The sequence below is a fragment of the Phenylobacterium sp. genome, assembly GCF_036677185.1.
Lineage (GTDB): Bacteria > Pseudomonadota > Alphaproteobacteria > Caulobacterales > Caulobacteraceae > Phenylobacterium.
Genome location: NZ_JAKFEN010000038.1, coordinates 1 through 109492 on the forward strand (window position 1 = coordinate 1; position 109492 = coordinate 109492).

112 protein-coding genes and 1 tRNA gene (1 of these 113 cut by a window edge) are annotated in these 109492 nt (G+C 69.6%); 42 read left to right on the forward strand and 71 right to left on the reverse strand.

Annotated features, from left to right (window positions below; translation table 11 throughout):
* Positions 1-149: 149 nt before the first annotated feature.
* From trmB to mutS, 21 genes are all read right to left on the reverse strand, one after another.
* A complete protein-coding gene (gene trmB / locus V6M51_RS19465) occupies positions 150-827 on the reverse strand; it encodes a tRNA (guanosine(46)-N7)-methyltransferase TrmB (RefSeq protein ID WP_332769847.1) in 678 nt (225 codons plus the stop codon).
* Positions 828-918: 91 nt separating this feature from the next.
* A complete protein-coding gene (gene metK, locus V6M51_RS19470) occupies positions 919-2139 on the reverse strand; it encodes a methionine adenosyltransferase (protein ID WP_332769849.1) in 1221 nt (406 codons plus the stop codon).
* Positions 2140-2378: 239 nt separating this feature from the next.
* A complete protein-coding gene (locus V6M51_RS19475; RefSeq protein ID WP_332769850.1) occupies positions 2379-2792 on the reverse strand; it encodes a helix-turn-helix domain-containing protein in 414 nt (137 codons plus the stop codon).
* A gap of 56 nt (positions 2793-2848) precedes the next feature.
* The gene (lnt, locus tag V6M51_RS19480) at positions 2849-4411 is read right to left on the reverse strand and encodes an apolipoprotein N-acyltransferase (protein WP_332770024.1); all 1563 of its coding nucleotides are present in this window, start codon (positions 4409-4411) and stop codon (positions 2849-2851) included.
* A 4-nt stretch (positions 4412-4415) separates the two neighbouring features.
* Positions 4416-5291 (reverse strand): hemolysin family protein, encoded by an 876-nt coding sequence (locus tag V6M51_RS19485; RefSeq protein ID WP_332769851.1) that lies wholly within the window; start codon positions 5289-5291, stop codon positions 4416-4418.
* Positions 5284-5748 (reverse strand): rRNA maturation RNase YbeY, encoded by a 465-nt coding sequence (gene ybeY, locus V6M51_RS19490; protein WP_332769853.1) that lies wholly within the window; start codon positions 5746-5748, stop codon positions 5284-5286. Before ybeY ends, V6M51_RS19485 begins: the two co-directional genes overlap by 8 nt.
* Positions 5745-6698, reverse strand: coding sequence for a PhoH family protein (locus V6M51_RS19495; RefSeq protein WP_332769855.1), 954 nt, complete (start codon positions 6696-6698; stop codon positions 5745-5747). Before V6M51_RS19495 ends, ybeY begins: the two co-directional genes overlap by 4 nt.
* Positions 6695-8029, reverse strand: coding sequence for a tRNA (N6-isopentenyl adenosine(37)-C2)-methylthiotransferase MiaB (miaB, locus tag V6M51_RS19500; RefSeq protein WP_332769857.1), 1335 nt, complete (start codon positions 8027-8029; stop codon positions 6695-6697). The genes V6M51_RS19495 and miaB overlap by 4 nt, the downstream gene beginning before the upstream one ends.
* Positions 8030-8078: 49 nt before the next feature.
* Positions 8079-8450, reverse strand: coding sequence for a VOC family protein (locus tag V6M51_RS19505; RefSeq protein ID WP_332769858.1), 372 nt, complete (start codon positions 8448-8450; stop codon positions 8079-8081).
* Between the two features lie 3 nt (positions 8451-8453).
* A complete protein-coding gene (locus V6M51_RS19510; RefSeq protein WP_332769859.1) occupies positions 8454-8861 on the reverse strand; it encodes a Fur family transcriptional regulator in 408 nt (135 codons plus the stop codon).
* Positions 8862-8901: 40 nt separating this feature from the next.
* Positions 8902-9357 (reverse strand): GNAT family N-acetyltransferase, encoded by a 456-nt coding sequence (locus V6M51_RS19515; protein ID WP_332769861.1) that lies wholly within the window; start codon positions 9355-9357, stop codon positions 8902-8904.
* Positions 9354-9989: a tRNA (adenosine(37)-N6)-threonylcarbamoyltransferase complex dimerization subunit type 1 TsaB gene (gene tsaB, locus V6M51_RS19520; RefSeq protein ID WP_332770025.1), complete on the reverse strand. Its 636-nt coding sequence runs from the start codon at positions 9987-9989 to the stop codon at positions 9354-9356. Before tsaB ends, V6M51_RS19515 begins: the two co-directional genes overlap by 4 nt.
* Entirely contained in the window at positions 9989-10447 is a 459-nt protein-coding gene (locus V6M51_RS19525; RefSeq protein ID WP_332769863.1) for a hypothetical protein, read from the reverse strand. The genes tsaB and V6M51_RS19525 overlap by 1 nt, the downstream gene beginning before the upstream one ends.
* Positions 10448-10753: 306 nt before the next feature.
* Entirely contained in the window at positions 10754-11329 is a 576-nt protein-coding gene (locus tag V6M51_RS19530; protein ID WP_332769864.1) for a NifU family protein, read from the reverse strand.
* A gap of 168 nt (positions 11330-11497) precedes the next feature.
* Positions 11498-11971 (reverse strand): universal stress protein, encoded by a 474-nt coding sequence (locus V6M51_RS19535; protein WP_332769865.1) that lies wholly within the window; start codon positions 11969-11971, stop codon positions 11498-11500.
* A gap of 177 nt (positions 11972-12148) precedes the next feature.
* Positions 12149-13186, reverse strand: coding sequence for a tryptophan--tRNA ligase (gene trpS / locus V6M51_RS19540; RefSeq protein ID WP_332769867.1), 1038 nt, complete (start codon positions 13184-13186; stop codon positions 12149-12151).
* A 142-nt stretch (positions 13187-13328) separates the two neighbouring features.
* Positions 13329-14954 carry a murein biosynthesis integral membrane protein MurJ gene (gene murJ, locus V6M51_RS19545; protein ID WP_332769869.1) on the reverse strand — a complete coding sequence of 542 codons (1626 nt, stop codon included), beginning with the start codon at positions 14952-14954 and terminating at the stop codon, positions 13329-13331.
* A gap of 235 nt (positions 14955-15189) precedes the next feature.
* Positions 15190-18015, reverse strand: coding sequence for a [protein-PII] uridylyltransferase (locus V6M51_RS19550; protein WP_332769871.1), 2826 nt, complete (start codon positions 18013-18015; stop codon positions 15190-15192).
* 99 nt (positions 18016-18114) lie between these two features.
* Positions 18115-18369 carry a hypothetical protein gene (locus V6M51_RS19555; protein WP_332769873.1) on the reverse strand — a complete coding sequence of 85 codons (255 nt, stop codon included), beginning with the start codon at positions 18367-18369 and terminating at the stop codon, positions 18115-18117.
* A 131-nt stretch (positions 18370-18500) separates the two neighbouring features.
* A complete protein-coding gene (locus V6M51_RS19560) occupies positions 18501-19106 on the reverse strand; it encodes an HAD family hydrolase (protein ID WP_332769875.1) in 606 nt (201 codons plus the stop codon).
* Positions 19106-21784, reverse strand: coding sequence for a DNA mismatch repair protein MutS (gene mutS, locus V6M51_RS19565; RefSeq protein ID WP_332769877.1), 2679 nt, complete (start codon positions 21782-21784; stop codon positions 19106-19108). Before mutS ends, V6M51_RS19560 begins: the two co-directional genes overlap by 1 nt.
* Positions 21785-21889: 105 nt before the next feature.
* On the opposite strand from mutS, the gene V6M51_RS19570 reads away from it, so the two are divergent.
* Positions 21890-22417, forward strand: coding sequence for a GNAT family N-acetyltransferase (locus tag V6M51_RS19570; RefSeq protein ID WP_332769879.1), 528 nt, complete (start codon positions 21890-21892; stop codon positions 22415-22417).
* Between the two features lie 62 nt (positions 22418-22479).
* Positions 22480-24045 (forward strand): flavin monoamine oxidase family protein, encoded by a 1566-nt coding sequence (locus V6M51_RS19575; RefSeq protein ID WP_332769881.1) that lies wholly within the window; start codon positions 22480-22482, stop codon positions 24043-24045.
* 48 nt (positions 24046-24093) lie between these two features.
* Here the strand turns inward: V6M51_RS19575 and dnaJ are convergent, their stop codons facing one another.
* The 3 genes from dnaJ to V6M51_RS19590 all read right to left on the reverse strand — a co-directional run bounded on the left by dnaJ (position 24094) and on the right by V6M51_RS19590 (position 27970).
* Positions 24094-25245, reverse strand: coding sequence for a molecular chaperone DnaJ (gene dnaJ, locus V6M51_RS19580; RefSeq protein WP_332769883.1), 1152 nt, complete (start codon positions 25243-25245; stop codon positions 24094-24096).
* Positions 25246-25401: 156 nt separating this feature from the next.
* A complete protein-coding gene (gene dnaK / locus V6M51_RS19585) occupies positions 25402-27336 on the reverse strand; it encodes a molecular chaperone DnaK (RefSeq protein WP_332770026.1) in 1935 nt (644 codons plus the stop codon).
* Between the two features lie 151 nt (positions 27337-27487).
* On the reverse strand, positions 27488-27970 hold the full coding sequence (locus tag V6M51_RS19590) for a hypothetical protein (protein WP_332769885.1): 483 nt from the start codon (positions 27968-27970) through the stop codon (positions 27488-27490).
* Here V6M51_RS19590 and V6M51_RS19595 point away from each other — a divergent pair.
* Together V6M51_RS19595 and V6M51_RS19600 are read left to right on the forward strand one after the other, a co-directional pair.
* Complete coding sequence (locus V6M51_RS19595) at positions 27969-28619, forward strand: alpha-ketoglutarate-dependent dioxygenase AlkB (RefSeq protein WP_442957868.1); 651 nt, start codon at positions 27969-27971, stop codon at positions 28617-28619. The two genes, V6M51_RS19590 and V6M51_RS19595, sit on opposite strands and share 2 nt — an antisense overlap.
* Before the next feature lie 93 nt (positions 28620-28712).
* Positions 28713-29618: a dienelactone hydrolase family protein gene (locus V6M51_RS19600; protein WP_332769888.1), complete on the forward strand. Its 906-nt coding sequence runs from the start codon at positions 28713-28715 to the stop codon at positions 29616-29618.
* Positions 29619-29771: 153 nt separating this feature from the next.
* On the opposite strand, the gene V6M51_RS19605 is transcribed toward V6M51_RS19600, so the two are convergent.
* Complete coding sequence (locus V6M51_RS19605; protein ID WP_332769889.1) at positions 29772-30170, reverse strand: hypothetical protein; 399 nt, start codon at positions 30168-30170, stop codon at positions 29772-29774.
* Positions 30171-30370: 200 nt separating this feature from the next.
* Here V6M51_RS19605 and V6M51_RS19610 point away from each other — a divergent pair, with 200 nt between their 5' ends.
* Positions 30371-32737, forward strand: coding sequence for a DNA translocase FtsK (locus tag V6M51_RS19610; RefSeq protein WP_332769890.1), 2367 nt, complete (start codon positions 30371-30373; stop codon positions 32735-32737).
* 94 nt (positions 32738-32831) lie between these two features.
* Here V6M51_RS19610 and V6M51_RS19615 read toward each other — a convergent pair whose 3' ends face one another.
* From V6M51_RS19615 to V6M51_RS19625, 3 genes are all read right to left on the reverse strand, one after another.
* Entirely contained in the window at positions 32832-33236 is a 405-nt protein-coding gene (locus V6M51_RS19615) for an endonuclease domain-containing protein (RefSeq protein WP_332769892.1), read from the reverse strand.
* A gap of 58 nt (positions 33237-33294) precedes the next feature.
* Complete coding sequence (locus tag V6M51_RS19620) at positions 33295-35124, reverse strand: phosphoenolpyruvate carboxykinase (GTP) (RefSeq protein ID WP_332769894.1); 1830 nt, start codon at positions 35122-35124, stop codon at positions 33295-33297.
* Between the two features lie 237 nt (positions 35125-35361).
* Positions 35362-36960, reverse strand: a complete 1599-nt coding sequence (locus tag V6M51_RS19625) for an HWE histidine kinase domain-containing protein (protein ID WP_332769896.1) — start codon at positions 36958-36960, stop codon at positions 35362-35364.
* A 108-nt stretch (positions 36961-37068) separates the two neighbouring features.
* Here V6M51_RS19625 and V6M51_RS19630 point away from each other — a divergent pair, with 108 nt between their 5' ends.
* The 3 genes from V6M51_RS19630 to xth all read left to right on the forward strand — a co-directional run bounded on the left by V6M51_RS19630 (position 37069) and on the right by xth (position 41026).
* Entirely contained in the window at positions 37069-39210 is a 2142-nt protein-coding gene (locus tag V6M51_RS19630) for a hybrid sensor histidine kinase/response regulator (protein ID WP_332769898.1), read from the forward strand.
* 89 nt (positions 39211-39299) lie between these two features.
* The gene (locus V6M51_RS19635) at positions 39300-39944 is read left to right on the forward strand and encodes a LolA family protein (RefSeq protein ID WP_332769899.1); all 645 of its coding nucleotides are present in this window, start codon (positions 39300-39302) and stop codon (positions 39942-39944) included.
* A gap of 275 nt (positions 39945-40219) precedes the next feature.
* The gene (gene xth, locus V6M51_RS19640) at positions 40220-41026 is read left to right on the forward strand and encodes an exodeoxyribonuclease III (protein ID WP_332769901.1); all 807 of its coding nucleotides are present in this window, start codon (positions 40220-40222) and stop codon (positions 41024-41026) included.
* Positions 41027-41102: 76 nt separating this feature from the next.
* On the opposite strand, the gene V6M51_RS19645 is transcribed toward xth, so the two are convergent.
* Both V6M51_RS19645 and V6M51_RS19650 read right to left on the reverse strand, forming a co-directional pair.
* Positions 41103-41534 (reverse strand): hypothetical protein, encoded by a 432-nt coding sequence (locus tag V6M51_RS19645; protein WP_332769903.1) that lies wholly within the window; start codon positions 41532-41534, stop codon positions 41103-41105.
* A gap of 23 nt (positions 41535-41557) precedes the next feature.
* Positions 41558-42244 carry a response regulator transcription factor gene (locus tag V6M51_RS19650; RefSeq protein WP_332770028.1) on the reverse strand — a complete coding sequence of 229 codons (687 nt, stop codon included), beginning with the start codon at positions 42242-42244 and terminating at the stop codon, positions 41558-41560.
* A gap of 10 nt (positions 42245-42254) precedes the next feature.
* Here V6M51_RS19650 and V6M51_RS19655 point away from each other — a divergent pair, with 10 nt between their 5' ends.
* The gene (locus tag V6M51_RS19655; protein ID WP_442957691.1) at positions 42255-42809 is read left to right on the forward strand and encodes a L,D-transpeptidase family protein; all 555 of its coding nucleotides are present in this window, start codon (positions 42255-42257) and stop codon (positions 42807-42809) included.
* A 146-nt stretch (positions 42810-42955) separates the two neighbouring features.
* On the opposite strand, the gene V6M51_RS19660 is transcribed toward V6M51_RS19655, so the two are convergent.
* Positions 42956-43615, reverse strand: coding sequence for a YggS family pyridoxal phosphate-dependent enzyme (locus tag V6M51_RS19660; protein ID WP_332769905.1), 660 nt, complete (start codon positions 43613-43615; stop codon positions 42956-42958).
* A gap of 19 nt (positions 43616-43634) precedes the next feature.
* Between V6M51_RS19660 and V6M51_RS19665 the strand changes: the two genes are divergently transcribed.
* On the forward strand, positions 43635-44216 hold the full coding sequence (locus tag V6M51_RS19665) for a thiamine phosphate synthase (RefSeq protein ID WP_332769906.1): 582 nt from the start codon (positions 43635-43637) through the stop codon (positions 44214-44216).
* On the opposite strand, the gene V6M51_RS19670 is transcribed toward V6M51_RS19665, so the two are convergent.
* Positions 44206-44583, reverse strand: coding sequence for an NtrZ family periplasmic regulatory protein (locus V6M51_RS19670; protein WP_332769908.1), 378 nt, complete (start codon positions 44581-44583; stop codon positions 44206-44208). The genes V6M51_RS19665 and V6M51_RS19670 overlap by 11 nt on opposite strands.
* A gap of 259 nt (positions 44584-44842) precedes the next feature.
* Between V6M51_RS19670 and V6M51_RS19675 the strand changes: the two genes are divergently transcribed.
* From V6M51_RS19675 to holA, 4 genes are all read left to right on the forward strand, one after another.
* Positions 44843-45355, forward strand: coding sequence for a DUF3576 domain-containing protein (locus V6M51_RS19675; protein ID WP_332769910.1), 513 nt, complete (start codon positions 44843-44845; stop codon positions 45353-45355).
* Between the two features lie 116 nt (positions 45356-45471).
* Entirely contained in the window at positions 45472-48054 is a 2583-nt protein-coding gene (gene leuS / locus V6M51_RS19680; RefSeq protein WP_332769912.1) for a leucine--tRNA ligase, read from the forward strand.
* A gap of 7 nt (positions 48055-48061) precedes the next feature.
* On the forward strand, positions 48062-48562 hold the full coding sequence (gene lptE / locus V6M51_RS19685; protein ID WP_332769914.1) for an LPS assembly lipoprotein LptE: 501 nt from the start codon (positions 48062-48064) through the stop codon (positions 48560-48562).
* A 12-nt stretch (positions 48563-48574) separates the two neighbouring features.
* Positions 48575-49627 (forward strand): DNA polymerase III subunit delta, encoded by a 1053-nt coding sequence (holA, locus tag V6M51_RS19690; RefSeq protein WP_332769917.1) that lies wholly within the window; start codon positions 48575-48577, stop codon positions 49625-49627.
* 315 nt (positions 49628-49942) lie between these two features.
* Here holA and V6M51_RS19695 read toward each other — a convergent pair whose 3' ends face one another.
* The 6 genes from V6M51_RS19695 to V6M51_RS19720 form a co-directional block, all read right to left on the reverse strand.
* Positions 49943-50812: a ParB/RepB/Spo0J family partition protein gene (locus V6M51_RS19695; RefSeq protein ID WP_332769919.1), complete on the reverse strand. Its 870-nt coding sequence runs from the start codon at positions 50810-50812 to the stop codon at positions 49943-49945.
* Positions 50813-50818: 6 nt separating this feature from the next.
* The gene (locus tag V6M51_RS19700; RefSeq protein WP_332769921.1) at positions 50819-51667 is read right to left on the reverse strand and encodes a ParA family protein; all 849 of its coding nucleotides are present in this window, start codon (positions 51665-51667) and stop codon (positions 50819-50821) included.
* Positions 51618-52235 carry a 16S rRNA (guanine(527)-N(7))-methyltransferase RsmG gene (rsmG, locus tag V6M51_RS19705; protein ID WP_332769923.1) on the reverse strand — a complete coding sequence of 206 codons (618 nt, stop codon included), beginning with the start codon at positions 52233-52235 and terminating at the stop codon, positions 51618-51620. The genes V6M51_RS19700 and rsmG overlap by 50 nt, the downstream gene beginning before the upstream one ends.
* Positions 52236-52257: 22 nt before the next feature.
* The gene (mnmG, locus tag V6M51_RS19710; RefSeq protein ID WP_442957869.1) at positions 52258-54117 is read right to left on the reverse strand and encodes a tRNA uridine-5-carboxymethylaminomethyl(34) synthesis enzyme MnmG; all 1860 of its coding nucleotides are present in this window, start codon (positions 54115-54117) and stop codon (positions 52258-52260) included.
* A gap of 235 nt (positions 54118-54352) precedes the next feature.
* Positions 54353-55687, reverse strand: a complete 1335-nt coding sequence (mnmE, locus tag V6M51_RS19715; protein ID WP_332769927.1) for a tRNA uridine-5-carboxymethylaminomethyl(34) synthesis GTPase MnmE — start codon at positions 55685-55687, stop codon at positions 54353-54355.
* Positions 55684-55935, reverse strand: a complete 252-nt coding sequence (locus tag V6M51_RS19720) for a DUF6489 family protein (protein ID WP_254835179.1) — start codon at positions 55933-55935, stop codon at positions 55684-55686. Before V6M51_RS19720 ends, mnmE begins: the two co-directional genes overlap by 4 nt.
* Positions 55936-56034: 99 nt before the next feature.
* Between V6M51_RS19720 and V6M51_RS19725 the strand changes: the two genes are divergently transcribed.
* Positions 56035-56739 (forward strand): dienelactone hydrolase family protein, encoded by a 705-nt coding sequence (locus V6M51_RS19725; protein WP_332769930.1) that lies wholly within the window; start codon positions 56035-56037, stop codon positions 56737-56739.
* Positions 56736-57707, forward strand: a complete 972-nt coding sequence (locus V6M51_RS19730) for a quinone oxidoreductase family protein (protein ID WP_332769932.1) — start codon at positions 56736-56738, stop codon at positions 57705-57707. The genes V6M51_RS19725 and V6M51_RS19730 overlap by 4 nt, the downstream gene beginning before the upstream one ends.
* A gap of 260 nt (positions 57708-57967) precedes the next feature.
* Here V6M51_RS19730 and rho read toward each other — a convergent pair whose 3' ends face one another.
* The 4 genes from rho to hemE form a co-directional block, all read right to left on the reverse strand.
* On the reverse strand, positions 57968-59389 hold the full coding sequence (rho, locus tag V6M51_RS19735; protein ID WP_332769934.1) for a transcription termination factor Rho: 1422 nt from the start codon (positions 59387-59389) through the stop codon (positions 57968-57970).
* Between the two features lie 242 nt (positions 59390-59631).
* Positions 59632-60093, reverse strand: a complete 462-nt coding sequence (locus V6M51_RS19740) for a CopD family protein (RefSeq protein ID WP_332769936.1) — start codon at positions 60091-60093, stop codon at positions 59632-59634.
* A gap of 116 nt (positions 60094-60209) precedes the next feature.
* Positions 60210-61241: a ferrochelatase gene (hemH, locus tag V6M51_RS19745; RefSeq protein WP_332769937.1), complete on the reverse strand. Its 1032-nt coding sequence runs from the start codon at positions 61239-61241 to the stop codon at positions 60210-60212.
* 103 nt (positions 61242-61344) lie between these two features.
* Entirely contained in the window at positions 61345-62376 is a 1032-nt protein-coding gene (gene hemE / locus V6M51_RS19750; protein WP_332769939.1) for a uroporphyrinogen decarboxylase, read from the reverse strand.
* A gap of 511 nt (positions 62377-62887) precedes the next feature.
* Between hemE and V6M51_RS19755 the strand changes: the two genes are divergently transcribed.
* From V6M51_RS19755 to dnaQ, 5 genes are read left to right on the forward strand one after another with little or no spacing between them, the layout of a single operon-like run.
* Positions 62888-63736 carry a pyruvate, water dikinase regulatory protein gene (locus V6M51_RS19755; RefSeq protein WP_332769941.1) on the forward strand — a complete coding sequence of 283 codons (849 nt, stop codon included), beginning with the start codon at positions 62888-62890 and terminating at the stop codon, positions 63734-63736.
* Positions 63733-64332: a Maf family protein gene (locus tag V6M51_RS19760; RefSeq protein WP_332769943.1), complete on the forward strand. Its 600-nt coding sequence runs from the start codon at positions 63733-63735 to the stop codon at positions 64330-64332. Before V6M51_RS19755 ends, V6M51_RS19760 begins: the two co-directional genes overlap by 4 nt.
* Entirely contained in the window at positions 64329-65171 is an 843-nt protein-coding gene (gene aroE / locus V6M51_RS19765) for a shikimate dehydrogenase (protein WP_332769945.1), read from the forward strand. Before V6M51_RS19760 ends, aroE begins: the two co-directional genes overlap by 4 nt.
* Positions 65171-65818, forward strand: a complete 648-nt coding sequence (gene coaE, locus V6M51_RS19770; protein ID WP_332769947.1) for a dephospho-CoA kinase — start codon at positions 65171-65173, stop codon at positions 65816-65818. Before aroE ends, coaE begins: the two co-directional genes overlap by 1 nt.
* Positions 65819-65824: 6 nt before the next feature.
* Positions 65825-66532 (forward strand): DNA polymerase III subunit epsilon, encoded by a 708-nt coding sequence (dnaQ, locus tag V6M51_RS19775; protein ID WP_305673731.1) that lies wholly within the window; start codon positions 65825-65827, stop codon positions 66530-66532.
* Positions 66533-66679: 147 nt separating this feature from the next.
* Here the strand turns inward: dnaQ and secB are convergent, their stop codons facing one another.
* Positions 66680-67177, reverse strand: coding sequence for a protein-export chaperone SecB (secB, locus tag V6M51_RS19780; protein WP_332769951.1), 498 nt, complete (start codon positions 67175-67177; stop codon positions 66680-66682).
* 151 nt (positions 67178-67328) lie between these two features.
* On the opposite strand from secB, the gene timA reads away from it, so the two are divergent.
* From timA to V6M51_RS19800, 4 genes are read left to right on the forward strand one after another with little or no spacing between them, the layout of a single operon-like run.
* Positions 67329-67943, forward strand: coding sequence for a TIM44-related membrane protein TimA (gene timA / locus V6M51_RS19785; protein WP_332769953.1), 615 nt, complete (start codon positions 67329-67331; stop codon positions 67941-67943).
* Between the two features lie 31 nt (positions 67944-67974).
* Complete coding sequence (locus V6M51_RS19790; protein ID WP_332769955.1) at positions 67975-69135, forward strand: MltA domain-containing protein; 1161 nt, start codon at positions 67975-67977, stop codon at positions 69133-69135.
* Positions 69132-69698, forward strand: coding sequence for a Smr/MutS family protein (locus tag V6M51_RS19795; RefSeq protein ID WP_332769957.1), 567 nt, complete (start codon positions 69132-69134; stop codon positions 69696-69698). Before V6M51_RS19790 ends, V6M51_RS19795 begins: the two co-directional genes overlap by 4 nt.
* 57 nt (positions 69699-69755) lie before the next feature.
* Positions 69756-70064, forward strand: coding sequence for a polyhydroxyalkanoic acid system family protein (locus V6M51_RS19800; protein WP_332769959.1), 309 nt, complete (start codon positions 69756-69758; stop codon positions 70062-70064).
* Here V6M51_RS19800 and V6M51_RS19805 read toward each other — a convergent pair.
* On the reverse strand, positions 70045-70908 hold the full coding sequence (locus V6M51_RS19805) for a CPBP family intramembrane glutamic endopeptidase (protein WP_332769961.1): 864 nt from the start codon (positions 70906-70908) through the stop codon (positions 70045-70047). The genes V6M51_RS19800 and V6M51_RS19805 overlap by 20 nt on opposite strands.
* 172 nt (positions 70909-71080) lie before the next feature.
* Between V6M51_RS19805 and V6M51_RS19810 the strand changes: the two genes are divergently transcribed.
* The 3 genes from V6M51_RS19810 to V6M51_RS19820 are packed head-to-tail and all read left to right on the forward strand — an operon-like array spanning position 71081 to position 73979.
* Positions 71081-72082, forward strand: a complete 1002-nt coding sequence (locus V6M51_RS19810) for a sensor histidine kinase (protein ID WP_332769963.1) — start codon at positions 71081-71083, stop codon at positions 72080-72082.
* Positions 72083-72132: 50 nt separating this feature from the next.
* Positions 72133-72816, forward strand: coding sequence for a helix-turn-helix domain-containing protein (locus V6M51_RS19815; RefSeq protein WP_332769965.1), 684 nt, complete (start codon positions 72133-72135; stop codon positions 72814-72816).
* A gap of 20 nt (positions 72817-72836) precedes the next feature.
* On the forward strand, positions 72837-73979 hold the full coding sequence (locus tag V6M51_RS19820) for a hypothetical protein (RefSeq protein ID WP_332769966.1): 1143 nt from the start codon (positions 72837-72839) through the stop codon (positions 73977-73979).
* Positions 73980-74069: 90 nt separating this feature from the next.
* Here V6M51_RS19820 and V6M51_RS19825 read toward each other — a convergent pair whose 3' ends face one another.
* From V6M51_RS19825 to V6M51_RS19850, 6 genes are read right to left on the reverse strand one after another with little or no spacing between them, the layout of a single operon-like run.
* Positions 74070-74402, reverse strand: coding sequence for a phosphoribosyl-ATP diphosphatase (locus V6M51_RS19825; RefSeq protein WP_332769967.1), 333 nt, complete (start codon positions 74400-74402; stop codon positions 74070-74072).
* The gene (gene hisF, locus V6M51_RS19830) at positions 74399-75190 is read right to left on the reverse strand and encodes an imidazole glycerol phosphate synthase subunit HisF (RefSeq protein WP_332769968.1); all 792 of its coding nucleotides are present in this window, start codon (positions 75188-75190) and stop codon (positions 74399-74401) included. The genes V6M51_RS19825 and hisF overlap by 4 nt, the downstream gene beginning before the upstream one ends.
* On the reverse strand, positions 75190-75912 hold the full coding sequence (gene hisA / locus V6M51_RS19835; RefSeq protein WP_332769969.1) for a 1-(5-phosphoribosyl)-5-[(5-phosphoribosylamino)methylideneamino]imidazole-4-carboxamide isomerase: 723 nt from the start codon (positions 75910-75912) through the stop codon (positions 75190-75192). The genes hisF and hisA overlap by 1 nt, the downstream gene beginning before the upstream one ends.
* Positions 75909-76541, reverse strand: coding sequence for an imidazole glycerol phosphate synthase subunit HisH (gene hisH, locus V6M51_RS19840; protein WP_332769970.1), 633 nt, complete (start codon positions 76539-76541; stop codon positions 75909-75911). Before hisH ends, hisA begins: the two co-directional genes overlap by 4 nt.
* A 10-nt stretch (positions 76542-76551) precedes the next feature.
* Positions 76552-77142 (reverse strand): imidazoleglycerol-phosphate dehydratase HisB, encoded by a 591-nt coding sequence (gene hisB, locus V6M51_RS19845; RefSeq protein WP_332769971.1) that lies wholly within the window; start codon positions 77140-77142, stop codon positions 76552-76554.
* Positions 77143-78132: an adenosine kinase gene (locus V6M51_RS19850; protein WP_332769972.1), complete on the reverse strand. Its 990-nt coding sequence runs from the start codon at positions 78130-78132 to the stop codon at positions 77143-77145.
* A 129-nt stretch (positions 78133-78261) separates the two neighbouring features.
* On the opposite strand from V6M51_RS19850, the gene V6M51_RS19855 reads away from it, so the two are divergent.
* Positions 78262-78549 carry a hypothetical protein gene (locus V6M51_RS19855; protein WP_332769973.1) on the forward strand — a complete coding sequence of 96 codons (288 nt, stop codon included), beginning with the start codon at positions 78262-78264 and terminating at the stop codon, positions 78547-78549.
* 100 nt (positions 78550-78649) lie between these two features.
* Here V6M51_RS19855 and V6M51_RS19860 read toward each other — a convergent pair whose 3' ends face one another.
* From V6M51_RS19860 to nth, 4 genes are all read right to left on the reverse strand, one after another.
* Entirely contained in the window at positions 78650-78817 is a 168-nt protein-coding gene (locus V6M51_RS19860; RefSeq protein WP_332769974.1) for a hypothetical protein, read from the reverse strand.
* 451 nt (positions 78818-79268) lie between these two features.
* Entirely contained in the window at positions 79269-81278 is a 2010-nt protein-coding gene (locus tag V6M51_RS19865) for a transglycosylase domain-containing protein (protein ID WP_332769975.1), read from the reverse strand.
* 260 nt (positions 81279-81538) lie between these two features.
* Positions 81539-82450: a transcriptional regulator GcvA gene (gene gcvA, locus V6M51_RS19870; RefSeq protein WP_332769976.1), complete on the reverse strand. Its 912-nt coding sequence runs from the start codon at positions 82448-82450 to the stop codon at positions 81539-81541.
* The gene (gene nth, locus V6M51_RS19875) at positions 82447-83124 is read right to left on the reverse strand and encodes an endonuclease III (RefSeq protein ID WP_332769977.1); all 678 of its coding nucleotides are present in this window, start codon (positions 83122-83124) and stop codon (positions 82447-82449) included. The genes gcvA and nth overlap by 4 nt, the downstream gene beginning before the upstream one ends.
* 77 nt (positions 83125-83201) lie before the next feature.
* Here nth and V6M51_RS19880 point away from each other — a divergent pair, with 77 nt between their 5' ends.
* Positions 83202-83672, forward strand: coding sequence for a DUF2244 domain-containing protein (locus V6M51_RS19880; protein WP_332769978.1), 471 nt, complete (start codon positions 83202-83204; stop codon positions 83670-83672).
* Here the strand turns inward: V6M51_RS19880 and V6M51_RS19885 are convergent.
* The 4 genes from V6M51_RS19885 to hslV form a co-directional block, all read right to left on the reverse strand.
* The gene (locus V6M51_RS19885; protein ID WP_332769979.1) at positions 83669-84511 is read right to left on the reverse strand and encodes a hypothetical protein; all 843 of its coding nucleotides are present in this window, start codon (positions 84509-84511) and stop codon (positions 83669-83671) included. The genes V6M51_RS19880 and V6M51_RS19885 overlap by 4 nt on opposite strands.
* A 209-nt stretch (positions 84512-84720) precedes the next feature.
* Positions 84721-86028 carry an ATP-dependent protease ATPase subunit HslU gene (hslU, locus tag V6M51_RS19890; RefSeq protein WP_332769980.1) on the reverse strand — a complete coding sequence of 436 codons (1308 nt, stop codon included), beginning with the start codon at positions 86026-86028 and terminating at the stop codon, positions 84721-84723.
* A 43-nt stretch (positions 86029-86071) separates the two neighbouring features.
* The gene (locus V6M51_RS19895; protein ID WP_332769981.1) at positions 86072-86911 is read right to left on the reverse strand and encodes a DUF4440 domain-containing protein; all 840 of its coding nucleotides are present in this window, start codon (positions 86909-86911) and stop codon (positions 86072-86074) included.
* An 84-nt stretch (positions 86912-86995) separates the two neighbouring features.
* Entirely contained in the window at positions 86996-87541 is a 546-nt protein-coding gene (gene hslV / locus V6M51_RS19900) for an ATP-dependent protease subunit HslV (RefSeq protein ID WP_332770030.1), read from the reverse strand.
* 41 nt (positions 87542-87582) lie between these two features.
* Here hslV and V6M51_RS19905 point away from each other — a divergent pair, with 41 nt between their 5' ends.
* Positions 87583-88320, forward strand: coding sequence for a HesA/MoeB/ThiF family protein (locus V6M51_RS19905; protein ID WP_332769982.1), 738 nt, complete (start codon positions 87583-87585; stop codon positions 88318-88320).
* Here V6M51_RS19905 and V6M51_RS19910 read toward each other — a convergent pair.
* Both V6M51_RS19910 and V6M51_RS19915 read right to left on the reverse strand, forming a co-directional pair.
* Positions 88317-90305 (reverse strand): alpha/beta hydrolase family protein, encoded by a 1989-nt coding sequence (locus V6M51_RS19910; RefSeq protein WP_332769983.1) that lies wholly within the window; start codon positions 90303-90305, stop codon positions 88317-88319. The genes V6M51_RS19905 and V6M51_RS19910 overlap by 4 nt on opposite strands.
* Positions 90306-90380: 75 nt before the next feature.
* A complete protein-coding gene (locus V6M51_RS19915) occupies positions 90381-91367 on the reverse strand; it encodes a 2-hydroxyacid dehydrogenase (RefSeq protein WP_332769984.1) in 987 nt (328 codons plus the stop codon).
* Between the two features lie 74 nt (positions 91368-91441).
* On the opposite strand from V6M51_RS19915, the gene V6M51_RS19920 reads away from it, so the two are divergent.
* The 4 genes from V6M51_RS19920 (at position 91442) to V6M51_RS19935 (ending at position 94719) form a co-directional block, all read left to right on the forward strand.
* On the forward strand, positions 91442-91996 hold the full coding sequence (locus V6M51_RS19920; RefSeq protein WP_332769985.1) for an SH3 domain-containing protein: 555 nt from the start codon (positions 91442-91444) through the stop codon (positions 91994-91996).
* A gap of 90 nt (positions 91997-92086) precedes the next feature.
* Positions 92087-92602, forward strand: a complete 516-nt coding sequence (fabA, locus tag V6M51_RS19925; RefSeq protein WP_254835216.1) for a 3-hydroxyacyl-[acyl-carrier-protein] dehydratase FabA — start codon at positions 92087-92089, stop codon at positions 92600-92602.
* Between the two features lie 10 nt (positions 92603-92612).
* The gene (gene fabB / locus V6M51_RS19930; protein WP_332769986.1) at positions 92613-93824 is read left to right on the forward strand and encodes a beta-ketoacyl-ACP synthase I; all 1212 of its coding nucleotides are present in this window, start codon (positions 92613-92615) and stop codon (positions 93822-93824) included.
* 79 nt (positions 93825-93903) lie between these two features.
* Positions 93904-94719 (forward strand): enoyl-ACP reductase FabI, encoded by an 816-nt coding sequence (locus V6M51_RS19935; RefSeq protein ID WP_332769987.1) that lies wholly within the window; start codon positions 93904-93906, stop codon positions 94717-94719.
* On the opposite strand, the gene V6M51_RS19940 is transcribed toward V6M51_RS19935, so the two are convergent.
* From V6M51_RS19940 to V6M51_RS19950, 3 genes are read right to left on the reverse strand one after another with little or no spacing between them, the layout of a single operon-like run.
* Complete coding sequence (locus tag V6M51_RS19940) at positions 94716-95324, reverse strand: TetR/AcrR family transcriptional regulator (protein ID WP_332769988.1); 609 nt, start codon at positions 95322-95324, stop codon at positions 94716-94718. The genes V6M51_RS19935 and V6M51_RS19940 overlap by 4 nt on opposite strands.
* The gene (locus V6M51_RS19945; protein ID WP_332769989.1) at positions 95324-96934 is read right to left on the reverse strand and encodes a DHA2 family efflux MFS transporter permease subunit; all 1611 of its coding nucleotides are present in this window, start codon (positions 96932-96934) and stop codon (positions 95324-95326) included. The genes V6M51_RS19940 and V6M51_RS19945 overlap by 1 nt, the downstream gene beginning before the upstream one ends.
* 8 nt (positions 96935-96942) lie before the next feature.
* On the reverse strand, positions 96943-98040 hold the full coding sequence (locus tag V6M51_RS19950) for an HlyD family secretion protein (protein WP_332769990.1): 1098 nt from the start codon (positions 98038-98040) through the stop codon (positions 96943-96945).
* A 153-nt stretch (positions 98041-98193) separates the two neighbouring features.
* On the opposite strand from V6M51_RS19950, the gene V6M51_RS19955 reads away from it, so the two are divergent.
* Positions 98194-99447: a UbiH/UbiF/VisC/COQ6 family ubiquinone biosynthesis hydroxylase gene (locus V6M51_RS19955; protein WP_332769991.1), complete on the forward strand. Its 1254-nt coding sequence runs from the start codon at positions 98194-98196 to the stop codon at positions 99445-99447.
* A 21-nt stretch (positions 99448-99468) separates the two neighbouring features.
* Here V6M51_RS19955 and V6M51_RS19960 read toward each other — a convergent pair whose 3' ends face one another.
* The 4 genes from V6M51_RS19960 to V6M51_RS19975 all read right to left on the reverse strand — a co-directional run bounded on the left by V6M51_RS19960 (position 99469) and on the right by V6M51_RS19975 (position 101869).
* Positions 99469-99669, reverse strand: coding sequence for a Trm112 family protein (locus V6M51_RS19960; protein ID WP_332769992.1), 201 nt, complete (start codon positions 99667-99669; stop codon positions 99469-99471).
* A gap of 9 nt (positions 99670-99678) precedes the next feature.
* Positions 99679-100344, reverse strand: coding sequence for an LON peptidase substrate-binding domain-containing protein (locus V6M51_RS19965; RefSeq protein ID WP_332769993.1), 666 nt, complete (start codon positions 100342-100344; stop codon positions 99679-99681).
* Positions 100345-100352: 8 nt separating this feature from the next.
* Positions 100353-101249, reverse strand: coding sequence for a co-chaperone YbbN (locus V6M51_RS19970; RefSeq protein WP_332769994.1), 897 nt, complete (start codon positions 101247-101249; stop codon positions 100353-100355).
* Between the two features lie 107 nt (positions 101250-101356).
* On the reverse strand, positions 101357-101869 hold the full coding sequence (locus V6M51_RS19975; protein ID WP_332769995.1) for a prolyl-tRNA synthetase associated domain-containing protein: 513 nt from the start codon (positions 101867-101869) through the stop codon (positions 101357-101359).
* A 75-nt stretch (positions 101870-101944) separates the two neighbouring features.
* Between V6M51_RS19975 and V6M51_RS19980 the strand changes: the two genes are divergently transcribed.
* Positions 101945-102685 (forward strand): DUF6065 family protein, encoded by a 741-nt coding sequence (locus tag V6M51_RS19980; RefSeq protein ID WP_305673905.1) that lies wholly within the window; start codon positions 101945-101947, stop codon positions 102683-102685.
* Between the two features lie 100 nt (positions 102686-102785).
* A tRNA-Gly gene (locus V6M51_RS19985) sits at positions 102786-102860 on the forward strand.
* Between the two features lie 62 nt (positions 102861-102922).
* Here the strand turns inward: V6M51_RS19985 and V6M51_RS19990 are convergent.
* On the reverse strand, positions 102923-103759 hold the full coding sequence (locus tag V6M51_RS19990; RefSeq protein ID WP_332769996.1) for an enoyl-CoA hydratase/isomerase family protein: 837 nt from the start codon (positions 103757-103759) through the stop codon (positions 102923-102925).
* A 365-nt stretch (positions 103760-104124) separates the two neighbouring features.
* On the opposite strand from V6M51_RS19990, the gene V6M51_RS19995 reads away from it, so the two are divergent.
* From V6M51_RS19995 to V6M51_RS20005, 3 genes are all read left to right on the forward strand, one after another.
* Complete coding sequence (locus tag V6M51_RS19995; protein WP_332769997.1) at positions 104125-104430, forward strand: hypothetical protein; 306 nt, start codon at positions 104125-104127, stop codon at positions 104428-104430.
* Positions 104423-104707 (forward strand): hypothetical protein, encoded by a 285-nt coding sequence (locus tag V6M51_RS20000; RefSeq protein WP_332769998.1) that lies wholly within the window; start codon positions 104423-104425, stop codon positions 104705-104707. The genes V6M51_RS19995 and V6M51_RS20000 overlap by 8 nt, the downstream gene beginning before the upstream one ends.
* An 88-nt stretch (positions 104708-104795) precedes the next feature.
* Positions 104796-107192, forward strand: coding sequence for a bifunctional diguanylate cyclase/phosphodiesterase (locus V6M51_RS20005; protein WP_332769999.1), 2397 nt, complete (start codon positions 104796-104798; stop codon positions 107190-107192).
* A gap of 8 nt (positions 107193-107200) precedes the next feature.
* Here the strand turns inward: V6M51_RS20005 and V6M51_RS20010 are convergent, their stop codons facing one another.
* Positions 107201-107788, reverse strand: a complete 588-nt coding sequence (locus tag V6M51_RS20010) for a CC0125/CC1285 family lipoprotein (protein ID WP_332770000.1) — start codon at positions 107786-107788, stop codon at positions 107201-107203.
* Between the two features lie 86 nt (positions 107789-107874).
* Entirely contained in the window at positions 107875-108507 is a 633-nt protein-coding gene (locus V6M51_RS20015; protein ID WP_332770001.1) for a LysE family translocator, read from the reverse strand.
* 130 nt (positions 108508-108637) lie between these two features.
* On the opposite strand from V6M51_RS20015, the gene V6M51_RS20020 reads away from it, so the two are divergent.
* Positions 108638-109390 (forward strand): sulfite exporter TauE/SafE family protein, encoded by a 753-nt coding sequence (locus V6M51_RS20020; RefSeq protein ID WP_332770002.1) that lies wholly within the window; start codon positions 108638-108640, stop codon positions 109388-109390.
* Here the strand turns inward: V6M51_RS20020 and V6M51_RS20025 are convergent.
* Positions 109387-109492 carry the end of an ATP-binding protein gene (locus V6M51_RS20025; protein WP_332770003.1) on the reverse strand. The gene runs 1661 nt beyond the window's last position, so only the last 106 of its 1767 coding nucleotides appear in the window; its start codon lies off the right edge, out of view; its stop codon occupies positions 109387-109389. The two genes, V6M51_RS20020 and V6M51_RS20025, sit on opposite strands and share 4 nt — an antisense overlap.

Genomic DNA, 109492 nt, shown 5'->3' on the forward strand with positions numbered 1-109492 from the left:
GCTCCCCTCCTGGGGGAGCTGTCAGCGAAGCTGACTGAGGGGGACTTTGACTCGCTCTTGTGCGCTTCAACCCCCTCCGTCTCGTCGCGAAGAGGCGACGATCCACCTCCCCCAAATCGCGCTGCGCGCTGGGGGAGGAACTGCAGGCCCTATTTCCGCACGAAGTCGAAGAACACCGGGGCGCAGTCGCCCAAGCGCTTTTCCTCATAGCGGGTGGTGATGTGGTCGGCGGGCGGCGTGCGCCAGTCGTCGGCCCGTTCCGCCGGCCATGCGAAGTGCGGCGAGGCCAGCACCCGCTCCAGCGCCCAGTCGGCATAGCCCGCCACGTCGGTGGCGAAGCGCAGGCGCCCGCCCGGCTTCAGCACCCGGGCCAGGTCTTCCAGAACCTCGGGCTGCAGGATGCGCCGCTTGTGGTGCCGCGCCTTGGGCCAGGGATCGGGGAACAGGACGAAGACCCGCTCGAGGCAGGCGTCCGGCAGGTGGCCGATCAGTTCGCGGGCGTCGCCGTCCTGGATGCGGACGTTCTTCAGCCCTTGTTCCGAGACGTGGCGCACGGCGCTGGCCACCCCGTTGAGGAACGGCTCGCAGCCGATGATCAGCACCTCGGGCGCGCGGCCGGCCTGGGCGGCCATGTGCTCGCCGCCGCCGAATCCGACCTCCAGCCAGACCTCTCGCGCCTCCGGCATCAGCTCGCGCGGATCGAAGGGCGCCTGCGGCGCGCGGATCTGCGGCAGCAGGGTCTCCACCAGGGCGGCCTGGCGCGGCTTGATCGGGCGCGACTTGATGCGCCCGTAGGAACGCATCAGCGGGTGGGCGGTCTCTTCCATGGGCGCCCTCTACCCCGCCGGGGCCGCAATGACAAAGGCCGCCGCGTTGTCCCGCGACGGCCCCTGCTCAAGACGATGCGCGCCTAATGGATCAGGCGAGACCCTTCAGCTGGTCGACCAGGTCGGTCTTTTCCCAGGAGAAGCCGCCCTCGTTGTCCGGCTGGCGGCCGAAGTGGCCATAGGCCGCGGTGCGGGCGTAGATCGGGCGGTTGAGACCCAGGTGTTCGCGGATGGCGCGCGGCGTGGCGCCGCCGATCATCTGCGGCAGGGCGAGCTCCAGCTTGGCCGGATCGACCTCGCCGGTGCCGTGCAGGTCCACATAGAAGCTGAGCGGGTTGGCGACGCCGATGGCGTAGCTGATCTGGATGGTGCACTTGCGCGCCAGGCCCGAGGCCACGACGTTCTTGGCCAGGTAGCGGCAGGCGTAGGCGGCCGAGCGGTCGACCTTGGTCGGGTCCTTGCCGGAGAAGGCGCCGCCGCCGTGCGGGGAGGCCCCGCCATAGGTGTCGACGATGATCTTGCGGCCGGTGATGCCGGCGTCGCCGTCCGGGCCGCCGATCAGGAAGCGGCCGGTCGGGTTGACGTGCCACTTGGTCTTCCTGGTCAGCAGGCCCGCGGGTAGGACGCTTTCCACATAGGGCTTGATCATCGCCTGGATGCGCTTCGAATTGGCGCCGAGGTCGCCGATCTTCTTCTTGTGCTGGGTGGAGACCACGATCTGCAGGATCTCGACCGGGCGGCCGTCCTCATAGAGCACGGTCACCTGGCTCTTGGCGTCGGGTTCCAGGGCCTCGCATTCGCCCGAGTGACGGACCTCGGCCAGGCGGCGCAGGATGTCGTGGGAGAACTGCAGCGTGGCCGGCATCAGCGCCGGGGTCTCGTCGCAGGCGTAGCCGAACATGATCCCCTGGTCGCCGGCGCCCTCTTCCTTCTTCTCGGTCGAGTCGACGCCCACGGCGATGTCGGCCGACTGAGCGTGCAGGTAGTTCTGGAACTTGGCCTTTTCCCAGTGGAAGCCCTTCTGGGCGTAGCCGATGTCCTTGACCGCCGCCCGGACCTTGGGCTCGAGGCTGGCCAGGATGTCCTTGGTGAGCTGCTTGCTCTCGGCCTTGGAGCTGCCCGGCTTGCCGGCGCGGACTTCCCCCGCCAGCACGATGCGGTTGGTGGTCACCAGGGTCTCGCAGGCCACCCGAGCTTCGGGCTCCGCGGCCAGGAAGGCGTCCACGACCGTATCGGAGATGCGGTCGGCCACCTTGTCCGGATGGCCTTCGGACACGCTTTCGCTGGTGAAGATGTAGGAGGAACGGCTCAAGACGATAGCTCCGGAAAATGGGCGCGGACCACCGCTTCCGGGCGATCCGACTGAACGTCGGCGCGAACCTATAAAGAAATCCTTATATCCCGCAAGCGCGAGCATGCCGCGCTTGGTTAAGGGTCCCTGGAGCGTGACCGCCTGAAGTGGATGCCGGTTCAGGCGGCTGTCACGCTCCAAACTTTGGAAGATAGACCCTTTTCATCCGGTCAGATGAAGCCACCTGACCCGGAAAGGGTCTAGGCCTCGTCCTCCTCCTCGACCATGGCGCGCACCAGGTCGAGGATGCGCCGACGCACGCGGGCGCGGCGGATCTTGGGGAAGGTGTCGGCCAGCTCCAGGCCCTCGGCGGTGAGCAGGAAGGCCTGGGCCCCGGGCCGGGCCTCAACGGATTCCAACCCCTCGGCGTCGCCCTCGGGCAGGCCTTCGTAGAAATAGGCGATGGAGGTCTTCAGCGCCCGGGCCATCTCATAGAGCTTGGAGGCCGAGACCCGGTTGGCGGCGCGCTCGTATTTCTGCACCTGCTGAAAGGTGAGCCCGATGGCTTCCGCCAGCTTTTCCTGGCTGACGCCCATCTCCTTGCGCCGCAGGCGGATGCGCAGACCCACGTGCAGGTCGACCGGATTGGGGGCAGGATTGGTTTCCTTGGCCATGCTTAACCCTAGACGAAGGGGAGCCTGACCGTCAAAAAATTGACGACCCTGTCAGTTCAAGGTCGCCGCCTGACCCGCCCCAGCGCAAGAATCGCCGCTGAAACGAGCAACATCGCGGCGAAGGCGGCGTCCCCGAAGCGGGAATACGGGGTCGGCGGCAGGGCCGCGGGCAGCACCGCGTCAATCACCCCTTCCGTACCCAGTCCAAGCCTCGCCTGGATGCGCCCGTGGGCGTCGATCATGGCCGAGACCCCGGTGGGGGTGGCCCGCACGATGGGCAAGCCCTCCTCGATGGCGCGGTAGCTGGCGATGTTCAGGTGCTGCAGCGGCCCGCTGGCCCCGCCGAACCAGGCGTCGTTGGAGACATTGAGCAGCCAGGCCGGCCGCAGCCCCGCCCTTTGCGCCGCCGCCCCGGAGAAGTGCGGGAACAGGGCCTCGTAGCAGATCAGCGGCTGGACGGCGGGCAGGCCGCGCGGCGTCAGGGGCCGGGGCTCGGGGCCGGCGGTGAAATCCTCGGGCATATGCACCAGGCTGCGGATCCCCAGCCGCGTCGCCAGGTCGCCGAAGGGCAGGAACTCGCCGAACGGCACCAGCCGGTGCTTGTCATAGACCCCGGTGACCGTGAACCCGCTCCCCTCGCGGCGCAGGGCGACCAGGCTGTTGAAATAGTCCACCCCGCCGGTCGGCGAGAGCCCGGCGCGGTTGGCGCCCATGAGCAGGGTCTGGCCCGGCGCCAGCGCACCGGCCAGGCGGTCCACATAGGGGCTTCCCGGCGCCAACAGGTCGTCGATCACCGCCGGCAGGGCTCCCTCCGGCCAGACCACGATCTGCGGCGTCGCCCCGCCCTGGCGGGTGAGCCGACCATAGGTGGCGACGATCGCCTCGAGGTTCTCGGGCTTCCACTTGTCCTTCTGGTCGATATTGGCCTGGACGATGCGCACCCGCGGCGCGTCGGCGGCCGGGGCGGGCGCGGCGGCCAGCCGCACGGCGCCGGCGGCGTGGACACCGGCCAGGGCCAGGACCGCGAGGCCCACCGCCACGGCGCGCGTCCGGCGCGGGGCGGCGTCCAGGATCAGGATCGGGGCCGCGGTGATCGCCAGGGTGATCCAGGTCAGGCCATAGGCGCCGACCACGGCCGCGGTCTGGGACATCATCCCGCCAGCCGGCCAGGTCTCGCCCGGCAGGTTCCAGGGAAAGCCCGTGAAGATGTGACCCCGTGTCCATTCCAGCCCGGCCAGGACGCCAGCGAACACCAGCACCCGCCACGGGCCCCTGGGCGCGGCCCAACGGTAGGCCAGGGCCGCCAGACCCCAGAACGCGGCCAGGCCGCCGGCCATGAAGGCCAGGGCGAAGGGCGCCATCCAGCCCTGGTTGGCGGCGTCCACCTGGAAGGGCTCGGTGATCCACCAGACCCCGACGGCGAAATAGCCGACCCCGGCCAGCCAGCCGCGGAAGAAGGCCGAGCGCTTCGGGCGCGCGCCCTCGGTTTCGATCAGCCCCAGCAGCAGGGCGTAGCCCAGCAGACCGGGCAGCAGGCCAAACGGGGGATGGGCGAACCCCGCCGCCAGGCCGGCGGCGAGCGCCAGCAGGCGCGCGGGCCAGGCGGACGGCGGCTTCAGGGTCTTAAGCCTCGACCATGGGTTCGGGCTTGGCGGCGGGCTTGAACCGCACGCGCTTCACCCGCCGGGGATCGGCGTCCAGCACCTGGATCTCGAAGCCGCCGGGATGGGCGATGACCTCGCCCCGCTGCGGCACGCGTCCGGCCAGGGCCGAGACCAGGCCGCCCACGGTGTCGATCTCCTCGTCCAGGTCGGGCGGGGCCAGGTCGGTGTCCAGCGCCGCCTCCAGCTTCTCCAGCGGCGCGCGGCCGTCCACCTCGAACACCCCGCCGGGGCGCGGGGTGACGCTGGCGACGGCGGCCTCGTCGTGCTCGTCGTCGATGTCGCCGACCACCGCCTCGACCAGGTCCTCCATGGTCACCAGGCCGTCGGTGCCGCCGAACTCGTCGATGACCAGGGCCATGTGGGTGCGTTCGGCCTGCATGCGCAGCAGCAGGTCGGCGCAGCGCATGGAGCCCGGCACATAGAGGATTTCGCGGCGCAGCTTCTGCAGGATCAGGTCGCTGGGACCCGGGCGCTTCCCGCGCCCGGCCAGCAGCTTGAAGATGTCCTTCACGTGGATCACGCCGATCGGATCATCGAGGGTGTCGCGATAGATCGGCATCCGGCTGTGCTCGGCCTCGGCGAACCGTTCCACCACCTCGGCGAAGGGGGTCGACAGCTCCACGGCCACGATGTCCACCCGAGGCGTCATCACGTCGTCCACGCGCATGGTCTGGAAGGCGGCGGCCTGCTCCACCAGGGCCCCGCCGGCGCCGTTGGCGGACGGGACGGCCAGGACCTCGCCGGCCTTGCCGCGCAGTCGGCGGAGGAAGGCCCGAACGCCCCGGCTCTGCCGGGCGGGTTCGGGCGGTCTGGAACCGTCGGAGGAGTTAGCCATGGTCTCCCTGTTCGGCGGCATAGGGATCAGGGATCCCCAGTCCCGCCAGGATGACGCGCTCAAGACCTTCCATCTGTTCGGCCTCGGCGTCGGTCTCGTGGTCGTATCCTACTAGATGCAGCACCCCGTGCGCCACCAGGTGCTGAAGGTGGTGTCCCAGGGGCTTGCCCTGTTCGGCGGCCTCGCGGGCGCAGACGCCATAGGCCAGGGCCACGTCGCCCAGGTGCCGCTCGGGGTTCTGCGGCGCCGGGAAGGACAGGACATTGGTGGCGCTGTCTTTCTGCCGGAATCGGAGGTTGAGCTCGCGCACCGACTGGTCGTCGGTCAGCAGCAGGGTGACCGAACCCTCGGTGAAGTCGATATAGGCGAGGGTCGCCTGGGTCACGGCCAGGGCCAGGGCCTCCGCGTCGGGTTCGGCGGCGAGCCAGGCCTGATCTTCGATCTCGAGGTCGATCACATCGCGCGCCCCCGCTTGGCGGCGTCAGCATCATAGGCCCGAACGATCCGCTCGACCATCGGGTGGCGGACCACGTCCTCCACCGTGAACCGGTTGACCCCGACCCCCTGGACACCCTCCAGCAGGCTGACCGCGTGAGCCAGGCCTGAGTCCGTCGGGTTGACCAGGTCAATCTGGGTGGGGTCGCCGGTCACCGCCATGCGCGCGCCTTCCCCCAGCCGGGTCAGCACCATCTTCATCTGCAGGCGCGAGGTGTTCTGCGCCTCGTCGACGATGACAAAGGCGTGGCTGAGGGTGCGACCGCGCATGAAGGCGATCGGCACCACCTCGATCTCACCCTTCTCGCGGCGGCGGCGGAACTGTTCGGCGCCCAGGATGTCGGTGAGCGCCTCCCAGACCGGGGCCATGTAGGGGTCGACCTTCTCCGACAGGTCGCCGGGCAGGAAGCCGAGCCGCTCGCCGGCCTCCACGGCCGGGCGCGAGACGATCAGCCGGTCGACCTCGCCGCGCAGCAGCAGGCCCGCTCCATGGGCGACCGCCAGGAAGGTCTTGCCGGTGCCGGCCGGGCCCAGACCGAAGACCAGCTCGCAATTGGCCAGGGCCTGGAGATAGCGCGCCTGGCCGGGAGTCTTGGGGACCACCTGGCCGCGCTTGCCGGTGGGCAGGCCGCCGGGCGCCTTGCCCGTGCCCGTGCGGGCCTGGCCGATGGCCACGCGCACATCGGCCTCGGCGACCTCGTGGCCGGCGTCGGCGCGCTCGGCCAGGGCGTTGATCACCTGCTTGGCGCTGGCCCGGGCCTTGGAGTCGCCGCTGAGCGCCACCCCGCCGCCGGGGGTCTCCACCAGCACGTCCAGGGCGTCCTCGATCAGGGCGGCGTGGCGGCTGGAGGTTCCGGCCACGGCGCGAACCGCGGCGTCGGAGAGGGGGATGAATTCCGGGGGCTTGCTCACGCGGGGACCTGTTCCAGGACGCCGGCCAGGCTCATCTTGGCGGCGGCTTCGATACGCACCGGAACGATCTTTCCGATCAGACGATCCGGACCGTCGCAGTGGACGGCCTGAAGATAGGGGCTGCGGCCGGAAAGCTGGCCCGGATGGCGGCCGTTCTTCTCGAACAGCACCGGCAGGACCTTGCCGACCTGGCTCAGGTTGAAGGCCTTCTGCTGTTCGTCCAGCAGGGCGTTGAGCCGGGCCAGGCGCTCGTCCTTGACCTCTTCGGCCACCTGGCCCGGCATGGCTGCGGCCGGGGTGCCGGGGCGGCGGGAATATTTGAAGCTGAAGGCCGTGGCGTAGCCGACCTCGCGGACCAGGTTCAGCGTCGCCTCGAAGTCGGAATCCCGCTCGCCGGGGAAGCCGACGATGAAGTCGCCGGACATGGCGATGTCGGGCCGCGCGGCGCGGATCTTCTCCACCAGCCGCAGATAGCTCTCGGCGGTATGGGCCCGGTTCATGGCCTTGAGGATCTTGTCCGAGCCCGACTGCACCGGCAGGTGCAGATAGGGCATCAGCTGCGGCAGCTCGGCATGGGCGTCGATCAGCGCCTGGTCCATGTCGGCCGGGTGGCTGGTGGTGTAGCGGATGCGGTCCAGGCCCTCGATCTTCGCCAGCCTCCGGGCCAGGCCGGCCAGGCCGCCCTCTCCGGCATAGGCGTTGACGTTCTGGCCCAGCAGGGTGACCTCGCGGACCCCTTGCTCGGCCAGGCTGCGGGCCTCGACCAGGATGGTCTCGACCGGCCGCGACCACTCCCCGCCCCGGGTATAGGGCACCACGCAGAAGGTGCAGAACTTGTCGCAGCCCTCCTGCACGGTCAGGAAGGCGGTGACCCCGGTGGGATGGCGCTCGACCGGCAGGGCGTCGAACTTCTCGTCGGCGGCGAAGTCGGCGGCCAGCCGCTCGCCGCGGGCCCGGTGGGTGCGGGCGATCAGCTCGGGAAGCTGGTGATAGGCCTGCGGCCCGACCACCAGGTCCACCGCCGGCTGGCGCAGCATGATCTGCTCGCCCTCGGCCTGGGCCACGCAGCCGGCCACCGCGATCACCATGTCACCGCCCGCCGCCCGGCGGGCCAGCTTCATGGCCTTGATGTAGCCGAGCTCGGAATAGACCTTCTCGGTGGCCTTTTCGCGGATGTGGCAGGTGTTGAGCACGACAAGGTCGGCGTCGTCGGGCTGCTGCGTCATGGCGTAGCCGAGCGGGGCGAGTACATCGGCCATGCGCTCGCTGTCATAGACGTTCATCTGACAGCCGTAGGTCTTGATGAAGAGGCGCTTGGTGGGCACGGACATGGCCGGGTTTATGGGGCTGTGGATAGTTGGGCGCAAGGCGATGGCCGGTTCAGGCTGGCCGGTAGTTCAGCTCGACCTGCACGCCGTTCGGGTCGCGGATGAACAGCTGGCGGATCGCGGTCCCCGGCACGTCGAGCGGCGCATAGGACACGCCGTGCTTGTCCAGCGTGGCGACCATGGCGTCGTAGTCGGAGATCTGGAACGCGAAGTGGTCCAGCGCCCCGCCCTTCGATGGCGTGGTGGATTCGGTGGTCCCCACCAGGTGCACGATGGCCCGGTCGCCGGCGTAGAGCCAGTGGCCCGGAACGCCGAAGTCGGGGCGGAAACCCTCGGTCAGTCCCAGCACGGACATGAAGAAGTCTCGGGTCTCGGCTAGCCGCGGGGTCGAGATATTGATGTGGTCGATGGCCCGCAGCTGCATGCCCTAGTCCTCGATCGGCACGCCGTAGAGTTCCAGGCGGTGGTCCACCAGCTTGTAGCCGAGCTTGTGGGCGATGGCCTCCTGCAGGGCCTCGATCTCCTCGTCGACGAACTCCACCACCTTCCCGGACTTCATGTCGATCAGGTGGTCGTGATGGATCTCGGTGGCCTCCTCGTAGCGCGAGCGGCCGTCGCGGAAGTCGTGGCGGGCGATGATCCCTGCCTCCTCGAACAGGCGCACGGTGCGATAGACCGTGGCGATCGAGATGTGTGGGTCCACGTCGTGGGCGCGGCGATAGAGCTCTTCCACGTCCGGGTGATCATGGGCTTCCGACAGCACGCGCGCGATCACGCGGCGCTGTTCGGTCATCCGCATGCCCTTTTCGACGCAGAGATTCTCGATCCGGTCCACGAACGGCTCCTGGCGACTTGGTGGGCGCAAGATAGAGCGCCTAGGCCGATGGGCCAAGGTCGAGACGCATCACTACGGCATCGGCCGGCGGTTTTGCCCCTCGGTCGTAGTATCCGCGCCGCAGCCCCACCTCGCCGAAACCGGCCTTGGCGTAAAGTCCGCGCGCCGCGGGATTGTCGTCGGCCACCTCCAGGAACAGCGACTCGGCCCCGGCCATCCGCGCCGCGCCCGTGGCGGCTTCGACCAGGGCCAGGGCCAGACCCCGGCGCCGCGCGGCGGGATCGACGGCCAGGGTGAGGATCTCGGCCTCGCCGGCCACGGCGCGGCACAGGATGAAGGCGAGCGGCCTGTCCTCATCCTCCACCAGCAGGGCGAAGCCGCCCGGCCCGTCCAGCAGGCCGGCGATCTCCTGGGGCGGCCAGCCGGCGGCGAAGGCCGCGGCGTGGACCCTGGCGAGCGCATCGGCCTCATGACTCCAGGCGCCGCGCAGCCTCACGGCGGCGGCAGCTTTCCACCCGGCAGCCGGGCGTCGGGCGCGCGCAGATAGAGCGGCCGGGGCGGGATCGGGGAACGGGCGGCGGCCAAGCGCGCCACCGCCGCCGGATCGGCCTGCTCGGCGGCGACCACGCGGGCCGAGGGGGTCATGTCGGCGAACAGGGCCGCGCCGGAGCCGATCAGCACGTCGGGCGCGAATTCCGCCACCCGCGCCGCGGCGGTCTCGAGGGGCAGGACGTCGGGGGCGCTGACCGGAACGCCGTCAGCGAAGGCCTGGAGATAGACCTGGCCGCGCTTCGCATCCAGCACCGCCAGGACCCGGCCCGGCGTTGCTTCCGCCAGGGCCTCCAGGGTGCCCACCGCCACCACCGGAATAGCCAGGGCCTGGCCGATCCCCTTGGCGAAGGCCAGTCCCACCCGCAGTCCGGTGAACGAGCCCGGCCCCACGGTGACGCCCACCCGGTCGAGTTGGTCGAATGAGGTCGCCGCCTCGGCCATCAGTTCGGCCACCAGGGGTGCGAGCCGTTCCTGATGCCCGCGCGCCATGGGCTCCACGCGCGACGCCAGCACCCGATCGCCGTCCAGCACGGCCGCCGAACAGGCGCCGAGGCAGGTGTCGAGGGCCAGGACGATCACGGCCGGGTCGGGCCCCAGCAGGGCTCCAGGCTCTTCAGGGTCTTCTCGGTCCAGGCGGCCACGGGCGAGTCGTCGACGGCGCGCAGCTCCATCCCGGCCGTGCTGTCACCGGCGGACCAGCGCGCGTCGGTGGCCCAGAGGAAATAGCTGCTGCCGTCCAGGGTGAGCTTCAAATCGTCGACCGGGCTGGTCCGGGGCGGCGCGATCACCGGCGTGGGCAGGCGCGCCAGCTCGGCCAGGGCCGGCTCGAGCTGCGGACAGGTCTCAGAACTCGCCCAGGAGATCTCGGCCTTGCCAGACTGCGCCTCGACCCGGCGCGCCAGCAGATAGGGCTTCAGCGCGTCGGGCCGCTGCATCCGGTAGACGCCGAAGCCGGTCGAGCGGTAGCTGAGCGAACGATAGACGGCGAAGGCCACGGCCGGCGGCCGGTTCTCGACCCGCGCGCCCTTCAGCACCGGCCAGTCGTCCTCGTCGGCCAGGCATGGCGCCGCCGCGGACGCGACCGCCAGCGACAGGAGAAGAATCCGCCCCGAAAGCGGCCAGCGCCGTCCTTCTCCCCTTGTGGGAGAAGGTGGCCCCGCGAGAGCGGGGTCGGATGAGGGGTCGATAGCCCTATCCGACGATCCTGCAGCCGCCGTCATGTGCCGCCCCGCCAACCGGAAAATTCTGAGAAACCCCTCATCCGACCTTGCTCCGCAAGGCCACCTTCTCCCGCAAGGGGAGAAGGACCAACCTTGCCGACAACCTACTTGAGTCGCGGTCTAGAGCGTCTGCTCGACCCGGGTCACTTCGGGCACATAGTGCTTGAGCATGTTCTCCACCCCGGCCTTGAGGGTCGCCGAGGAGGACGGGCAGCCCGAACAGGCGCCGCGCATGTGCAGCCAGACCACCCCGGTCTCGGGCTCGAAGCGGTTGAACAGGATGTCGCCGCCGTCCTGGGCCACGGCCGGGCGGATGCGGGTGTCCAGCAGGTCCTTGATCTCGGCCACCACCTGGGCGGTCTCGCCCTCATAGACCTGGTCGTCGTGGCCGCCGGCCTCGTCGCCCTGGCTGTCGGAGAACAGCGGCCTGCCCGAGGTGAAATGGTCCATGATCGCCGCCAGGATCGGGGCCTTCAGATGGGCCCAGTCCAGGTCCTCGCCCTTGCCGACCGTGACGAAGTCGGTCCCGAAGAACACCCGGGTGACGCCCTCGACAGCGAACAGGTCGGTGGCCAGAGGCGAAACTTCGGCTTCTTCGGCGCTGCGGAAGTCGCGCGATCCCTCGGCCATGATCTCACGGCCGGGCAGGAACTTCAGGACCTCGGGGTTCGGGGTGGCTTCGGTCTGGATGAACATGCAGGAGATGTGGCGCTTTGGAGCCGGAATCGCAAGCTTGGCCCTTTTCCCTCCCCTTATGGGGAGGGGCAGATCGCGAAGCGATCGGGGTGGGGAGGTCTGCCGAGGTCACCCCACCCGTCCGATGCTTCGCATCGTCCACCCTCCCCATAAAGGGGAGGGAAAAGCCTAGGCCAGGTCCGCGATCTCGTCGTCGGTGAGGTCGCCCGGCACCACGGTGACCGGGACCTTGCGGGTTCCCCACTTGACGCCTTCCTTGGCGATGGAGGCGACCAGGGGCCCCGGACCGCGCCCGCCCACCGCGGCGGCCAAGACCAGGATCTTGATGTCCGGGTCCTCGGAGATCACCTTGCGCAGAGCCGTCCGCGTGTTGTCGGCGTCCAGGATGATGAATTCCGGCGCCATGCCGGACTGCTCCACCACATATTCGGCCATCTTCTGCAGGACCTGCTCGGCCTCCTCGCGGGCCTGGCGCTCGATCTCCTCGCGCACCCCGCTCCAGTGCTCGAACACCGCCGGCTCGATGACCCGCAGCAGGGCCACGTGCCCGCCGGTGGAGCGGGCGCGGCGGCAGGCGAAGCGCAGGGCCGCCTGGAACTCCGGGCTGTCGTCGGCGATGACGAGGAACTTGCGCTGGCTCATGGGGCGACGGTGGCGCTAGGCGGCGGGGAAGGCAACAACCAACAAACGCGTCATCCTCCGGTCAGCCGAAGGCTGATCCGGGGGACCCAAGCCGAGCCAGCCACATCCGGAGAGTCAGCTTGGGTCCCCCGGATCTCGCTTCGCGAGCCCGGAGGATGACGAGCTTTGGGGAGCGGCTCAACTTCCCCAGTAGCCGACGATCTTCTTCACCTGCGCCAGGTTCGGGGCCGCGGCGGCCCGAGCGCGTTGCGCGCCGTCGGCCAGGACGCGGTCGATCTCGGCCGGATCGGCCATCAGCCGGCGCATCTCCGCGCCCACCGGGCCGAGCTTGGCCACCGCCAGGTCGGCGAGCTTCGGCTTGAACGACTGGCCGAAGCCCTGGCCGGTGAACTCGGTCAGCACCTCGGCCGGCGGACGGCCTTCCAGGGCGGCGTAGATGCCGATCAGGTTCAGCGCCTCGGGCCGGTCCTTCAGCTCGTCCAGGGTGGCGGGCAAGGGATCGGGATCGGTCCGCGCCTTGCGCACCTTCTGGGCGATGGTGTCGGCGTCATCCAGCAGGTTGAGCCGCGAATTGTCCGACGGGTCGGACTTGCTCATCTTCGCCGAGCCGTCGCGCAGGGACATGATCCGCGCCCCCGGACCCTCGGTCAGGGCTTCGGGCAGGGGGAAGAAGGCCGGAGCGTCGAAGTCGTGGTTGAACTTGGCGGCGATGTCGCGGGTCAGTTCCAGGTGCTGGCGCTGGTCCTCGCCCACTGGCACATGGGTGGCCTTGTAGACCAGGATGTCGGCGGCCTGGAGCACCGGATAGGTGTAGAGCCCGACGCTCTCGCGCTCCTTGTGCTTGCCGGCCTTGTCCTTGAACTGGGTCATGCGGTCCAGCCAGCCGAGCCGGGCCACGCAGTTGAACACCCAGGCCAGCTCGGCGTGTTCGGGCACCGCCGACTGCGGGAAGATGGTGGCCTTCTTGGGGTCCACGCCCGCCGCCAGATAGGCCGCGGCGATCTCGCGGACCTGGGAGGCCAGCAGCTTCGGGTCCTGCCACACGGTGATGGCGTGCATGTCGGCCACGAAGATGAAGGTGTCCATCTCGTGCTGCAGGCGGGTGAACTTCACCAGGGCGCCGAGATAGTTGCCGAGATGCAGGGCGCCGGACGGCTGGACGCCGGAGAGCACGCGCGAGGGGCCCGAATAGACGGGAGGAGCTTGGTCGGTCATGGGGTCAGGCTTCGAATGAGGGGACAGACAGGCGCGGCGTCGCGCGCCGTGAAGGCGGGGTCAGGCGCGGCGCCATCGCCGGGTGTTTCGTCCTTGAGCCATGGCCAGCGAATAAGGCTTCGCGCGGCGGCCCGCAAGTCCGTCAGAGGTCTGTGGGGATGGGCGGGTCCCCGGCCCGGCGGCGTAGGGCGGCGCGGATCTCGCTGGGCGTGATCCCTCGGAAGGCCAGCAACAGCAGGCCATAGACCCCGACGCCCACGGCGCTGACGCAGAGTACGGCGATCTCCTTGGGGCCCAGGCCCAGGACGCGGACGCCCTCCAGCGGCGCTTCCAGCCAGGCCCGTTCGTGCGAGGCGAAGGCCAGCAGGGCCCCGAAGGCCGCGCTGGCCACGGTGATCCGGACGATGCGGTTCCAGGCCTTGAGCGTCGGCGAATAGTCCCCCCGGCGAGCCAGCAGGACCGCCATCTGCAGCACATTGAGCCAGGCCGCCGCGCTGGTCGCCGCGGCGATGCCCTGCACCCCCACCAGCGGGAACAGCGACAGGCCCAGCACGATGTTCACCGCCACCGAGATCAGGCCGAACCGCATGGGCGCCTTGGTGTCGGCGCGGGCGAAGAAGGCCGGCTGCAGCACTCTGGCGAGAACGAAGGCCGGGACGCCCCAGCCGTACTGGAACAGGATCTGGCCGGTCTGGCGCGCGTCCTCCAGGGTGAACACACCGCGCGTGAACAGGCCGTCGATCAGGAAGATGGGCATGGCCACCAGGGCCGCGGCGGCTGGGGCGGTCAAGGCCAGGGCGAAGATCACCGCCTGGTCGGTGGCGCCCTGGGCGTCCTCGTGGTCCCCGGCGTGAATGGCGCTGGAGAGCCGGGGCAGCAGCGCCACCCCCACCGCGACCCCGATCAGGCCCAGGGGAAGCTGGTAGAGCCGGGCGGCGACCTCCATCCACGCGCGGCCCCCGGGCGCCTGGGAGGCCAGGATGCCGGAGATGAAGATGTTGATCTGCACCGCGCTGGCGGCGATGGCGCCGGGGATGGCCAGGGCGATCAGCGACTTGATCTCGGGCGTCAGCTTGGGCCGGCGCAGCGCGATCTTGGCGCCGGTCTTCTTGGCCCCCCACCACAGCAGCCCCGCCTGCAGGACGCCGGCGATGGGGATGCCGATGGAGGCGGCGTAGGCGGCGCGGATCGGATCGGTCTGCGGCCAGACGGCGATCAGCATCACCACGTTGAGGATGGTCGGGAAGATGCCGGTGACGATGAACCGCCGGTGCGCGTTCAACACCCCCGACAGCAGGGCCCCGATCGCCATGCAGGGCAGGTAGGGCATGCTGATCTGGGTCAGCACGATGGCCAGCTTGAACTTCTCCGGGTCCGAGGCATAGCCCGGATTGATGGCGTACATCAGCCAGGGCATGGCCAGCTGCGCCGCCAGCGTCAGCACAAGGGTCGCCGCCGCCAGGGTGGCCATGGCGTCCGAGGCGATGCGGTCGGCCTCCGCCTGGCCGTCCCCGCCCAGGGTCTTGGTGTAGGAGGGCACGAAAGCCGAGGTGAAGGCGCCCTCGGCGAAGATTCGCCGGAACAGGTTGGGGAAGGAGAGCGCCGTGTAATAGGCGTCGGCGGCGATGGTGGCGCTGGCCCCCAGCCGCGCCGTGAGCACGAGATCCCGCGCCAGCCCCATGAACCGGCTGACCAGGGTCAGGCCCGACAGCACCAGCGAGGAGCGGATCAGGCCGCTCTTGGGCGGAGGGGATGGCGGGACGGTCACGAGCGTTTGTGTGCGCTGACGCGCCTCCAGGGGTCAAGGGATGACCGGCGGCCCTGAGCGCTGGTGGTCGGATCGCCTCCTCTCCCCTTTCGAGGGGAGAGGGTAGGGTGAGGGGATGCGGCGCGAAGCGGCGCACTCCGGTCTCTCAACGAACTCAGTGCAGCGGCAAAGCCCCCCTCACCCTACCCTCTCCCCCCGAAAGACGGGTGGAGAGGAGGCGCTGTTCGACCGCGCCTCACCGCCCGACGCTGGCGCGGGCCTTCTGGATATTGGCGCGAGACTTGGGCGTGGCGGCGGCCTCCACCTCTTCGAGCGAGGCCATGAGCTGGGCTTTGAGCGCGATCATCTTCTTGCCGTCGGTCAGCTTCCGGCCGTCGGCCTCGACCACGTAGAAGGCGTCCACCGCCCGCTCGCCATAGCCGTCGATATGGGCCGAGAGGATCGAGAGCCCCGCTTCGGAGATGTTGCGCGCCAGGGCCACCAGCAGGCCCGGCCGGTCGCGGCCCGAGGCCTCAACCACGGTCGAGGCTTCCGAGGCCTCGTTGTCCAGCATCACCGTGGGCGTGATGGTGAAGGCCGCGGCCCGGCCGAAATCGGCCACTCGGCGCGGCTCGGCCTTGCTGACCTCGCCCCGGCCGGCGGCCTCCAGCGACTGGGCGAGCTTGGTCAGCACCCGGGGATTGTCGTCCCCATAGGGCTTGCCGGTGACATCCTGCACGAAGAACACGTCCAGGGCCTGACCCTGGCGGGAGGTGAAGACCCGTGCGCCCACCACATTGGCGCCGGCCCCGGTGATGGCGGCGGCCAGGTCGACGAACAGCCGCTGACGGTCGGTGGCGGCGACCACCACTTCGGAGGCGTTGAGCCCCGAGCGGATATGGCCCTCGGCGGCGGCCCCCCCGGCCTGCTCGGCGCGGCGGCCGAGCTCGGCGTGGGACAGGATCTCGGTGTCGGTGAAGGAGGTGAAATAGGCGTCCTCCATCGCCGTGGCCCAGGCTTCGGACGAGGGGTCGGCGGCGATCAGCCGGACGCGGGCGTCATAGGCGGCGTTCTCGTGATAGCGGCGGATGGCGGCGGCGGCGTCCGAGCCGCGCCCGCCGCGGAACACCGCTTCGGTGGCGCCATAGAGTTCGCGCATCAGCTGGCCCTTCCAGCCGTTCCAGACCCCCGGCCCCACCGCGCGGATGTCGGCCACGGTCAGGACCAGCAACAGGCGCAGGCGCTCCGGGGTCTCCACGATGCGGGCGAAGTCGGCCACGGTGCGCGGGTCGGAGACGTCGCGCTTCTGGGCGTAGTCGCTCATCACCAAGTGATGCTCAACCAGCCAGGCCACCATCTCGATGCGCTTGCGGTCCAGGCCCAGGCGCTCGCAGGCCTGGCGCGCGGCCCGCGCCCCGGCCTTCTCCTGGCCGCCCGCCCCACCCTTGCCGGTGTCGTGCAGCAGCATGGCCAGGAACAGGGCCTCGCGGTCGTCGATCAGCGGCATGATCGCCGTCGACAGCGGATGGTCCTCGGCGAACTGGCCGTTGGCTATGTCGGCGATCACCCCCACCGCCCGCAGGGTGTGCTCGTCCACCGTGTAGGAATGGTACATGTTGAACTGCATCTGGGCGACGATCCGGCCCCACTCCGGCACGAACCGCCCCAGGACGTCGGCCTCGTTCATCATCGACAGCGTGCGCTGCGGATTGCGGCCGTGGGCGAGGATGTCGAGGAACACCTTGGCCGCCTCGGGGTCGCGCCGCACCTTCGAGCCGATCATGGCCACGCCGCGGCTGGCGGCGGTGAAGGCGTCCGGGTGCAGGTCCAGGTCGCGGCGGTCGGCCAGGCGGAACAGCCGCAGCATGTTGATCGGATCGGCCTCGAAGACGTGCGGGCCGTCGATGTTGAGACGGCCGCCCTCCTCGTGGAAGCCGGGATCCAGCGGCTTCTTCTTCAGCCGCCCGCGCCCCGGGATCAGCCGCGAGAAGCCGCGCGGCTGCTGCTTGATCTGCTCGGCCTCCAGCTTGGCCGCGAAGACCCGGGTCAGCATGCCGACCTCCTTGGCGATCAGGAAGTAGCGGCGCATGAACCGCTCCACCGCCGGCGCGTCGCCGCGGTCGCCATAGCCCATCCGCCGGGCGATCTCCGGCTGCAGGTCGAAGGTCAGCCGCTCCTCGGGCCGGCCGGTGGCGAAGTGCAGGTGGCCGCGCACCGCCCACAGGAAGTCGAAGGCCCGGATGAAGGCGGCGACCTCTCGGCGCTCGAACATGTCGAGCTGGACGATGCCGTCCACCTGGGCGACCGGATGCAGGTACTGGGCGATCCAGAACAGGGTGTTGAGGTCGCGAAGCCCGCCCTTGCCCTCCTTGACGTTGGGCTCGACCAGGTAGCGGCTGGCGCCCGCCCGGTCCTGGCGCTCGTCGCGCTCCTTCAGCTTGGCGGCGACGAACTGGGCCGCCGTGCCCTTGACCACCTCGGCGCGGAACCGGCGAGTCAGCTCGTCGGCCAGCTTCTCGTCACCCGTCAGCCGCCGGGCCTCCAGGATCGAGGTGCGGATCGTGTAGTCCTCGCGGGAGAGCTTGATGCACTCCTCGACCGTCCGCGAGGCGTGGCCGACCTTGAAACCCAGGTCCCACAGGGCATACAGCATGTACTCGATCACGCTCTCGGCGTGGGCGGTCTGCTTGTAGGGGCGCAGGAACAAGAGATCGAGGTCGGAGAAGGGCGCCAGCGCGCCGCGGCCGTAGCCGCCCACCGCGATCAGGGCCAGGCGTTCGCCCTCGGTGGGGTTGCGGGCCCGGAATACGTGGACGGTGGTGAAGTCGTATAGGGCGGTGACCACCTCGTCGGTGACCCCCGACAGCAGCCGCGCGGTCTCGATACCGCCGGCGCCGTTCTCCAGCCGCTCCTTGGCGATCATCCGGCCGCGGAACAGGGCCTGTTTGAGGATCTCCAGCGCGCGGCGACGCTGCTCGGCCTCGTCGCCCGCCGCATCCAGGGCCGCCGCCGAGAGCTGGGCGCGCAGCCGCACGCCGTCGACGACATATTCCAGGCGGGTGGGGCGAAGGCGGGGGGGCATGTCACCGCATATAGGGCAAGCCGCGCGCCAGCGGCAGGGGATACGAAAAAGGGCCGGCGTTTCCGCCGGCCCTCGAACGCAACAAAAGGAAACTTGGGCTTAGTCGGCCGACTGGGCTTCGGCCAGCTTGGCCTGGGCGGTCTTCAGGGTCGCGCGGACGCAACGGCCGTAAGCGTTGGCGATCAGGCTCTCGCCGTAGGTTTCGCGCATGCAGACGGTGCGGGCGGCGCGGGTCAGGTCGGCGTCGATCTGGGCGGCGGACTTGCCCACCAGCGAAACGCGGACTTCGGCGGCCGAGGCGGGGGCGGCGAAGGCGATGGCGGCGGCTGCGGTCAGGACGGCAATGCGGATCATCTCAAATTCTCCTTTGGCGCGGCGGGAGGAATGTCCGCGCTGACGGGGGCCTTTTCGACGCTGGAGATTAATTTATGGTGCAGCGCGGTGGTTAACATTGTGCGACGCACAATAATCCGCGGCCGGAGGGTTCAGAGCCCCGCCTGGGCCAGGGCCTCGGCCAGCCGCAGCTCGCCGGTCCAGAGGATCGCGTTCCAGCCGCAGGCGCGGGCGGCCTCCACGTTTCGCACACTGTCATCGATCAGCAGCAGCTCGTGCGGCGCGAAGCCGGTGCGCTGCTCCACCAGATGGAAGAAGGCCGCGTCCGGCTTCTTGCAGCCGTAGTCGGCGGCGTAGTGCATGGCCTCGAACTGGGCGTTCAGCCCCAGGGACTGCCACAGGTGCCGGGCGCGATGATGCTCCTGCACCGTGGCCAGGTGCAGCTCCAGTCCGTCGGCGCGATAGGCGGCCAGGTCCTCCAGCAGCACGTGGTCCAGATGGCCGTCCTGCTCGAACCAATAGGCGGCGAGCCGGTCGCTGGTCAGGTGCGGGGCGATCTCGGCCAGGGCCGGGGCCAGGCGCTCGTGCAGGTCGGCGCGGCCCAGCACGATGTCCTCGAAATGGGGCGTGAAGAACGCCCGCTGCAGGTCGTCGGGGGAGAGGCCGAGGTCGGCCTCCATGTCGGCGTCCCAACGGCGGCCGTCGGGATGGCGGACGACCACTCCGTCGACATCCACCATCAGGGCCCGCACAGCCATTAGAGCAGGCCCTTCAGACGGTAGAGGGCGTCCATGGCTTCCCGGGGGCTCATGCTGTCGGGATCGAGGTCGCGCAGGGCGGTCTCCGCGGCGCTGGGGCCTCGGCGCTCGGGTTCGGGCGCGGTGGCGGCGAACAGCGGCAGGTCGTCCAGGTGGGCCGGCGCGCCCGCCTCCCGCTCCAGCCGGTCCAGAACCTCGCGGGCGCGGACCACCACAGCGGGCGGCACCCCGGCCAGCTTGGCCACCTGCACGCCGTAGGAGCGGTCGGCCGGGCCGGGACCGGCCTCGTGCAGGAAGATCAGCTCGCCGTTCCACTCCTTGGCCTTGAGCGACAAATTGGCCACGAAGGCCAGGCGGCCCTCCAGCACGGCCAGCTCGTGATAGTGGGTGGCGAACAGACCCCGGCAGCGGTTGGTCTCGTGCAGCGCCTCGGCGCAGGCCCAGGCGATGGCCAGGCCGTCATAGGTGGCGGTCCCGCGCCCGATCTCGTCCAGGATCACCAGCGAGCGCGGCGTGGCCTGGGTCAGGATGGCGGCGGTCTCCACCATCTCGGCCATGAAGGTCGAGCGGCCGCGCGCCAGGTCATCCCCCGCCCCCACCCGGCTGAACAGCCGGTCCACCACGCCCAGACGCAGCCGTTTGGCGGGCACGAAGCATCCGGCCTGGGCCAGCACCGCCAGCAGCGCGTTCTGGCGCAGGAAGGTCGACTTGCCGGCCATGTTGGGCCCGGTGACGATGGAGAGCCTGGCCCCCGCCACGCCGGCGCCGTCCAGGCGGCAGTCGTTGGGGGTGAACGGGTCGCCGGCCCGCTTGACCGCGGCCTCCACCACAGGATGGCGCGCCGCCTCGGCCTCGAACACGGTGGAGCGGTCGACGATGGGACGGCTGGCGCCCACATCGTCGGCCCATTCGGCGATCCCGGCGGCGACGTCGAGGGCCGCGGCCCCTTGCGCGGCGGCCTGGATGGCGGCGGCGACCGCGATGGCGCCCTCGCGCCAGGCCTCGAAGGTGGCGACTTCCATGGCCAGCGCCCGCTCGGCGGCCTGGGCGATGCGGGCGTCCAGCTCGGCCAGCTCCACGGTGGTGAAGCGCACCTGGTTGGCCAGGGTCTGGCGGTGGATGAAGGTGGCGTTCAGCGGCGGGGCCATCAGCGGCTCGGCCGCCTTGGCGGTGGTCTCGACGAAATAGCCCAGCACCGCGTTGTGGCGGACCTTCAGCGCCACGCCGCTCTCGGCCTGCAGGCGAGCCTCGAGCTGCAGGATCACCTTGCGGCTGTCGTCGCGCAGGGCGCGGGCCTGATCCAGCTCGGCGCGCACGCCTGCGGCCACGAAGCCGCCGTCGCGGGTCTGGGCCGGCAGGTCGGTCCCCAGGCCCTCGCCCAGCATCCGGCGGAACTCGGCGAGGTCGGCGTCGGCCAGGGGGTGGAGGGCGGCCAGCGCGCGGGCGATCTCGACCGGCGGCGGCGGATCGAGCGGCTCTGGGTGGGTGAACAGGTTGGCGATCACCTCGCCGCCGGCCAGGCCGTCGCGCAGGCAGCCCAGGTCGCGGGGACCGCCCCGGCCGAGCGCCAGGCGGGATAGGGCGCGGGCCATGTCGCCCATGCCGCGCAGGGTCTCGCGCAGCTTCTGGCGCAGGGGCCGGCGCTCGCAGAACCATTCCACCGCGTCCAGCCGCGCATCGATGGCGGCGGGGTCCAGCAGCGGGCGGGCCAGGCGCGCGGCCAGCATCCGGGCGCCCGGCGCGGTGATGGTGCGGTCGATGGCCCCCAGCAGCGAGCCGTCGCGGGCGCCTGACAGGCTCTTCTCGATCTCCAGGCTCGTGCGGGTGGCCGGGTCGATGGCCATGACGTCGGCCTCGCCCGCCCGCCGCGGGGCGGTGAGCGCCGGGAGACGGCCGGCCTGGGTGGTCTCCAGATGGGCGGCGATCAGGCCCAGCGCCGAGACCTCCGCGCCTGACAGCTCACCGAACCCGTCCAGGGTGTCGACCCCGTAGAGCCGCTTCAGCCGCGCCTCGGCGGCGGCGGGTTCGGCCAGGGCCGAGGCCATGGGCTGGATCAGCCCGCCGACGCTCTTGAAGGTCTCGCGCAGGGTTTCGTCAGCGAACAGCCGGTCGGGGACCAGGATCTCCGACGGTCCCAGCGAGGCCAGCGCCGAGGCCAGGCCGTCGCGGGAGAGGGTCATGCACTCCACCTCGCCGGTGGAAAGCTCGACACTGGCCACCGCCGCGGCGCCGGCCCGCACCGCCACGGCGGCCAGGCGGTTGGAACCTCGGGCGTCCAGCAGGCCATCCTCGGTGAGCGTGCCCGGCGTCACCACCCGGACCACGTCGCGCCGGACGATAGACTTGCCGCCGCGCTTCTTGGCCTCGGCGGGGTCCTCCATCTGCTCGCAGACGGCGACCTTGAAGCCCGAGCGGATCAGCTTGGCTAGATAGGCCTCGGCGGCATGGACCGGCACGCCGCACATCGGGATCGGCGCCCCGCCATGATTGCCCCGCGCGGTCAGGGTGATGCCCAGGGCCGCGGAGGCCCGTTCGGCGTCCTCGAAGAACAGCTCGTAGAAATCGCCCATGCGGAAAAAGACCAGGGCGTCGGGCTGGCGCGACTTGGCCTCGAAGAACTGGGCCATGACCGGCGTGGCGCCGGCGGCGTCGGGAAGGGCGGGGGTCTGGGCGTTCATGCGTCGCCGTGAGCCTAGCGGCGCCCGCCGCGCGCGTCAGCCCCCACAGACCCCTTGAACCTAGCCGCCGGACTCCCAAGCTGTGGTTTGAGTGAGGAGCTGCGCTTGACCCACGTCATCTTCCCCGCTGGACCCGACGACGCCGAGGACCTGGCCCGCATCCATGTGGCCTCCTGGCGCGAGACCTATCGCGGCCTGCTGCCCGACTCCTACCTGGCCCGGCTGTCGCCCGGCGTGCACACCCGGCGCTTCCGGATGAGCCTGCTGCGCCCCGGCGAACACGAGGCGACCCTGGCCGCCGCCGACCGCCAGGGCCTGGTGGGCTATGTGGCCGGCGGCCCCTCCCGCGCCCGGCGGCTTGGCGAGGCGGAGATCACCACCCTCTACCTCCTGAAGACCGCCCAGGGCCAGGGGACCGGCCGGCGGCTGGTCTCGTCCATCGCCCGCGTGTTCGCGGCCAATGGCGCCACCTCCCTGTTGATCTCGGTGCTGCGCGACAACATCCCGGCGCGAGGCTTCTACGAGCACCTCGGCGGCCAGGCCGAGGCCCCCCGCCGCGAGGCCGGCCCCGGGGGCGTGACCTATGAGGTCAGCTATCGCTGGCCTGAGATCGGGGCGCTGCTGGACGGCTGAGCCGGATTTCCGGATGATCGACGGCTGGCGCCTGACGCGCCATCCAAGGGCGGGGGCGTTTCATGGGTGTTTCGCGTCGGACTTTCCTCACCGCGCTCGGCCGCGCCGGCGGCTATGGCGCGGTTTTCACCGCCATGCAGGCGCTCGGGCTGCTGGCGGCCTCGCCGGCCTATGCGGGGCCGCCGGAGCTGCCGGCCGGCTCCGGGCGCGGCATCAAGGTGGCGGTGCTGGGCGGCGGGGTCGCGGGCCTGGTCTCGGCGCTCGAGTTGCGCAAGGCCGGCTACGAGGTCACCGTCCTGGAGGCCCTGGACCGCCCCGGTGGGCGCAGCTGGACCATCCGCGGCGGCGACACCGTGCGCCAGCTCGGCCGTCCGGACCAGGTGGTCGACTGGGCCCGCGAGCCCAACCACTATTTCAACGCCGGCCCCGGCCGCATCCCGCAATCGCATCACGCCGTGCTGGCCTATTGCCGCGACCTGGGCGTGCCGCTGGAGGTGATGGTCAACGCCAATCGCGCCGCCAAGCTCGACTTCAACGGCCAGGTGGTCACCAACGGCCAGGCGACCAACGACACGCGCGGCGCGTTTTCCGAACTCCTGGCCAAGGCCATCGACCGCCGGGCCCTGGACCGCGAACTGACCGGCGTCGATCGCGAACGGCTGATGGCCTATCTCTCGGCCTACGGGGCGCTCGACCGCAACAAGACCTATGCCGGCTCCGACCGCGCGCTGTTCTCCACCCATCCCGGCGCCTACCTGCAGGCGCCGGTGAACGCCCCGCCCCTGCGCCTCAGCGACATGGCCCAGGCGAGGTTCTGGGGGGTCAGCCTGCTGTTCGAGGAGTTCGCCGACATGCAGGCGACCATGCTGCAGCCGGTGGGCGGCATGGACCGGATCGCTTACGCCCTCTACGAGCGGGTGAAGCCCGCCGTGCGGCTGGGCTGCCGGATCCAGGCCATTCGCCGCGCGGGAGCCGGCGCGAGGATCACCTACACGGAGGGCGCCGCCGAGCGGGTCCTGGACGCCGACCACGTCATCTGCACCCTGCCCCTGCCGGTCCTGGCCAAGATCCCCTCGGACTTCTCGCCACCGGTCAAGGCCGCCGTCGCCGATGGGGCGCGGGGCTATTTCAGCGGGACCAAGGTCGCCTTCGAGACCCGCCGGTTCTGGGAGCAGGACGACTTCCAGTTCGGCGGCCTGGGCTGGACCGACGAGATCAACGAGACGGTCTGGTATCCCTCCGGCGGGCTCTCGGAGAAGACCGGCATCCTGGTGGGCGCCTATTCCATCGGCTTCTCGTCGCCCGTCGCGCCGGGGCGATTCGCCGCCCTGCCCTTCGAGGAGCGCTTCGAGATCTGCCGCCGGGTGATCGAGAAATTCCATCCCGGCCGCGGTCGCGAACTGGCCAGACCGGTCACGGTCTGCTGGGCCCAGACGGAATTCGCCGAGGCCGCGGCGGTCGGATGGCAGGAGTCCCAGCGAGCGCACGCCTACGCCCTGCTCTGCAAGCCGGACGGGCCGTTCCTCTTCGCCGGCGAGCACATGAGCTATCTCAACGCCTGGCAGGAGGGCGCCGTGCTCTCGGCCCACGAGGCCATCAAGCTGATCCGCGCCCGGGTCGCGGCCTGATCCAGAGGACGTAGGCGCCGCCGTCCAGGCGGCCACCTCAAGCTCGCCCTAGGCGCTGGTCACGTCTTCCCAGAAGCGCTTGGCCTTGCCGATGAAGTTGGCGGACTTGGGGTGCTGCTGCTCGCCGGAGAGCTCGGCCAGTTCGCGCATCAGCTCCTTCTGGCGGGCGCTGAGCTTGCTCGGGGTCTCGACGAACAGCTCCACCACCAGGTCGCCGCGTTCGCGCGAGCGGAGGGAGGGCATGCCCTTGCCCTTCAGGCGCACGGTGCGGCCGGTCTGGGAGCCCTCGGGCACCTTGACCTCGATGCGGCATTCGCCGTCGCAGTTCTCGCCGCCCATCAGGCAGGGGGCCTCGATGTCGCCGCCGAGCGCCGCCACGTACATCGGCACCGGCACCGTGCAGAGCAGGTCCAGGCCGTCGCGGTCGAACAGTTCGTGCGGCTTCACCGACAGGAAGATGTAAAGGTCGCCGCGCGATCCGCCGCGCGCGCCCGCATCGCCCTCGCCGGCCAGCCGGATCCGGGCGCCGTCGTCCACGCCGGCCGGGATGCGCACCTGCAGGACGCGTTCCTTCCGCACCTGGCCGTGGCCGTGGCAGTCCTCGCAGGGGTCCAGCACCAGGCGGCCGGAGCCGCCGCAGCGCGGGCAGGCCCGCTCGATGGAGAAGAAGCCCTGGCTGGCGCGCACGCGGCCCGCGCCGCCGCAGCTGCCGCAGACCGTCGGGCTGGAGCCGGGCTTGGCGCCCGACCCCTCGCAGGTCTCGCAGGTGATGGAGGCCGGGACGGTGATCTCGACCTCGGAGCCGGCATAGGCCTGCTCCAGCGTGATCTCCAGGTCGTAGCGCAGGTCCTGGCCCCGGGCCGGGCCGCCGCGCTGACGGCCGCGACCGCCGAACATGTCGCCGAAGACGTCGCCGAACACCTCGTTGAAGATGTCGTTCACGTCGTGGAACTGGCCGTTTCCGCCGCCGCCATTGGCGCCGTTGACCCCGGCGTGGCCGTAGCGATCGTAGGCCGCACGCTTCTGTGGATCGGAGAGGACGGAATAGGCCTCGTTGATTTCCTTGAATCGGCCCTCGGCCTCACCGCAGCCGCCATTGCGGTCAGGGTGATGTTCCATGGCCAGCTTGCGGAAGGAGGCCTTCAGGGCCGCGTCGTCCGCGCCTCGGGCTACGCCCAGGATGTCGTAATAATCCCGCATCTTATGTCAGGCGTTCAAATTGATCTGTGTGAATGAGGTGGGTGGGCGCGAGCATCGCTGCAAGGTCTGGTCCAACCGAGCTCTCCGCGCAAATGGACGGACGCCCCAAGGGCGCCTTCTCGCAAGGCCTGCGGAAAGCGCCCATGGGGCGAAACGTCACGCCGACTTCTTCTGGTCGTCGTCGTCGCCGACTTCCTCGAACTCGGCGTCGACCACGTCGTCGCCCGAGGCTTCCGGCTGATCCCCGGCCGCGCCGCCGCCCTGCTGGGCCGCGTACATGGCCTCACCCAGCTTCATCGAAGCCTGGATGAGGGTCTGGGTCTTGGCGGCGATCGCCTCGGCGTCGTCACCCTCGCGCGCCGACTTCAGGTCGGTGAGCGCCGTCTCGATAGCGTCCTTGTCCGGGCCGACGATCTTGTCGCCGTGCTCGGCCAGCGCCTTCTCGGTCGAGTGGATCACCGCCTCGGCCTGGTTCCTGGCTTCCACCAGGGCCTTGCGCTTCTCGTCCTCGGCCTTGTTGGACTCGGCTTCCTTGACCATCTTGTCGATGTCGGCGTCGGAGAGCCCGCCATTGGCCTGGATGCGGATCGACTGCTCCTTGGCCGTGGCCTTGTCGCGGGCCGAAACGTTCACGATGCCGTTGGCGTCGATGTCGAAGGTGACCTCGACCTGGGGCACGCCGCGCGGGGCCGGCGGGATGCCGACCAGGTCGAACTGACCCAGCATCTTGTTGTCGGCCGCCATGGGCCGCTCGCCCTGGAACACCCGGATCGTCACGGCCGACTGGTTGTCGTCGGCGGTGGAGAAGGTCTGGGAGCGCTTGGTCGGGATGGTGGTGTTGCGTTCGATCAGCGGGGTGAAGACGCCGCCCAGGGTCTCGATGCCCAGGGTCAGCGGGGTCACGTCCAGCAGCAGCACGTCCTTGACGTCGCCTTGCAGCACGCCGGCCTGGACCGCGGCGCCCAGCGCCACGACCTCGTCCGGGTTCACGCCGGTGTGCGGCTCACGGCCGAAGAACTCCTTCACCGTCTCCACGACCTTGGGCATGCGGGTCATGCCGCCGACCAGGATCACTTCGTCGATGTCGGACTTCTTCATGCCCGCATCCTTCAGCGCCTGCTCGCAAGGACCGACGGTCTTGGCGACCAGGTCCTCGACCAGGGCCTCCAGCTTGGAGCGCGACAGCTTGATGTTCAGGTGCAGCGGGCCCGAGGCGTTCATCGAGATGAAGGGCAGGTTCACCTCGTACTGGGCCGTGAAGGAGAGCTCCTTCTTGGCCTTTTCGCCTTCTTCCTTCAGGCGCTGCAGGGCCAGCTTGTCCTTGCGCAGGTCAACGCTGGTTTCCTTTTTGAACTCGTCGGCCAAGTAGTCGACGATCCGCAGGTCGAAGTCCTCGCCGCCCAGGAAGGTGTCGCCGTTGGTGGACTTCACCTCGAAGACGCCGTCGCCGATCTCCAGGATCGAGACGTCGAAGGTGCCGCCGCCCAGGTCGTAGACGACGATCTTCTTGCCTTCGTTCTTCTCCAGCCCGTAGGCGAGCGCCGCGGCGGTGGGTTCGTTGATGATGCGCAGGACCTCAAGCCCGGCGATCTTGCCCGCGTCCTTGGTGGCCTGGCGCTGGGCGTCGTTGAAATAGGCCGGGACCGTGATGACGGCCTTCTCGACCTTTTCGCCCAGGTGCTGCTCGGCCGCTTCCTTCATCTTCTGCAGGATGAAGGCGGAGACCTGCTGGGGCGAATAGTCCTTGCCCTGGGCCTTGACCCAGGCGTCGCCCGTGGGACCCTTGACGATCTCGTAGGGCACCATGTGCTTGTCTTTTTCGACCACCGGATCGTTGTAGTTGCGGCCGATCAGCCGCTTGATGGCGAAAAGGGTGTTGGACGGATTGGTCACGGCCTGGCGTTTGGCCGGTTGGCCGACGAGGCGTTCCCCGTCCTCCAAGAAGGCCACCACCGAAGGGGTGGTGCGTACGCCTTCGGCGTTCTCGATCACTTTGGGCGTTTTGCCGTCCATGATGGCCACGCACGAATTGGTCGTGCCCAGGTCGATGCCGATGATCTTGCTCATATCGAGTCTTGCTCGCTCCTGAATGGCGGACGCCGTCTGAAGGGCCTTCGGATGAAGCACCCCGTTTCTTCTCAACGTCCCCGGTTCGAATAAGGGCTCGGCCGGTTAACCCACGGGGAAACCGGCGTCGAGTCGCGATATGGGATCGCCCGCGCCCCCTACAAGGGTAATGACCCTAATCAATGCGGGGGCTTGATGGATCGATGTTCGGCCAAGCTTCTAGAATCCTTGCATAAGCTGGCGCGGAATGAGGCGCGGCCCCGCCCCGGCGCGCCAGGTAGGAATGCTGCACCACCATGGCTTGCTGCTCGATATTCAACGCGGAAAATTCCCGACCGTCGGTCGGATCATAGGCATAGGACGCCGGACCGTCCCCGCAGCGCAGTTTGGCCAGCGGCAGGTTGACCCCGGACTGGGCCTGCCAGACGTGGACCAGTTCGTGCACCAGCACCGAGCGGATCCACAGCGGCGCCTGAGAAAAGTCGGCATAGGCGCCCATGGCCGGCCACACCACCAGCCGCCCGTTGGGGACGAATGGCCGGTTCCAGATCGGGATGCTGAAGATGCGGATGCGGGCCAGGGCCAGGGCCGCGCCGAACACCTCGTCCGAAAGCCGCCGCTCGCCGTCGGTCAAAGCTCGCCATCGCAGCGGCTTCATGAGCGAAATACCGTCCATCGCCCCTATATGGACCCTGATGAGCCCTGCTTCGACCATCGGTTTGCGCCTGCTGCCCGGCGCCCTGGACCTACCCGCCCAGCAAGCCCTGCTGGACGAAGTCATGGCCCGGGTCCAGGCCGCCCCCTTCGTCCGTCAGGTGACCCCGGGCGGCAAGCCGATGAGCGTGGCCATGACCAGCTTCGGGGCGCTCGGCTGGACCACCGACGCCTCCGGCTACCGCTACGAGCCGCGCCATCCGACCACCGGCGCGCCCTGGCCCGACATCCCCCAGGCCCTGCTGGATCTCTGGGCCGAACTCGCCGATCCCAAGACCCCGCCCGACGCCTGCCTGGTCAATTTCTACGACGCGCAGGCGCGGATGAGCCTGCACCAGGACCGCGACGAGGCCGACTTTGGTTTCCCCGTGCTCTCGGTCTCGCTGGGCGACACGGCGGTGTTCCGGGTCGGGGGCCTGAAGCGCGGCGATCCCACGCGTTCCGTGCGGCTGGCCTCGGGCGACGTCTGCCTGCTGGCCGGGGAGGCGCGGCTGATCCATCACGGGGTGGATCGGATCCTGCCCGGGTCCTCGCGGCTGATTCCGGGGGGTGGGCGGATCAATCTGACCCTGCGGCGCGCGGCCCCCGCTTGAGCCGCCACCGGCCCAATGCGGCCCCAACGCGCCTTTGACTCCGCCGCCCCGCCGGACGCAAATGGAGGCGCTTACCGCAAGAGGTCACTGGTCATGGTCGTGCTCACCCCCACCCGGCCGGAAGGCGCCGAACCCGAGGATTTCCACCTTTCCCGCCGCGGGCTCGCTGCTGCCGTGCTGGCGAGCTACGCGCTCGCCGCCCGCTCCGCGCAGGCCGAACCCATCGTCACCGACGCCGCCGGCCTGGTCACCGAGATGGTGATGGTCGAGACCCCCGACCGCGCCATCCCCGCCTTCGTCGCCCGGCCGGACGCCAAGGGCCGCTTCCCCGTGGTGGTGGTGATCCCCGAGGTCTTCGGCCTGCACGAGTACGTCCGCGACGTCTGTCGCAGGCTTGCCAAGCTGGGCTATGTGGCGATCTCGCCGGACCTCTTCGTGCGCCAGGGCGACCCGTCCAAGGTCGCCAACTTCGCCGAGATCCGAAAGATCGTGGGCGACGCCTCCGAACCCCAGATCATGGGCGACGTCGCCGCGACGCTCACCTTCATCAAGGCCCAGAAATACGCCGACAAGGGCAAGATCGCCATGACCGGCTTCTGTTGGGGCGGAGCCATCGTCTGGCTGTCCTCGGCCCGGTTCAAGGATCTCAAGGCTGGCGCGGCCTGGTACGGCCGCCTGTCGGCCCCCAAGCCCGGCGAGTTCCTGGGCGAGCCCAACCGCACCTGGCCGCTGCAGGTGGTCGGCCAGCTGGGCGCCCCGGTGCTCGGCCTCTATGCCGGCAAGGACGGCGGCATCCCGGTCAGCGACGTCGAGGCCATGCGGGCGGCCCTGGTCGCGGCCAAGAAGGCCAGGTCCGACCTGGTGCTCTATCCGGACAGCCAGCACGGCTTCCACGCCGACTACCGCGCCAGCTACGACGCCACGGCCGCCGCAGACGCCTGGAACCGCATGCTGGCCCACTTCGCGGCCAACGGCGTCAAGCCGAAGAGCTATCGGTAAGACGAGCCGCATTCCCAACGCTCGTCATCCTCCGGTCGTCTGAAAGACGATCCGGGGGACGCTGGCGGCTGACTCTCAGGACTTGGCGGAATCGGCTTGGGTCTCCTGGATCTCGCTTCGCGAGCCCGGAGGATGACGATTGTTTTTGGACCGTCAGTAGGGCGGCTGTTCCGGCGGCGGCGGCAGCGCCTCGATCAGGTCGCCGACCTTGTCCTCCGGCGCCGGCGCCTTGGGCGCGGCGGCGGCCTTGGCGGCGGCGAGCGCCTTGGCCTCGGCCTCCAGCCTGGCCATCTCGGCGGCGCGGACTTCCTCGGTCTTCTCGGTGGTGTCCTCTTCGTCGGCCTTTTCCTCGGGCGGGGGAGGCGGCGGATCGGTGACCAGCAGCTCGCCCACCGGCTGGGCGTCGGTGGCTTCGAGGGCCGAGGCCGCTCCGCCCGCCGATTCGCCGGGCAGCCGCGGCTTGTCGGGCACGTTGCGAAGGCCCAGCGCGAAACCGCTGACGGCGCAGACGGCGATAATCACGGCCACGACCCGCAGGGCGCTTTGAGGCATGCTCCACATGGCCGCGAACCTAATCGGCTCTGGGCCCGGCCACAATCGGCGACAGCGCGATAGCCGAAAGTGGACGCCGGTTTCGGCGGCGATCGCGCGCAGGAAAGCTGCGAAAAGGCCGCACTCTCGTCACGGCAGAGTAAACGCCTCTTAACCCTCTAGGCCGCAGATATGGCGTTTCCAGAACGGGGAGCGGCGGCATGGCGCGGATGGCGCGGAAAACGGGTTTGGAGTTGGGGCTGCACATCGCGGGCCTCGCCTGGACCCATCCGACCACCGCGCGGCTCAGAGGCGGGCTGATCGCCGCCGCCGGCCTGGCCTTCGCCGTCGCCCTCGTCACCTACAACGCCGCCGATCCCAGCCTGAACGCCGCCTCGGCCGTCGCCCCGCTCAACGCCCTGGGCGGCCCCGGAGCCGCCGCCGCCGACGCGGGCATGCAGTCCCTAGGCCTGGCCGCCGGGGTCGCCGCTCTGCTGATGGTGCTGTTCGGCCTCTATCGCGCCGCCTCGCCCCAGCCCGACCAGACCCGCGGCCTGGTGCGGCTGCGCGCCTTCGTGGGCGCCCTGGGGGTCCTGGCGCTGGCCGGACTGCTCTCGGCCCCCGCCCCGCCGGCCGCCTGGCCGCTGGCCAAGGGCCTGGGCGGATTCTGGGGAGACGGCCTGCTGCGCGGCCTGGCCGGTGTCTTCGCCTACGCCCACGTGCCGCTCGGAACCGTGCTCTCGGCGGGCCTGCTGGCCGCCGCGGCCGCCACCGGCCTGGGCTACGCCATCGGCGTGCGCCGCGACGAGCTCGCCGCCGCCCTGCTCTGGATCCGCGAGGCCACCCAGAAGCGCCCGGCCCCGCCGCCGGCCAAGGCCGAGGCCCGCCCCTCGGTGGCCCGCCGCGCCCGCGCCGCCAAGGGTGAGGGGATTCCCGCCTCGTCCCTGGCCGATCCGCTTCCCCCGGCGCCGGCGCCCGCCGCTGAGCTGCTGACCGCGCCCGTCGCGATCAAGGCCCCCAAGGCCGGCCCCAAGGATTCCGGCCGCGAGCAGCGCGAGGCCCAGGGCGCCTTCGACTTCGTCAAGCCGGGCGGCTTCGCCCTGCCGGAGCTGGCCATGCTGGCCAAGCCCAAGCCCCGCGCCTCGGCCTTCGACGAGGGGGCCCTGCGCCAGAACGCCCAGCTGCTGGAAAGCGTGCTCGCCGAGTTCGGCGTGCGCGGCGCCATCGACCAGATCCGTCCCGGCCCGGTGGTCACCCTCTATGAGCTGGTCCCGGCCGCCGGGGTGAAGTCGGCTCGGGTGGTGGCGCTCAGCGACGACATCGCCCGCTCCATGTCCGTCGCCGCCTGCCGCGTCAGCGTGGTGCCCGGCCGCAACGCCATCGGCATCGAGCTGCCCAATGCGCGGCGCGAGACCGTCTATCTCCGCGACCTGCTGGCCAGCGCCGAATACGAGCGCTCGACCCAGGCCCTACCCATGGCGCTGGGCGAGAATATCGGCGGCGAGCCCTATATCGCCGACCTGTCGAAGATGCCCCACCTGCTGATCGCCGGCACCACCGGCTCCGGCAAGTCGGTGGGCGTCAACGCCATGATCCTGTCGATCCTCTACCGCCTGCCCCCCGAGCAGTGCCGGTTCATCATGATCGACCCGAAGATGCTGGAGCTCAGCGTCTATGACGGCATCCCGCACCTGCTGGCGCCCGTCGTCACCGACCCCAAGAAGGCCATCGTCGCGCTTAAGTGGACCGTGCGCGAGATGGAGGACCGCTACCGCCTGATGTCGAAGATCGGGGTGCGCAACGTCGCCTCCTATAACGAGCGCGCCAAGGAGGCCTCGGCCAAGGGCGAACACTTCGAACGCACCGTCCAGACCGGCTTCGACGACAACGGCCGGCCGATCTACGAGAGCGAGCGGATCGATCCCAAGCCCATGCCCTATCTGGTGGTGGTGATCGACGAGGTCGCCGACCTGATGATGGTGGCCGGCAAGGAGGTCGAAAGCGCCGTCCAGCGCCTGGCCCAGATGGCCCGGGCCGCCGGCATCCACCTGGTGATGGCGACGCAGCGCCCGTCGGTGGACGTGATCACCGGCACCATCAAGGCCAACTTCCCGACCCGGATCAGCTTCCAGGTCACCTCCAAGATCGACAGCCGCACCATCCTGGGCGAACAGGGCGGCGAGCAGCTGCTGGGCCAGGGCGACATGCTCTACATGGCCGGCGGCGGGCGCATCACCCGCCTGCACGGCCCCTTCGTCTCCGACGAGGAGGTGGAGTCGGTGGCCAAGTTCCTGCGCAGCCAGGGCGAGCCCCAGTACCTCGAGGACGTCACCGCCGGCGGCGATGAGGACGAGGACGGCGAAGGGGGCTTCGGCGACGAGGGTGGCGGCTCGGGCGACGATCTCTACGACCGCGCCGTCGCCGTGGTCACCCGCGACCGCAAGGCCTCCACCAGCTATGTCCAGCGCCGCCTGCAGGTGGGTTACAACCGCGCCGCCTCGCTCATCGAGCGCATGGAGCAGGAAGGCGTGGTCAGCCCCGCCAACCACGCCGGCAAGCGCGAAGTGCTGGTAGGCGCCGCGCCTTAGTCAGACGGCTTCGCCGTCCTCGCTCCGCTCGCCCTCACCGACCCTTCGGGCCACCTCTCCCGCAAGCGGGAGAGGGTAGAGAACAAGCCGCAGATCAAACCTCTTCCTCTCCCGCTTGCGGGAGAGGGCAGGGTGAGGGCGAGCGAAGCGAGGGCGCGTCAGCGCCACAAGCCGCGTAGATCGCGTCGCAAACATCCGACCGGCCTTCTAGCACGGAGCTGTTCCAGAAGCGGATCACGCGCAGCCCAAGCTTCGCGAGATACGCCGACCGCCGTGCGTCATATTCGATTGCCTCACCGTGTTGCCCGCCATCGAGCTCGACGACCAGACCCGCCTCAACGCACAGGAAGTCGGCGATGAACGAGCCGCAGGGAACCTGACGTCGCCACTTCCATCCACCGAGCCGGCGATCACGCAGCGCCTGCCACAGATAGGCCTCGGCCCGGGTCTGACCGCGACGAAGATTGCGCGCCCTCTTGGTCGCCAACAGACGCGTCATCCAGCCTCCTCCCACGAGAAAGCTAGCGGATGTTCTGCCTTTGTACCAGGACCTGCAGCTACTCCGCCGCCGCGCGCGCGCCCAGACGCTGGTTGAGCGCCTCGTACTGGGCCCAAAGTTCCTTGGGCAGGCGGTCGCCGAACTTGCGGTAGGCGTCCGGGATCAGGGAGGCCTCCTCGGCCCAGACCTCGGCGTCCACCGAGAGCAGGGTGGAGAGCGCCGCGTCGGCCAGGTTCAGCCCCGACAAGTCCAGGCTCTCCTTGGTCGGCAGGCGGCCGATGGGGGTGTCGACCGCCTCGGCCTCGCCCTCCAGCCGCTGGACGATCCATTTCAGCACCCGGCTGTTCTCGCCGTAGCCCGGCCACAGGAACTTGCCGTCGGCGCCCTTACGGAACCAGTTCACGAAATAGATGCGCGGCAGCTTGGCGGGGTCGGCGGCGGCGCCGACCTTCAGCCAGTGGCCGAAATAGTCGCCCATGTTGTAGCCGCAGAAGGGCAGCATGGCGAAGGGGTCGCGGCGCAGCTCGCCCACCTTGTTCTCCGCCGCCGCCGTGCCTTCCGAGGCGACATTGGAGGCCAGGAACACGCCGTGCGCCCAGTCGAAGGCCTCGGTCACCAGCGGCACGGCGCTGGCGCGGCGGCCGCCGAACAGGATGGCGGAGATCGGCACGCCGGCCGGATCGTCCCACTCGTCGGCGATCACCGGGCACTGGTCGGCCGGCACCGCGAAGCGGGCGTTGGGATGGGCCGCAGGCTCGCCGCCGGGGGTCCAGGCCTGGCCCTTCCAATCGGTCAGGCCCTCCGGCGCGGTGTCGGTCAGGCCTTCCCACCAGACGTCGCCGTCGGGGGTCAGGGCCACGTTGGTGAAGACGGTGTTGGCGTGCAGGGCCTCGACCGCGTTGTGGTTGGTGGCGTGCCCGGTGCCGGGAGCCACGCCGAAGAAGCCGGCCTCGGGATTGATGGCGTAGAGCCGGCCGTCGTCCCCGAACCGCATCCAGCAGATGTCGTCGCCGATCGTCTCGGCCTTCCAGCCGGGGATGGTGGGCTGCAGCATGGCCATGTTGGTCTTGCCGCAGGCGCTGGGGAAGGCGGCGGCCACGTAGCGAACCGCGCCGGTGGGCGAGGTCAGCTTCAGGATCAGCATGTGCTCGGCCAGCCAGCCCTCGTCGCGGGCCATCACCGAGGCGATGCGCAGGGCATAGCACTTCTTGCCCAGCAGGGCGTTGCCGCCATAGCCCGAGCCGTAGGACCAGATCTCGCGGGCCTCGGGGAAATGGACGATGTACTTGATATCGTTGCAGGGCCAGGCGACGTCGGCCTGGCCCGGCGCGAGCGGCGCGCCGACGGAGTGCAGGGCCGGGACGAAGAAGCCGTCCTCGCCCAGCTCGTCCAGCGCGCTCTGGCCCATCCGGGTCATCACCCGCATCGAGATGGCGACATAGGGCGAGTCGGTGATCTCGACGCCCAGGGCGGAGATCTTCGAGCCCAGCGGCCCCATGCAGAACGGCGCCACATACATGGTCCGGCCGCGCATGCAGCCTTCGAAGAGGTTTTCCAGATCGGCCCGCATCTCGTCGGGGTCGAGCCAATTGTTGGTCGGACCCGCGTCGGCGGGATCCTTGGAGCAGATAAAGGTGCGGCTCTCGACCCGGGCCACGTCCTTGGGGTCCGAAAGCGCCAGGAAGCTGTTGGGCCGCGTCTCGGGATTCAGCGGTTTAAGCGTGCCCGCCTTCACCATTTCGGCGGTCAGCGCCGCCCACTCGGCGTCCGAGCCGTCGCACCAGTGGACTCGGTCCGGCTGGGTCATCGCCGCGACTCTGTTTACCCAGGCCAACAGGCCCGCATGCTTGGTCGGAGCTTGGTCGAGCCCCGGAATGGCCTTGCCCATCTAGGCTTCGCCCCTCTTATTCCCACGCCATCACAAAGGCCCACGGCCCGCCGAAGGGGGGCGTCGCGGGCGGTGTCCGGCCGGTGATAAGTATGAATAATCGAGGGCACAAGCTTAACGCGGCAAGTTACCCCGCCGGCGCGAATTGATACCGGTGTCATCGAAATCACGCGCCGATTGACGCGTAGATTCACCAAGCTTCAGCCTGTCGAAATCAGACTTTTGGCATCCCGGCGACTAGCCCGCCTCGGGCTCGAGCACCGCCTCGACCGTGCAGATCACGCCCTCGGGCGGGAAGGCGACATGGGCCGAACCGTTCAGTTCGCGGGCCAGGCCACGCTCGATCAGCCGCGTCCCGAAGCCGCGCCGTGGCGGCGGCGTCACCGGCGGCCCGCCGGTCTCGGTCCAGGTCAGCCGTAGGCGGCGCGAGCGTGGGCCGCGCACCACGTCCCATTCTATGCTCACCCGGCCGTCGGCCGTGCTGAGCGCCCCATACTTGGCCGCGTTGGTGGCCAGTTCGTGTAGGGCCATGGAAATGGCGAGCGCCTCCCGCGGCGAGACCCCGACCTCGGGCCCCTGTCGCAGCACGCGCGCGTCGCCGCGTCCGGCGAAGGGCTCCAGGGTGGCCGCGGCGATCTCACCCAGGTCGGCGCCCGCCCAGGTGCGCCGGGTCAGGACGTCGTGGGCCCGCGACAGCGACAGGATCCGCGCCTCGAAGTCCACCCGCACGTCCTGCGGCGAAATTGCGCCGCGCAGGGTGTGGCTGGCGATCGACTGCACAGTGGCGAGCGTGTTCTTCACCCGGTGGTTCAGCTCGTTGATCAGCAGCCGCAGCCGGGCCTCGCCTCGCCGTCGCTCCAGAGCCTGCCAGCCCTGGTCGACCACCGCGGCGACCAGGGCCTCGTCATCGTCCGTCCAGCGGCGCGGTCGCGCCATATGGGCCGACACCGCGGCCACGATGCGCCCATCGCGCATCAGCGGGACCATCAGCACCGCGCGGACCTTCAGGGGGGCGAAGGCCGCGACGGCGTCGCGGGTCAGGCGATCGGCCGCCACGTCGGCCACCCGCAGGGTCCGCCCGGCCCGAACGGCCTCGGCGGCCTCGGCCCCGAAGTCGCTGAGCGCGTGGCGCCCGGAGATCGGCGGCAGGCCGTCGTGGCGCCAGCCGTCGTCGATCTCGAAATGCTCGCCGTCGGGATCGAACTCCTTGTAGCCGGCCCGGTCGGCGCCAAGCCGGTCGCTCAGTAGGGCCGAGGCGACGCGCCGGATCTCGCCGTCGCTCGCCGCCGCCCGCAGGCGTTCGGCCAGCTCGACCTGGAAGCTCAACCGCCGCTCCGCCCGCACCTTGGCCGTGGTCTCGGTGCAGGCGCAGAACAGGCCGCCCACCCCGCCGCTCTCGTCGCGGATGGGACTGTAGGAGAAGGTGTACCAGGTGTCCTCGGGATAGCCGTTGCGCAGCATCACCAGGTGCAGGTCCTCCGACCATGTGGCCCGGCCGGAGAGCGCCTCGCCGATCAGCGGGGCGAGGTCGCCCCAGATCTCGCTCCAGATCGCCTCGAAGGGGTGGCCCAGCGCGTCCGGGTGCCTGATCCCCAGGAACGGGGCGTAGGCGTCGTTGTAGATGAAGACCAGCGACGGCCCCCAGGCCAGGAACATCGGGTGGGCGGAGTTCAACATGATGCTGGCGGCGGTGCGCAGGCTCTGCGGCCAGCCGCTCAAGGGGCCCAACGGCGAGCGGGACCAGTCGTGGCTGCGCACGTGGCCGCCCATTTCCCCGCCACCGGTCAGGAAATCATCGGCCCGCGCCACCGGCGCCTGTGTCCCCGAAGCGTCCATGCGGAGTCAACGCGTGAATCCCCAATGGGTTGATGAGCGCCGGTAACTCCGTCTCAAGACGGCATGGTCCATGATCCGGACCAATGACGAGCGGGGGGAACCGCAAGCGTGACCAGTCTGCTGGACGACGGGCTCGACGGGCTTGCGGCCGCCGTCCACCGGGGCGTCGCGCTGCGAATGGTCATCGCCGTCGCGGTGGGCGCGGTGGGCGCCATGAGCCTGCCGATCTGGTTCTGCTCTCTGTGGGGCGCGGGGATCATCGCCGGCGAGACCTGGTGCTATTTCGTCACCCGGCGGCAGTTCGCGGGCGAAGCGGCCGGAACGGGGCTGCGCCTCAACTACGTCGCCTGCCTGCTGATCGTGACCTGCTGGTGGATCGTGTTCGGCGCCGCCCTGTGGTCCTCAGGTCGCCCTGAGAACGCCGCGGCCGCCGTCGCCGTCTGGCTGGCGGTGATCTACCACGCCCAGACCCACGCCTTTCAGTCGCGCATGGGGCTGGTGGCCGGCGGGATGGCGCCCGGCGCCCTGATGCTGGCGATTCTCGCTTTCGCCCCCAATCCCCTGAATCTGGACCTCGCCCTCATCGTCCCCTTCCTGGTCCTTGGCCTGCTGTTCTCCGGCGACGGCGCCATGCAGATGCTGAAGGCGCGCAGCAACTTCAACGAGGCCCAGCGCAAGCTCGCCGAGAGCGACGGCCAGTACCGGATGTTGGCCGACAACCTCACCGACGTGATCGCCCTCTCGGGCCTGGACGGGCGGCGAATCTATCTGTCGCCCAGCATCGAGGCGGCCACCGGCTACACGGCCCAGGAGCTATTCGAAACCCCCACCTACACCTACCTGCACCCAGACGACGCCATCTGGCTGCCCAAGGCCATCGCCGACATGGCCGCCGGGCCGGGCAAGGTCACCCTGGAATACCGGATCGTCCGCAAGGACGGCGCGGTCATGTGGGTGGAGACCACCTTCTGCCTGGTGGCCACCGACGACCCCACCGCTCCGCCGCAGGTGGTTTCGGTCTCGCGCAACATCGACACCCGCAAGCAGATGGAGACCGAGCTCAAGGAGGCCCGCCGCCGCGCCGAGGAGGCCGCCGCGGCCAAGTCCGACTTCCTGGCCAACATGACCCACGAGTTGCGCACCCCGCTCAACGCCATCATCGGCTTCTCGGGCGTCCTGCGCGCCTCGCCGCGCCTGGCCGGTGACGATGTGCGCCACGTGAGCCTGATCCACGAGGCCAGCGGTTCGCTGCTGGAGCTGGTCAACAGTGTGCTCGACTTCTCCAAGCTGGAGGCGGGCGCCGTCGAGGTGGAGGCCCGGCCCTTCGATCCGGCCGCCCCGGCCCGCGCCATGGCCGCCCTGATGAGCGAGCAGGCCCAGGCCAAGGGCCTGACCCTCACCGTCAACACCGAGGGCCAGCTTCTGCCCCTGCTGGGCGACGCCGGCCGCATCCGCCAGGTGCTGCTGAACTTCGTTTCCAACGCCATCAAGTTCACCGCCCAGGGCGGCGTCGCCGTCACCGTGCGCCAGACCGCCGCGCCGGGCGATTGCGCCCGCCTGCGCATCGAGGTCGCCGACACCGGCATCGGCCTGCGCGACGACCAGATCGAGCACCTGTTCGAACGCTTCACCCAGGCCGACGCCTCGGTCTCGCGCCAGTACGGCGGCACGGGCCTGGGCCTGGCCATCTGCAAGCGCACCGTCGAGCTGATGGGCGGCGCGATCGGCGCCACCTCCACCCCGGGCGCGGGGTCGACCTTCTGGTTCGAGCTGGTCCTGCCGCGCACCGACGAGCCGGTGGCCGGAGAACCCCAGATCCAGGCCGCCGAGACTCTGGAGCGCCCGCTGCGCCTGCTGCTGGTGGAGGACGTGGCGGTGAACCGCGAACTGATTCAGGCCCTGCTGGGCCCGTTCGGCCTGGAGATCGAGACCGCCGAGAACGGACAGGAAGCCGTGGAGGCCATGCAAGGCCGCGCCTTCGACATCGTGCTGATGGATGTGCAGATGCCGGTGATGGACGGGCTGACCGCCACCCGGGCGATCCGCGCCCTGCCCCTCGAGCGCGCCCGCTCGATCCCGATCATCGCCATGACGGCCAATGTCCTGCCCGAGCAGATCGACCGCTGCCACGAGGCCGGCATGGACGACCATCTGGGCAAGCCCATCGAACCGGCCAAGCTGCTGGAGGCCCTCGCCATCTGGTCCTCGCCTCGCGAGGACGCCGATCCGGCGGCCGAGCGGGCGGGCTGACGGAACGCCGCCCTCGTCTCCGCCGTTGTTGCGCCCTATTGAGGCCCGCAGCGCCCTGTAGGCCTGCGAGCCGCGAACCTGGAGCGACCATGACCCAACTCTCCCGCCGCGCCCTGGCGATCGGCCTGGCGGCCCTGCCGCTGCCGGCCCTGGCCCAGCGGCCCGCCGCCACCCCACTGTCGGCCGCCGACAAGGCCCTGGTCGACCGCGCCACCGCCTATCTGCAAGGCCTGACCGAGGCCAAGGGCCGGTTCGTCCAGACCGATCCCCGCGGCTTGACCACCCGCGGCGCGCTCTATCTGAAGCGCCCAGGCAAGGCGCGGTTCGACTACGAGCCGCCCTCGGGCCTGCTGGTGGTGTCGGACGGGGGCAAGGTCTCCATCCACGACGCGCGCCTGAAGACCTTCGAGTCCTATCCGCTGATGGCCACGCCGCTGTCGCTGTTCCTCGCCCGCCAGGTCCGCCTGGACCAGGGGGTGGTGATCAGCCGGGTGGCCCGCTTCGCCGACGGCTTCTCCATCACCGCCCGCGACGGCAAGAAGCAGGCGGAGGGCCAGATCACGCTGACCTTCACCGACAAGCCCCTGCGGCTCGCCGGCTGGACGGTGACCGACGCCCAGGGCGCCTCAACCCGTATCCAGCTCGTGGACCTCGCGCCGGCCTCGGGCCTGGCCCCGTCGCTCTTCGTGCTCAACGATCCGCGGCCGAAGAACGTCGGCCGTGCCAAAATGTGACACAATCACAACAGGCAATATCTTACGTGTTTGGTCTTGATTTTTCCCAGACCAAGTGTCATTAATACAACTATGAGGTTCGCGCGATCGCGGACCTGATCCGTGCCGGAACCTATCCCCTCCCGGCGGCGGCATGAGAGACAACTAACGCCCGGGCTTCTCCAGTGCCCGGGCGTTTCTTTTGCGCCCGGCTCCCACTAGAGCGTGATAGCCGAAAGTGGACTCCGGTTTTCGGCGCCCATCACGCGACCAATCAAAAGATATTAGATCCATCCATGCGCCTCCGACTCTGCACCTGGAACGTCAACTCCGTCCGCCTGCGCGCCGAACAGGTCGCCCGCTTCGTCGATGAGCAGGCGCCCGATGTCCTCTGCCTGCAGGAGATCAAGTGCCAGGAGGCCGAGTTCCCCCGGGCCGTCTTCGAGGAAATGGGCCTGCCGCACATCAAGATCGCCGGCCAGAAGGGCTGGCACGGCGTGGCCATCGCCTCGCGCTTGCCCATCGAGGACGTGGCGCCGCTCGACGTCTGCCGCGAGGGCCACGCCCGCTGCGTCTCGGGCCGGGTGGCCGGCGTCGAGGTGCAGAACTTCTACATCCCGGCCGGCGGCGACATCCCCGACCGCGAGATCAACGCCAAGTTCGACCACAAGCTGGACTTCTATGAGAAGCTCAGCGCCGAGATGGCCCGCCGCGATCCCAAGGACCCCCTGGCCGTGGTCGGCGACCTGAACGTCGCCCCCGGCGAGTTCGACGTCTGGAGCCACAAGCAGATGTCGAAGATCGTCAGCCACACCCCCATCGAGCTGGAGGCCTTCGCCGTGCTCATGGCCAGCCTGGGCTTCACCGACCTGGTGCGCGAGGCGGTGCCCGACCCGCAGAAGCTGTTCTCCTGGTGGAGCTACCGCGCGGCCGACTTCCGCGCCTCCAACCGCGGCCTGCGGCTGGACCACATCCTGATCTCGCCCGGCCTGCGCGAGGCCGCCTTCCGCCTCGGCGCGGCGGCGGCCCGGGTCCACGACGACGTCCGCGAGTGGGAACGCCCAAGCGACCACGCCCCGGTCAGCGCCGACTTCGGGCTCTAGGGGCCCCGCACCCAACCTTCGTCATCCTCCGGTCGTCTGAAAGACGATCCGGAGGATGACGAGTCTTGGGGTCAGCCTACGATTTGCCCGCCACCACGCACTTCGGGATCCCGCCGGGCGTGCTCACCGTCACCGGCTTGCCGACCCCGGTCTTGAAATAGAACTCGCCCCGCTTGGTGGTCACCTTGAGTACGGCCGGAGAGGTGAACTGGCAGAGCGGCGCGAAGCCGGTTCCGCCACCGTCGCTGACGACATTGCACTCCACGTGGCCGAACCGGCGATCGAAGGTCACCTCGTTGAAGATGAAGGTCTTCTTGGGCTTCACCTCCAGGGCGTCGAACTCCGCCTTGGTCAGCACCGGGCATGGCGGCCCCACTGTGGCCGAAGGCGTGGTCGCCGCCTCGGACTCGGCGATCTTCTGGACCCGATTCTGGTAGGAGGTCACGGCCACCACCGTCATCCCGATCACCAGGGCCCCGAGCATCATCATGGGAAAGGTCTTGGCCAATCCCCACTTCGCCGCCGCCACGGCTAGGGCGCCAGCCGGTAGCCACCCGCCTCGGTCAGCAGCAGCCGCGCATTGCCCGGATCGGGCTCGATCTTCTGGCGCAGGCGATAGACGTGGGTTTCCAGGGTGTGGGTGGTGACCCCGGCGTTATAGCCCCAGACCTCTGCCAGCAGCTCCTCGCGGCTCACCGGCTTCTCGCCGGCCCGGTAGAGGTACTTCAGGATGTTGGTCTCTTTTTCCGTCAGCCGGATCTTCTTCTGGTTGGCGTCGACCAGCATCTTGGCCGAGGGCCGGAACTCGTAGGCCCCCAGGTGGAAGACCGCGCCTTCCGACTGTTCGTGGCTGCGCAGCTGGGCGCGGATGCGGGCCAACAGCACCTGGAACTTGAAGGGCTTGGTCACATAGTCGTTGGCGCCGGCCTCGAGCCCGGAAATCGTGTCGTCGTCCGTGTCGGCCGCCGTCAGCATGATGATCGGGGCGGTCACGCCCTGGGCGCGCATCTGCCGGCAGGCCTCGCGGCCGTTCATGTCCGGTAAGTCTACGTCCAGCAGGATGAGGTCGGGGCGATTCTCGACCGCCGACTTCACGCCGGCGCTGGCGGTGGCGGCCTCGATGGCCGAGAATTCCTCGGAAAGTTGAAGCTGCTCGGCGATCGCGCCGCGCAGGTCTTCGTTGTCGTCCACGACGAGTAAGGTCTTGCGTTGAGCCATGAGCCGGAACATGCACCGCATCGCCCCCGCGCGCCAACCTTTGGAAGCCCGGCAGACCATGATCTTCACGGCTATGTCAGACGGAACCTTCGATCTGGGCGGCCGGACAGCGCCCTGCGCGTTGGGTATGGGCGGGGTGATCGCGGCCAAGGACAAGCGTGAGGGCGACGGCGCCTCGCCGCTTGGAACCTGGGCCATCCGCCGCGTGCTCTATCGGCCCGACAAGGGCGACGCGCCGGAAACCGGCCTGCCGACCAAGGCCCTGGCCCGCGACGACGGCTGGTGCGACGCCCCGCTGGACCCGGCCTACAACCGCGCCGTCAAGCTGCCCCACCCGGCCAGCGCCGAGCAGATGTGGCGCGACGACGATATCTACGACCTTGTCTGCGTCCTGGCCCACAACGACGATCCGCCGGTCCCCATGCTGGGCTCGGCGATCTTCCTGCACCTGGCCAAGCCCGGCTATCCCCCCACCCAGGGCTGCGTCGCCCTGGCGCGGGAGGACCTGCTGGAACTGCTCGCCAAGGCCAAGCTAGGCGACGCCATCGCCATCGTGCGGGCCTAGCGCCCCCAAAGCTCGTCATCCTCCGGTCAGCGGAACGCTGATCCGGGGGACCCAAGCTGACTCTCAGAATTTAGCTGGCTCGGCTTGGGTCCCCCGGATCGCCCTTCGGACGACCGGAGGATGACAACGGTGAGGGTTGCGGCCCCCTACTTCGCCCGCGCCCCGAACAGGGCCGAGCCCACCCGCACGCTGGTGGCGCCGAAACGCACGGCGGTCTCGAAGTCGTCGCTCATGCCCATGGAGAGCTTGGCCAGGCCGTTGCGCGCGGCGATCCTGGCCAGCAGGGCGAAGTGCGGACCGGGCGGCTCGTCGGCGGGCGGGATGCACATCAGGCCTTCAACGCTCAGGCCATGGGTCTCGCGGACGGCGGCGATGAAGGCGTCGGCCTCGCCGGGGACCACGCCGGCCTTCTGCGGCTCCTCGCCGGTATTGACCTGGACATAGAACCGGGGCGAGCGCCCCTGCTTCTGGACCTCGGCGGCCAGGGCGGCGGCCAGTTTCTCCCGGTCCAGGCTCTCGATCACGTCGAAGAAGGCCACCGCCTCCTTGGCCTTGTTGCTCTGCAGGGGCCCGATCAGCCGCAGCTCGACCCCGTCGCGCCGCCCGCTCCAGCGCTCCATGGCCTCCTGCACGCGGTTCTCGCCGAACACGGTCTGGCCGGCCGCCAGGATGGGCGCGACCTTCTCCCAGGGTTGCTGCTTGGAGACCGCGACCAGGGTGACATCGGACGGCTCGCGGCCCGACGCCTTCGCCGCGCGGGCGATCCGGTCTAGGACGTCGGTCAGGCTAGCGGGAGAGACGGTCATTTCGGGCGGCTTCTGGACAGTGGCGCGGACGGCGGCAGCCTTAGGCGCGCGCGGCGCGTCGCGGAAGCCCTCCCTGCTGTTCTTCACCGACCCGGAGCGGACGCCCGAGATCGAAGCCGCGATGGCCCGCCTGCCCCGGGGCGCGGCCGTGGTCTATCGCGCGTTCGGCGCGGCCGACGCCGAACCCCGCGCCAGGCGCCTGCTGGCCGCTGCGCGCGCACTGGGGCTCAAGCTGCTGATCGGCGCGGACGCCGCCCTGGCGTTGAGGATCGGGGCGGACGGCGTCCACCTGCCCCAGCGTCTTGCGGCGCAGGCGCGGGGCCTGCGGCATAGGGGCCTGCTGGTGACCGCCGCCGCGCACGACCTGCCCGCCGCGCGGAGGGCCCTGGCCTGGGGGGCCGACGCCGTGGTGGTCTCGGCGATCTTCCCATCGGCCAGCCCCTCGGCCGGACCGCCCATGGGGCCGGTTCGGCTGGCGGCCCTGGTCCGCGTCGTCGGTGGGCCGGTCTACGCCCTGGGCGGCGTCAATGACAAAACAGCCCGCAGGCTGCTGCCTACGGGCGTGGTCGGGATCGCGGCCGTGGAGGCCCTTAGAACTTGAAAGCGGTCTCGAGCCGGACCCGTGGCGCGGCGTCGACCGGCTGGGTCTTCTTGTATTCCGGGGTTTCCTGCTCGCCGAACGCCACCGCGCCGCCGACCCGAAGGCTCGGCGTCACGCGGAAATAGGCCCCCGCCTGGATATCGTTCAGCTGCATGTCGCGCTCGGCCCGTTGATTCAGGTTGAGCGTGACCCCCCAGCGCCCCTTGCGCGAATCCCACAGCGACTTGGTCCCTTGCGGGGTCGCGGTGGTCTCACTGCGCACGGTGAAATCGGCGGTCTTGCCCTTCGCCGCCTGGGCATGCGCCGTCGAGGCCCCGCTCGCGAGGAGCGCCGCACCGACCAACGAAATGACCAACCGCTTGGACATGACCACCTATATAGCCCCTAAGCCCCGGCCCCGCCATTACACAGCGGAACCGTTGGATCGATTAAAGTCGCGCTGGACGCCAGGTCAACAGAATGCGACCCCGGCGCCCGGTCTGTGGACAGATCGCCCGGCGCCTGTGGCGGCAGGGCAACGCGATTCCTGTTTGGCGGTTCCACGGGCGTTGTTATAGAGGCTCCTCCGGCTCGGGGGGCGGCGCCGCGGCGCTGATCCGACGCGGACTAACGACTGGGAGCACTATATGCCGTTTGTGCGCGGTGAGTTTATGCGTGGCGTGACGACCGGAGTGCTGTTGCTCAGCCTCGTGGGCCTGACGGCCTGCTCGAGTCTGGGCGGCGGCGGCTCGCGCACCTTCCAGTCCCAGGAAGAGGGCGGCTTCAGCCTTTTCGGCGGCGGCAGGAAGGCCAAGGCCCCCGCCGGCGGCGCCCCGACCATCGGCGTCAACGGCTATCTGTGGCGCGCCACCCTGGACACGCTGTCCTTCATGCCGCTGGCCTCGGCCGACCCGTACGGCGGCGTGGTCATCACCGACTGGTACGTCAATCCGGAAAAGCCGGACGAGCGCTTCAAGTGCACCGTCTACATCCTGGATGCGCGGCTGCGCGCCGACGGCCTGAACGTGGCGGTCTTCAAGCAGAACAAGGACGCGAGCGGCAATTGGGTCGATGCGGCCTCGGCCGGCCAGACCGAGACGGACCTGGAAAACGCCATCCTTACCAAGGCCCGGCAGCTTCGGCTGTCGAACATCGGCTAAGCAGCCGCTAGGCGCATTCAGCAAGGGTGGAAACCGGTCGGATGCGCTCTCCCACCTAGGGCCAGCGCGACGTCCGCCGCTGGCCGGTTCCCCACCGAAGTCTGAAAGCCGTCCACATGGCCCGCTACAATCCGAAAGAGACCGAGCCGAAGTGGCGTAAGGCCTGGGCCGACGCCGACGTCTTCCGCGCCGGCCCGCCCACGCCGGGCGTCCCCAAATACTACGCGCTCGAGATGTTCCCCTATCCGTCGGGGAGCCTGCACATGGGCCATGTGCGCAACTACACGCTGGGCGACGCCAACGCCCGCTACAAGCGCGCCCGCGGCTTCAACGTCCTGCACCCCATGGGCTGGGACGGATTCGGCCTGCCCGCCGAGAACGCGGCCATGGAGCGCGGCGTCGATCCCCGCGCCTGGACCTACGAGAACATCGCCAAGATGCGGACCGAGCTGCAGCAGCTCGGCCTGTCCATTGACTGGAGCCGCGAGTTCGCCACCTGCGATGCGGCCTATTACGGCCAGCAGCAGGCCTGGTTCCTGGACCTGATGGCGCGCGGCCTGGTCTATCGCCGCGAGGGCGTCGTCAACTGGGATCCCGTCGACCAGACCGTGCTGGCCAACGAACAGGTGGTCGACGGCCGCGGCTGGCGCTCCGGCGCGGTGGTCGAGAAGCGCAAGCTGAACCAATGGTTCCTGCGCATCACCGACTATGCCGACCAGCTGCTGGAAGGCCTGAAGAGCCTGGACCGCTGGCCCGAGAAGGTCCGCCTGATGCAGGAGAACTGGATCGGCCGCTCCCAGGGCGCCCGGTTCGCCTTCCAGTTCGCCGGCGATCCGCCGACTGGCTTCGAGGCCGGGCTGGAGGTCTACACCACCCGTCCCGACACGCTCTATGGCGCGAGCTTCGTGGGGATCGCCCCCGATCATCCGTTGGCGGAGCAATTGGCCGCCGACCCCAAGGTCGCGGCCTTCCTGGCCGAGTGCCGCAAGGGCGGCGCCTCCGAGGCGGAGATCGAGACCGCCGAGAAGATCGGCTTCGACACCGGCCTCACCGTCGCCCACCCCTTCGATCCCGACTGGAAGCTGCCGGTCTGGATCGCCAACTTCATCCTAATGGACTACGGCACGGGCGCGATCTTCGGCTGTCCGGCCCATGACCAGCGAGACCTTGATTTCGCCCGTAAATACAAACTGTTGGTCAAGCCGGTCGTACTGCCGCCGGGCGAGGATCCCGCCAGCTTCGACGTGGCCGACGAGGCCTATGTCGGCCCCGGAACCATCTTCAATTCGGACTTCCTGGACCGGCTGGAGATCGAGCCGGCCAAGGCCGCCGCCGTGGCCCGGCTGGAGGCCCAGGGCCAGGGCCAGGGCGCGACGGTCTACCGGCTGCGCGACTGGGGGGTGGCCCGCCAGCGCGGCTGGGGCTGCCCGGTGCCGGTGGTCCACTGCGACACGTGCGGGGTCCTCCCTGTACCGAAGGATCAGCTGCCGGTCGCCCTGCCCGAGGACCTGGATTTCTCCAAGCCCGGCAACGCGCTCACCCGCCACCCCACCTGGAAGCACACCGTCTGCCCCGGCTGCGGCGGGCCGGCGACGCGCGAGACCGACACCCTGGACACCTTCGTGGACTCGTCCTGGTACTTTGCGCGGTTCACCGATCCGACTGCGTCGGAGCCGATCGACAAGGCGGCGGCCAACTACTGGATGCCGGTCGACCAGTATGTGGGCGGCATCGAGCACGCCGTCCTGCACCTGCTCTATGCCCGCTTCGTCAACCGCGCCCTGTCGGACGCCGGCATGCTGGAAGCCAAGGAACCGTTCGCCGGCCTGTTCACCCAGGGCATGGTGACGCACGAGACCTACCGCCTGCAGAACGGCGACTGGGTCGAACCCAAGGAGCTGGAGATCGTCGTCGAGGGCCAGACCCGCCGCGCCCGGCGGACCCTGGACGGCCAGCCGGTGATCATCGGCGACATCGAGAAGATGTCGAAGTCCAAGCGCAACACCGTGGCCCCCGGCGATATCTTCGAGGTCTACGGCGTCGACGCCGCGCGACTGTTCGTGCTGTCGGACTCGCCGCCCGAGCGGGACTCCATCTGGTCGGCGTCGGGCGTCGAAGGCGCCTGGCGGTTCGTCAACCGGGTCTGGAACGAGTTCGACAGCCAGCCCGCGGGCCCGCCGCCCGCGGCCTCCCCCGACCTCAGGGCCGATGAGCTGCGCGCCTTCACCCATCGCACCGTCAAGGCTGTGACCGAGGCCGTCGAGGGCTTCCGGTTCAATTCCGGCATCGCGCGGATGTACGAGTTCCTCAACAAGATCAAGGAGTTCCCGGCCGAGGGCGCGACCGCCCCGGTGCTGGCGGCGCGCCATGAGGCCCTGTCGGCCTTCGCCCGGCTGATCTCGCCCTTCACCCCGCACCTGGCCGAGGAGGCCTGGGCGCGGATCGGCGGGACCGGCATGGTGGTCGCCGCCCCCTGGCCCGATTTCGACCCGGCCCTGACGCAGGACGCCGTCCGCATCCTGCCGGTCCAGGTGAACGGCAAGCGTCGCGGTGAGATTTCCGTGGCCGCGGGGGCCGAACCGGCCGATGTGGAGAAGATCGTGCTTGACGATCCGGAGATCGCGCGGCGCCTTGAGGGTCTCACGATCCGCAAGGTCATCGTGGTCAAGGATCGCATCGTCAACATCGTGGCCGGGTGAGCCAGACATGAACCGCGTCGTCTTCGCTGCCGCCCTCATGACCGCCGGCCTCGGCCTGGCCGGGTGCGGGTTCACGCCGCTCTACGGCGCGCCAGGGGTCACCGCCCAGCTCACCGCCATCCAGGTGACCACCCCGCCGGGCCGCACGGGCCAGCTGATCCGCGAGCACCTGGACGACGCGCTCGCCCGCGACAAGGGCGCCGCGCCCCGCTACCGCATGGACCTGCAGCTCTCCGAGACCCGCTATCCGCGCGGGGTCCGGGTCGACAACGTGGCCACCCGCTACGAATACGTGCTGACCGCGGCCTACACCCTCTCGGCCCTGCCCTCAGGCTCGCCCGTGAAGAACGGCGTGGCGCGGGTCGAGGTCACCTATGACAGCGCCGACCAGCCCTATGCCTCGGTCTCGGCCCAGCAGGACGCCCAGGACCGCGCCGCGGCCGAGGCCGCCCGCAAGATCGAGCTCGAACTCGCCGCCTGGCTGGCCACCCAGGCCGGCAAGTCCTAGGCGGCCCAGGCCGTGATCCTCGCCAAGCGGCCGGATATCGAACGCTTCCTGGCCAAGCCGGACCCGCAGATCCGCGCCGTTCTGATCTACGGCCGCGACATCGGGGTGGTCCGCGACCGGGCCAAGGAGCTGGCCGGCAAGGTGGCCGCCGATCCGGACGACCCCTTCAACGTCGCCCTGCTCACCGACGGCGATCTGGACGGCGACGGGGCGCGGCTGGAGAACGAGCTCGCCTCCCAGTCGTTGATGGGCGGCCGCCGCCTGGTGCGGCTGAAGTTCGCCACCGAGAAGGCCAGCCTCGACAAGCAGGTGGCCGAGGCGCTCACGGCCCACGCCGAGGGAAAGCTCAATCCGGACGCCTTCTTCCTGATCGAGGCCGGGGCGCTGGGCCGGGACTCGGCCCTGCGCAAGGCCGCCGAGAAGGCCCCCGGCGCCGCGGTCATCCCCTGCTACGAGGACGAGCCCGGCGACGTGGCCCGCCTGGTCCGCGAAACCCTCTCCAAGGACGGCGTCGGCCTCGACGCCCAGGCCCTGCAGCTGTTCGTCAGCCGCATGCCCAAGGAGCGCGGCGTCGCCCGCCAGGAGATCGAGCGCCTGGCCCTCTATCTCGAGCCCGGCAGCGGCCGCACCGCCTCGCCGAAAGACCTCGAGGACTTCCTGGGCGTCGAGCCGGAGGCCTCGCTATCCGACGCCGCCGCCGACGCCTTCGGGGGGCGCCTGGCCGAGGCTCAGGCCGGCCTGCGCCGCGCCGCCGCCGAGGGCGAGGCCGGTCCCGCCGCCGTCCGCGCCATCGGTATGTATCTCGGGCGCATGCGCCGCACCCTGACCCTGGCCAAGAACGGCGCCGGCCTGCAGGAGGCCGCCAAGGCCAGCGGCGTGTTCTGGAAGCAGGAGCGCGAGTTCCTCCGCCAGGCGCGGTCCTGGACCCTGGACGACCTCGACCGCCTGCAACCCGAGGTGCTCGCCGCCGACAAGGCCTGCAAGACCGCCGGCTCGCCTGACGGCCTCATCGCCGAACGCCTGGCCCTGACGGTGGCGGGCCGCGCGCGGCGGCTGGGACTGTAGCCCACACGCGCGCACAGCGGCTCTGCCGCCCTCGCTTCGCTCGCCCTCACCCTCTCCCGCAAGCGGGAGAGGAAGAACACCAAGCGCGGGAATCACCTCCCTCTCCCACCTGTGGGAGAGGTGGCCCGAAGGGTCGGTGAGGGCGAGCGCAGCGAGGACGGCGAAGCCGTTTCGTAGGCCCAAAAACCGCCCCCGCAAAACTGCCTCTCACGCGCACAGAAGACCGACCGTCCGTACTCGTACACGGCCCAATCGCCACAGCTCGAATTCCGAAAACGCAACCTTATAAATCAAGGACTTAGCGGAGGTCGAAAATCAGCCCCGCGTGGTCAGCCGGCGGCAGAGCTCGTCGAGCTGTTCCAGGGTCGCATACTTGATCCGCAGCTCGCCCACGCCGCCTCGATCGACCACCTCGACGTCGAGACCGAGCACGTCGGACAGGTCGCTCTCCAGGGCCAGGGTGTCAGTGTCCTTGGTCGGCTTCGACTTCGCCTTGCCGCCGGGCGCGGGCTTGCGGACCAGAGCCTCGGCGTCGCGCACGGACAGGCCGCGGGCGACGATCTCCTGGGCCAGCCGCGCCGGGTCGTCGGCGGAGAGGATGGCCCGGGCATGGCCGGCCGTCAGCTTGCCCTCCAGCACCAGCTCGCGCACCGAGGCCGGCAGGTTCATCAGCCGCAGGGTGTTGGCCACATGGCTGCGGCTCTTGCCGACGCTTTGGGCCACCTCGTCCTGGGTGTGGCCGAACCGGTCGACCAGCTGCTGGTAGGCCGCGGCCTCTTCCATGGGGTTGAGGTTGGCCCGCTGGACATTCTCGATGACCGCGATCTCGAGCACCTGCCGGTCGTCCAGTTCGCGGATCAGGGCCGGCATGACCCGCAGCCCGGCCTTCTGGCTGGCCCGCCAGCGCCGCTCGCCGGCGACGATCTGGAAGCCGCCGGCCGCGCCGGGATCGGGCCGCACCAGGATCGGCTGCAACACGCCCTTGCCACGGATGGACTCGGCCAGTTCGTCGATCTCGGCGGGCGCGAACTGGGTGCGCGGCTGGTCGGGATTGGCGTGGATCAGCTCGATCGGGATCTCGCGCACGCTGGCAGCCTCGCCGGTCCCCGTGGCGAGGTTGGTCTCCTCGACGTCGCCCAGCAGGGCCGATAGGCCCCGGCCCAGTCCGCGTTTCTCGGCCATCATCATTCCTTACGCGGCTTCCTTGGCGCGGCGGTCGCGCTCGCGCACCACCACCTCGCGGGCGAGTTTCAGATAGGCCTGCGAGCCTCGGCACTTCAGGTCATAGACCAGCACCGGCTTGCCGAAGGACGGCGCCTCGGAGACCCGCACGTTCCGCGGGATGACGGTCTGGTAGACGGTGTCGCCGAAATGGCCGCGCACGTCGCGCGCCACCTGTTCCGACAGGCTGTTGCGGCGATCGTACATGGTCAACACCACCCCCTGGATATCCAGGGCGGGGTTCAGGCTGCCCTTGACCAGCTCCACCGTGCGCATGAGCTGGGTCAGGCCTTCCAGGGCGAAGAACTCGCACTGCAGGGGCACCAGGACCGCATCGGCGGCGGCCATGGCGTTGACCGTCAGCAGGTTCAGCGACGGCGGGCAGTCGATCAGCACATAGGTGTAGGCCTTCGACGCCCGCACGGATTCCAGGGCGTCGCGCAGCTTGAACGAACGCCGCGGCATCTGGCCCAGCTCCAGCTCGACGCCAGAGAGGTCGGGGTCGGAGGGCGACAGGTCGAGGCCGGGGATGGCGGTCTTGACGACCGACTCCTCAAGGCTGTGTTCCCCCATCAGCACGTCATAGAGGGTGACCTTGCGCAGGGCCCGGCCGATGCCCAGCCCCGTGGAAGCGTTGCCCTGCGGGTCGGAGTCGATCAACAGCACCCGCTCGCCGACGGCGGCGAGCGCCGTGCCCAGGTTGATGGCCGTGGTGGTCTTGCCAACCCCGCCCTTCTGGTTGGCGATCACCAGCACGCGCAGTTTTCGTTCAGCGGCCACGGCCGAGCCTCCTGACGCGCACAATCCGGCCTCTGGCATCGCTTAAGCTGGGCAAAACGTCCGCCTCGAAATCCCAATATCTCGTAGCGTCTTCGAGTTCGGACGCAACATCTTGGCCTTTGAGGAACAGCGCCACGGCGCCGCGCTTCAGGTAAGGCTGGCCATACCCCAACAGCCGGTGCAAGGGCGCGCAAGCCCGAGCGGTGACGATATCCACAGTCAGGGACAAGTCCTCCGCACGAGAATTGTGAACGGTGGCCGGAAGCTTCAGCCCGTCGACCACCTCGGTCAGGAATCGACAGCGCTTGGCCAGGCTATCGACCAGATGGACGTGGAAGCCGGGGCGGTCTTTCTGCAGGATCGCCAGCACGATACCGGGCAATCCTGCGCCCGTGCCGAGGTCGGCCCAGGTCAGCGCCTCCGGCGCCAGGGGCAGGATCTGGGCGGAGTCCCAGGCGTGCCGCGACCAGAAAACGTCGAGGGTCGCAGGGCCCACCAGGTTCATCCGCTGGTTCCAGTCGACCAGGTATGACCGGTATTGCTCGAGATCGGCCAGGACCGCAGGGCCGGCGCCACTGGCGGCCGCGAAGTCGGCGGCGTCGGCCACCTCGATCACCCCTGGTGAGGCCTCAGGCCGCGTGGCGACGGACATGGGCCAGCAGGGCTGTAAGCGCGCCGGGGGTGACGCCTTCGATACGGGCCGCCTGGCCCAAGGTCAGGGGACGGACGGCGCCCAGCTTCTCGCGCACCTCATTGGAGAGGCCGCCGACCGCGGCGTAGTCCAGCTCGGCCGGCAGCCGCAGGTTCTCGTCGCGTCGGAACGCAGCGGCGTCGGCCGCCTGGCGGTCCAGATAGCCGGCATAGGCCGCGTCGATTTCCACCTGCTCGCGGATTTCCGGGGCCCAGGCGGCGATCTCCGGCCAGATGGCCGTGAGGTCCTCGAAGCCGATGGTCGGATAGGCCAGCAGCTGGGTCAGGTCGCGGACCACCCCGTCCGCCTTGACCGGCAGGCCGGCCTTGGCCGCCACATTGGGGGTCAGGGTCAGTTCGGCGGCGCGGGCGCGGGCCTGGGCCAGGGCGGCGGCCTTGGCCTTCCACGCTGTTTCACGTGAAACACCGACCACGCCCAGGGCCAGGCCGCGATCGGTCAGCCTCTGGTCGGCGTTGTCGGCCCGCAGGGACAGGCGGAACTCGGCCCGGCTGGTGAACATGCGGTAGGGCTCGGTGACCCCGCGGGTGACCAGGTCGTCGATCAGCACCCCGATATAGGCCTCGTCGCGGCCGAAGGCGGCGGCGTCCAGGCCCGAGGCGGCGCGGGCGGCGTTGAGGCCGGCGACAAGCCCCTGGGCGCCGGCCTCCTCATAGCCCGTGGTGCCGTTGATCTGGCCCGCCAGGTAAAGCCCCGGCAGGCGCTTGACCTCCAGGGTCGGGTAGAGCTCACGGGGGTCCACATAGTCGTATTCGATGGCGTAGCCGTAGCGGCGCACCTGGACCTTCTCGAGCCCCGGAATGGTGCGCAGGAACAGGTCCTGGGTCTCTTCCGAGACCGAGGTGGAGATGCCGTTCGGATAGACGGTGTCGTCGTCCAGGCCTTCCGGCTCCAGGAAGATCTGGTGGCTGTCCTTGTCGCCGAAGCGGACCACCTTGTCCTCGATCGACGGGCAATAGCGCGGCCCACGGCCATTGATCCGACCGCCATAGACCGCCGATTCCGTCAGCCGCTCGGCGATGATTTTGTGGGTTTCGGCGGTCGTATAGGTCACCCCGCACTCGATCTGCGGCGTGGTGATCTTGTCGGTCAGGAAGGAGAACGGGATCGGCTCGGCGTCGGCCGCCTGCATCTCCAGCCCGTCCCAGGCAATGGTCGAGCCGTCCAGCCGCGCCGGGGTGCCGGTTTTCAGCCGCCCCATGGAAAGGCCGCTGGCATAGAGCCGGTCCGACAGGCCGATGGCCGGGGCGTCCCCCACCCGGCCGGCGGGAATCCGCATCTCGCCGCGATGGATCAGGCCCTTGAGGAAGGTGCCGGTGGTCAGCACCACGCGGCCGGCCCGGTATTGGATCCCGGTGGCGCCCACGACGCCCAGGACCACCCCATCCACGACGATCAGGTCCTCCACGGCCTCGGCGAGGATGCTGAGGTTCGGGGTCTGGGCGAGCTCGGCCTGCATGGCCTGGCGATAGAGCTTGCGGTCGATCTGGCTGCGCGGCCCGCGCACCGCCGCCCCCTTGGAGCGGTTCAGCATGCGGAACTGGATGCCGGCCTGGTCGGCCAGCCGGCCCATCAGCCCGTCGAGAGCGTCGATCTCGCGCACCAGATGGCCCTTGCCCAGGCCACCGATGGCCGGGTTGCAGCTCATCTCGCCGATGGTTTCCAGCTTGTGGGTCAACAGCAGGGTGCGGGCGCCGAAGCGCGCGGCGGCCGCCGCGGCCTCACAGCCGGCGTGCCCTCCCCCGATGACGATGACATCCCAAGCGCTCAAGCTTCGCATCCCGAAGAAAGACGCCCCCGGCGGACCGGGGGCGAGCGAAGCCTATATAGCGAAGGGCGTGCGATGTTTCACGTGAAAGCTGATGAGACCTTTTCCCTCCCCCTTGTGGGGAGGGCAGATCGCGTAGCGATCGAGGGTGGGGTGCGCTCGCAGGTTTCCCCACCCGTCTGGCGCTTCGCGCCATCCACCCTCCCCATAAAGGGGAGGGAAAAGCCCGCGTTTCACGTGAAACAGTCTATTTTCCAATGCAGAAGCTGGAGAACACCCGGTCGAGGACGTCCTCCGGGTCGATCCGGCCGGTGATCCGGTCCAGGGCGCGGCCAGCGAGGCGCACATCCTCGGCCGCCAGTTCAAGCTCATCGTCATAGGCTTCGGCCCGCTGGAGGCGTTCCAGCGCCTCGCCCAGCAGTTCGCGATGCCGCAGGCGAGTGGCGGTGGGCGACTCGGCGCCGGCCAGGGCGGCGACAACCCGGCGCTCCAGGGCGGCCTCCAGGGCGGCGATATCGGCGGTTTCACGTGCGCTGAGCCGCAGGACGTCGATCCCCAGCGCCCTGGCTTCCACCAGGGCGTGGCCGGTCTCCGCCCCCGCGGGCAGGTCGGCCTTGTTGATCAGGCAGATATCGTGCGGGTGAAGGTCGCCCGGCGCGCTGGCCCTGGCGTCGCTAGCCCCGTCCACGACCCAGACCCGCAGGTCGGCCTCCTGGGCCCAGGCGCGGGCCCGGCGCACGCCCTCGGCCTCGATCTCGTCGTGGGTTTCGCGCAGACCCGCGGTGTCGGCCAGCAGGGCCTTGTAGCCCGCGAACCGCATGGGGACCTCGATGATGTCGCGCGTGGTCCCCGGCGTCGCGGTGACGATGGCGGCCTCCCGGCGCGCCAGGGCGTTCAGGAGCGTGCTCTTGCCGGCGTTGGGCGCCCCGATCAGGGCGATCTTGAACCCCTCGCGCACCCGCTCGCCCCGCCGCGCATCGGTGAGCGCGTGCTCCAGATCGGCGATCAGCCCGGCCAGGATCGGCTTGGCGCGAGCCGCCACGTCGGCGGGCACCTCCTCGTCCGGGAAGTCAACGGCCGCCTCGAACATCGCCAGGGCCTCGATCAGGGCCTCACGCCAGCGGGTCTGGGCCTGGCCGAGCGCCCCGCCCAGCTGGTCCAGCGCCTGGCGGCGCTGCGCCTCCGTCTCGGCCTCGATCAGGTCCGCCACGCCCTCGGCCTGGGCCAGGTCCAGCTTGCCGTGCTCGAAGGCGCGGCGGGTGAACTCCCCGGGTTCGGCCAGCCGTAGGCCCAGGCCGCTCAGGGCCTCCAGCAGGCCGGTCATCACCGCAGGGCCGCCGTGCACGTGGAACTCGGCGCAATCCTCGCCGGTGTAGCTATGGGGGCTCTCGAACCACAGGACCAGGGCCTGGTCGAGCACCGCGCCCTCATGCCTAAGGGTCCTCAGCGCCGCCAGGCGCGCGTGGGGCCGGCGCCCCGCCAGGGCGTCAACCACCCTGCCCGCCGCGGGGCCGGACAGCCGCACCACGCCCACCGCCGCGCGGCCCGGGGCGGTGGCGGCGGCGAATATCGTATCCGTCATTTCGGGCGAGTGTTCCCCATGCCCGCATCGACGGCGGCGGACATCAGCTTGCGGAACTGTTCCTGGGCGCCGACCCCGAAGGCGGTCCAGTTCTTCATCAGCTCATCGGGCGACAGCATGGCCATGTTGGAGGTCATGCGGCTCTGCATCTCCTCGACCAGCTTCTCGTTGAGGGCGGTGACGTCCGGCAGGCCCAAGAAGGCGCGGGCTTCCTGCGCAGAGCAGTCGACTTCGATCGTCATCTTCATCTCAATTCCTCCGGCGTCCTGACGACATTGTTATGGCCGGTGTCGGCGCCCGCGCGCTAGTAGCCCTCGCAAGGGCTTCACGTGCAACGGGAGACGCCGATGGGCGAGATGATTACGATCAAGGGTGAAGACGGCGACTTCGCCGCCTATCTGGCGCGGCCGGCCAAGACCAAGGCTCCGGCCGTCGTGGTGATCCAGGAGATCTTCGGCGTCAACGCCGTCATGCGCGATATCTGCGACGGCCTGGCGGCCGAGGGCTTCCTGGCGGTCTGCCCAGACCTGTTCTGGCGCATCGAGCCCGGCATCGACATCACCGACCAGTCCGAAGCCGAATGGAAGCGGGCCTTCGAACTGTTCAACGCCTTCGACGTCGAGGCCGGCGTGAAGGATATCGCCGCGACCATCGACCAAGTCCGGGCCATGGCCGAGGTCAACGGCAAGGTCGGCGCGGTGGGCTTCTGCCTGGGCGGGCTGCTGGCCTTCCTCACCGCCGCGCGCACCGACTCCGACGCCTCCGTCTCCTACTATGGCGTGGGGATCGAGGGCCGGCTGGCCGAGGCCGAGAAACTGGCCAATCCCCTGCTGATGCATATCGCCGAGGAGGATCAGTTCGTCCCCAAGGAAGCTCAGGCCCTGATCACAACCACCCTGAAGAACCACCCACAGATCCAGATCCACACCTATCCTGGCCGTGACCACGCCTTCGCCCGAGTGGGCGGCGAGCACTATGATCCGGCCGACGCCAAGCTGGCCGGAGGCCGCACCCTGACCTTCTTCCAACAGCACCTGGGAGACGGCCAATGAAGGCGATCCGCTTCGAGACTACCGGCGGCCCCGAGGTCTTGCAGGTCATCGACCTGCCCACCCCCGAACCCAGGCCGGGCGAGATCCTGGTCCGCCATCAGGCCGTGGGCGTCAACTTCATCGACACCTACCACCGCTCAGGCCTCTACCCGGCCAAGCTGCCCTCCGGCCTCGGCATGGAGGCGGCGGGCGTGGTCGAGGCGCTTGGCGAGGGCGTGACCCGATTCAAGGCCGGCGACCTGGTCGCCTATGCCGGCGGACCCATCGGCGCCTATTCACAGTTCCACGTGGTCAAGGCCGACCGGACGGTGAAGCTGCCGACGGGGGTCAGCGCCGAGACCGGGGCCGCGGCCCTGCTGAAAGGCATGACCGCGGAGTTCCTGCTGCGGCGGACCTATCCGGTGAAGGCCGGCGAAACCATCCTGATCCACGCCGCCGCAGGCGGGGTCGGCTCCATCGCCGTCCAGTGGGCCAAGCACCTGGGAGCCACGGTGATCGCCACCGCCGGCTCGGAGTCCAAGGCGCAACGCGTCCGTGACCTGGGGGCCGACCATGTGATCCTCTATCGCGACCAGGACGTGGCCGCCGAGGTCCGCCGGCTGACCGACGGCAAGGGCGTGCCGGTTGCCTATGACTCGGTGGGCGCGGCGACCTTCGAAGGGACGCTCGGCAGCCTGGCGCGACGGGGCCTGTTCGTCTCGTTCGGCAACGCCTCGGGCCCGGTCCCGCCCTTCCCGCCCGCGCGGCTGGCGGCGGCGGGCTCGCTGTTCTTCACCCGGCCGACCATGGGCGACTACCAGGCCACCACGCCGGAGCTGGACGCCAGCGCCCAGGCCCTGTTCGAGGTCATCGCCTCGGGCGCGGTCAAGATCGAGATCGGCCAGACCTTCCCGCTGGCCGAGGCGCGAGCCGCGCACGAGGCCCTGGAGGGCCGCGATACGGTCGGGGCGAGCCTGCTCATTCCGTAGGCTGATGTTTCACGTGGAATATGAGTTAGTTCAGTAGTTTAGGTTCCGACGGCTCTTTTCCTCCCCCGTTTGCGGGGGAGGGGGACCGCCGATAGGCGGTGGAGGGGGCGGCCTCGAGCTCGGCGCCCAGTCTCGCCCCCTCCACCACGCCTGCGGCGCGGTCCCCCTCCCCCGTTCGCTGCGCGATGTGGGAGGAAGAGAACGCAAAAAGGGCCCGCGTCGCCGCGGGCCCTTTCTTCGTCTCGGCCGGCCGGTGAACCCTAGGTGTTCATCGACTGGAAGAAGTCTTCGTTGTTTTTCGAGGTGCGCAGCTTGTCGAGCAGGAACTCGATGGCGTCCTGGGCGCCCATCGGGTTGAGGATGCGCCGCAGGATGTAGGTCTTCTGCAGGTGCTCCTTCGGCGTGATCAGCTCTTCCTTGCGGGTCCCGGACTTCAGCACGTCGATGGCCGGGAAGATGCGCTTGTCGGCGACCTTGCGGTCCAGGATCAGCTCGGAGTTGCCGGTGCCCTTGAACTCTTCGAAGATCACCTCATCCATCCGGCTGCCGGTATCGATCAGGGCGGTGGCGATGATGGTCAGCGAGCCCCCCTCCTCGATGTTCCGCGCCGCGCCGAAGAAGCGCTTGGGGCGCTGCAGGGCGTTGGCGTCGACACCGCCGGTCAGCACCTTGCCGGAGGACGGCACCACGGTGTTGTAGGCGCGGCCCAGGCGGGTGACCGAGTCGAGTAGGATGACCACGTCGCGCTTGTGCTCGACCAGCCGCTTGGCCTTCTCGATGACCATCTCGGCGACCTGGACGTGGCGGGTGGCCGGTTCGTCGAAGGTCGAGGAGATCACCTCGCCGCGCACGGTGCGCTGCATGTCGGTGACTTCTTCCGGCCGCTCGTCGATCAGCAGGACGATCAGGTAGCACTCGGGGTGATTGGCGGCGATCGACTTGGCGATGTTCTGCAGCATCACGGTCTTACCGACCCGGGGGGGCGCCACGATCAGGCAGCGTTGGCCCTTGCCCAGCGGGGCGACGATGTCGATCAGCCGGCCCGAGCGATCCTTCAGGGTCGGATCCTCGATCTCCATCTTCAGCCGCTGGTCGGGATAGAGCGGGGTCAGGTTGTCGAACAGAACCTTGTGGCGGACGTTCTCGGGGTTCTCGAAATTGGTCAGGTCGACCTTCACCAGGGCGAAGTAGCGCTCGCCCTCGCGCGGCGCGCGGATGGCGCCATCGACCGTGTCGCCGGTGCGCAGGCCGAACTTCCGGATCTGGGAGGGGCTGACATAGATGTCGTCGGGACCCGGCAGGTAGTTGGCTTCCGGCGAGCGCAGGAAGCCGAAGCCGTCCTGGACCACTTCCAGCGTGCCCGAGCCGGAGATTTCGATCCCCTCCTCCGCCAGGGTCTTGAGAATCGCGAACATCATGTCCTGCTTGCGCATGGAGTTGGCGTTCTCGATCTCCAGGGTCTCGGCGAAGGCCAGCAGGTCGGCGGGCGACTTGTCCTTCAACTCCTGCAGCGACATGCGGGTGAGGCCCATGGCGGCGATGGCCGCCGTGACCTCGGAATGGTCGTCGTCACCATCCTCTTCCGAAGCCGCCTCGGCGGCGACTTCAAGCTGGGCGTCCTCAATGGCGGACTCGGCTTCGACCTGGGTGTCGACGACGTCGGTGGGGGTGTCTTCAGTCATGGGATTACTCTGATAGGTCCCCGCCGGCCGAACGGTTTTCGGGCGCGGGGAGAATCGTCGGGGGCGTTAGGGGACGCCGATTTATGTTCGAGGGCCGGGCCGGTGCGGCTTTGACAAGCGCGCGGCGCACGGAGGTAGGGCGGGGCGTAGCTTCGGAAATCCGACGCCACGTGGGAGGAGCCGAACCACATACGGGGCGCGGGGTCAAGCGTGGGCGGTCACCGTCGACGACGCAGATAGGGTCAGCGCTGGCCGAATTGAAGGGTCACGGCGAGCACCGCGACGATCGCCGCCAGGAACGGCAGCTCGTTGGTGGCGCGCCAGAACTTCGCGGTCTTGGGACGCTCGCCGGCCACGAATTTCTTGTACGACCCGGCCAGAAAGCCATGCCAGCCGGAGATGAAGATCACCGCGGCCAGCTTCACGATCATCCAGGGCTGAGCCAAGAAGGACCAGCCCTCCTTGGCCGCATGGACGTGCCAGAAGATCAGGCTGACGCCCAGGATCCAAGTCAGGCTCATGGACGGATTGATGATGATCTTCAGGAGCTTGCGCTCCCAAACCAGGAAGTTCGCGTCGAACTCGCTGCCGGGAGGCGCGGTCTCGGTATGGTAGGCGTAGAGCCGCGGCAGGTACATCATCCCGGCCATCCAGGCGATGACCGCGATGATGTGCAGGCCCCGCAAGAAATCGAAGAGGTTCACGCCACAACTCCCCTGGACCCTTTCTGACAGATGGTTTCATCTGATCGGACGAAAAGGGTCCATCTTCTAAAGTTTAGAGCGTGACGGCCGCCTGAACCGACATCCACTTCAGGCTGTCACGCTCTGTCCGCCCGACAGGCGCATTTCGCATAGTCTTGCGGACAACGCCACGGGCCGTCAGGCCGCGCGCCTCCGGGCCGGGTCAGCGCATTGAGCGTCGCCGTGGTCAGGGCCGCGACGAAGCGCGGCGCGGTCCCCAGCGCTGGGGCGCGGAGATAGGGCGCGCAGCCGACGTCGCGCGCCAGGTCGCCATATTCGTGGTCCAGCTCCACCAGGGTCTCCACATGCTCGGAGACGAAGGCGATGGGGCAGACCAGCACCCCCAGGCCCTCGGCGCCCGCCCGGCGGATCTCCTCGTCCGTTGAGGGGCCGATCCATTTCAATGGCCCGACGCGGCTCTGGTAGCAGACCTTCCAGTCGGTGAGTTCGGGCAGGCGGAAGGCAACGGCCTGGGCGGTGGCGCGGACCTGGGCCTGGTAGGGGTCGCCGGCGGCGATGACCTTCTCCGGCAGGCCGTGGGCCGAGAACAGCAGGCGGATCTTGGTCGGGCTGCCCGCCGCCTCCCAGGTGGCCCGGATCGCCGCGGCGTGGGCGTCGGTGAGGCCAGGCGCCGTGGGGAAGCAGCAGACCGTCCGGCTGACGCCGGGACCGGCATAGGCGGCGTCCCAGTCCTTCAGGGACGAGGCCGTGGTGGTGGTGGAGAACTGCGGATAGAGCGGCAGCAGCACGATCTCATCGGGCGCGAAGGCCGCCACTTCCTTGGCCGTCTGGTCCGCGAACGGTTTCCAGTAGCGCATGGCGATGAACACCTTGGCCGTCAGGTCCGGCCGGGCCGCCGCCAGGCTGGCCTCAAGCGCCCTGGCCTGCTCGCGCGTCTCGGGCAGCAGAGGCGATCCGCCGCCCATCAGGGCATAGTTGGCCTGGGCCGCCTTTTCCCGCCGCTTGGCGATCCACCAGGCCAGCGGCCCGCGCGCGATGGCCGGCAGGTCGATGATCGCCGGGTCGCTGAACAGGTTCTGCAGGAAGGGGCGAACGGTGGTCTGGTCGTCCGGACCGCCGAGATTGAACAGGACGACGGCGAGCTTCATCCCCCTCTCCGCTGGCTTCCGGCAGACCTATTGCATCTGCGGTTATCGGTCCGCCTCCTCTCCACCCGTCTTCCGGGGGGAGAGGAAGATACGTCTTGCCGGCTCACCGCCCGGTCACCCGGCGGATGGTGCGCTCGATGTGTTCGATGGGAGTGTCGGGCAGGACCCCGTGGCCGAGATTGAAGATATAGGGCCCGCCGTTCCATTGGGCGATCAGGGCGTCGACCCGGGCGTCCAGGGCCGGACCGCCGGCCCGCAGCAGCAGGTTGTCCAGGGCCCCCTGGATGGTCTTGCCACCCGCCTGGATCCTGCGGCCCAGGGCCGCCGAGGCCTGGGTGTCCAGAGCCACGGCCTGGACCGGGACCTTCTCGGCATAGGTCTCGACAAGGGCGCCGGCCCCGCGTGGGAAGCCGATGAACGGGGTGTCGATCGCCGCGGCGCGAACCTTCTCGACGATGGCTGTGTGCGGCTTGATCACAATCCGCTCGAAGACATCCTCGGCCAGGCCTTCCGCCCAGCTCTCGAACAGCTTCAGCACCTGGGCGCCTGATCTGGCCTGCATGACCAGGTAGCGCGCGGTGGACTCCACGAGTATGTCCAGCAGTCGGTCCAGCTTTTCCGGGTGCTGGTAGGCGTAGGTCCGGGCCCCGGAACGGTCGGACCCCCTGCCCTCGATCATGTAGGTGGCCACGGTCCAGGGGCCCCCGGCGAAGCCGATCAGGGCGCGGTCGGGCTCCAACTCGGCGCGGACCCTGGCCAGGGTCTCGCCGATGGCGCCCAGGCGTTCCGTGGAGGCCTCAACCTGGTCCGCCAGGCTTTCCAGCGCCGGCAGTTCGCCCAGCCGCGGCCCCTCCCCGGCCTCGAACCAAACCTCCTGGCCGAGCGCCCGGGGGATCAGCAGGATGTCGGCGAAGACGATGGCCGCATCCAGCGGGAAGCGGCGCATGGGCTGCAGGGTCGCCTCGGCCGCCATCTCCGGGTTGTGGCAGAAGGCGATGAAGTCGGTCGCCCGGGTGCGCAGCTCCCGATACTCCGGTAGCGAACGTCCGGCCTGACGCATGAACCAGACCGGCGGCCGATCCAGGGTTTCGCCGGCGAGCGCCCGTAGGAGGCGCGGTTTTGAACCTTCTGACATGGGCGCCGTTAAACCGGCTTAGCGCCCCAGGCTCAAGGCCTGGGCTCCAACCCGCCTGCCTTCTTCCTAATTGGAATCTTGAATCTAAGCGGAAGGGGTAGAAGCAGGGCCGTGGATCAATGGGGACAAGTTGCGTCCCGCACGCCCCGCGAACCCTTTGCCCACAAGCCATGCGACGGTTTCGAGACGCCCACGGCCAAGCCTGTGAATTGCGGGGAGCGTCGTTAACCCCTCGTTAGGATTTACCTTTTGTTAACCCCTGCGCGGGCGCCGATCGGGGCCGAACACCGGTCGCCCGTTAATCCTTTGGTCATTCCTTGGTAAGACTTCATTAACCTCCCAGAGCGTGGATCGGTCGGACTCAAACCGGGCCAGTTCTCCCGTCCGTCCACCGGGGGCCGGGCGCGGGCGTGGCTATCCCCAATTCCGTTCGCCTTCGCTAAGAAGGTATCGACTCTTTGATCCCCAGATTTCGCCAAAGCCATATCGTCGCAGCCAGCCCTAGGATCCGATGACCCCGCCCTCGCGCATCGCCACCTATTTCCATGTGCACCTGGTGTCGGATTCCACCGGCGAGACTCTCAACGCCATGGCGCGCGCCGTCTGCGCCCGGTTCGAGAACGTCCTGCCCATCGAGCATATCTACGCCCTGGTCCGCTCACCCCGGCAGCTGGAGCGGGCGCTCACCGACATCGAAGAGGCGCCCGGCGTCGTGATTCACACGATCGTCGACGACCAGCTGCGCACGGCGCTGGAGGAAGGGGTGCGGCGCATGGACATGCCCTGCATCGCCGCCCTCGACCCGTTGGTCTCGTCCATACAGCGCTATCTGGGCGCCTCGATCAGCCGCCGGGTCGGTGTGCAGCACGCGCTGGACAACGATTATTTCAACCGCATGGACGCCCTGAACTACGCCATCGGCCACGACGACGGCCAGGGCGGCCAGGATCTGGAACAGGCCGACGTGGTGCTGGTGGGCGTCTCGCGGACGTCGAAGACCCCGACCTGCATCTATCTGGCCCACCGGGGCGTGCGGGCGGCCAACGTGCCGCTGGTGCCGACGCGGCCGCCGCCGGAAAAGCTGTTCGAGCTGAGAAGCACCCTGGTGGTGGGCCTGACCATCTCGCCGGACCGGCTGATCCAGATCCGCCGCAACCGATTGCTCAGCCTCAAGGAGGACCGGGAATCCTCCTATATCGACATCGAGGCGGTGCGTGAGGAGACGGTGAAGGCTCGCAGGCTCTATGAGCGCCAGGGCTGGCCGGTGATCGACGTCACCCGCCGCAGCGTCGAGGAGACGGCCGCCGCGGTGCTCAACCTGCTGCACGGCGGCCACGGCCAGGTGGAAGTGCTGGGATGAGCGCGGAGCCCATTATCCTGGCCTCCAAGAGCGCCGCGCGCCGCGCCGTGCTGACCGGGGCCGGGGTGCCGTTCGAGGTCGCCGTGGCCGGCGTCGACGAGGACGCCGTCAAGAACGCCATGCTGGCCGACGGTGCGAGCCCGCGCGACGTGGCCGATGCGCTGGCCGAATTGAAGGCGATCCGGGTGTCACGCTCAAAGCCCGGCTTCGTGATCGGTTCGGACCAGACCCTGGAGTTCGAGGGCCAGCTCTATGACAAGGTCGAGACCGTCGAGGCCGCCGCGGAACGGCTGAAGGCCATGCGGGGCAAGCCGCACAAGCTGCACTCCGCCGTGGTGGTCGCCAAGGACGGGGCGCCGATCTGGCGCGAGATCGTATCGGCCACGCTCACCATGCGAGACTTCTCCGACGATTTCATCACCGCCTACCTGGCCGCCGAGGGCGACCAGGCCCTGGGCTCGGTGGGCTGCTACCGGCTGGAAGGTCCCGGCGCCCAGCTGTTCTCCAAGATCGAGGGCGACTATTTCGCCATCCTCGGCCTGCCCCTGATGGGCCTGCTGGACCTGTTCCGCCGGCATGGAGCGCTCAAGGCATGATCAGCGGCGCGACCCTGCTGGCCGGAGTGGTGGGAAATCCCATCGCCCATTCCATGAGCCCGATCCTGCACAACGCCTGGCTGGCGGCGGCGGGGATCGACGGTGTCTATGCGCCCTTCCGCGTGACGGAAGAGCGGTTCGCCAGCTTCGTGGACGGCCTGCGCGGCGGCTCGGTCCGCGGCCTCAACGTCACGATCCCCTTCAAGGAACGGGCGCTCAGCCTCGCCGACCGGGCGGGCGATCGGGCGACCATGGCAGGCGCCGCCAATGTCCTGGTCTTCGAGGCGGACGGGACGATCGTCGCCGACAACACCGACGGCCTGGGTCTGCTGGCGGCCTTCGCCGAGCAGGCGCCGGGCTTCGACCCAAAGGCTGGGCCCGTGGCGATCCTGGGCGCCGGCGGCGGGGCCCGTGGCGCGGCGGCGGCCTTCACGGCGGCCGGCTGCCGCGAGGTACGCATCGTCAACCGAACCCAGGCCCGGGCCCAGGCGATCACCGATCTCCTGGGGGGCGAGGCCTTCGGCCTGCACCGGGCGGCGGCGGCCTTCGAGGACGCCATCGCGGTGGTCAACGCCACCTCGGCAGGGCTGGCCGGCGAGGGCCAGCTGGATGTCCCGCTGGAGGCGACCCCGGCGGCCTGCGTGGTGATGGACATGGTCTATAAGCCGCTGGTCACGCCGTTCCTGGCGCGCGCCCGGGCGCTCGAGCGCCGCACGGTCGACGGCCTGGCCATGCTGGTCGGCCAGGCGATCCCGTCCTTCGAGGCCTTCTATGGCCAGCCGCCGCCGGCCGATGTGGACGTCCGCGCCCTGGCGCTGAAGAGGCTGGAGGCGCGCTGATGCTGCTGCTCGGCCTCACCGGCTCCATCGGCATGGGCAAGTCGACCACGGCCGCCATGTTCCGCGAGGCCGGGATCCCGGTCTATGACGCCGACGCGGCGGTGGCCGATCTCTATGTCCTGGGCGGCGCGGCCGTGGAACCGCTCGAGGCGGCGTTTCCAGGCGTCACCAAGGACGGCGTGGTCGACCGCGAAGCCCTGCGCACCCGGGTGCTGGGCGATGACGCGGCCATGGCGAAGCTCAATTCCATCGTCCACCCGCTGGTGGGCGCCGACCGCGTGCACTTTTTCAAGGCGGCGGAGGCGGCGGGCGCCGACATGGTCGTGCTGGACATCCCCCTGCTCTACGAGACCGGCGGCCACGCCAATATGGACGCGGTGGTGGTGGTCTCGGCGCCCGCCGACCAGCAGCGCGAGCGGGTCCTGGCCCGGCCGGGCATGACGCCCGAGCGTCTCGACGCCATCCTCAGCCGCCAGATGGCCGACGCCGAGAAGCGCGCCCGGGCTCATTTCGTGGTCGATACAGGGCGTGGGCTGGAGCCGGCGCGGGCGCAGGTGGCCGAGATCATCGCCACGATGCGCGATCCACAGCGAAGGCCCGCGCGACAACAGGACCCGCTTGAAGCCTCGGCCAAACGGGGCGATTGATCGGCCATGGCGCGTGAGATTGTCCTCGACACCGAAACCACGGGTTTCGAGCCGCACCTGGGCCACCGGCTGGTGGAGTTGGCCTGCCTGGAGATCGAGGACTTCGTCCCGACCGGGCGGACCTTCCACGTCTATATCGATCCCGAACGCGACATGCCGCCCGAAGCCCAGCGGGTCCACGGGTTGTCGGCGGAGTTCCTGCGGGGCAAGCCGAAGTTCGCCGACCTGGAAATCCACCACGCCTTCCTGGAATTCGTCGGCGAGGCCCCGATCATCGCCCACAACGCCGGTTTCGACCGAGCGTTCGTGAACCACGAACTGACCGTGTGCGGCCGGGAGATCATCCCCGAACACCGCTGGGTCGACACCCTGGCCCTGGCGCGGACCCGATTTCCGGGGATGCACAACTCGCTGGACGCGCTCTGCAAGCGCTTCAAGATTTCCCTGGCCGACCGCGAGAAGCACGGCGCCTTGATCGACGCCCGCCTGCTGGCGGCGGTCTATCTGGAACTCAAGGGCGGCCGCGAGCGCCGGCTGGAGCTGACCACCAGCCAGGCCCTGGCCCAGGCGGTGTCCATCGCCGCCCAGGGCGCCTATGGCGCGCGGCCGAGGCCGCTGGCCTTCCGCTCGACCGACGCCGAGCGGGAGCTGCACGCGGTCTTCATCCGCGAGGCGGTGAAGAGCGAGACGCTCTGGAAAAAGCACGGGCTGTAAGACCCTTTTCCCTCCCTTCATGGGGAGGGACAGGCGGGGTAGCCGCCAGGGTGGGGAAGTCCGGCAATCTTCGGGAGAGCTTCGGAAAGCCCCACCCTCGACCGCTACGCGGTCTGCCCTCCCCAAAAGGGGAGGGAAAAGAAGGCCTTAGGCGTTGCCCATGGCTGGACCCTGGATCTCGCCGCCGGCCTTGCGCGCGGCGTAGACGCCGGCGAAGTCGATGGGGTCCAGCAGGAAGGGCGGATAGCCGCCGTCCGAGGTCACGTCGCCGATCACCCGGCGGGCGAAGGGGAACAGGAAGCGCGGGCATTCCACCAGCAGCACCGGCTCCAGATCAGCCGGGGCGACGCCGGTGATCTGGAAGACGCCGCCGTACAGCAGTTCCACATGGAAGACCGGGCCGTCCTCGCGGGTGGCGCGGGCCGAGAGCTTCAGGTCCACCTCGAACAGGCCGTCCTCGCGGCCCCGCGCGTTCATCTCGACGCCCATGTCGATCTGCGGCTGGCCGGCCGACTGGGTGCGCAGGGTCTCCGGCGCGCGGGGGTTCTCGAAGGACAGATCCCGGATGAATTGGGCCAGGATGCGGATGCCGGGCTCTTCGGTATCGGCGCCGTTGGACTCGGGGGCCACGTCGGTATCGGTCATGTTCTGGAAAATCCGGTTATCGGACGTCCATTCACGTCCTGTTTGTGGCGCGGGCTGCTATCATGTGGCCTAAGCCGATGCAACGTCGCCCCTGACGGGGGCGTTGCGCTGTCCTATATTGAGCCTTTCCCGTTTCTACGAGCCCTAACCGTTGTCCAACGTCCTCGAGCTGATCATCTTCGCCGGCCTGGCTGCTGTGGTGCTGTACCAGCTCTATTCGGTGCTGGGCCGCCGCGTGGGCCGCCAGCCCGAGGACGCCGCCGCCGACAAGGCTGCGGTTCCGGGCGCGCCCGTGACCCCCGTGCTCGACGCCCCGGACGACGGGGTCGGCCTCACCGGACTGCCGGCTGTGAAACATCGCGACCCTTCCTTCGACCTCTCTCGGTTCCTGGCCGGGGCGAAGGGCGCCTATGAGATGATCGTGCGCGCCTTCGCCGCGGGCGACCGCGAGACCCTGAAGAACCTGCTGGCGCCCAGCGTGATGTCCAGCTTCGAAGCTGGGATCGAGGCCCGCGAAGCCAGCGGCGCCACGGAAACCGTGGAATTCCTGCACGCTCCGCGGGCCGACATGGAGCGGGCCGAACTGGTGGGCGACGCCGCCCGCATCACCGTGCGCTTCCTGGCCGAGTTCCGCAGCCGCTCCAAGGGCCCCGAGGGCGAGGCCGTGGACGACAAGCGCACCGCCGAGCTCTGGACCTTCGAGCGCAATCTCAAGAGCCGCGATCCCAACTGGATGCTGGTTCACGTCGACGCCGCCGAGGCGTAGGACCGCCCGTTTCCCGACAGGAGGGGTGATCTTGGCCCGCAGACTCACGCCCCGCGCGCCATGGAGCGTCCTCGCCGCGGTCCTGCTGACGCTGGCCCTCGCCGCCTGCGCCACGTCCAAGCCCGGACCGACGCCCGGACCCCGACCGTCGCCGGTCAGGCCCCTGCCCCCGCCGGCGCCGACCCCGCCGCCCGAACGGCTGGAGCGCTTCGAGGATCTGCCCGGCTGGGCGAACGATGATCACGCCGCGGCCTTCGACGCCTTCCGCGCCACCTGCGGGGTGGCCCGCGATCCGGCCCTGGCGGAGATCTGCCGCCGCGCCCGCGGCCTGCCGCCGCTTAGCGGCCCGGCCGCCCGCGCCTTCTTCGAGGACAGCTTCCGGCCTGAGCTGATGGCTGGCGAGGGGGTCCTGACCGCCTATTTCTCGCCGGTCTACGAGGCTCGCGACCGGCCCGACGCGGAGTTTTCCGCCCCACTGCGCCCCAAGCCCGCCGACCTGGTGACCTCCGGTCCCGGCGCCAAGGACGCCCTGAAGCGTGGCCCCGACGGCAAGCTCGCCCCCTATCCCGACCGCGCGGCCATCGAGGCGCAAGGCGGCGGCCCGGCGCTCGCCTGGATGCGGCCGGAGGAGAAGTTCTTCCTGCAGATCCAAGGTTCGGGGGTGCTGACCTATCCCGACGGGCGGCGGTTGAAGGCGGTGTTCGCCGCCACCAACGGCCTGCCGTTCGCCGGCATCGCCAATCCCATGCGCGACAAGGGGATGCTGGCGGCCAACAACACCTCGGGCGAGGCGATCCGGGTCTGGCTGGCCAGCCATCGCGGTCCCGAAGCCCAGCAGGTCATGGCGCTCAATCCCCGCTATGTGTTCTTCACCCTGGCCCCGGACGACGGACGCCAGCCCGTGGGCGCGGCGGGGGTTCCGCTGCCGCCCGGCCGCGCCATCGCCGTCGATGTGAGCCGTAACACCCTGGGCCAGCCCTTCTTCCTCGATGGCCAGGCGCCCACCCTCAACGGCGCCTTCCCCAGCTATCGCCGCACGGTCATGGCGCTGGACGTGGGCGGGGCGATCAAGGGCCAGGTGCGCGCCGACCTCTATCTGGGCCAGGGCCCAGAGGCCGGGGTCGAGGCCGGGCGCGTGCGCCATACGCTTCGCATGCACCGGCTGGTCCCCAAGGTCGGCCCGGGACGGTGAAGCGGCCCGTCCGGCCCGACGAGCATAGGCTCTGGTCGATGGTGGCGGCCACGGTCCACCCCCTGCCCGGCCGCAAGCCCGCCCCGGCCCCGAAGGCGGCGACCGCGGCGATAGCTCCGCCCAGGGCCACGGCCGATCCGCTTCCGCCTCCACAGTGGGATGGCGCGGCCTTCACGGTCGGCGAACTCGCGGGGCGGCGGCTTCCGCCTCGCGCGACCAAGGCGGACGCCCAGGACAAGGGCATCGAGCCGCGCCGCAAGCATCGCATCGCCAAGGAACGCGACCCGATCGGCGGACGGATCGACCTGCATGGCATGACCCAGGAGCGCGCCCGGGCGGCGCTGGAGACCTTCCTGCGCCGCAGCCATGACGACGGGGCCCGCGCCGTGCTGGTGATCACCGGCAAGGGCGTGCAGGGCGATGGCGTCCTGCGCCGCCGTACGCCGGAATGGCTGGCCGATCCGGCCCTGCGCGACGTGGTGGCGGGGATTTCAGAGGCCCATCGCCGCCACGGCGGCGAAGGCGCGCTCTATGTGGCGCTCAAGCGCAAGGTGCGGGGCTAGCAGGCCCTGGCGCCAATCGGCCGATGAAGGCGTTATAGCTGGCTCAGGAGGACACCCATGGCCAAGCCGATCACCGTCAGCATTCCCCACGACCTCGGCAAGACGGAGGCCCGCAGGCGCGTCGAGGAGGGCATGGGGCGGATCCTCCAGCAGTTCGGCGAGGGCGTGAAGATGACCCATGCCTGGGAAGGCGATCGGCTGAGCTTCGCCGCCAAGGTGGTGGGTCAGGCCGTGGCCGGCCGCCTGGACGTGCTGGAAGACGCCGTGAAGATGGAGGTCGACCTGCCGCCCTTCTTCGCCATGATCGCCGACAAGGTGAAGGGCCGGCTGAAAAAGGAAGGCCAGCTCATGCTGGAGAAGAAATAGCCCCCGTCAGATTTGGTCTCCGGCGCACGAGTTCCACGATCCAGACGGTGTAGGCGGCCAGGGCCACCTCCCCCAGCACCTCGTCCAGCCCTCCGGCCGCCACCGGATCCTCGGGCAGCATGGGCGACTGGAACAGGGCCAGCATCAGGTTGGCCGCCAGATGCGCGCCAATGGCGAACTCCAGCCCGCCCAGCCGCAGAGCCGCCCAGGCGAAGGCCGCGCCGGCCAGCGCCCGCGCCGCCAGGGCCGAGGGGTCGAATTCCAGGTGGAACAAGGAGAACAGCACGCCGTTCAGGGCGACGATCACCCAGACATTGCGGGTGAAGGCGGCAGTCTGCTGCAGCACATAGCCGCGGAACACCACCTCCTCGGCCGCCGCGGCCACCAGCAGGCCCACCACCATGGCGCAGAGATAACCAAGCTTCAGATCGAGGCCGGCGGGCTCGAGGATCGGAAATTGCAGCTGGCCGCCGAACGCCAGGACGTCGATCGCCATGAGCAAGGCCACGGCCGGCAAGGTCGCCGCGGCGCCCAAGACCAGCAGCGACTTGCGGAACCGCGGCGTGGCCGTGACCCAGCTCGCCACCGGCCGGCCGAAGATCACCCGGGCGGCCAGCACCACGCCGGCCGCCAGCGAACCCAGCATGAGGGCGACTTGCAGGACATAGAGCGCCGAGCGCTGCAGCCGCGGCCCATCGGGCTCCGCCGCTCCGAGGGCGAACAGGGCGACCATGACCGGGAAGTTGATCAGCAGGCCCGCCACCGGCGCCGAGACCAGCATGATCGCCACCCGCGGCCAATCGCGGTCGTGCGGGGTCAGGGCCTTGAGGAACGGTGAGGTCACACCGGCGACTATGCGGCCGAGCCACGCCGCCGGTCGAGCCCGAAACCCTTTCACCGCAACAATTCCGCTGGGCCGTCCCACCAGGGTGCATCAGGGGTGTCGGACCAGATAGTTCGCCTGATAGGCGAATCCGGACTTGACCACGGACTGTCGCGCGCGGGACGCTTGGGCCATGCGAGGGCTGGGCGACCTGAACTTGCCGGACCGGCTGACCGGCGTCGCGCCTCGATGGGTGGTCGAGGCCGCCTGCGCTGGAATCTGCCTGGCCGGCGCGACCGTCCTGCGCCTGTTCGTCGAGCTGTTCACCTCCCAGATCGCACCCTTCGTCTTTGTCGGCCCGGCGGTGCTGGCCGCCACCCTACTGGCCGGATGGCGCTCGGGCCTGGGCGTCCTGGCCGTGGCCCTGGTCGGCGTCTGGTACCTGGTCCTGCCGCCGGAGCGGTTCGGCCCGCTGAGCGTCGACGACGGCGCGGCGCTGGTGCTGAATGCGTTCGCGGCCCTGCTGATGATCGGCCTGGCCCAGGTCTTCCGGCGGGCGGCCTCGGCGGCCGGCGACGAACGCACCACCAAGCTGGAGGTCCGCGACCTGCTGCTGCGCGAACTGAACCACCGGGTGAAGAACAATTTCCAGATGGTCGCCAGCCTGCTGGAGATGCAGCGTCGGCGCGCCGCCGATCCGGGCACCGAGACCGCGCTGGGCGACGCCCTGCGCCGGGTCCACGCCATGGGCCAGGCCCACGCCTATCTCTATTCGCCCAGCGACACGGTGGGCTCCATCGACCTGGCCGCCTATCTGCGCGAGCTGTGCACGAACCTGGCCGACAGCCTGCTGCTCACCGGGGCGGTGCGGCTGACCTGCGACCTGGAGCCGGGCGACCTGAGCCGCGACCGCACCGTGGCCCTGGGCCTGGTGGTCAACGAACTCGTGACCAACGCGGCCAAGTACGCCTTTCCCGACGACCGCGCGGGAGAGATCCTGGTGCGGCTGAAGCGGATCGAGGTCGGGCTGGAGCTGATCGTGGCCGACGACGGGGTGGGCATGCCCCCCGACAACAAGATCAAGAGTACGGGCCTGGGGCGGCGACTGGTGGAGAGCTTCGCTCGCCAGGGCGGCGCCATCCTGACCCGTGGCGAAGGGCCGGGAACCCGCTACGTCCTGGTGCTCCCCGACTGATTGCGGAGCCTTAACTTGGCCTGCGTCCGAGTCCGGGCGAAAACCGATCCATGGTCGCCGAACCCCCCGTCCGCCAGAACCTGGCCCCACACGAGCGGTTCGGCCGCCATCGCCACGAGCGGGCCTATGTCGCCCTGGTGCTGCGCGGCGGCTACGAAGAGGCGGGTGAGGCTGGGCGTCGGCGGCTGGCCGCCGGCGACGTGGCGATCCATGAGATGTTCGACGGCCATCTGAACGCCGTGGCTCCTAGCGGGGCGGTGGTGCTGAACCTCGAATTGGGCGGCCTGATCGGGGGTTTCGGCCGGATCGCCGACCCGGACGCCGTGGCGCGGCTGGCCGAACGCGACGCCTTCGCGGCCGGAACCCTGCTGCGGGCGAACCTGGTCCCGATGGCTGCCGAGGCGCTCGACTGGCCCGACCTGCTGGCCCGCGACCTGGCCGCCGATCCCGACCTGGCCCTGCGCGACTGGGCTCGTGACCGGGGCTTGGCGGCGGAAACGCTGTCGCGGGGCTTCGGCCGGGCCTTCGGGATCAGCCCTAAACGGTTCCGCTACGAGGGGCGGGCGCGGGCGGCCCTGCGCGGGGTGGTCGGCGGCGCCGCGCCGCTGGCCGACCTGGCCCTGGAAGCCGGTTTCGCCGATCAGGCCCATATGAGCCGGGCGGTGAGCGACCTGACCGGCCACGCTCCGGGCGCCTGGCGGCGCGGGTCAAGTGGATGCAAGACCGCCGCCTGAGTCAGCGCCAAGCTTGCGCCATGCTCAGACGAACCCTCCTGGCCACCGCCCTGGCCCTGCTCGCCGCGCCCGCCCTGGCGCAAACCTCGATCCGCACCCGCTGGGTGGTGAAGAGCTCCGAGGGGCTGGACGCCATCGCCATCCTGGGCCCGCTCTCGGGCAAACCCTTCTACGCCCGCTACTACGAGTCCGAGATGGCCGCCTTCAAGCCGAGGCTTTCGGCCCCGGTGGTCGAGGCCATCATGAGCCTGCACGCCGAGGCCGACGCGGCGGGCGGCCTGCTCTGGCCCGGCCTGACCCTGGTGTTCTCTGGCGGGCCGACGGCGACCCTCGGAGATCTGCTGGCGAGCCTCGACGCCGCCGAGACCGTGCTCAAGCCGCCCTTCCAGGCCAGCGTCTATTGGGACGAGGCCGACTGGGGCCGGTTCCTGGCCGGCCGCGACCGCCTGCGCCTGGTGCTGACCGGCCTGCGCGACGCGGGCTTTCCGGAGTTCCGCAGGGGCTTGGCCGATACGCCGGCCGCCAGGCGGATCGCCGAACTCAACCCGCTGCTGGCGCGGCTCGACATCATCGCCGAGCAGGAGCGGCTGCTGGGCCGCAGGCTCGACCCGCAGATCGAGATCGACCTGTCGTGGTTCTGTCGGCCGCATGGGGTCAAGGTGCAGGGCCAGAGGTTCATCGCCCATGTGGGCGCCAGCGACCAGGTCATGGTCCTGACCGCGGCCCACGAGATCCTGCATCCGCCCTTCGACATGGCCGGTCCGACCGCCAAGGCTTGCCTGGCGGTGCTGGAGAAGGACGCCCTCTTCGCCCGCATCCTGGCGGAGAAGGACAAGGGCACGGGCTACAACGAGCTGGACGGCATCCTCAACGAGGACACCTGCCAGGCGCTGGATCAGATCATCCAGGAGCGGCTGGGCTATGTGGTGCGGCCGGCGGCGGAGCGCTGGACCCGGAACGACCAGGGCATGCACATCCTGGCCGCGGGCCTCTACGGCCTGCTGAAAGCCGATGGCTACGACCGGAGAGGGGGCGATCTCGAGGCCTGGATGTCGGCGGCGGCAAGGGGCGGCAAGCTCGCCCCCGCCAGCCTGCACGCCGCGGCGGCCAGGGTGTTGGGCAAGCCCATGGATCAGTTGTGGGTGACGCCGGTCAAGGGGTGAAGCAAACCCATGGGGCTCTGCTGACCGCCGGATGGCCTCCTCTCCACCCGTCTTTCGGGGGGGAGAGGAGGTGACTGGACCTCGTCTCCCTCAGGTCGATTTCTTGCGCCAGGCCTTTTCCTCGAGGCCCGAGCGGCCTTCGCGGCTTTCCAGCCAGGCGGCGACCTCGTCCAGGCTGACGCCCGAGCGGGCCAGCAGGACCAGCCAGTGATAAATCAGGTCGGCGCTCTCGGCGGCCAGGCCGTCCTTGTCGCCCTGCATGGCGGCGATGACCGCCTCGAAAGCCTCCTCGCCGAACTTCTTGGCCGACCGATCCAGCCCCTCGGACAGCAGCTTGGCGGTGTAGGAACTGGCCGGATCGCCGCCGCGGCGGCTCTCTATGGTGGCCGCCAGGCGGTCCAGGGTCTCAGAGAAACGGCTCATGCGGGCTCCACCATGCGGACCGGGATGGCGGCGGCGGCCATCGCCTGTTTGACCTCGGAAACCGAGACCTCGCCGAAATGGAAGATGGAGGCGGCGAGCACCGCGTCGGCGCCGCCCAATGTGACGGCCTCGACCATGTGCTGCGCGTTCCCGGCCCCGCCCGAGGCGATGACCGGCACGTTGACCGCGTTCGTCACCGCTTTCAACAGGTCGAGGTCGTAGCCGATCTTGGCGCCGTCGCGGTCCATGGAGGTCAACAGGATCTCACCGGCCCCGCGCTTCACCACCTCGACCGCGTAGTCGACGACGTCGATGCCCGTGTCGTGGCGGCCGCCATAGGTGAACACCCGCCAGCCGTGATTGCGCCCGTGGCCGGACACGGCGGGACCGTGTTTGGCGTCGATGGCGACGACCACGGCCTGGCTGCCGAAGGCGTCGGCGCAGGCGCTGATCAGGTCGCGATTCTCCACCGCGGCGGTGTTGACGCTGATCTTGTCGGCCCCGGCCAGCAGCAGGCGCCGGGCGTCCTCGACCTGGCGTATGCCGCCGCCGACGCTGAGCGGCATGAAGCAGACATCGGCGGTGCGGGCGATGACGTCGAGGATGGCGCCGCGGCGTTCATGGCTGGCGGTGATGTCCAGGAACATCAGCTCGTCGGCCCCGGCCGCGTCATAGGCTCTTGCCTGCTCCACCGGATCGCCGGCGTCGCGCAGGGCCACGAAGTTCACGCCCTTCACCACGCGGCCGTCCTTGACGTCCAGGCAGGGGATGACGCGCACCTTCAACATCAGGCGGCGACCTTGAGGGCTTCCTCGGGCGAGATGGCGCCGTTGTAGAGCGCCCGGCCCAGGACCGCGCCGGCGATCGGCACGCCCTTGCGGGCCTTCAGCCGCACGATGTCCTCGACGCTGGCCAGGCCGCCCGCGGCGATGACGGGAATGGCCACCGCGTCGGCGATCGCCCCGAAGGCCTCGACATTGAAGCCCATGACCGTGCCGTCGCGGTCGATGTCGGTGATGATCAGGGCGCCGACCCCGGCGTCCTCGAAGCGGCGGGCCACCGTGACCGCGTCGAGGTCGGAGCTCTCGGTCCAGCCCTGGGTCGCCACCTTGCCGGCGCGCACGTCCACCGAGACGGCGATCTGCTCGGGCCAGAGCCGGGCGGCTTCCTTGACGATGTCCGGCTCGGTGACGGCGATGGTTCCGAGGATGACCCGGCTGACCCCGGCCTCGATCCAGCGTTCGATGTCCTTGAGGTTACGGATGCCGCCGCCCAGCTGGACGGGGATCGACACGGCCTCGAGGATCGCCTCGACGGCCTTCTCATTGATCGCCCGGCCCTGGACGGCGCCGTTCAGGTCGACCACGTGCACCCAATGGAACCCGCTCTCCACGAAGCTGGCCGCCTGGGCGGCCGGAGAGGTGTTGAACACGGTGGCGGTGTTGAGGTCGCCGTGCAGGACGCGCACGCATTGACCGTCTTTCAGGTCGATCGCGGGATAGAGGATCACGGTCGCCACTCCAGGAATCGCGCCAGGAGGGCAAGCCCGGCGCTCTGCGACTTTTCAGGGTGGAATTGTACGCCCGCCACATTGGCCTTGGCGACCGCGGCGGGGAACTTTCCCCCGTGGTCCACATAGGCCGCCACATCGGCGGGGTCGTCCGGATAGAAGGCGAACGAGTGGGTGAAGTACATGGGCGCCTCGCCGATCCCAGCGATCGGCGGCGGTCCACGCGGATCGATCAGCTCGTTCCAGCCCATGTGCGGGACCTTGGCGGCGGGATTGTCGGGCTCGATGCGGCGCACGTCGCCGGCGATCCAGCCCAGGCCCTTGGTCTCGCCGAACTCCAGGCCCCGGGTGGCGACCAGCTGCATGCCGACGCAGATGCCGAGGAAGGGCCGCCCCTTCTCCCGCACAGCTTCGTTCAGCGCCGCCTCCAAACCCGGCCGGGCCTGGAAGGCGCGCATGCAGGCGGCGAAGGCCCCGACGCCCGGCAGGACGATGCGGTCGGCGGCCAGGATCACGGCGGGGTCGCTGGTGACGCGGATCTCCGCCGACCCGTCCGCCGCGCGGACGAGGGCCTTTTCGGCCGAGCGGAGATTGCCCGACCCGTAGTCGATCAGGGCGACGCTCTGCATAGGTTTGATCCTAGAGCACGCCCTTGGTCGACGGCGCGTGACCATGGGTCTTGGGGTCGAGCTCGATGGCCGCGCGCAGGGCGAGGCCCAGGGCCTTGAAACCGCTTTCGGCGATGTGGTGGCTGTTGTCGCCGTAGAGGGTCTCGAGGTGCACGCAGGCGCCGGAGTTCATGGCGAACGCCTGATGGAACTCCTTGAACAGCTCGGTGTCGATCTCGCCGATCTTCGGGGTCTTGAAGGCGACCTTCCAGATCAGGTAGGGCCGGTTGCAGAGGTCGAGGGCGCAGCGGGTCAGGGTTTCGTCCATCGGGACATAGGCGTGGCCGAAGCGGCGGATGCCCTTGAAGCCGTCCAACGCCTGCTTGATCGCCTGGCCGATGACGATGCCGGTGTCTTCCACGGTGTGGTGGAAGTCGATGTGCAGGTCGCCCTTGGTGCGGACATGGAGGTCGATCCCGCTGAAACGCGTGAGACCGTCCAGCATGTGGTCGAAGAAGCCGATGCCGGTCTCGACATCGGACACGCCCGAGCCGTCCAGATCGACGCGGACCGTGATCTGGGTCTCTTTGGTGTTGCGGGCGACTTCCGCCGTGCGGGCCATCTAGAGTCCTTTCGACGCCGCCAGGTCCTTCAAGGACACCAGCGGACGCGGGCCGTAGTGCGAGATCACCTCGGCGGCCGCGAGCGAACCCAGCTGGCCGCAGACATTGAGCGGCCGGCCCGTCGCGAGGCCGAACATGAACCCGGCTGCGTATTGGTCGCCAGCGCCCGTCGTGTCCACGACTTTCTCCACCGGGAACACGTCGACGGTGAAGGTTTCGCCGCCGGCGGTGATCACCGAACCCTGGACGCCCCGCGTGACGGCGGCGATCTTCACCTTGCCGCGCAGCTGTTCGACCGCGGCGTCGAAGTCGTCGGTCTGGAAAAGGGCGGTGATTTCAGTGTCGTTGGCGAAGACCAGGTCGACCTGGGTCTCCAGGAAGCCCAGCAGCGCCTCGCGGTGGCGCTCCACCACGAAACCGTCGGAAAGGGTGATGGCGATCATCCGGCCCGAGGCGCGAGCGAGGCCGGCGGCCTTGGCGAAGGCGTGGCGCGCGGCCTCGGCGTCGAAAAGGTAGCCTTCGAGATAGACGATCTTGGCGCCCTCGATGACGGCGGGGTCGATGTCGTCCGTGGCGAACTCGGTGGAGGCGCCCAGGAAGGTGGACATGGTCCGCTCGCCGTCCGGGGTGACGTTGATCATCGAGACCGCGGTGGCCTTGCCGCCCACCAGGGGCGGGGTGTCGAAATGGGCGCCGATGGCGCGCATGTCGTGGGTGAAGACGCCGCCGAGCTGGTCGTCGGCGACCTTGCCCAGGAAGGCCGCGCGGCCGCCGAACGAGGCGATCCCGGCGATGGTGTTGCCCGCCGAGCCGCCCGAGGCCTCGAGGCCAGGCGCCATGGCCGAATAGAGGGCGGCGCTGCGGGCCTCGTCCACCAGCATCATGGCGCCCTTGTCCATGGCCTGCTCGCGGAGGAATTCGTCGGTCGCCGGGGCGATCACGTCGACGATGGCGTTGCCGATGGCGGCGACGTCGTAGAGCTCGGGCATGTGGGGAGGTCAGCTTTTGCGAAGGACGGTGGCGGGCTGACTACAGGCAAAAGGCCGCCGGGGCAACGCAAGGGCCCTGCAACTCCCGCCGCGCCGAGGAGTTCATATGGCTCAGTTGGGAGAATGATCATGCCCGCGTCCGACCGTGAGATCTCCAAGGCCAAGCCGCGCGATCCGATGACAGGCCAGGGCGGGGGAGCCGCCGACGCCGCCGTCGAGGGCAAGCCCCGGCTTGGCGACCACCGGAGCTTCGCGCCTCACGCCCGCAAGGTGAAACCCCTGGCCGAGGGCCAAAAATTCGATCAGCTCGCCGATAAGGAAGCCCTGGCCGAGGACCGCCAGGAAGCCCTTCTGGACGAGGCCCTGGAAGAAAGCTTCCCATCGAGCGACCCGGTGAGCGTCAAGCGGATCACCTAGGGTTTGGCTGCCCTACCAGATCGTCATCCCCGGCGTGTGTTGACCGGAACCGGCAATTCCTGGGCGGCGATCAGTTGAACCCACCACCCAAAGCCGTCATTCACGGGGTCTGCAGGCGTCTCACCGTCGCGTCAGCCGCAGCCAACGCCCCGATGGCGACGAGCCCTACCAATCCTCCCATCGCGATCAAGGTCGAGACTTCCAGCACTCCCGGCGCCAACTGCTTGGCGGTTGCGTCGAAAGGCAGCTTCCGAATTGTCTGGGCCATGTGGAAGCTATTCATGGCTCCGACTAGCAGCCCCAAGGCAGGCCCGGCAATGCGGAGATCGGAGAGCAGGCGACGCCAAGGGCCGGTGTTGGAGCGTGAAAGAAGGGCCAATAAGGGAGCTAAGAATATTGCAGCCGTCAGGATGGCTAGGACGATCCTTTGAGGCGTCGCCGCGTCGGTGAATACAGATCCGAGCGCCTGCCCAAACATCCTTGCGGCCTTTCCTTCACACCCAAAGATTACATATGTAATTCCACGAGTCAACTTCAGCGTGCCCGTTGTCGGCGCGGGCGGCGGATATTGTCGGCAGCGGCGTCTCCCCGTCATTTCAGGGCTCGTCGCGGGGACCCATACACACGAGCTGACCAGGCAATTTCCCCGAGCGCCGCGTGCATGGATGGCCGCCACAGAGGCCGGCCATGACGATCCTGGGGATTGGATGCGTCCGGCCTCAATACGGAATCTCAGACCATGCATCGGGCTCGCGGGCGGAGACGTCGGCGAGCTCGAGGCTGTCGGGGGAGACCGCCTGTTCGCGGCGCACCGGGATGACCCGCGGCTGCTCCGGTTCGTCGGCCGGGATTTCCGGCGGCAGTATGGCCGGGAACCAGTCGAAGTCGCGGACGGGCAGGCCGCGATGGGCCTCGACCATGAAGCGACGCCAGATGTCGGCGGGGATCTGGCCGCCAGTCACCCTGGCCATCGGCCGATTGTCGTCATTGCCGACCCAGACCGCGCAGAGCCAGTCCGGCGTGAAGCCGACGAACCAGGCGTCGCGGTGGTCCTGGCTGGTGCCGGTCTTGCCGGCGGCCGGACGGCCGAAGCCCGCGCCACGCGCCGTGCCTGAACGGATGACGCCTTCCATCATCCGCACCATCTGGGCGGCCTCGAACACCGGATAGACCGGGATCGGCTCGCTGGCGTTGCGGGCGTAGAGCAGGTGGCCGCGCGCGTCGCTGATGCTGGAGATCAGGTAGGGCCGGCTCTGTCCGCCGCCGGTCTGCAGCACCTGATATGCGCCGGCCAGCTGCAGCAGGCTGACCTCGTAGGCGCCGAGCGCCAGGGAGGGCAGGGGATGGGCCGGGGTCTCCACCAGGCCGAAGCGGCGGGCCAGGGCCCCCACCTCTTCGAAGCCGGTCTCCCGCGCCAGCCGCACCGAGACGGTGTTGATCGACTGGATGAGTGCGGCCTGGACCGTGACCTCGCCGCGATAGCCGCCGCCATAGTTCCGCGGCCGCCAGGCGCCCACGCGGATCGGAGCGTCGTCGCGCCGGTCCAGCGGCCTGACGCCGCGCTCCAGGGCGGCGGCCCAGACGATGGGCTTGATGGCCGAGCCGGGCTGGCGCCGGGCCTGGATCACCCGGTTGAAGCGGTCGGTGTCGCGGCTGACCCCGCCGATCATGGCGCGGATCGCGCCATCGGGGGCCATGGCCACCAGGGCGGCCTGGCGCGCGCCGCGCCGGCGTCCCTCCCCGGCCATGGCGCCGCGCACGATGGCCGCGGCCTTGGCCTGGGCGAGCGGGTCGACAGTCAGGCGGATGATCAGGTCCGGGGTCTGATCGCCCACCAGGGCCAGCGCCTGGGCCTGGGCGGCGTCGAGCGCCCAACCCATGTCGCCCTCGCGGCCCATGGCCTCCTGGACGATGGCCGGCGGCGGGCCGGCTGCGGCGGCGCGGGCGGTCTTGGGATCGATCCAGTCCATCTCCGCCAGCCGTTCCAGCACGATGCGGGCGCGGGCCCAGGCGGCGGTGGGATCGTTGCTGGGGGCGAGCTTGCTGGGCGCGCGGGGCAGGGCGGCCAGCAGCGCCGCCTCCGACAGGGTCAGGTCCGAGGCCGGCTTGCCGAAATAGGTCTGGGCCGCCGCCGAGATCCCATAGGCGCGGTCGCCGAAATAGATGCGGTTCAGATAGAGCTCCAGCACCTCGTCCTTGGTGAGCATCCGCTCCAGGCGGGCCGCCAATATGGTCTCCTGCACCTTGCGGCGCAGGGTCTTGTCCGGCGCGAGGAACAGGGTCCGGGCGAGCTGCTGGCTCAGGGTCGAGCCGCCTTCCACCGTGTGGCCGGCCTGCTGATTGGTCCAGGCGGCGCGAAGGATGGCGTGCAGATCGACCGGGCCATGCTGGTAGAACCGGCGGTCCTCTATGGCCAGGAAGGCCAGCGGCACATGGGCCGGCAACTCGGCCAGCTTCACCGCCTGGCCGTGGCGCGGACCCCGATAGGCCACAACCTGTCCGTCGGGTCCGAGGAAGGTGATCCCCGCCGGGCGGCCCATGGCCCACAGGGCTTCGCGCTTGGGCATGGGCGGCAGGTCGCGCAGGAAGGCGAGGTCGAAAGCCGCCCAGCCGCCCAGCAGCAGATTGATGATCAGCAGGGCGACCGCGCCGGCCAGCGGCCAGTTGACGGGTCGCCGCCTTGCCGCCGCCTGGCCTTCACCGGGTATGACTGGAGGGGCGTCGGCCATACCAACTCATGGCCGAGCCGGAAAAGGGGGGCAAGCCCCCGCGCGCGTTACGCGAGCGCCAGCAGGAACAGCGGGGCGGCGATGACGGCGATGGCGACGAAGAGGACGATGTCGTGCAGGACGCGGGGCGTCTTGGCGGGGGCGGGATCGGAGTATGTGCAGGACATGGGGAGGCTCCTGAGTTGAGGTTTACGCCCAGGATCAAACGCTTTCGGCCTCTGCGTGACAAACGACCAATAGGCCGTTCAGGTGATCTCAGATCAACTCCGGCGCGGCAAGCCGTCGGCGGCGGCCTGGTCGAGAAGCCAGGTCCGGAAGCGGCGGATGCTGGGTTGGTCGGCCTTTTCCGGCAGCGACAGGACCCAGTGGCTGAACGGGCTTTCCAGGGTGACGCCGAAGGGCTTGACCAGCCGGCCGGACGCCAGGTCGTCCAGGATCATGGCCTCCTGGGCGAGCGCCACCCCGCGGCCGCTGAGCGCCGCCTCGATGGCCAGATAGGAGTTGGAGAACTGCGGGCCGGTCCCGGTGTCCACCTCCGGCGCTCCGGCGGCGGCCAGCCATTCCGGCCAGGTGGGTTCGTTCTGCGCCATGCGGATGTCGTGGAGCAGCGGCGCCCGGGCCAGGTCATGGGGCGTGTCGAGCGGCCCGTAGCGCGCCAGCAGGTCGGGGCTGCAGACCGGGACCAGCATGGTCTCGATCAGGTGAGTCTCGTGCAGGCCGGGATAGGGGCCTTTGCCCAGCCGGATCGCCACGTCGACGCCGTCGCGGGCGAGGTCCGCCGGGGCGTCGGAGGCGTCGATCAGGATCTGGACGTCCGGGTGGCGCTGCTGGAAGTGCTGCAGCCGCGGCACCAGCCATTTGGCCGCCAGGGAATGGACCACGGAGACCACCAAGGGCGCGTCGCGACGGGACCGCACCGCGTCCACCGAGCTTTGCAGGGTGAGGAAGCCCTGCCGCACGCCGGTCGCCAGCTGGCGGCCCGACTCGGTCAGCCGCACCGCGCGGTTGAAGCGGTCGAACAGCCGGACCTCCAGCTCGGCCTCCAGCGTCTTGATCTGCCGCGAGACCGCGCCGGGAGTGATGTTGAGCTCCTCGGCCGCCTTCAGGAAGCTGCCGTGCCGCGCACAGGCGTCGAAGACGCGCAGGGGATTGAGCGGCAGGCGGGCGGTCACGGGGCGACGAACAGCAGCTTCGACGGGCAGAGGTCGGCCACCGGGCAATCCTCGCACTTGGGCCGCCGCGCCACGCAGGTGTAGCGGCCGTGCAGGATCAGCCAGTGGTGGGCCCGGGTCAGATAGGGCTCGGGGACCGCGGCCATCAGGTCGGCCTCGACCTGGTCCGGAGTCTTTCCCGTCGAGAGCTTCAGCCGGTGGGCCACACGGAAGACGTGGGTGTCGACGGCGATGGCCGGCTCGATGCGCAGCTCGTTCAGCACCACGCTGGCGGTCTTGCGGCCCACGCCGGGCAGGGCCTGCAGGGCCTCGCGGGTCAGGGGCACCTCGCCGTCGTGCTGCTCCATGATCATGCGGGCGGCGGCCAGGACGTTCCTGGCCTTGGTCCGGTAGAGGCCGATCGAGGCGATGTGGGGGATCAGTCCCTCCTCGCCGAGCGCCAGCATCTTCTCCGGCGTGTCGGCCACGGCGAACAGCTTGGCCGTGGCCTTGTTCACCGAGACGTCGGTGGCCTGGGCCGAGAGCGCCACCGCGGTGACCAGGGTGTAGGGGCTGTCGTAGTTGAGCTCGGTGCGCGGGTCGTCCGACAGCGCCAGGAAGCGGTGGAAGATCTCCTCGATCCGCGCCTTTTCGGCGGAGGGAAGCGGCTTGCGCTTGGCGGGGGGCTTGGCCATGGCGCCGACCATCGCTTGCGTCGGTCAGGGCGCCAAGAGCTTGGCGTCCGGGCAAACAGGTCTATGGTCTGCGGGCGATGGATGGCCTCGTCTATATGGACGCCGTGATCACCCCCAACCGCTCCTTGTCGCAGCGGGGGTTCATCGTGCTGATCTGTATCGTCACCTTTTTCAACTGCGCGGCCGCCGCGGTCTTCCTGGCCATGGGCGCGACCCTGGTGCCGTTCTTCCTGGGTCTGGACGTCCTGGCGGTGATCGCCGCCTTCCTGGCCAGCTATGCCGCGGCCCGCCGGGTCGAGCGCGTGCAGGTCACGTCCCGCGAGGTGCGAGTGGTGCGCGAGACGCCGAACAGCAGCGAGGTGGTCTGGGAAAGCCCGACCGCCTTCACCCGCGTCGCCCTCGAGCTCGACGAGGACGAGGTGGTCCAGGCCGTACGCCTGGCGGTCTCCGGCCGCCACGCCTCGGTGGCCATGGCGCTGAGCCCTCCCGAGCGCGCCGACTTCGCGCGTCATCTGGAATGGGCGATCTACGAGGCGCGGCGGGGTTAGCGTTTCTCGCGCAGGGCCATGCCCTTGACGATCATCATCTTGGCCAGATTGGCGCCGGGGATGACCATGTTCAGGGTCTCGGCGCCGACATCCAGCAGGAACTGGGTGTCCATCACCTTGCCCAGGTACTGCTCGAAGGTGACGCCGCCGGTGCGGACCTCGCCGGTCACCGCGTCGAACTCCACCACCGCCTCCTTGCCGGCCCGCCGATAGCGGAAGGCGTGGACGGGCCGGTAGTAGAGGTCCACCGCCTCCACCCGCACCAGCTCCTCCAGCACCCGGTCGGCGTCGATCTTGCCGATGGCCGCGGCGATGACGTCGCGCACCACCATGGAGGCCTTGGCCTCGGGCGGCACCACCACCAGGCCCTCGGCCGTGGCGGCGGCAAGCGCATCGGCGTCGATCTCGATGGCGTCGTGCTGCAGATAGGCTGAGAGGCCGGGCGCGACCTGCTTGGAGAGCCCGTCGATCAGGGTCTCGCGGCGGGTCTCCTCCTTGCAGCTCTCCAGGCCGCGGACCTTGAACTGGCCGGCGACCACCGGCAGCACCTGCTCGCCGATGGTCACCTGGCGGACCTCGGGCAGGACCTTCATCTCGTAGTCGCGGGCCCGCTCATAGGTCGTGGAGGTCGACACGGTCAGCCGCCAGAACGGCTGCAGGCGGCTCTCGCGATAGACGACCTCGAACTCGTCGTCCTTCGGCTGGGCGAACAGGCCGGTGACCCGCGCCATGGCCCCGAAGGCCTCGATCCGCTTGGACCAGGCCCGGCCCTCGGCGTGCTCAAGGGTGAACCGGTCGGTCATCCGGAACACCCGTTCCTCGGCGAGTTCGACCTGCATGCGCGAGTTCCCCTGCGGCGACAGGGAATTCAGCGCCGAATGCGGCGCGGAGGACAAGCGGCAATCCGCCGCCCAACCCAAATCGTCATCGCCGGGCCCTGTCCCGGCGACCCATGAACACGATTGTCCCAGGCATATCTCCGAGGTCGGCGTCTATGGGTGGCCGGCACGGAGGCCGGCCATGACGATCGGAGGAGTGTGTGGGGCTCCTACAGGATGAACCGGCTGAGATCGGTGTTCTTGGCCAGGTCGCCGACGCGGGCCTTCACATAGGCGGCGTCCACCGCCACCGTGTCGCCACCGCGGTCGGAGGCGGTGTAGCTGATCTCCTCCAGCACCTTCTCGATCACGGTCTGCAACCGGCGGGCGCCGATGTTCTCCACGGCGTTGTTCACGGTGACCGCGGCGTCGGCCATGGCGTCGATGGCGTCCTCGGTGAAGGTGAGCGTCACCCCCTCGGTGGCCAGCAGGGCCTGGTTCTGGCGGATCAGGTTGGCCTCGGGTTCGGTGAGGATGCGGCGGAAGTCGTCGCGGCTGAGCGCCTTCAGCTCCACCCGGATCGGCAGGCGGCCCTGCAGCTCGGGCAGCAGGTCCGAGGGCTTGGCCACGTGGAAGGCGCCCGAGGCGATGAACAGCACGTGGTCGGTCTTCACCGGCCCGTACTTGGTGGAGACGGTGGTGCCTTCGATGAGCGGCAACAGGTCGCGCTGGACGCCCTCGCGGGAGACGTCGGCCCCGCCGGAGCGCTCGCGGGAGGAGGCCACCTTGTCGATCTCGTCGAGGAAGACGATGCCCTCGTTCTCGGCCAGAGCCAGGGCCTCCTGGGTGAGGGCCTCCTGGTCGAGCAGCTTGTCGCTCTCCTCGGCGATCAACGGCGCCCAGGCGCCGGAGACCGTGGTCTTGTGGGTCTTGGTGCGCCCGCCGAAGGCCTTGCCCATCATCTCCGACAGGTTCAGCACCCCCATCGAAGCGCCGGGCTGGCCGGGAATCTCGAAGGTGGGCATGCCGCCGCCGGTGTCGGCCAGGGTCAGCTCGACCTCCTTGTCGTCCAACTCGCCCGCGCGGAGCTTCTTGCGGAAGCTGTCGCGGGCGGCGGTGGAGCCAGGGCCGGTGAGGGCGTCCAGCAGCCGCTCCTCCGCCGAGGCCTCGGCCCGGGCGCGGACGGCGGCGCGGCGCTTGTCGCGCACCATGGCCATGGCGCTCTCCACCAGGTCGCGGACGATCTGGTCGACGTCGCGGCCCACATAGCCGACCTCGGTGAACTTGGTGGCCTCGACCTTGAGGAACGGGGCGTGGGCCAGCTTGGCCAGCCGCCGGGCGATCTCGGTCTTGCCGACCCCGGTGGGGCCGATCAGCAGGATGTTCTTGGGCGTCACCTCGTCGCGTAGGTCTGCGGGGACCCGGCGGCGGCGCCAGCGGTTGCGCAGGGCCACGGCCACGGCCTTCTTGGCCTCGGCGTGGCCGACGATGAAGCGGTCGAGCTCGGAGACGATTTCGCGGGGAGAAAACTCGGTCATCCCCGCGATATAGGCGTCCGCGCGGTCATGTCACCTACCGTCGTCAGGCCGGGGGCTTGGGTGGACTGGGCAGGATGGCGTCATAGACCAGTTTCCAGCCGCCCCTGCGGTCCTGCCAGACCCGGATGTAGCGCCCTTCGCGGGGCTGGCCGTCACGGACCCAGGCGGCTTCGCCGTGGGTCCAGACCAGGTCTCCGGCCTTGGACGCCTCGGAGCCCACGGCGCGCAGGGCCATGGTCTTCGGCCGCGTCGCCAGTTCGCGGGCTTGGCCGGCGGGGCTGTTTTCCGGCGCGGCGCGCGAGCCGGCGATCCGCCCGTCCGCCGCCGTCACGGGCCTGAAGGCCCGGGCCAGGTCGATCGCCGCCGCGGCGTTGAGCTTGGCTTCCAGGGCCGCGACCTGCGCCTTGGCCTTCTCAGCCGAACCGGCCTTGGCGGTGGCCAAGGGCAGATAGGCCACCGGGCTTCCCGCCGGCGCCGCGCCGGCCGGATCGCTGCCCGGCCCGCCGTCATAGATCCATTTCCAGCCGCCGTCGGCCTGCTTGCGCCAGACGGTGAAGTAGTAGCCGCCGGGCTTGCCGCCCACGGTATAGGGCCCGCTGGTGAAGCCGAGATCGCCGGAGACGGCGATTCCCGCCCAGAGCGGCCACCAGGCCAGCGGCGATCCGCCCTTGTCGTCCGGCAGCTTGGGGAAGGTGTCGTGGACCTTGGCCAGGTCCGGCTGGAAGACGATGGCCTCGGGCGCCGAGTGCTTGAGGAACGAGTCGCGCACGCCCAGGGCCAGGCCGTCGGCGGCGAAGGCCCGCTCGGCGGCGACCACCGGAGCGGGATCGACCTGGGCCGCGGCCGGCGTGGCGAACAGGGCGAGGACGAGGATCAGGCGCACGCGGTCTCTCCGGAGAGGCTCAGGCGTGACCATGCGCCGTCGGCCGCGCGGCGAAAACGCGAAAACCGCCGATCCGACGCGGGCTCAGAGCGTTTCGACGGTCAGTTCGCCGTTGGTGTAGACGCAGATCTTGGCGGCGATCGCCATGGCCTTGCGGGCCACCTCCTCGGCTGACAACGCACTGTCAGAAAGCGCCAGGGCGGCGGCCAGGGCGTAGTTGCCGCCCGAGCCGATGGCGGCCATGCCGCTCTCCGGTTCCAACACGTCGCCGACCCCGGTGACGGTGAAGATGGCGTCCTTATCGGCCACCAGCAACATGGCCTCCAGCCGGCGGAGATAGCGGTCGGTGCGCCAGTCCTTGGCCAGGTCGACGCAGGCCCGGGCGAGCTGGTCGGGATACTGCTCCAGCTTGGCTTCCAGGCGCTCGATGAGGGTGAAGGCGTCGGCCGTGGCGCCGGCGAAACCCGCCAGCACCTTGCCGCCCGCCAGGGCGCGGACCTTTCGGGCGTTGCCCTTGACGATGGTTTGGCCCATCGAGACCTGGCCGTCGCCGGCGATCACGGTCTTGCCATCCTTGCGCACCGCCAGGATGGTCGTGCCGTGCCAGTCCGGAAAATTGCTGTTCGTCATGTCCTGCGATGTGGTCAGGGCCGCGTGTAAGGTCAAGCGCGATGAGTTTCACCGACGACGAAGTCGAACGCTACGCCCGCCATCTGGTGCTGCGCGAGGTGGGCGGTCCGGGCCAGCAGCGGCTGAAGGCCGCCAGTGTGCTGATCGTCGGCGCGGGGGGCCTGGGCGCGCCCGCGGCCCTCTACCTGGCCGCCGCCGGGGTAGGGCGCATCGTGCTGGCCGATCCCGACGTGGTGGACAGCTCCAACCTGCAGCGCCAGGTGATCTATGCCGACGCCGATGTGGGCCGGCTGAAGGTGGAGGCCGCCGCCGAACGCCTGCGGGGGCTCAATCCCCATGTCCATGTGGACTGCGCCCCGCTGCACCTGGAGCGCTGCAACGCCGGGCCGTTGGTGGAGGGCGTCGACCTGGTGCTGGACGGCACCGACGACTTCGCCACCCGCTTCGCGGTCAACGCCGCCTGTGTGGCCCATGAGCGGACCCTGGTCTCCGGGGCCATCGGCCGCTGGACCGGGCAGGTGGGGGTGTTCCGCGGCCGGCCCTGCTATCGTTGCCTGGTCCCGGAGATTCCGCCCGAGGCCGAGACCTGTTCGGCGGTGGGCGTGGTCGGCGCCCTGGCCGGGGTGGTCGGCTCGATGATGGCCCTGGAGGCGATCAAGCTGATCACCAGCGCCGGCGACCCCCTGGCTGGCCGCCTGCTGATCTACGACGCCCTGGCCGCCGAGACCCGGACGGTCAGGATCGGCGCGGATCCCGAGTGCGAGGTCTGCGGCGGCTAGGTGAAGCTCTTGGCGATGAAGGCGACGCACGCCTCCAGCACCTGCTTCTCCACCTTCGGCTCCCAGCCGTTGTGGCCGGTCTCCCGCAGGGTCATCAGCTCGACCCGCTTGCCCGCCGCCTTGAGCGCCGAGGCCATCATCCTCGACTGGTCCGGCGAGACCACGTAGTCATCCAGACCATGGATCAGCAGGACCGGGGCCTGGGCCTCCTTCGCCCGTCGGCGCGGCGATGCGGTCGCCAGGCGCTCGGCGTCCTTGGCCGGGTCGCCAATCCGCGCCACCCAGAGCTTGTAATAGGGCGAGTCCTCCCCGTCCCGGCGTCGGTCGGCGAGGAATTCCGGCAGGTCGCTCACCCCGGCGATGGACACCACGGAGCGGTAGAGTTCGGGTCGCCGGACCGCGCCCATCAAGGCCGCGTAGCCGCCATAGCTCGCCCCACAGATGGCCACGCGTTTCGGGTCCGCCCGGCCGCTGCCCAGGACCTGGGCCACGGCGTCCTCCACATCCTCCTGCATGCGGTCACCCCAGCGGCCGTCGCCGGCTTCGGCGAAGGCGCGGCCATAGCCGCCTGAGCCGCGGAAATTGGGCTGCAGCACAAGCCAGCCCTGGGCCGCGAAGGCTTGGGCGAAAAGGTCGAAGTCGTAGCTGTCACGCGCCACCGGCCCGCCGTGCGGCATCACCACCAGGGGCCGCGGCCCCGAAGCCAGAGGGACGGTCAGATAGGCCCGTATGGTCGCGTCGTCGCGAGTCCGCACGTCCAGGGTCTCGACCGGCGCCAGGCTCTCCTCCTTGAGCCAGGGCTTGGCGACGGCCACCGGCTCCAGGCGCCGCGCCGCGACGTCGTAGAAATAGTAGGCGCCCTGCACGCGCGGGCCGCTGACCCGGGCCATGAACCGCGTGCGGTCCTCGCTCAGCTCCGTGATCCGTACATTGCAGGTCTTCTGGAAGAAGGCCTCGACGCCCCGGACGTGGGCGCCCAGGGTCTTGTCGGCGAAATTGTAGACCACCCGGTCGTCGGTGGAGATCGCGGCGAGGTAGCGGCCCCGCTCGTCGGTCAGGGCGCCCTCGGTGTCGCGATCGGGACGCACGGCGACCGGCGCGCCGAACGCCATGCTGCGGATGTCGAAGGGCCGAAGACTGGCGGTGTTCTCGCCGTCGGCGCGGTGAACGGCCAGGAAGACGCCGGCCTGCTCGGTGTAGCCGACCACGTCGAAATCGGGCCGATTGAAGCCGTCATAGCGGGCGATGTTGCGGATCAGCTTCCATTCGGTCTCGCCGGGCGAGCGGCCATAGAGGGCGCCGGCCGTGCCGCGGCTATTGTAGTCCCAGCGCAGCAGGGGCTTGCCATCCTGGATCGACCAGTCGTCGGTGGCCGGCCCGCCGCGTTCCAGGAAGGTCGCCTCGCCGGTATAGACGTCGACGGAGTACAGGGCCCGGGTTTGGCCCTGCGGCTCCCAAGCCCGCATCAGGATGCGCCGGGGGTCGTCGGGCAGCATGTCCACGACGTAGCTCAGGTTGAAGTTGGTCTGCAGGAAGGACCGGTCGGCGCCGAACATGATGGCCGGCGGGCTCCCGTCGAGACCGACGCTCAAGGTCCGGCGGACGCTGGTGTTGAAGGTCGTGCCGAACCGCGTGCCGGTCGGCATGTAGTCCTCCTCGCGCTCCATGAGCACAGAGATCAGCAGGCGTTCGTCATTGGCCCAGACGACGTCCTCGACATCGTAGTTGCCGACAATGACCCGGACCGCGGGGGCGTCGAAATTGTCCGCCGAGATCAGGCTGACATAGGCCAGCCGCCGCCCGCCCTCGCGAAGCTCGTGCAGCAAGGCGATCCGCTTGCCGTCGCGCGACAGGGCCGCGCCGCGGTTCATGGCCGGACGGGTCAGTTCCTCGACGGTGGGCGGCCTGATCCCCTCCGCCGCGCGCGCCGAACCGGCCAGCGCCAGACCGGCGCCTGCGGCAAGCGCCGCGCGTCTCGTGAACATGAGTTATCCCCCAACAACTCCGAGTAGTATCCCGGAGCGTCGAGTCCATGGTCAAGCTTGTTCGGCGGCGCGCGCCTACAGCATCGAGACCAGCACCCGGTCGGGCGGCCGGTGGCCGTCCATCCAGGTCTTGAGGTTGATGATCACCTTCTCGCCCATGTCGGTGCGGGCCTCGACCGTGGCCGAGCCCAGATGGGGCAGCAGGACGGCGTTGGGCAGCTTGAGCAGCTTGGGATTGATCGCCGGTTCGAACTCGAACACGTCCAGGCCGGCGCCGCCGATCGCGCCGTGGGTCAGCAGGTCGGTCAGCGCGCCCTCGTCGATGATCTCGCCGCGGGCGGTGTTGACCACGATGGCGTGGGGCTGCAGCAGCTTCAGACGCCGCGCCGACAGCAGGTGGTAGGTGGCCGGGGTGTGTGGGCAGTTGACCGAGATGATGTCCATCCGGGCCAGCATCTGGTCGAGGCTCTCCCAGTAGGTGGCCTCCAGCTCCTCGGCGATCAGGTGACTGACCGGCTTGCGGTTATGGTAGTGGATCTGCATGCCGAAGGCCCGCGCCCGGCGGGCCACCGCCTGGCCGATCCGGCCCATGCCGATGATCCCCAGCCGCTTGCCGTTGACCCGGCGGCCCATCATCCAGGTGGGAGTCCAGCCGGTGAAATGGCCGGCCTGGACCACATTGGCCCCCTCCACGATCCGGCGCGAGACCGCCATGATCAGCGCCATGGTGAGGTCGGCGGTGTCTTCGGTCAGCACGCCCGGCGTATTGGTCACGGCGATGCCGCGGGCATTGGCGGCGGCCACGTCGATATGATCGACGCCCATGCCGAAATTGGCGATCAGCTTGAGCTTGTCGCCGGCCTCGGCGATCAGGTCGGCGTCGATCCTGTCGGTGATGGTGGGCACCAGGGCGTCGGCGCGCTTCACCGCGTCGACCAGGGCCGCGCGGCCCATGGGCGCGTCGTCGAGGTTGAGCTCGGTGTCGAACAACTCACGCATCCGGGTCTCCACCACATCGGGGAGTCGGCGGGTGACGATGACTTTCGGCTTGCGGGCGGCCATGGGCGTCTGAAAGGAATCTTTAACTGCGCGCGGCGCGCATTGAGTTGTTAGCAGGAACCTCTAGCAAAGCCCCCATGGACGGCCAAGGCGAGCCTCAACTGATCGAGCGTAACAATTGGGCGGCGCCTGTCCTGGCGGCGGCGCTGGTGCTGGTCCTTTCCGGCCTGCCGGCGCGGGCGGCCGAGCGGGCGACCCCGTCCGGCTATCCCGTGCCCCGCTATATCACCCTGAAGTTCGATCAGGTCTATGCCCGGGCGGGTCCCGGCGAGGATCATCGCCTGCTCTGGGTCTACCGGGTGAAGGGCCTGCCGGTGCAGGTGGTGGCGGAAAACAGCGAGTGGCGGCGGATCTGCGATCCTTCCGGCGGCATGGCCTGGGTGCACAAGCGCCTGACCGACGGGCGGCGCAATGTGCTGGTGGCGCAAGGGTCGCCGGTGGCGATCCGCAAGAAGCCCAAGGCCGAGGCCGAGATCGTCGCCTATCTGAACCCGAGATCGATGGCCGCGTTGAACCGGTGCGAAAAGGGCTGGTGCAAGGTCAAGCTGGACGGCGCGACGGGCTGGACGCCGGCGCGGGGTCTCTGGGGCGTCTCCGACGCCCTGCAATGCAAGGCGCCGGCGCGCCGATAGTCCCCTGGCGTTGAGCAACCGCGCCGGCTCTGCTAGGGCCTGACCGTCACATTTCACCGGCCCGTGAGGCCGCCGCCAAGAAAGCCGACCATGAGCCAGGGTGTGAAGGCCAAGGACCACTACAGTTTCGAGGAGCTGATGGCCTGCGCCCGCGGCGAGATGTTCGGCCCGGGCAACGCCCAGCTGCCGGCCCCGCCGATGCTGCTGTTCGACCGCATTATCGAGATCACCGACGAGGGCGGCGCCCACGGCAAGGGTCGGATCGAGGCGGAGTTCGACATCAATCCCGCCCTCTGGTTCTTCGACTGCCACTTCATCAACGACCCGGTCATGCCGGGCAGCCTGGGTCTCGACGCCCTGTGGCAGCTGGTCGGCTTCTACCTCGGCTGGATCGGCGGCAAGGGCCGCGGCCGGGCGCTGGGATGCGGCGAGGTGAAATTCGGCGGCGAGGTGACACCCTCGATCAAGAAGGTCACCTACAAGGTCGAGATGAAGCGGGTCATCAACCGCCGCCTGGTCATGGGGATCGGCGACGGGGTGTTGGAAGCCGACGGCGAGCCTATCTACTGGGCTCAGGATCTGCGCGTCGGCCTCTATCAGCGGTAAGGAACGTAGCATGCGCCGCGTCGTCGTCACCGGGATCGGGATCGTCTCGTCGATCGGAAATAACGCCAACGAGGTTCTGGCCTCGCTGCGCGAAGCCAAGTCGGGCGTGAGCGCCGCGCCGGAATATGCCGAGCTGGGCTTCCGCTCGCAGGTCCACGCCGCCCCCGCCATCGAGTGGGAGAGCATGGTCGACCGCCGCGCCGCCCGGTTCCTGGCCCAGGGCACGGCCTTCGGCCACATCGCCATGGAACAGGCCATCGCCGATTCCGGCCTGGAAGAGGCTCAGGTCTCCAACGAGCGCACCGGCCTGATCGTCGGCGCTGGCGGACCGTCCACCAGGGCGATCGTCGAGGCGGCCCACACCGCCAAGGAGCGCGGCCCCAAGCGGGTCGGCCCGTTCGCGGTGCCCAAGGCGATGTGCTCCGGCGCCTCGGCGACGCTCGCCACCTGGTTCAAGATTAAGGGCCTCAACTTCTCGATCTCCTCGGCCTGCGCCACCTCCACCCACTGCATCGGCACGGGCTACGAGCAGATCCTGATGGGCAAGCAGGACATCGTCTTCGCCGGCGGGACCGAGGAGCTGGACTGGACCCTGTCGGTGCTGTTCGACGCCATGGGCGCCATGAGTTCCAACTTCAACGACCGGCCCTCGACCGCCAGCCGCGCCTATGACGTGGCCCGCGACGGCTTCGTGATCGCCGGCGGGGCCGGGATCGTGGTGCTGGAAGAGTACGAGCACGCCAAGGCCCGCGGGGCCAAGATCTATGGCGAGATCGTCGGCTACGCCGCCAATTCCGATGGCTTCGATATGGTCGCCCCCTCCGGCGAGGGCGCGGTGCGCTGCATGCGCCTGGCCCTCGAAGGGGCCGGCAATCGGGCGGTCGACTATCTCAACCCGCACGGCACCTCGACGCCGGTGGGCGATTCAAAGGAGATGGGCGCGGTGCGCGAGGTGTTCGGCGCCAAGCCGCCGCTGATCTCCTCGACCAAGTCGCTGACCGGCCACAGTTTGGGGGCGGCCGGGGCGCAGGAGGCGATCTATTCGCTGCTGATGCTCAACAACGGCTTCGCGGCCAAGAGCGCCCACATCGAAAACCTCGATCCGGAGTTCGCCGACCTGCCCATCCTGCTGGAACGCAAGGACGTCGAGCTGCAGACGGTGATGTCCAACAGCTTCGGCTTCGGCGGCACCAATGGCTGCCTGGTGATGGCCCGGGCCTAGGGCCGCTCACGCGAACGCGGGTTGCGCAGCTTCGCCGCCCCGTCCACAAACCTGCACGAAAAACGCGAGGGAGACGCGCATGGCCAAGGATGGCTGGGACTTGCCCACGGGCGAGCTGATGAGGGGCAAGAAGGGCGTCGTGATCGGCGTGGCCAATCACGATTCCATCGCCTGGGGCATAGCCTCGCAGCTCGCCGCCCAGGGCGCCGAGATGGCCCTCTTCCACCTGCCGGGCATGGAGCGCCGGGTTCAGCCCCTGGCCGAGAGCATCGGGGTCAAGACCGTCGTGCCGGTGGACGTGACCCAGGACGACCAGATGGACGCGGCCTTCGCGGCCGTCGAAAAGGCCTTCGGGACCATCGACTTCTTCGTCCACGCCATCGCCTACGCCCCGCGCGACCAGATCAAGGGCAGCTTCGTGGATAACGCCAGCCGCGAGGGCTTCCTGCAGGCCATGGATATCTCGGCCTACAGCTTCGTCGACTGCGCCCGGCGCGCCGAGAAGCTGATGCCCAATGGCGGCTCGATCATCTGCCTGACCTATATGGGCTCGGAGCGGGCCATCCCGAACTACAACACCATGGGGGTGGCCAAGGCCGCCCTCGAGGCCGCCAGCCGCTATGTGGCCCGCGACCTCGGCCCCAAGGGCATTCGTGTCAACGCGTTGTCACCCGGCGCCATGCGCACCCTGTCCCTGGCCGGGATCTCCGGCGGCAAGGGCATGCTGTCCAAGGGCCGCGACCTCTCGGCCATGAAGCAGGACACCTCCATGGAGGGCGTCGCCGGGGCGGCCCTGTGGCTGCTCTCGGACCTCGGCCGGTCGACCACCGGCGAGCTGATCCATGTGGACGCCGGCTTCCACATGATGGGCTTCACCGAGGACGAAGAAGCCTAGCTCGCATAGGCCTTCATGAAGCGCCGCGCCGCCTCGCAGGCGATGCGGTCGATCTCGCCGGCCTCCAGGTCGCGGCCGACGCCCAGCAGGTGGGCGATCTGATGCACGCCGATGACCATGCCGGCGAAGAACTCGGCCGCCAGGCCCGGATCGTCCACCGCCATCCGGCCGGCGGCGGTCTCGAACTCCAGGAACCGGGCCAGGCGACGGCGGGAGGTGACGGGGCCTGCCTCATAGAAGGCCCGCGCCAGGTCGGGCAGGTCGATGGCGCTCTGCACCGTCATGCGCAGCATGGAAGTCCCGCGCGGTTTCATCACCGCCTCGATCATCACCCGGCCGAAGGCGGCCAACGCCTCCTCGGGATGTTCCTGGGCGCCGGGAACCAGCAGCGGGGCGGTGATCTCGGCCACGCGGCGGTCGACGATGGCGCGCATCAGCTCGGCCTTGGAGCCGTAGCGGTTATAGACGGTCTGCTTGGAGACCCCGGCCCGGCGGGCGACCAGGTCCATGGAGGCCGAGAGCCCGCGCTCGCCGAACACCATGGCGGCGGCGTCGAGGATGGCCTCGGTCTTGGCCGGGTCGATCTGTCCGGCGAGGCGGGGCATCAGTGGCCCCCGGCGCCGGCGGGGGCGGCCTTGGCGGGCTTGGCCAGGACGCCGAGTACGGCGGCGGCGGCGCAGGCCAGAGCCAGGAAGGCGAAACCGTCGGCGAAGCCCATGACGCTCGCCTCCCGCCGCAACATCATGCCCAGGGCCTTGTTCGCCGCGCCCTCGGGATCGGCCATGCCGCGCTCCCGCATCATGCCGGTCAGGCCCTCCACCATGCCCTGGGCGGCCGGGCTGGCGCTGGTCACGGCCGCCGAGAGGTCGCCCAGATGGACGGCGGTCTGGTGGCTGAGCACCGTGGTCAGCAGGGCCATGCCCACCGCCCCGCCGACATTGCGCAACAGGTTCACCAGGCCCGAGGCGTCCTTCATCATCGAGGGCGGCAGGGTGGAGACCGAGAGCTGGGAGGCCGCGATCATGGCGGTCATCACCCCCATGCCGCGGAACACCTGCAGCACCGCGAAGTCCCAGAACCCCCAGTCGGCGGTGACGTGCGAGCCCAACCCTATCCCGTAGGCCGTGACGCCGAAGCCCACCACCAGCGGAATGCGGGCGTCGAGCGCCCGGACCATGCGGCCGGCCACGGGCGCCATGGCGAACATGACCAGGCCGGAGACCAGCATGGTGGTCCCCACCTCGGCGGCGTTGTAGCGCAGCACCTGGCCCAGGAAGAGCGGCAGGATGAAGGTGCCGCCGAACAGTCCGGCCCCGGCCACGAAGTTCATGACCGCGCCCAGGGCGAAGTTGCGGTCCTGGAACGGCTTCAACGAAACGATGGGCTGGCGGTAGCTGAGCTGCCGCAGGATGAAGCTCACCCCGGTGACCGAGGCGAGGAGAGTCAGGCCCAGGATCAGCTCGTCGTCGAACCAGCCCTCGCTGGCGCCCTCCTCCAGCACGTACTGCATGGAGAGCAGGGCCACGGTCATCAGCACCAGCCCGAGCCAGTCGACGCCCTTGCCGAACCGGGGATCGCCCCGATCGAAGTCGGCGTAGCGCGAGACCAGGAACATCACCACCAGCCCGATGGGCGCGTTGATGAAGAACAGCCAGCGCCAGGACAGGGCGTCGGTCAGGTGGCCGCCGAGGGTGGGTCCGACCGTGGGGGCGAGCGTCACCACCAGGCCGAAGACCACGTTCGCGGTGACCCGGCGCTCCTGGGGAAATACCGTCATGGCCGTGGCGAAGGCCGCCGGGATCATCGCGCCCGCCGCCAGGCCCTGCAGCGTCCGCGTCAGGATCATCATCTCGATACTGGTCGAGAAGCCGGTGAGGATGGAGGTGACGATGAAGGCGCCGCAGGCCCAGACATAGACCGTCCGCGTGCTCCACATCTTCGAGAGGTAGGCGGTCAGCGGGATGATCACGACCTCGGCCAGCAGATAGCTGGTCTGCACCCAGCTGATCTCGTCGGCGGTGGCGCCGATCCCCGCCTGGATCTGCGACAGCGAGGCGGCGACGATCTGGATGTCCAGCACGGCCATGAACTGGCCCAGCACCATCCCGCCGAAGCCCAGGAAGACCGCGGTCCAGTTGACCTCGCCGGACGGCCTGCGGTGACGCACCAGCGGATCGGCGTCGTGGGCTCCGTGGGGCAGGGCTTCGGGGGGCATGGGGAGGGCTAGCGCGAGACGCCGTGGCGGGCGTATTGCGGCGCGGCGCTGGTCTCGGCGAAGCTGGGGCCGGTGTCGGCGGTGACGTCGACCTGGACCTGGACCGACAGGCCCGGCCGCAGGGCGCCGCCCAGGGGCGACTTGGGATCGACCACGATCTTCACCGGCAGGCGCTGGGCGATCTTGGTGAAGTTGCCGACGGCGTTCTCCACCGGGATCATGGCGAACTCCGAGCCCGTGGCCGGGGCGAAGCTGTCGATGCGACCGGTTATGGCCTGCTTGCCGAAGGCGTCGGCGCGGATGGTGACCGGCTGGCCGATGCGCAGGCGCGAGACCTGGGTCTCCTTGAAATTGGCCACCACATAGGCCTTGCCCAAAGGCACCACGCTCATCAGGGCCGAGCCCGGGCGCACATACTGGCCGGCGCGGACGGCGCGGGCGCCGATCACGCCCGCCACCGGCGCGCGGATCTCGGTGCGGTCGAGGTCGATGCGGGCCTGATCGACGGCGGCGTGCGCCGCCTGGGCCTGGGCCAGGGTCTGGGCGCGAGCCGAGCCCAGGGAGGCGGCGGAGCGGCGCTCGGCCTCCAGGGTGGCGCGGGCCTCGGCGACGCCGGCCGTGGCCTGGCTGGCGGCGGCGCGGGCGGACTGGGCGCGCTGGGGCGAGACCCAGCCCTGGTTGGCCAGCGTCCCGTAGCGGGCCAGTTCCGCCTGGGCCATCAGGGCCTGGGCGTCGGCGCTCTGCACGCCGGCGGCTTTCTGGGCGATCATGGCCTGTTCCAGTTGGGCCTTGTCGTCCACCCCGCGGACGGCGGCGTCCAGGGCCGCGGCGTTGGCCTCCGCCTGGGCCAGGCGCGCCTTCAGCGGCGCGGCGTCCAGCCGGACCAGGACCTGGCCCGCGGCGACCTGGGCGTTGTCGCCCACCAGCACCTCGGCGACATAGCCGTCGATCTGGGGCGCCACCGTGACCTTGTCGGCCTCGACGAAGGCGTTGTCGGTGTTCTCGTGCTTCTGCTTGTCGACCCACCACAGGCCGCCGCCGCCGATGATGACGACCGCCACCAGGGACGCCGCGGCGATGGGGACGAGGTTCTTCGGAAGGGCCATCGGGTGAGCTCAAAAAGGGGCAAACAGACGAAGGTCAAAAAAGGTCGCGGGCCTCAAGCCCGGGCGCGGTAATGCGCCACATTTAAAGTGGACGCATTGGTCCAAAAATCAACCCGCTTGGCGCCGGCCTCTGAACATCGGCATATCCGCCCCATGGCTGAGACGTACGACGCAGACGTGATTATCGCCGGCGCGGGCATGGCGGGGGCGACCCTGGCCCTGGCGCTGAAGAGCGGCGGCCTGACCCCGATCCTGATCGATCCCATCGTCTTCGACGCCCAGCTGGCGCCCACCTTCGATGGACGCGCCTCGGCCATCGCCTTCGCCGCCTTCCGCCAATGGCGGACGCTCGGCCTGGCCGCCGACATCGAACCCCACGCCCAGCGGATCGAGCAGATCCTTGTCACCGACGGGACCTCGCCGGGCGCCGCGGCCGGCGGGCCCAGCCCCTTCTACCTGCGCTTCGATTCCGGCGAGATCGCCGAGCGTTCCGAGGGCGAGCCCCTGGGCTACATGCTGGAGAACCGCCGCACCCGCGCCGCCCTGGCCGCCGCCGTCGGCAGGGCCGGGATCGAGGTCCTGGCCCCGGCCAAGGTCGCCTCCGTGGTTTTCGAACCGCGCGCCGCGCGGGTTACGCTCGATGACGGCCGGGCGCTGACCGCGCCGTTGGTGGTGGGCGCTGAAGGCCGCAGCTCGGTGGTGCGTCGCGCGGCCGGGATCGGCGTGGTCGGCTGGGACTATTCCCAGACCGGGGTGGTGGCCACGGTGCGCCTAGCCAGGCCGCACCAGGGCGTGGCCCACGAATATTTCCTGCCGGGCGGTCCCTTCGCCATCCTGCCGTTGACCGACGACCGGGCGAGCCTGGTCTGGACCGAGCCCACGGCCCGTGGGGCGGCGCTGAAAACCGCGCGCACCGAGGTGTTCCACGCCCACCTGCAGCGGCGGTTCGGCGACTATCTGGGCGAGGCGACCCTGGACGGGCCGGTGTTCAGCTATCCGCTGTCACTGCAGCTGGCCGAGCGTCTGACGGGCCCCAGGGCGGCCCTGCTGGGCGACGCGGCCCACGGGATCCACCCCATCGCCGGCCAGGGGCTGAACCTGGGCCTGAAAGGCGCTGCGGCCCTGGCGGAGGTGCTGGTGGAGGCCTCCCGCCTCGGCGAGGACCTCGGCTCGGAGCTGGTGCTGGAGCGCTACGCCCGCTGGCGAAGTTTCGACACCGTGATGCTGGCCGCCGCCACCGACGTCTTCACTCGGCTGTTCTCCAACGACCATCCGCTGCTGCGGCTGGCGCGTGGCGCGGGCATGGCGGCGGTCAACCGCATCGCCCCCGCCCGCCGGTTCTTCATGCACGACGCCGGCGGCGCGCTGGGGGATTTGCCGCGGCTGCTGCGCGGCGAGGCGCTGTAGGGCCCCAAGCTCGTCGCGGCCTCAGCCGATCTCGCGCGCCTCTTCCGGCAGCATGATCGGCACGCCGTCGCGGATCGGATAGGCGAGCTTGGCGCCCTTGGAGATCAGTTCGCCGGCCTTGCGATCATAGGTCAGCGGGCCGTGGGTCACCGGGCAGACCAGCACCTCCAGCAGGCGCGGGTCGACCTCGGCGGTCAGGGAGAGGGGCACGGAGGAGGTCATGGCCGACCTCTACTGCATCGAGTGCGGCTCGTCATCGTCGCCCTCCAGGGAATCGATCTCCAGCAGGGCCGTCAGCGCGTCGCAGCGCTCCAGCATGCCGGGCGCCTCCAGCAGGGCCTGCTTCTCGGCCGGCTCGAAGGGCAGGCCCATGGCCAGGCTGGTGACCAGGGCCTCCAGCGGCGCGGTCTCGGCGGTCTCCCAGTCGATGTCCAGCTCGCGGCGGTTCAGGTAGCGCTTCAGCGCCGCGGCGAACCGGCGGCGGTCGAAGGCCGGGATGTCGGCCTCCTCGTCCACCATGTCCTCGGCGAAGAGCTCGAAGGCGGCGCGGACCTGGCGATAGGGGGTGCGGACCGGCACCTCGGCGCCCACGGCGAAGCGGCAGACCCCGGTGAGGGTGATCAGGTAGCGGCCGTCGGAGGTCTCCGAGAAGCTGGTGATCCGCCCGGCGCAGCCGACATTGGCCAGGTTCGGCCGCACCCGCTCGCCGCCCGCCCGGGTCTGGACCATGCCGATCATCCGGTCGCCGGCCATGACATCGTCGATCATGTTGAGGTAGCGCGGCTCGAAGATCTGCAGCGGCAGGTCGCCGCCGGGCAGCAGCAGGGCGCCGTCCAGCGGGAAGACCGGGATGACCTGGGGCAGGTCTGAGGCTCGGCGATAGGGCGCGGCCGGCATCTTCAGCCTCACGAGAACAGGATCGAGGACAGCCGCCGCCGCCCCGTCCGGGTGATGTCGGAGCCGGCCCCGGCGGCCTCGAAGATGGTGATCAGCTGTTTGCGGGCCGCCTCCTCGTTCCAGGTGCGGTCGGCGGCGATGATGTGCAGCAGGTGGTCGCTGGCCTGGGCCCAGGCCCCGCGGCCGGCCAGGGCCTTGGCGATCTCGTAGCGGGCCTCGTGGTCGGCGGCGTCCTTGGCCAGGCGCTGCTCGAACTCGGTGGTCTCCTCCGGCGCCTCTTCGGCGAGCGCGAGGGCGGCGCGGACACTGTCGAGGTCGGGATCCTTGGCCTCGGGCGGCGCCATGGCGGCGATCTCCTTGGCGCGTTCCGGATCGCCGCCGGTGAGGTAGCAACGGGCGAGGCCGCCCAGGGCCTTCACATTGGCCGGGTCGGCCTGCAGCACCTGGGCGTAGGCCTGGGCCGCGCCGCCCACGTCGCCGACCTCCATCGACTCCTTGGCCATGGCCAGCAGTTCGTCGGTCTCGTTGGCCGGGGCCTGGCCGGCGATACGGTCGACGAACTGCTTCACCTGGCTATCGGGCAGGGCGCCCATGAAGCCGTCCACCGGCTTGCCGCCGACGAAGGCGAACACCGCCGGGATCGACTGCACCCTGAGCTGGCCGGCGAACTGCGGGTTCTTGTCGATGTCGACCTTGACCAGCTTGACCTTGCCCTTGGCGGCGAGGACGGCCTTCTCGATCGCGGGCCCGAGCTGGCGGCAGGGGCCGCACCAGGTCGCCCAGAAGTCGACGATGACCGGGGTGTCCTTGGAGGCCTCGATGACGTCGGCCATGAAGCTGGCGTCGGTTCCGTCCTTGATCAGGTCGGCGGCGGCATGGGGCGCGGTTTCGCCGATCAGGCTCATGGCGGTGTTTCCCGTCTTGTCTCTACCCAGGCCCACAACGCGCCTGGCGGCTAAAATGGTCCCTTCCGGCGCGCTCTTCAACGGCGCTCAGGGCCGCTCAGGACCGTTCAGGCATCCTCGACCACGGCCATGGCCGCGAAGTCCACCACCAGAGGGATGATTTCCAGCGCCGCCAGGAACCGGCGGAAGCCCGCCTTGGACACCCCGGTGGTGGCGGTGTTCTCCAGCGGATGGAAGTTCACCCGTTCGGCCGTGGCCAGGGTCTTGTCGAGGACGAAGGTCACGGCGCGGGCCGTATCGTTGATCAGAGCGAAAGCGGTGACCGATCCCGGCGTCACGCCCAGGGTCGTTTCCATCAGCTCCGCATTGCCGAACGACAGCCGCGCCGAGCCGATCACCGTGTGCAGGCGCTTGAGGTCGATCCGGGCGTGCTCATGGGCCGAGATCAGCCACAGCCGGCCCTTGGCGTCCTTCAGGAACAGGTTCTTGGTGTGGGCGCCCTCGATGTCGTCCTTCAGGCCCGGCGCCTCGCCCACCCGGAACACCGCCTGGTGCTCGACGGTGGCGTGGTCGATCCCCTGGGCGTCGAAGAAGGCGAGAAGGTCGGCGCGGGTTTTCATGATCTCCTGATTAGCGAACTGGACGCGGGCGCGACAGCCGCTCTAGACCTGATCTTCAGTCTGCTGGAGGAGCCCATGGAGCTCGAGTGCTACCCCACCGCCGAGCGCCCGCCGGAAATCGTGCCGGGCCGCCCGCAGCGCGCCTGGATGGACCGGTTCTCCGACCGCCATCCCTATCGCTGCCTGCCGCTCAGCATGGCCAACACCACCGGGTGGGAGATCCTCTGCCCCATGGCCTTCACCGCCGAATGGAACGGCGGCCTGATGCAGAGCGACATCACGCTGACCTCCGACCGGCCCAATCCGGACTTCCACAACTTCGTGAAGACCCATTTCAGCCATGGGGTTCTCACCTTTCACCCTGGCTACCTGTTCCGCACCCCGCCGGGCTGGTCGATGATCGCCCAGGGGCCGCCCAATCACATCAAGGACGGCATCCAGCCCCTGGCCGGCCTGGTGGAGACCGACTGGCTGCCCTTCCCCTTCACCATGAACTGGATCTTCACCCGGCCGGGCAAGGTGCGCTTCGAGAAGGGCGAGCCGTTCTGCTTCATCACCCTCACCCAGGACCGCCAGCTCGCCGAGTTCCAGCCGGTGATCAAGCCGATGGCGCGCAACCCGGAACTGCGCGAGCAGTACGACACCTGGGAGAAGCACCGCAGCGAGTTCAACAAGCGCATCTTCCGCGCCGATCCGGACGCCACCAAGGAGGCCTGGCAGCGGTTCTACTTCAAGGGCGAGTTCCCCGAAGAGGTCGCCGAAGCCCCCAAGGACCACGTGAACAAGCGCCGCCTGAAGGCCCCCAGATTCACCTAGGCGGATTTGACCCCATGAGGGGTGTTGCAATGGGTCGGACCCTCTGCCATAAGCCCGCTCTCGATTTTCGGGCGGCCGGTCTTCCGGCCTCTCGCGGATTGCGGGCGTAGCTCAGTGGTAGAGCACAACCTTGCCAAGGTTGGGGTCGAGAGTTCGAATCTCTTCGCCCGCTCCAATTTCCTCCAGGAAGTTGCAGCGATCAAAGCGGCCCCTCGGGGCCGCTTTTTGCGTTCCGGCTCAGCGGGCCTTGAAGTCGGGCGGGCGCTTCTCGAGGAACGAGGTCATGCCCTCGCGGAAGTCCTGGGTGCGGATCAGCTGCAGGAATTGCAGATAGACGTGGTGGACATGGTCGTTGAACGTCTCGTTCATGCCCATCCGCATCAGCCGCTTGGCCGACTGCACCGCCAGCGGCGCGTTGGCGGCGATCTCGGCGGCCAGTTCGCGGGCCCGGGTCATCAACTCGGCGTCGGGGACCACGTGGGTCGCCAGGCCCATGTCCAGGCTCTGCTGGGCCGAGAGGGTGCGGCCGGTGAAGATCAGCTCGGCGGCTTTCGACCAGCCGATCAGCCGCGGCAGGATCCAGGTGCCGCCCGACTCCGGCACCACCCCGCGCTTGACGAAGGCGGCGGCCAGCTTGGCGCTCTCGCCCATCATGCGGATGTCGCAGCCCATGGCGGTGTCCATGCCGTAGCCCGCCGCCGCGCCGTTCAGCGCGCAGATGGTCGGCTTGTCCATGGCGAACAGCACGGTGGGCGGGGTGTTGCGCAGGTCGAGATTGACCGAGACGTTCGCCGCCTGGCTCTCCGAGCCGATGCCCGTGCCCTGGGTGGCGCCCACCAGGTCCAGGCCCGCGCAGAAGGCCCGGCCGGTTCCGGTCAGGATCACCACCCGCACCGCCGGGTCCTCGTTGGCCCGGATCAGCAGCTCGGTGAGCAGGGTCAGCATCGGGCCGGAGATGGTGTTCAGGCGCTCGGGGCGGTTGAGGGTGATGACGGCGACACCGTCGGCCGCCTCGTAGATCACTTCGGGCGCTTCGCGGACCAGTTCGGCCGTCGTGCTCGAGGTCTCGCTCATCGCCTTCTCCTTACATTGTAAGCGCTCAGCCTAGGCCTCGGGCGGCGCGGGTCAAGCGCCGCGTATTGCCCGCCGCCCGCAATCTCGGCTATAGGTCGGCCGCGATCTTCATCAGCATGGCGGCCATGAGCGCTTCCCTCGACCCACGCCTGACGACCTCGACGCGCCCCGCGGCGCGCGCGGCCGGCTGCGTCTCGAAAACCATGATGATGATTATTACCCCCATCACAGGAACGGGGCGAACGCGCGCGACCTAAAAACCGCCGACGGATCGCAAGATCAGGAACCCCGCTCCCTTCTCAGGCAGCGGGGTTTTTTATTGCGCGCCGTCGGTCCCGACACCCTCACGACAAGGACCCACGACCATGCCGCCCCAAGACCCATCCCAATCCCCATCGGAGGATCCCGACGCCGGGAGCGCGGTGCGCGGTTTCGTGCGCTCCCTGGTCTCCCAGGCCCTGTTCGAACACACTGCCCGCCTGGAGGTGACGCTCGGCGGCGGCGGGGCGCTGGAGACCCTGCTGGCCGTGGAACGCGCCCTGACCTGGCCGCCCGAAGGGCCCAGCCGCGAGCTGATCTGGGCCACCGAGGCCGGAGCCCTGCGGCTCAGCGCCTACGATGAGGCCGGCCGGCTGCTGCTCAAACGCGACTATGGGGGCCGACGTGGCTGACGGGAGCGCCGTCAGATGGACGGAGGGTCAGACGGGACGCCGGACCTTCTTCGTCGAGGCCGCGCGGGGCGGCGACGTGCTGCTGCGGGTGCTGGGACCGTTCGCGGTGCAGGGGGCGGAGATCGCCGAGATGACCGCCACACAGGGCGGCGGCGGGGTCTCCATCCGCCTGGAGGTGGCGGGCCTCAGCCAGGCCCGCGCCGAGCACCTGGCCGAGCGATTGCGCGCCCTGGCGGCGGTCACCGGCGTCGCCCTGGGCTGGCGGGCGACGGCCTAGGTTTTCGAAGCCGTCGTATGCGTGCAGTCTTTTTTTACGGATTTTACGGCAAATAGCCCCGACTGCGCCGTCGAGGACTTCATTTCCCGTGCTCAAGACCCTCACCTGTCTGGCGACAGAACATGACCTCAGGCTGGTTCTCGTCGCGGGCCTGGTTTGCTTCGGCGGTTGCTTCACGACCTTTCGACTCTACTCCCGGATGCGCAACACATCTACGCATGGTGTGCGGGCGGCCTGGATCCTGCTGACCGGTCTAGTCGCCGGCTGTTCGGTCTGGGCGACCCATTTCATCGCCATGCTCGCCTATTCGACGGGGCTGAAGGCCGGCTTCATGCCGATCGGCACCCTGGCCTCCTTGCTCATCGCCGGGGTCTTCATGGCCTGCGCCTTCGGTGCGGCGGCCTTGGCCCGCGGCGTCGCGGGCAAGGTGGCCGGCGGTGTGCTGGCGGCCCAGGGCGTCGGCGCCATGCACTACACCGGCATGTCGGCCTATGTGACCCAGGGGACCTTGACCTGGGACCTGCCGACCGTGGCGGCCTCCCTGGCGCTGGGCACGATCGGCGGTGTCGGGGCGATGTTCGCCGCCGACCAGGCCAGGACCCTGCCTCGCCAGCTGCTGGGCGGTCTGGTCCTGACGCTCGGCATCTGCAGCCTGCATTTCACGGGCATGGGCGCGATCACGGTGATCCCCGACGCTCTGATCGAGGTCCCGCCTCAGCTGCTGTCGTCGGTGATGATGACCCTGGCCGTCGCCCTGATCGTCAGCCTGATCATCCTGGGCGGCCTGGGGGCCGTGCTCATCGAAGGCGGCGCCAACGACCAGGCCCTGGTGCGCACGCGCCGGCTGGCGGACGCGGCCTACGAGGGAATCGTGGTCATCCGCGCCGGTCGCATCCAGGACGCCAACGCCGCCTTCTGCGCCTTGGCCGCCGCCGATGTCGCCGACCTGGTCGGCCTCGACTTGACCTCCGAACTGCTGACCTTCGACGATGCCGGCGGCAGCACCCTCGACACCCGCCGCGAAGGGCGGCTGCGCCCCCGCGACGGCGGCGTCACCATCCCGATCGAGGCCTTCGGCCGGGTGCTGGAGACCGGCGGCGACCAGGGCGACCTGATGGTGCTGGCGGTCCGCGACCTGCGCGAGCGGCGTTCGGCCGAGGAGAAGATCCGCTATCTCGCCGAGCATGACGGCCTCACGGGGCTCGCCAACCGCACGGTCATGCAGGCCCGGCTGAGCCAGGCCCTGGACCAGGCCGCCGCCGCCGCCGAGCGTCTGGCGGTGATCTGCGTCGACCTGGATCACTTCAAGGAAGCCAACGACCTGCACGGCCACCTGGCCGGCGACGCCATCCTGCGCGAGACCGCCAGGCGCCTGCTGGGCGCCGTGGAGGCGCCATCCTTCGCCGCGCGCCTGGGCGGCGACGAATTCGTGATCGTACAGATCGGCGGCGGGGAGCAGCCGGCCGCGGCGGCCGAACTGGCGGCCAACCTGCTGGAGGTCCTGAGCGCGCCGGTGAGCTACGAGGGCCACGATCTGCCGGTGGGCGCCAGCCTGGGGGTCAGCCTCTATCCTGACGACGGGGAGGCGGGGGAGACCCTGCTGGCCAACGCCGACATGGCCCTCTACCGGGCCAAGGACGGCGGTCGCGGCCGCTACCGGTTCTTCAAGCGCGAGATGGACGAGACCATTCGCGAGCGCCGCGCCCTGGCGCGCGAGTTGCGCACCGCCGTGGCCAGCGAGGAGCTCATCCTCCACTACCAGCCGCTGGCCCGGGCCGAGGACGGCGAGATCTGCGGGTTCGAGGCCCTGGTCCGCTGGGCTCACCCCATGCGTGGGGTGATCGCGCCGCTCGACTTCATCCCCATCGCCGAGGAGAGCGGGCTGATCCTGCCGGTCGGCGAATGGGTGCTGCGCCGCGCCTGCGCCGACGCGGCTAGGTGGGACAAGCCTTTGCGGATCGCGGTCAACCTCTCGCCGGTGCAGCTGCACCAGGCGAACCTGCCCAGCCTGGTGCACGAGATCCTGCTGGAGACGGGCCTGTCGCCAAGCCGGCTTGAGCTGGAGATCACCGAGAGCGCGTTGTTCAAGGACTACCAGCGGGCGCTGGACAATCTGCGCCGGCTAAAAGCGCTCGGCGTGCGGATCGCCATGGACGACTTCGGCACCGGCTTCTCTTCGCTCTCGACCCTGCAGTCGTTCCCGTTCGACAAGATCAAGATCGACAAGAGTTTCGTGGAGAACATCCACCGCGACGACCGCGCCACCGCCATCGTTCGCGCGGTGCTCGGCCTGGGCCGTAGCCTGGACATTCCGGTGACCGCCGAAGGCGTCGAGACCTCCGAGCAGTTGGCCTTCCTGCGCGAGGAGGCCTGCGCCGAGGTGCAGGGCTACCACATCGGCCGGCCGGCCCTGCTCGACACCCTGGGCGGCTGGACCGACGTCAAAGACGCCGGCGGCGAACGCCGCAAGACGAACGCCGCCTAGCGCCTCGGCTAGGGTTTGGGAACCGGCCGCATCACGCGCGGTCCGATATTCTCCATCACGCCGCGGGCGTCGAAGGCGCGGGCGTCGTCGGCGGGCTTGGGCCCCTTGCGCATGACGATCTCGGCGGTGGCCTCGAACTTCTCGACCGTGCGCACGTCCATGCGGTCGGCCCAGAACGGGTCGCCCCAATAGGGGTCCCAGGTGCGCCAGCCGAAGCCGCCGCCATAATAGCGCCAGTAGGGCCGCCAATAGCCGTAGCTCGGGCCGTACCAGGGACGATAGAACGGGTCGCGCTCCACATAGGTCCGGCGGTCACGCTCGACGTCGCGCTCGACGATGGTGAACCAGTCATAGCCCTGCTGCACGGTCAGCTCGGCGGCGCGGTACAGCAGATAGGCCTCGACCGTGTCGCGGGAGGTCAGGCTATTGCCCGCGAAGGTGACCTTGAAACGGTCGCTCTCCAGCCGCTGTTCGGAGAAGCCGCCGGAGACGGCCTGTCCCGGAATGTTGGGTTGGTAGGGGGTGGCGGTGGCGCAAGCGCTGACCAGGCCAGCCAAGGCCAGGCTTGCGGCGATAGCGGCGGCTCTGCGTGTCATGGCTGTCGCACCTGAAAGACGTCCCTCAGTAGGATTTTTACGAAAACACATCGGCTTAATTGTGGTCGCGCTTGTCAGGAGCTCGACTATCTCGCCTTGCCCGCCATCAGGACGGCGGCGGTCAGAAGAAGCAAGCCCACCACCATCGAAAACCCTCGGCGGAATCGCGGCTCACTCATCCGCGTCGCCAGGGCCGCCCCGCCCAGGCCGTAGGCGCTCATGGCCAGCACGTCCATGCCGATGGTCGCCGCGGCGAAGGCGGCGAGCTGGGCCGCCAGGGGCCGCTGCGGATCGAGGAACGGCGGCAGGACCGCCGTGAAGAACAGGATGGCCTTGGGATTGGCGATCTGCACGGTGAAGCCGTCCAGATAGGCCGACTTGCCTTGTTTGAACGCGCCGTGTCCCGGCTCGGCGTCTTTGCTGAAGGCCCCGAGCAGGGCCTTGATCCCCAGCCAGGCGATATAGGCCGCCCCCGCATAGGCCAGCAGGTGGAACACCTGGGGGAAGGCAAGGATCAGGGCGCCCAGCCCGAGGGCCGCGGCGGCGAACCACACCAGGGTGGCGCTGTTCATCCCAAGCACCCCGGTCAGGGCGGCGGCCTTGCCCTTCTGGGCGCCGGTGGCGATGGCGAAGAGGTTGGCGGGCCCCGGCGTGATCGCCATCACCATCATCACGCCCAGGAAGGTGACATAGCGCGCGGGGTCGACGGGCAGATCCATGCGTGAGGCCGGGCTTGAGGGGAGGGGCTCAGAGATGCTGGCGCCGTTCCCAGGTAATCCCCATTGCCCCGGTTCGGAAGACCTGCGACCTCCGAATTCGAACGGAGGAGCGATGGGTCCGGAATTTTGGTTGTTCGCCGCTGTAGGCTTCGCCGCCCAGCTCGTCGATGGCGCGCTGGGCATGGCCTATGGCGTGGTCTCCACCACGGTCCTGTTGGCCAATGGGGTGCCCCCCGCCGCCGCCTCGGCCAGCGTGCACGCGGCCAAGGTCTTCACCGGCGCGGCCTCGGCCGTCTCCCACATCGCCCACCGCAACGTGGACTGGCGGCTCCTGCTTCTGTTGTCCCTGGGCGGGGTGCTGGGCGGCGTCGTCGGCACCTTCGTGCTCACCTCCATCGACGGCGACCTGATCAAGCCCTACGTGGTCGGCTGGCTGGGCCTGATGGGGGTGGTGATCCTCTATCGCGCCTGGAAGGGCGCCCGGCCCAAGCCGTTCTCCTGGAGGTCGCCCTTCCCCTTGGGTCTGGTTGGCGGCTTCTTCGACGCGGTCGGCGGCGGCGGCTGGGGGCCGGTGGTCACCTCGACCCTGCTCGGGACCGGCGCGGATCCGCGCAAGGCCATCGGCACCACCAATTCCGCGGAGGCCTTCGTGGCCGCCGCCATCTCGGCGACCTTCCTGGCGGCGCTGCTCAGCGGCCATTGGGAGTCGGGCGGCATGAAGCAGTATCTGTGGTCGGTCCTGGGCCTGATCGGCGGCGGGATTGTCGCGGCGCCCATCGCCGGCTGGATGGTGAAGATCCTGCCGTTGCGGGCGCTCACCTGGATCGTCGGACTGCTGGTGACCAGCCTGGCGATCTGGCAGGGCGTGGCGCTGCTGCTCTAACCCTCGCCGGCCAGCAGGCGGTCGTTCTCAGCGGCGGCCGGCGCCAGGGCCGGATCGGCGGCCAGGGCGTTCTCCAGGGCCTCGAACAGGCGGCCGATCTCG

What these genes read in the sequence shown, in the direction of transcription:
- trmB (WP_332769847.1), bottom strand. Translation starts at nt 827, where the DNA reads ATGGAAGAGACCGCCCACCCGCTGATGCGTTCCTACGGGCGCATCAAG.
- V6M51_RS19475 (WP_332769850.1), bottom strand. Translation starts at nt 2,792, where the DNA reads ATGGCCAAGGAAACCAATCCTGCCCCCAATCCGGTCGACCTGCACGTG.
- V6M51_RS19485 (WP_332769851.1), bottom strand. Translation starts at nt 5,291, where the DNA reads ATGGCTAACTCCTCCGACGGTTCCAGACCGCCCGAACCCGCCCGGCAG.
- miaB (WP_332769857.1), bottom strand. Translation starts at nt 8,029, where the DNA reads ATGTCCGTGCCCACCAAGCGCCTCTTCATCAAGACCTACGGCTGTCAG.
- V6M51_RS19505 (WP_332769858.1), bottom strand. Translation starts at nt 8,450, where the DNA reads ATGCAGCTGCGGGCCATCGACCACATCAATATCTCGACCCCGCGGCTA.
- V6M51_RS19530 (WP_332769864.1), bottom strand. Translation starts at nt 11,329, where the DNA reads ATGTTCATCCAGACCGAAGCCACCCCGAACCCCGAGGTCCTGAAGTTC.
- V6M51_RS19535 (WP_332769865.1), bottom strand. Translation starts at nt 11,971, where the DNA reads ATGAGCCAGCGCAAGTTCCTCGTCATCGCCGACGACAGCCCGGAGTTC.
- trpS (WP_332769867.1), bottom strand. Translation starts at nt 13,186, where the DNA reads ATGACCGACCAAGCTCCTCCCGTCTATTCGGGCCCCTCGCGCGTGCTC.
- V6M51_RS19550 (WP_332769871.1), bottom strand. Translation starts at nt 18,015, where the DNA reads ATGCCCCCCCGCCTTCGCCCCACCCGCCTGGAATATGTCGTCGACGGC.
- V6M51_RS19555 (WP_332769873.1), bottom strand. Translation starts at nt 18,369, where the DNA reads ATGATCCGCATTGCCGTCCTGACCGCAGCCGCCGCCATCGCCTTCGCC.
- V6M51_RS19560 (WP_332769875.1), bottom strand. Translation starts at nt 19,106, where the DNA reads ATGGCTGTGCGGGCCCTGATGGTGGATGTCGACGGAGTGGTCGTCCGC.
- mutS (WP_332769877.1), bottom strand. Translation starts at nt 21,784, where the DNA reads ATGAACGCCCAGACCCCCGCCCTTCCCGACGCCGCCGGCGCCACGCCG.
- V6M51_RS19575 (WP_332769881.1), top strand. Translation starts at nt 22,480, where the DNA reads ATGGGTGTTTCGCGTCGGACTTTCCTCACCGCGCTCGGCCGCGCCGGC.
- dnaJ (WP_332769883.1), bottom strand. Translation starts at nt 25,245, where the DNA reads ATGCGGGATTATTACGACATCCTGGGCGTAGCCCGAGGCGCGGACGAC.
- V6M51_RS19595 (WP_442957868.1), top strand. Translation starts at nt 27,969, where the DNA reads ATGAGCGAAATACCGTCCATCGCCCCTATATGGACCCTGATGAGCCCT.
- V6M51_RS19590 (WP_332769885.1), bottom strand. Translation starts at nt 27,970, where the DNA reads ATGAAGCCGCTGCGATGGCGAGCTTTGACCGACGGCGAGCGGCGGCTT.
- V6M51_RS19600 (WP_332769888.1), top strand. Translation starts at nt 28,713, where the DNA reads ATGGTCGTGCTCACCCCCACCCGGCCGGAAGGCGCCGAACCCGAGGAT.
- V6M51_RS19605 (WP_332769889.1), bottom strand. Translation starts at nt 30,170, where the DNA reads ATGCCTCAAAGCGCCCTGCGGGTCGTGGCCGTGATTATCGCCGTCTGC.
- V6M51_RS19610 (WP_332769890.1), top strand. Translation starts at nt 30,371, where the DNA reads ATGGCGCGGATGGCGCGGAAAACGGGTTTGGAGTTGGGGCTGCACATC.
- V6M51_RS19615 (WP_332769892.1), bottom strand. Translation starts at nt 33,236, where the DNA reads ATGACGCGTCTGTTGGCGACCAAGAGGGCGCGCAATCTTCGTCGCGGT.
- V6M51_RS19620 (WP_332769894.1), bottom strand. Translation starts at nt 35,124, where the DNA reads ATGGGCAAGGCCATTCCGGGGCTCGACCAAGCTCCGACCAAGCATGCG.
- V6M51_RS19625 (WP_332769896.1), bottom strand. Translation starts at nt 36,960, where the DNA reads ATGGACGCTTCGGGGACACAGGCGCCGGTGGCGCGGGCCGATGATTTC.
- V6M51_RS19635 (WP_332769899.1), top strand. Translation starts at nt 39,300, where the DNA reads ATGACCCAACTCTCCCGCCGCGCCCTGGCGATCGGCCTGGCGGCCCTG.
- xth (WP_332769901.1), top strand. Translation starts at nt 40,220, where the DNA reads ATGCGCCTCCGACTCTGCACCTGGAACGTCAACTCCGTCCGCCTGCGC.
- V6M51_RS19650 (WP_332770028.1), bottom strand. Translation starts at nt 42,244, where the DNA reads ATGGCTCAACGCAAGACCTTACTCGTCGTGGACGACAACGAAGACCTG.
- V6M51_RS19655 (WP_442957691.1), top strand. Translation starts at nt 42,255, where the DNA reads ATGCACCGCATCGCCCCCGCGCGCCAACCTTTGGAAGCCCGGCAGACC.
- V6M51_RS19660 (WP_332769905.1), bottom strand. Translation starts at nt 43,615, where the DNA reads ATGACCGTCTCTCCCGCTAGCCTGACCGACGTCCTAGACCGGATCGCC.
- V6M51_RS19670 (WP_332769908.1), bottom strand. Translation starts at nt 44,583, where the DNA reads ATGTCCAAGCGGTTGGTCATTTCGTTGGTCGGTGCGGCGCTCCTCGCG.
- V6M51_RS19675 (WP_332769910.1), top strand. Translation starts at nt 44,843, where the DNA reads ATGCCGTTTGTGCGCGGTGAGTTTATGCGTGGCGTGACGACCGGAGTG.
- leuS (WP_332769912.1), top strand. Translation starts at nt 45,472, where the DNA reads ATGGCCCGCTACAATCCGAAAGAGACCGAGCCGAAGTGGCGTAAGGCC.
- lptE (WP_332769914.1), top strand. Translation starts at nt 48,062, where the DNA reads ATGAACCGCGTCGTCTTCGCTGCCGCCCTCATGACCGCCGGCCTCGGC.
- V6M51_RS19695 (WP_332769919.1), bottom strand. Translation starts at nt 50,812, where the DNA reads ATGATGGCCGAGAAACGCGGACTGGGCCGGGGCCTATCGGCCCTGCTG.
- V6M51_RS19700 (WP_332769921.1), bottom strand. Translation starts at nt 51,667, where the DNA reads ATGCCAGAGGCCGGATTGTGCGCGTCAGGAGGCTCGGCCGTGGCCGCT.
- mnmG (WP_442957869.1), bottom strand. Translation starts at nt 54,117, where the DNA reads ATGCGAAGCTTGAGCGCTTGGGATGTCATCGTCATCGGGGGAGGGCAC.
- mnmE (WP_332769927.1), bottom strand. Translation starts at nt 55,687, where the DNA reads ATGACGGATACGATATTCGCCGCCGCCACCGCCCCGGGCCGCGCGGCG.
- V6M51_RS19720 (WP_254835179.1), bottom strand. Translation starts at nt 55,935, where the DNA reads ATGAAGATGACGATCGAAGTCGACTGCTCTGCGCAGGAAGCCCGCGCC.
- V6M51_RS19725 (WP_332769930.1), top strand. Translation starts at nt 56,035, where the DNA reads ATGGGCGAGATGATTACGATCAAGGGTGAAGACGGCGACTTCGCCGCC.
- V6M51_RS19730 (WP_332769932.1), top strand. Translation starts at nt 56,736, where the DNA reads ATGAAGGCGATCCGCTTCGAGACTACCGGCGGCCCCGAGGTCTTGCAG.
- rho (WP_332769934.1), bottom strand. Translation starts at nt 59,389, where the DNA reads ATGACTGAAGACACCCCCACCGACGTCGTCGACACCCAGGTCGAAGCC.
- hemH (WP_332769937.1), bottom strand. Translation starts at nt 61,241, where the DNA reads ATGAAGCTCGCCGTCGTCCTGTTCAATCTCGGCGGTCCGGACGACCAG.
- hemE (WP_332769939.1), bottom strand. Translation starts at nt 62,376, where the DNA reads ATGTCAGAAGGTTCAAAACCGCGCCTCCTACGGGCGCTCGCCGGCGAA.
- V6M51_RS19755 (WP_332769941.1), top strand. Translation starts at nt 62,888, where the DNA reads ATGACCCCGCCCTCGCGCATCGCCACCTATTTCCATGTGCACCTGGTG.
- V6M51_RS19760 (WP_332769943.1), top strand. Translation starts at nt 63,733, where the DNA reads ATGAGCGCGGAGCCCATTATCCTGGCCTCCAAGAGCGCCGCGCGCCGC.
- aroE (WP_332769945.1), top strand. Translation starts at nt 64,329, where the DNA reads ATGATCAGCGGCGCGACCCTGCTGGCCGGAGTGGTGGGAAATCCCATC.
- coaE (WP_332769947.1), top strand. Translation starts at nt 65,171, where the DNA reads ATGCTGCTGCTCGGCCTCACCGGCTCCATCGGCATGGGCAAGTCGACC.
- dnaQ (WP_305673731.1), top strand. Translation starts at nt 65,825, where the DNA reads ATGGCGCGTGAGATTGTCCTCGACACCGAAACCACGGGTTTCGAGCCG.
- secB (WP_332769951.1), bottom strand. Translation starts at nt 67,177, where the DNA reads ATGACCGATACCGACGTGGCCCCCGAGTCCAACGGCGCCGATACCGAA.
- V6M51_RS19800 (WP_332769959.1), top strand. Translation starts at nt 69,756, where the DNA reads ATGGCCAAGCCGATCACCGTCAGCATTCCCCACGACCTCGGCAAGACG.
- V6M51_RS19810 (WP_332769963.1), top strand. Translation starts at nt 71,081, where the DNA reads ATGCGAGGGCTGGGCGACCTGAACTTGCCGGACCGGCTGACCGGCGTC.
- V6M51_RS19815 (WP_332769965.1), top strand. Translation starts at nt 72,133, where the DNA reads ATGGTCGCCGAACCCCCCGTCCGCCAGAACCTGGCCCCACACGAGCGG.
- V6M51_RS19820 (WP_332769966.1), top strand. Translation starts at nt 72,837, where the DNA reads ATGCTCAGACGAACCCTCCTGGCCACCGCCCTGGCCCTGCTCGCCGCG.
- V6M51_RS19825 (WP_332769967.1), bottom strand. Translation starts at nt 74,402, where the DNA reads ATGAGCCGTTTCTCTGAGACCCTGGACCGCCTGGCGGCCACCATAGAG.
- hisF (WP_332769968.1), bottom strand. Translation starts at nt 75,190, where the DNA reads ATGTTGAAGGTGCGCGTCATCCCCTGCCTGGACGTCAAGGACGGCCGC.
- hisH (WP_332769970.1), bottom strand. Translation starts at nt 76,541, where the DNA reads ATGCAGAGCGTCGCCCTGATCGACTACGGGTCGGGCAATCTCCGCTCG.
- hisB (WP_332769971.1), bottom strand. Translation starts at nt 77,142, where the DNA reads ATGGCCCGCACGGCGGAAGTCGCCCGCAACACCAAAGAGACCCAGATC.
- V6M51_RS19850 (WP_332769972.1), bottom strand. Translation starts at nt 78,132, where the DNA reads ATGCCCGAGCTCTACGACGTCGCCGCCATCGGCAACGCCATCGTCGAC.
- V6M51_RS19855 (WP_332769973.1), top strand. Translation starts at nt 78,262, where the DNA reads ATGCCCGCGTCCGACCGTGAGATCTCCAAGGCCAAGCCGCGCGATCCG.
- V6M51_RS19860 (WP_332769974.1), bottom strand. Translation starts at nt 78,817, where the DNA reads ATGGCCCAGACAATTCGGAAGCTGCCTTTCGACGCAACCGCCAAGCAG.
- V6M51_RS19865 (WP_332769975.1), bottom strand. Translation starts at nt 81,278, where the DNA reads ATGGCCGACGCCCCTCCAGTCATACCCGGTGAAGGCCAGGCGGCGGCA.
- nth (WP_332769977.1), bottom strand. Translation starts at nt 83,124, where the DNA reads ATGGCCAAGCCCCCCGCCAAGCGCAAGCCGCTTCCCTCCGCCGAAAAG.
- V6M51_RS19880 (WP_332769978.1), top strand. Translation starts at nt 83,202, where the DNA reads ATGGATGGCCTCGTCTATATGGACGCCGTGATCACCCCCAACCGCTCC.
- V6M51_RS19885 (WP_332769979.1), bottom strand. Translation starts at nt 84,511, where the DNA reads ATGCAGGTCGAACTCGCCGAGGAACGGGTGTTCCGGATGACCGACCGG.
- hslU (WP_332769980.1), bottom strand. Translation starts at nt 86,028, where the DNA reads ATGACCGAGTTTTCTCCCCGCGAAATCGTCTCCGAGCTCGACCGCTTC.
- hslV (WP_332770030.1), bottom strand. Translation starts at nt 87,541, where the DNA reads ATGACGAACAGCAATTTTCCGGACTGGCACGGCACGACCATCCTGGCG.
- V6M51_RS19905 (WP_332769982.1), top strand. Translation starts at nt 87,583, where the DNA reads ATGAGTTTCACCGACGACGAAGTCGAACGCTACGCCCGCCATCTGGTG.
- V6M51_RS19910 (WP_332769983.1), bottom strand. Translation starts at nt 90,305, where the DNA reads ATGTTCACGAGACGCGCGGCGCTTGCCGCAGGCGCCGGTCTGGCGCTG.
- V6M51_RS19915 (WP_332769984.1), bottom strand. Translation starts at nt 91,367, where the DNA reads ATGGCCGCCCGCAAGCCGAAAGTCATCGTCACCCGCCGACTCCCCGAT.
- V6M51_RS19920 (WP_332769985.1), top strand. Translation starts at nt 91,442, where the DNA reads ATGGACGGCCAAGGCGAGCCTCAACTGATCGAGCGTAACAATTGGGCG.
- fabA (WP_254835216.1), top strand. Translation starts at nt 92,087, where the DNA reads ATGAGCCAGGGTGTGAAGGCCAAGGACCACTACAGTTTCGAGGAGCTG.
- fabB (WP_332769986.1), top strand. Translation starts at nt 92,613, where the DNA reads ATGCGCCGCGTCGTCGTCACCGGGATCGGGATCGTCTCGTCGATCGGA.
- V6M51_RS19935 (WP_332769987.1), top strand. Translation starts at nt 93,904, where the DNA reads ATGGCCAAGGATGGCTGGGACTTGCCCACGGGCGAGCTGATGAGGGGC.
- V6M51_RS19940 (WP_332769988.1), bottom strand. Translation starts at nt 95,324, where the DNA reads ATGCCCCGCCTCGCCGGACAGATCGACCCGGCCAAGACCGAGGCCATC.
- V6M51_RS19945 (WP_332769989.1), bottom strand. Translation starts at nt 96,934, where the DNA reads ATGCCCCCCGAAGCCCTGCCCCACGGAGCCCACGACGCCGATCCGCTG.
- V6M51_RS19950 (WP_332769990.1), bottom strand. Translation starts at nt 98,040, where the DNA reads ATGGCCCTTCCGAAGAACCTCGTCCCCATCGCCGCGGCGTCCCTGGTG.
- V6M51_RS19955 (WP_332769991.1), top strand. Translation starts at nt 98,194, where the DNA reads ATGGCTGAGACGTACGACGCAGACGTGATTATCGCCGGCGCGGGCATG.
- V6M51_RS19960 (WP_332769992.1), bottom strand. Translation starts at nt 99,669, where the DNA reads ATGACCTCCTCCGTGCCCCTCTCCCTGACCGCCGAGGTCGACCCGCGC.
- V6M51_RS19965 (WP_332769993.1), bottom strand. Translation starts at nt 100,344, where the DNA reads ATGCCGGCCGCGCCCTATCGCCGAGCCTCAGACCTGCCCCAGGTCATC.
- V6M51_RS19970 (WP_332769994.1), bottom strand. Translation starts at nt 101,249, where the DNA reads ATGAGCCTGATCGGCGAAACCGCGCCCCATGCCGCCGCCGACCTGATC.
- V6M51_RS19975 (WP_332769995.1), bottom strand. Translation starts at nt 101,869, where the DNA reads ATGAAAACCCGCGCCGACCTTCTCGCCTTCTTCGACGCCCAGGGGATC.
- V6M51_RS19980 (WP_305673905.1), top strand. Translation starts at nt 101,945, where the DNA reads ATGGAGCTCGAGTGCTACCCCACCGCCGAGCGCCCGCCGGAAATCGTG.
- V6M51_RS19990 (WP_332769996.1), bottom strand. Translation starts at nt 103,759, where the DNA reads ATGAGCGAGACCTCGAGCACGACGGCCGAACTGGTCCGCGAAGCGCCC.
- V6M51_RS19995 (WP_332769997.1), top strand. Translation starts at nt 104,125, where the DNA reads ATGCCGCCCCAAGACCCATCCCAATCCCCATCGGAGGATCCCGACGCC.
- V6M51_RS20010 (WP_332770000.1), bottom strand. Translation starts at nt 107,788, where the DNA reads ATGACACGCAGAGCCGCCGCTATCGCCGCAAGCCTGGCCTTGGCTGGC.
- V6M51_RS20015 (WP_332770001.1), bottom strand. Translation starts at nt 108,507, where the DNA reads ATGGATCTGCCCGTCGACCCCGCGCGCTATGTCACCTTCCTGGGCGTG.